Raw genomic sequence first — 112634 nt, 5'->3', positions numbered from 1 at the left:
CTCGCCGGTCAATCGCCGGCTGGTTACCGAGGCTGGGAGGAAGCTGAGCGCGTAGATTGGGAGCAAGGTCACGCCACGGGTTGAGGCCACGAGCGAAATCGCCATCGAAAGGTAGTCGACCTCGTGCGCCGGTGTCAGATTGATGCCACGACGGCGGAGGTAGGCCTCGATGATCCCTCGTACGACCGGGGACGTATCTGATATTCCAACAAACGTTTCCGCTGCCAAGTCGCAGGGCGATATCGTTTCTTGCTTCGCAAGACGGTGATCGCTTGGCAGCACCACCACCAGCGGTTCCTGTCGCAGAAGTCGATAGTCGAGATCAGGGGTTTCTGTTTCGCGCCTGAGGAAGGCGATATCTAGTTTGCGGCTGACGAGAGCATCGGCGAGGGCGGGAGAATGATTGCTTGAGATGGTGACTTCGATGTTCGGCAATTCGTCGCGGAGAATACGCATCGCCTCTCCGAGCCATTCGAGTTCGTGTCCGCTGAGGAAGCCGACGGCGAAGCTTTTCTTGTCGGTCTGAGCCGCCTGCAGCGCGGCGTGCCTGGCCGCGTCGACCTGCGCCAGGGCGAGGCGAGCATGGTCAAGGAACGCTCGGCCGGCCGCTGTCAGCTCGGTGCCGCGTGCGCTGCGAACCAGCAGTGTCGCACCGACCTCGAGCTCCAGATCACGAATCTGACGGCTCAGCGATGGCTGCGCGGTATGCAGCCGGCGTTCGGCGGCAAGGGTCAGGCTGCCCGCCTCGGCAACGGCAACGAAGTAACGCAGGTGGCGAAGCTCCATGGCGGCGATGCCTCGCAGGTATGGCGGCCAACCTACAAAGTCTTTTTCAACATCTCCAGCGGCGCCCAGATCCTGGCTGACGCCGGCGATCGGGGCACCTGAGGTCCGCACCGTCAGCGGCATGGCGCTGATTTGGGTGCTGCCGGCACCGTTCCAACATGGGGTAAGCAGATGGACAAAGCCAGTTATTCTGATCACCGGGGCGTTGACCGGGATCGGCCGCGCGGCGGCGATTGCCTTTGCCGAGGAGGGCAGCAGCGTGATGGTCGCGGGGCGCCATCAGGGAGCGGGCGAGGCTCTGGCGGCGGAGCTGCGCGGTTTTGGCACGGAAGCCGATTTCATTGCGGCCGACGTGCGGCGTGAGGACGATGTCCGCGATCTGGTGGATCGAACGGTGTCTCGCTTCGGCCGGCTGGACGCGGCCGTCAACAACGCGGGGACCGAAGGCCGGCCCGGGCCGCTGACGGAACAGAGCGCGGAGAGCTACGCCGCCACTTTCGATACCAACGTCCTTGGCACGTTGCTCAGTCTGAAGCACGAGCTGCGCGTCATGCAGGCACAAGGGAGCGGCAGCATCGTGAACATCTCTTCGACCTATGGTCATGAGGGCGCCGCCGGCGCTTCGATGTACGTCGGCAGCAAGCACGCGGTCGAGGGGATCACCAAGTCCGCCGCCCTGGAAGCCGCGCGCTTTGGGGTGCGGGTAAACGCCGTGGCGCCTGGTCCGACCGAGACGGGAATGCTGAACCGCTTCACCGGCACGGCGGACCGGAAGGCAGCGCTGCTAGGGGGTGTGCCGCTGGGTCGCATCGGCCGGCCCGAAGAGATCGCCCGAGTGATCCTGTTTCTGGCCTCCGGGCAGGCATCATTCATTACCGGCCAGGTGATGACCGCCGACGGCGGCAAGACCGCAGGCTGACACGAACACCGCCTGGGGCGGCGGCGCGACCATCCACCTTGCATGAGGTCGCCGGCAGGCGAGGCGCCGGCGGCATCATGTGTCGCCGCGATCCAGAGTGCGACGCCGCCGCAGCCTGTACCGATATCCCCCATTGCGATCCATGGCCCAAAACGCCAACCTGCGGGGCGACCAGGCAATGGCCGCTGGGACGGACCGATGCGTGGCATGGCCAGTCCAGGCGCGCCTCCGATACCGTCGCGGGGGCTGATCAGCGAGCCCGCGATGGCCGAGGCGACCCGGAGCAACGAGGCCGGCAACCAAGCGGCGGGCGCCCTGGTCCGCTACTTTGTCGCCCAGGGTGTTGGCCTGGTGGACCACATCCCCACCTGCCGTTGGGTGGTGCCGGGGTTCATGACCGGGTCCACCGAGGCGCTGGAGGAGATGGCGCGGTTATCCGAAACGGGAGAGTGAGATGGCGACACGGCTGAACGAGAGCGAGCGGGGCAAGCTGGGGACCACGGTTCCAGGATGGGCACCGGCGATCGACCGCGATGCGATCCGGCGGGATTTCAAATTCGCCGACTTCAGCGCGGCTTGGGGGTTCATGACCCGCGTGGCGATGGCGGCCGAGAAGTTGGACCACCACCCGGATTGGGGCAACACGTGGAACACGGTCCGGATCGAACTATCGACCCACGATGCCGGCGGATTGTCGGATAAGGATGTGCAACTGGCTCAGGCGATCAATCAAATCCTGGGTTGATGGACGGGCTCGGGTTTCCTGAACGGACTTCGCTGGTGCGCCGAGCGGCGGCCAGGTTGTGTCTGCGGCACGGCTGGGCGCCGCTGCACGAGGTGCGGTTGGGGAATGGGCGGCGGGCGGATATCCTGGCGCTGCAGCCGGGGGGCGGATTTGTCTGCATCGAGGTGAAGTCGGGTCTGCGGGACTATCTGAGCGATGCCAAGTGGCTGGAGTATCAGCCGTTTTGCGATCAGTTCTTCTTTGCGGTGGATGCCGATTTTCCGTCTGGCGTGCTGCCGGCCGAGACCGGCCTGATCGTCTGTGCCGGACGCGAGGCGGAGGTGTTGCGCGAGCCGATGTGCGTGCGGCTGGCTGCGGGCCGGCGCAAGGCGATGTTGGAGCGCTTTGCCTGGCTGGCGGCGGGGCGGCTGGCGGCGTTGGAGGACCCGATGGGGGTGGCGGACCTGGCGTTGGGGTTGAGCGAGGATTGATGGTTTGGGCGGCGATGGTCGCCGCTATCCCGGGCGGCGGTGTTTCCGTGGACGACGTTGCAGACCTGCATTGTGCATTTGATCCGCAACAGCCTTGATTACGCCAGGTCGAAGGACCGTAAACCGCTGGCGGCGTTGCGTCCGATCTATGCCGCCAGTGCGGCGATTGCCGTTGCGTCGCTGGACGCGTTCGAGGCGGGTGAATGGGGGCGGAAATTCCCGACCGTGGGGGCGGCCTGGTGGGGCGGACCTGGGACCAGGTGATCCGGTTCTTTGCCTTTCCGCCCGAGATCAGGCGCGTGATCCAGACCACCAATGCGGTTGAAAGCGTGAATGCCAGACGGCGGACAATCATCAAGACGCGGGGTCATTTTCCCCGTGACGATGCGGCCCGCAAGCTGATCTGGCTGGCGTTGCGCACTATCGCCGCCGGCTAGGGCAGCGCGGCGCATCATTGGAAGGAGGCGATGAACCCGCTCGCGATCCTCTACGCGGAGCGCTTCACGCGGGAGGGTTGATGAGGTGGCCCCAGGCAACACCGCGCCACGCCTGGCCGAAGCTTGGCGTCGTGCTCAACCCGATCAAATTGTGGGTCCTCGCCAGGCTCGCCCCGGCGAGGTTGCGCGTGGCTGCGGTGCCGCCGCAAGCGGCGAATTTGACCGGGCCTGCGCGCGACTGCCGATGCGATCGCCAGGTCGGGACGGAGGAATCGGCGCTTCGATCGAACCCAAAAACGTGGATCAAGAACGTCGTGGCAGCTTGCCGAGGAGGGTCATTCCGTCCGTTACCGTTAGCGATCCAACGATGGGTAAGGGTGAGACCGAAAACGCCTCATACACAGTGGTCCTGGACATTGACCGTTGCCCACTCCCTGGTGCGATGGATCGGATTCGATCTGAATCATTCACCAGCCAATTCCAGGACTTGGCGCACGCCCCGAGGATCGCCTCGTAGCTGTCCCAGACGCAGCCGGAGAGTTTGTTGGCATGAAGGTGGTCTCGGACATTCTCCATCGGGTTGAGTTCCGGGGCGTAGGGCGGCAGCGCCAACACCACGATCTTGTCGGGCAGCCTGATCTCGGCGAGGTGGAGGTTGAGGAGTGAAGCATCCGGCGGCCATGCGTCAGACCATGATCGCGCAACGCCGCCAGGTAGGCTGCACCCGGCCCCACCGGCGCGAACCGCAGCGTCGTCAGCCGCCCGGTTGCGTCGTCGATGAACACAATCAGCGTGCAGCGCGGACCATGCCCCTCGAACCAATCGTGCGGACCGCCGTCGATCTGGATCAGTTCGCCCAACCGCGGCTGGCATTGACGCAACTGGAACACGCGCCGCGCCCGGCGCGTCTTCGGCCGCCATAGCCCAAGGCCGATCTGGATCCGCCGCACCGTCTCGACCGAGACTTTGATGGCGTCCAACTCCCGCGGCTTTTCCGCCGCCAGGGAGGCACCGAAATCCACATACTTCGGTCGCAGAAGAGCCTCGATACGACCACGCGTCCGCTCGCTGATGCGACGATGTGACGGATACCCGCGGTGACGCAAAACCAACCCCATGTGGTCCTCGATCCGCCAACCACGCAGCCAGGCGTTTGAACTGACGCACGCCAATCCCCAACCGCTCCGCAGCCTCGCGCTGGCTCAGTTCACCCCGCACCGCCTGCCGCACCAGGCACGCCCGCTTCCGCTCCGAAGCACTCATCGCCAGAACCCAGCCGGACACGCCGCCCCCCATTCGAACCACGCTCGAATGGGGACATTCTAATGTTGCACGGAATGGACATTCCTATGTTGGGCTGACACATTGGGTTGCGGGCGCTTGCGTTGGGGGGTTAATCTGCTTAACAGGCGGTTTCGGATCAGAGTGCGGGCGTAGCTCAGGGGTAGAGCACAACCTTGCCAAGGTTGGGGTCGAGGGTTCGAATCCCTTCGCCCGCTCCAAAATCTCTTAGAGATTTGAAGTTGATAAGAACGGCCCTTCGGGGCCGTTTTTGCTTACCTAGTCTCCGGATAAATGCTGGGTAAGCGAGAGGTAAACGCGCGGAGGGCGATTTCTGGCGGGAGATCCCCGACGGCTGGCATCAGACCTGCGGGTCATCCGCCAGAGAAGCAAGATTCGCATCTGCTGGTGTGGGAGGAACGGCTCCGCTGCGCCCAATGCACACGTGCGAGAGGCGGCACAGCCAATGGATGGCGCTTACCCAAAGTCCCTCCGGGCGCGGGTAAGCGGTCCTGGTAAGCCGCCAGCCAGAGCGGTCAGGTAGTTGTGGCATCTTGGCCGTTGACCGTTGCCCTCCGAAGCCGAAGGTCACAGGTTCGAGTCCTGTGGGTGCGCCATTTCCTTTCACTGCGAATCCTTCGTGATTCGCTTAGACCTGCCAAGGCTGCGGCGAGCGACCTCGAGTCGACTTCAACTCTTTCAAGAATCACAGGTCGCATCGGTCCGCTACTCCTGCGACTTTCCGCAGAGTTGGAGCGGTCACGATTGGCAATCCGCCGCTTGATATTCGTGGAACAAGCTCGAGTCCCGAACCTGCAAACTGAAACCTTCCCGCTGTTGCCACCGCTGGAAAACTGACCCCCCCTGTGGAGTGCGCCCCTGCGGGTAGACAGTTTGAGTTCGTAGATTTGACCCCCCTGATCGGGCTTCTGGAGACTAGAAGCCATGACCAAGCATCGTTCCCATAGTGCGGCGTTCAAGCGGCAGGTAGCCGAGGAATTCATCGCCGGGGAGGCGCTGCATGCGCTGTCCAAGCGCCACGACATCTCGCGCCAGCTGATCCGGATCTGGGTTGGCAAGTTTGAAGCCGGGGCGTTGGATGATGATGTCCAGGCGGCTGACCTGCTTCAGGAATACGAAGCCAAGATCGCAGCTCTGGAGCGGATGGTCGGTCGCCAGGCGCTGGAGATCGAGATGCTAAAGGGGGCTCTCAAGCAGGCACCCCGGCCGAAAAGCGCGAATACCTCCGTCGTCACCGGCCCCGTGGCATCACCGCCCGCCGGGGGTGCGAACTGATGGGGCTGGCGCGCTCGACGTTCTACGACGCACCGCCCATCGCGGCGTCTCAGGACGATCTCGTCCAACGGATCAGCAAGATCTGTGACGAATTTGAGTGCTACGGGTACCGACGGGTGAGTGCGGCCCTCCGCCACCAGGGTATGGTGGTGAATAGCAAGAAGATCCGCCGCCTGATGCGCGAGCATGATCTGCAACCGAAGCGCCGCCGACGGCATGTCGTCACCACCGACAGCAACCATGCCAGCCCGATCTTCAAGAACCTGACCAAGGGCCTGGTGGTCGAGCGCTCCAATCAGCTCTGGATCGCGGACCTGACCTATGTGGCGATCCCGGGTGGCTTCGTCTATCTCGCCGCCATCCTGGACGCCTGGTCGCGCAAAGTGATCGGCTACGCCATCAGCCGATCGATGGATGCCCGGATTGCGATCGCCGCCTTCAAGGCCGCCATCCGCCTGCGTCAGCCGCCCAAGGATTGTATTCACCATTCCGATCGGGGGGCGCAATACGCGTCGGACGCCTATCGCACTTTGATTGCCGAGTACGGCCTAAAAGGTTCGATGAGCCGACGCGGCAATCCCTATGATAATGCCAAAGCCGAGAGCTTCATGAAAACCTTGAAGGTCGAGGCGGTTTACTTGGCAGCCTATGAAACCTTCGAGGATGTTACCGCCGGTCTTCCACGCTTCATCGACGAGGTCTACAACACCAAACGACTGCATTCAGCGCTTGGCTATCTCAGCCCGGCCCAGTTTGAGGATCAACACACCCGCCAGACGGTCAAAATGCTGGCTTGATTCTGTCCACCCGCAGGGGCGCACTCCACTCGCAGCAGCGCCCGATGCGGTGACCACCAGACCGAGCAAAAGGCAGCGTAGCGCGCCTATCCGTCCAATCAGCATCGCGCCCGGGATCGCCCCGACAGCGAAGGCGAACGGAGGTATCGCTGTGAGCACACCGATGTCGATGGCGTTCAGCCGAGAGCCGATGTGGCCTCTTCCAACACGGGAGGCAAAGCGAGAACCGTCAGTCGCAACGCGGCACCCGGAAGCCAGAGCAGCATCAGCCGGATTGCGAGACCGTGATTCTCTTTTCCACGGGCCGGATCAGGTTGCGGAGTTTGCCTATCTCCCGCCGTCACCCTACGCCGCTTCCGTAGGGCTTCGTGATGACTTCGAGATAATGACCGTCTGGATCGGGGAAGTAGACGCCCCTGCCGCCGTCATTGTGGTTGATTTCGCGGGGTCGATTCTGCCAGGGATCGGCCCAGAATTCGAGACCAAGGGCTTGGATGCGGCCCAGCACGTCGTCGAAAATCTCTTCGTCGATCAGAAACGCGTAATGCTGGGGGCGGATCGGCCCGCTGGAAGTAGAGAAATCCAGGGACACGCCATTGTCGAGTTGGACGACCTCAAACGGTCCTGCACGGACCGGGGCGGCTCGACCGAGAATGTCCGCCAGGAATCGTGCCGACCGGCCGCGGTCGGTCGAGTATATGATGGTGTGATTGAACTGGATCGGCATAGGATCACTCCTTTCGCTCGGCTGGTTTGCGCGGTGCTGTCTGTTCCGCAATGCCATCCAGCTCGGCCAGCACCTCGGGCACGAGTTCGATCTCTCCCACGGCGATGTTCTCCCGCAGATGGTCGATCGACGAGGTGCCGGAGATGAGAAGGATGTTGGGGGAGCGATGCAGCAGCCAGGCCTGCGCCACCTGCATCGGCGTGGCGCCCAGCCGCGCCGCCGCATCGTTGAGCGTCGACGATTGCACCGGATCGAAGCCGCCGAGCGGGAAGAACGGGACATAGGCGATGCCCTGGCTCGACAGATCGTGGATTATGGCATCGTCGCCGCGGTGGGCGACATTATAATGGTTCTGGACGCAGACGATCGGCACCATCGCGCGGCCCTGTTCGATCTGCGGTGATGTCACGCCGCTGAGGCCGATGTGCCGAATCAGGCCCTGCTGCTGGAAATTGGCGAGGACGGACAGCGGCGCTTCGATCGGGCCCATGTCGTCCCGGACCCGGAGGTTGACGATGTGGAGCTGGTCCAGCCCCAGGTTGCGCAGATTGTCGTGAACCTGCTGCGTCAGCTCCTCGCGGGAATAGGCCGGAGGCCACGACCCGTCCGCCCCGCGGATGCAGCCGACCTTGGTGACGATGACGAGATCGTCGGGGTAGGGGTGCAGCGCCTCGCGGATCAACTGGTTCACGACATGTGGGCCGTAGAAGTCGCTGGTGTCGATGTGATCGACGCCGCGGTCGACGGCTTCGCGGAGCACCGCCAGCGCCGTGGCCCGGTCCCTGGGCGGTCCGAAGACGCCCGGCCCCGCGAGTTGCATCGCGCCGTAGCCAACTCGGCGAACGGCCATGGATGTGCCGGGGAAGGTGAACTGTCCGCCGAGTTCTTCCCTGCTAATTTTCGTGTCATTGATTGCCATCGACATGCTCCTTGGTAGCGATCTCTTCCGCGTCCGGCGGCGTGCGGGAATGCCTGTTCGATTGCACGAATGGACATTCCCGGCTGCTTCGAAAGAGTGATCCGAACCGGCCCATCAGCCGCTTCGCGCCAAGCCGTTAGGCCTTCTTGAAGTCCACGATCAGCCGCCCCGTCCCACCGCCAGCGCGATTGATCTCCATGGCGTCGAGCAGTTCGCCACGGGTGAACACCCGCGCGACCTTCGTCTTGATCTCACCCGACGCACGCTTCTCACCAATGGATTGCAGCAGATCCGCGTCGGCCACGATGTGCGGGAAAAAAGCTCTACGGCCTTCCGGGACTTTCCCCAGGACGGAGGGGTCCGCGACGGTCACGATCGCTCCTCCCGGCTTGAGCACGCTCCAGGAACGATCGGTGGTGCTCATGTCGCCACCGACGAGGACATAGTCGAGGACAAGATCGACGTCCTTGACGCGATCCTCGAAACGTTCCGTCTGATAGTCGATGAATTCGTCAGCGCCCAGGCCCATGACGTAGTCGCGGTTCTTCGCCGAGGCGGTGCCGATGACGTAGGCGCCTTCGGCCTTGGCGAACTGGACGGCGAGAGATCCGGCGGTGCCCGAGGCGCCATGGATCAGCACCTTCGCCCCGGGCTTCAGCTCGCCCGCCTCGTGGACTGATCGCCAGGCGGTGATGCCGGGGATCGGAAGGGTGGCGGCGTCGTAGTCGCTGAGCGAGTCAGGCACGCGGGCCAGGGTAGCTTCGTTGACCACGATGTGCTCGGCGAAGGCGCCCAGGGTGTTCGACATCGTCATGACCCGGTCGCCGACCTTGAAGCGGGACGCGCCCTTACCGAGCGCCACGACGGTGCCCGAGAAGTCTACCCCCAGGACATACGGCAGCGGTAGGGGCATCTCGTCCTTGACCCAACCTTCCCGGATCTTCCAGTCGAACGGGTTGATCGCGACGGCGCTGACGGCGACAAGAACCTGCGAGGGGCCAGCGGTTGGAACCGGCACGTCGTCGAGCTGAATGGATTCAGGGCCGCCATAAGAGTGTAGGCGATAGGCTTTTTGCGTTGCCACAGGAAAATCTCCTTAAAATGCTTCGCCGGATAGGGCCAATTTATGCTACGAAACGTCCTCGTAGTTTTTATACGCTACCGTTGCGTAGCGTATATGTCAACGCCTTCTCTCGCGCTAATTTCGACAGATCACTCGGGCTTCCGTCGTGCAGAACGGCGGACGGTCGACGGCCGAGCGCTCTTTACGTTGGTGGCGGCCGATCCGTGCGTGCTTCCCCTGATCGCGACCTCGACTGCGGAATTGACGACCGCGTCGACGAAGCGATCGTCGATCGCCTCGTTGGAAAACCAGCGTCGATAGAAAAGCGGGCCTAGTGCCGCGGCGATGAAGTCAGCTGCGTGGCTGTCCGGGGGAATCTCGCCACGCCCCTTGGCGCGTTCCACGATGGCATAGAACGGGGCCATGTTGCCCTCGTGCATTGCGGAATGCATGGCGGCGATGTTCGGATCACGCTGAGCCGCATCTATGATTGAAGGAAGGACGGAAGGCCAGGCAGCCGTCCGGAGCTGCTCGGCCACGGTTGCCGTGAGCGCCTGCAGGTCACTACGGAGATTGCCCTTGTCAGGAACGGCTTGTGCCCCCCCCATGCGAGAGCAGGCATCGATCAGCAGCGCAGAGCGCGATGGCCAGTGGCGGTAGATGGTTGTCTTGGCTACACCTGAATTTCGGGCCACGTCGTCGATGCTCACCCCGCTCATGCCACTCTGCGTGAGCTGCCGATAAGTTTCGGCCAGTACCGCCGCCTTTGAGCGCTCCACGCGCTTGTCCTGAGGATTCCCGGCCACTTTCCAACCTTTCGCTTGATCCATAGGATACGCTACGGTAGCGGTTCTTAAGAACGATGCCGTGCAGTATCGTTGTGTAGCGGGAAAGCACAAGCCAGGAAGGGTAATTCTGATGCCGTGGCGAGCAAAGAAGCCTTTGCTGGCGCAGCGGACGGAACTGGCGATCGCCCGCTCCGGCCTGATCGAGCAGCGCTTCGAGATCGAGGCACTCAAGGCGCGACTGTCGAAGTTGCTGCGGCCTGACGGATCCGTGATTCCAGATCTACGTCCTGTCAGAGCAAATATCCCGTGGCTTGTAGCCAGCCAGAATTCAAGAACAATATAACTTAAACAGTAAGTTACCTGGTGTCCCCGGCGCGATTCGAACGCACGGCCCCAAGATTAGGAATCTTGTGCTCTATCCTGCTGAGCTACGGGGACATTGCGCCACGATAGCAGAACTCCGGCCAAAACGAAGCCCCAAACGCGTCAACCACGGGCCAAGCGCCCCTCGATCGGGTAAGCCGGATCGTTATATCCTGGCGTCGAAGGGTGCCCCGGGGAGACCAGCCGATCAACCAACGCCTCATCCGTCGCGTCCAGCCGGACCGATAGCGCACCGACGTAGTCCTCCCACTGCGGCTCGGTCCGAGGGCCGCCGATCGCCGCGGTGACGAAGCGGTTGTTCAGCACCCAGGCGAACGCGAACTGCCCAGGCGAGACTTGTTTGGCCTGCGCGTGTTCGGCGATCTCGCGGGCGATGTGCAGGCTCTCTGGCCGCCATTCCGATTCCAGCATCCGCCGGTCCTGCCGCCCTGCCCGAGTTCCCGCCGGCGGCGGCATGTCGGGGGCATATTTCCCGGTCAGCACGCCGCGGGCCAGCGGACTGTATGGCACCACGCCCAGCCCGAAATAGCTGCAGGCCGGCAGGTGTTCGGTCTCGATTTCGCGGTTCAGGGCATTGTACAGCGGCTGGCTGGCCACCGGCCGGTCGATGCCGGCCTCGTCACACAGACGGCAAATCTCCGCGACCCGCCAGCTTCGATAGTTGGAGAGGCCGAAATAGCGGATCCGCCCGGCCCGGATCAGGTCGGCCAGCGCGCGCACCGTCTCGGCCAATGGGGTGGCGTGATCCTCCTTGTGCAGATAGAGCAGGTCGATTTCCTCGACCCCCAGCCGGCGCAGGCTGGCCTCGACCGCATGTTGCACATGGCGGCGGGACAATCCGCGCGCATTCGGATCCCGGCTCCCCTGGGGTCCGGTTGGGTTGGCGCACTTCGTCGCCAGCACCCACCACGACCGATGTTCCCGGATCGCCTGACCCACCACCTGTTCCGACTTGCCGCCGTTGTAGCCGTCGGCCGAGTCGATGAAGTTGACCCCCTGGTCCTTGGCTCGCGCAACGATCCGGTGCGCGGTCGAATCGTCGGTCGCGCCGCCGAACATCATCGTGCCCAGACACAGCGGCGACACTTTCAGCCCGCTGCGACCCAATCCGCGATATTCCATCCGTCGTCTCCTGGTTTTTGTCTCTGTCCAGCCTACACCGGACGGGGTTGAATGCAGCGATGGGGAATCGGCCCGACTGCGAACCGTCTGACCAGCGCTCCGGCTCGCCGTCGTTGGCTTCGCTGTTCGGCAGCTTTGTCAGCATCGGCATGATGAGCATTGGCGGCGGCCTTGCCGCCTGGACCCGGCGGGAGGTGGTGCAGAAACGCGGCTGGCTGGACGACAAGCAGTTCCTGTCCGGCTACGCCTTGTCGCAGCTTGTGCCGGGGGCGACCAACGTCAACCTCGCGGTGTTCATCGGCACCCAGATGCGCGGCGCGGCCGGCGCCGTCGCCTGCTTCTGCGGTCTGACGGCACTGCCTGTGGTCATCGTCCTGGCGGCCGGCCTGCTGTATTTGCACAGCCAGGGCAGCACCGGGGGCGCCTGGGTCAGCGCCGCGCTGGGGGGCATGGGCGCCGTGGCGATCGGCCTCAACCTCGGCACCGGGGTCCGTCTGGCTCGGCATAATATCAGCGGCCTGGTCCCGATCGCCGTCACCGCCGTCGTCACGCTGTCGATCGGCGTGTTCGGCTTCTCGCTGCTGCACGTGCTGCTGCTGATGATGCCGGTCAGCCTGCTTCTGGCCTGGGCAACCCGGCCACGATGAGTCTGGTGCTGCTGCAGCTGATCGGGCTGTTCGCCGGGCTGTCGATGCTGGCGTTCGGCGGCGGCACTGGCGTCATCCCGGACATGCAGCGCGCCGCCGTCGATCAGCACCATTGGCTCACCGCGGCAGCGTTCCTCGACATGTTCGCGATCTCCCGCGCCGCCCCCGGACCCGGATCCCTGATCGTGCTGCTGATCGGCCTAAAGGCCGCGGGCATCGCTGGTGCCGCGGTGTCCTTCGCCGCGATGTTCGGGCCGTCCTCTCTGCTGGTGCATATCGTCGCCCGCTACTGGCAGCGGGCCGCGCGATCCGCCTGGCGCGCGGTGGTCGAGCGTGCCCTGGCCCCGGTCGCGGTCGGCCTCACCTTCGCCAGCGGCCTGGCGCTGATGCGCAACACCGAGCACGGCTGGCTGCCCTGGGGCATGACCTTGCTCAGCAGCGCGCTGTTCAGCTTGACGGAAATCAACCCGATCCTGCTGCTTGTGCTGGGGGGTGGCACTTTGTTGCTTGTTGGGCGATAGACAGCCGCCGTATACGACAACCCTGGATTGCCGAGAGTCCATAATGTCGTTTAAGGTTGGTGTTGGAATCGTCACCTTCAACCGCAGAGAGATTCTCAGCGGCACTATCGACCGGGTGCGCGCGCTGACCCGCCAGCCAGACGCCGCGCTGGTGATTGCCGATGACGGGTCCACGGACGGCACGCTGACAATGCTGCGCGACAAGCAGGTACCGGTGATCACCGGGGTCAATATGGGCATCGCCTGGAACAAGAACCGGGCGCTGTTTCTGCTGTCGCACCTGCTAGGCTGCGACACGGTCATCCTGCTGGAGGACGATACGAGACCAGACCGATCTGGCTGGGAATCGGAGTGGATGGAAGCCGCAAGCCGCTGGGGTCACGTCAATTTGGCGGGCCACTGGATGCAAGAGCATTTCCTCTCCGGTGCCGGGACCGTCGAGGATCCCGTCCGCAGCAAGATGGTGACCGCGCAATGCTCCGCCTATTCCCGAGGCGCACTCACGTTCGCCGGCTATTTTGACCCTCGCTTCAAAGGATTTGGACATGAACATGTGGAACACACCCGCCGCCTGATCCGCGTCGGCTATGGCGGCACAGATCGGCGAGTCAACGGCGAAGAGCAGGTGATCTACAACCTGATAAAAGGCGGAGTTACCGTTGTCAGCGCTCAGAGTTATTACAACCAGCAGGAAGAGGAGCGTAATCTGCAGCTCGCGCGCCGTATCATGGGTGACCAAGGCTACCGGTCGCCCTGGGGCCTAGACGACGAGTTGCGCCAATTCCGCTCCGAGACCGAAAGTGCAATGAGCGACGGGCCCGATCGCTTCCGCCTGACGCCGCGAACGCCGCACGCTTCGTCGCGCCAGCCTGCCGGTCGCGGCCTGTTCAGCCGGCTTTTCCGTCGGTCCTAGGCGATGGCGAAGCCGGCACCCAAGGCGGACGAGGCGGACCCTCGGGAATTCGCGCTGATGCGGACGATGCAGGGGTTTCTCGATCCGGAGTGGTATCAGAAGCGCTACCCTGACGTCGTGGCCGCGAATCTCGATCCGCTGTTGCATTTCATCCGCCACGGCCTGGTCGAACGGCGCGATCCAAACCGGTTTTTCGACGGCGCCTGGTATAGCGAACATTATCCTGATGTCGGTGCCAGCGGGCTGCATCCGTTGCTGCACTATCTGCAGGCCGGAGCGGCGGAATTGCGCAATCCGCATCCAGCTTTCGATGCGGTCTGGTATGCTGGAGAGCACCAAGATGCGGCGGCCAACCCATTACTTTACCATATCGGAATCGGATCGGCGCTAGGTTATTCGACCCAGAGGCAGATCGATATCGTGGACTACCTGCCCTCGCAACGTCAACTAGCCACGCTGCCGCGAAGAGTCGTTGTCGATGTGGTGATTCCGGTCTATCGCGGGCTGCAAGAAACCCAGCGTTGCCTGCTCTCGGTGCTGGCGGACACGGGTGCGCCGTTGGGCCGCGTCATCGTGGTCGATGACCGGTCACCGGAGCCGAAATTATCGGCATGGCTGCGGACACTTGCCGGGAGCCGGCGGATCCATCTGGTGCGCAACAGTCGCAACCTCGGTTTCGTTGCCTCGGTCGACCGCGGCATGGCAGAGGCAGGCGCCCACGACGTCGTGCTGCTGAACAGCGATACCGAAGTCCCGCCGGGTTGGCTTGTTCGGCTGACGGCGCAGGCCTACGCCGGCGAACGCATCGCGACAGTGTCACCGTTTTCCAACAACGCCACGATCTGCGGCTACCCGGACAATCACGGCGGTCCGCTCGCCTTAGGACACGCCTTGGCCGAGATCGACGAGGCCTGCCGGACGGTGAATGCCGGCCGCTTCGTGGACGTCCCGACCACTGTCGGCTTCTGCATGTATATCCGTCGCGAAGCGCTTGCGCAGGTCGGCGAATTTGACGCCGAACGCTTCACCCTCGGCTATGGCGAGGAAAACGATTTCTGCTTGCGGGCCAGCGTACGCGGCTGGCACCATCGTCTCGCATGCGACACGTTCGTGTATCACAAAGGTTCCGTCAGCTTCGGGGATCAGGCTGATCAATTGTCGCGCCGGGCGATGCAACTGATTTTGCAGCGCTACCCGAACTATCTGCGCGACATTGGCCACCATGTCAGCCTGGACGCCGTCGCTCCGTTCCGCTTCGCTGTTACCGCTGCGCTGTTCCGGCGATCGAAATTGCCGGTGATATTGATGGTCGCGCATGAACTTGGCGGAGGGGTGCGCCGGCATATCGACGGTATCGTGCAGCGCTTCGGTGACAGGGCGCGCTTTCTGCTGCTGCGGGCGACCGGTCGGGGCGCCGAATTGTCGGTGCCGTCGATGCCCAACCACCCGGTGCTGACACTGCCGGCGGAGCGGATTGGCGACATGGTCGCGATGCTGCGGTCGCTGGGGGTGTCGCGGGTGCATATTCATCACCTGATCGGGATGACGATGGACGTTCGCCGGCTAATCCGCGAACTGGACGTGCCGTTCGACACCACGGTGCACGACTACAGCGCGATCTGTCCGCAAATCAACCTGCTGCCGTGGCGGGACGGCCTCTACTGCAACGAGCCGGACATTGGCGGCTGCAACGCCTGTATCGCTAACCGTACGACGCAGGGAGCGCGCGACATCGTCACCTGGCGGGCCGACCAGGCATGGCAAATGAGGGACGCCGCTCGTGTTTTATGTCCCAGCGTCGATGTGCTGTCTCGGCTCGGGCGGTTCGGACTGGATGCCAACGCGATCCCGGCGCCGCACGAGGCGGTCGCCGCCGCACCGTGGCCTTTGCGGGTCAGGCCACTCGCAGGCGGCAAGTTCAAAATTGCCGTGCTTGGCACGTTGGTCGATCACAAGGGAGGCCGCACCGTTGCCTCAGTGGCCGAAACGATCGATCCCAAAACGACCGAATTACATCTGATCGGTGATACCGACGGGCCGTTTTCCAGATCCGCCCTGGACCGCATCAAGCGAACCGGGCGATATGACGAAGCCGAGCTTGCGGGCTTGATCGCGACCGTGGCGCCGCACCTTATCTGGTTCCCGGCGGTCTGGCCGGAGACCTTCAGCTACACACTCAGCGCCGCGATCGAGTCCGGGACAGCGATTGCGGCAACCCGGATCGGGGCGCACACCGAACGACTGGCCGGGCGGCCTTGCACCTGGCTGGCCGACATCGCCACTTCGCCCGCGGCCTGGATCGAGCTATTCGACGAGATCCGCGCCACGCTGCGCAAGTCGGCGAGCGCGACGCCGGCGCGCCCGGCGGTCGGCGATTTCTACGCCGCGGATTATCTGCGGCCGCGCCCGGTGCGAGGCCGGGGCCGCAAATCCAGACCCCGGATCGCGGTCGTGCCGGAGCGATTCGATGTCGGGTTCCCGACCCCGTGCGGCTATATCCGGCTACTCCAGCCGATGCACCATCTGGCCGCCGAGGGTGATGTCGAGGTCGTTGTGGCGACAGCGGAATCCATCTTCGACTACCAGGCCGAGATCGTGGTCACCCAGCGGTCCGCCATGCCTGACAGGGCGGCGGCCGACCGCTTGGCCGCACACGCCCGCGGCATCGGCGCAACGCTGGTATTCGATCTGGACGACGATCTTCTGGGCATCCCGCGTGGCCATCCCGAGGCCAGGATACTTCGTCCGCGGGCGGCGGTAGCGCGCCGGATGCTGGATGTCGCGGACGTCGTGTGGATGTCGACAACTGGCCTCGCTGAACGCCTGTCCTCGATCCGGCCCGACGCGATGGTAATCGAGAACGCGCTGGACGAGCGGATCTGGATCGCCCCGACGGCGCCGTCCACAGACCAGCCGCTCCGCATCCTGTGCATGGGCACGACTACGCACGACCGCGATTTCGCGATGATCCAGCCGGCGCTCACTCGGCTGAAGGCGGAGTATGGCGATCGTGTCATGATTGACATCGTCGGCATGACCGGGCGCGACGATCTGCCGCATGGGCTGAACCGGATTGGGACGCCGGCGAACGCCATGCGGTCCTACCCCGGCTTCGTGAACTGGCTGACGTCCATGGAACCGCAGTGGCATATCGGGCTCGCGCCGCTGCTCGACAGCCCGTTCAATCGGTGCAAGTCGCCGATCAAGGCGATGGACTATGCGGCGCTCGGGCTGTTCGTTCTGGCATCCGATACACCGGTGTATCGCGGTTGCATCGCGGACGGTCCGGCGGGACAATTGGTAGCGAATCGTTCAGAAGCCTGGTACGCCGCGCTGGACTGGCTGGTGCGCAACCCCGACGCGCGGCGCAACGTTGCCGACCGGTCACGCGAAGCGTTCCTCTCCCGAGCCAGTCTTGTCAGCCAGGCACCGAAGCGCCGCCGGGCGTGGACGCGTCTGCTCGGCGCTGGGAAAACCGATGCCGTCTGAGGGAGAGGCGCCGGCGTCAGTCCACCTGATGACGGAGGTGCTCGATCCCGCCTGGTACTTGAATCGGTACCCCGACATCGCCGCCAGTAATACGGATGCGTATCACCATTTCAGCCGCTACGGTGCGGCAGAGAAACGTGATCCCAACGCGTTTTTCGACAGCACTTGGTATATCGAGCACTATGCGGATGTCGCCGCGAGCGGGCTGATCCCGTTGCAGCATTATCTGCAGGCGGGCGCCCCCGAACTGCGCAACCCACATCCACGATTCGACGCTGTCTATTACGTTGAGCAGCATCCGGACGCCGCGGAAAATCCATTGCTGTATCATCTGCGTGTCGGCCTGGCGCGCGGCTACCCAACAGAAAAAATTATCGATATCGGTGATTATCTGCCGTCGCGCGGCCAGGCGTTGTCGCTGCCCCGCGCGATCTTCGCCGACGTGATCATCCTGCTGGGTCGCGACGCCGCGGCAGCCAAGCGTTGCGTTGGCTCGGTCTTGGCGTGCCGGGATTTCCCGCTTGCCCGGATCATCGTCGTCGATGACCAGGCGTCCGACCCGGAATTACACACCTGGCTGCGACAACTTTCGGCGGAACGCCAGATTCTCCTGATCCGCAACCGCCGGCGGATGGGCGTCGCCCGCTCGGCGGATCGCGGGATGGAAGCAACCGCGGACCACGACATCGTGTTGCTGAGCAGCGACAGCGAAGTCAATGCCGGTTGGCTGCAGCGGCTGACGGCGCATGCTTACTCCCAGCCAAAGATCGCCACCGTTTCGCCATTGGGCAATTTGGCCTCGCTGGGCCGGTATCAGGATGCTGATGGCGCCGGACCGGCAATCGACGAGCTTTGCCGGCTGGTCAATGTGGGTCGGTCCGCAACCACCGAAACGGCAACCGACCATTGTCTTTACATCCGCCGTGCAGCGATGCTCGCGGTTGGAGGCCTCGGCGGCAAACCTTCCAGCGGTGATGACTTGGCGATAGGCGATCTCGGCGCGCGCGCCACCGCAGCCGGCTGGCTTCACCGTATTGCTTTCGATACATTCAGTCCGAATGACGGAATGCGCTCCATCGCACAGGCCAAGGATCGGTACGCCACGTCCGAAGGCGCGGCTGCGTTCCAATTCGCTATTGCAGCGGCCCTGTTCCGGAGATCGGGGTTGCCGGTGATCCTGATGATCTCGCACGATTTCGGCGGCGGCGTGCGGCGGCACATCGACAGTCTGGTGGAACGCTTCGGCGATACCGCCCGGGTGCTTCTGCTGCAAGCGACGGACCGCGGGGCGGCGCTTTCACTGCCGGCAATGCCCGGCGATCCTCCCAACCGCGCCGTGCTGACGCTGCCTGCGGAACGGCTCGATGACCTGGTGGCTGTGCTGCGGTCGGCGAACCTGTCGCGGATCCATATCCATCACCTGCTGCGGATCGACCTCGATATCCGAGCGCTCATCCATCGGTTGCGGCTGCCGTTCGATGTAACCGTGCACGACTATTTCGCCATCTGCCCGCAGGTCAATCTGTTGCGCTGGCCCGAGGGCATCTACTGCGGCGAACCGGGGCCGGCTGACTGCAACGCCTGCATCGCTGAGAAAAGCTCTCACGGCGCCAGGGACATCGTGTCCTGGCGACGCGGCTGGGCCTGGCAATTCATCGAGGCGGATCGGGTGATCTGCCCAAGCGCGGATGTCAAGGCGCGTCTGGATCGTCACGGGATCGGCGCACGCGCCATCGTCGTTCCGCACGAACCACAAGCGGGAACGACCTGGGCCACTCGGCTTCCGAGGTTTACCAAACCGCCGTTGCGGATCGTGCTGCTTGGAGCGCTGGCCAATCACAAGGGCTCCCGTTGCGTGGCCGAGGTTGCGCAGGCTGCCGCTGCCGGATCCATCGAACTGCACCTGATCGGCTATCTGGAAGACAGCTTTCCGAAGCCCGCCGCCAAGCTGATCAAGGTCACCGGGCAATATCTGGACGGCGATCTGCCCGCATTGCTGAAACGGATCGACCCTCATGTGTTCTGGTTTCCGTCGACTGCGGCCGAAACCTACAGCTACACACTTAGTACTGCGATCGAAACAGGGCGTCCGATCGTGGCGACAGATCTTGGGTCCTTCACCGAACGACTGGCCGCGCGTCCGCTTTCCTGGCTGGTGGATCACAGGGCATCGGCAAAGACCTGGTTGGCGACCTTTGATGCCGTGCGCACGACCCTGTGCGGCCGCGACACGCTGCCGCCTGCGCCGCGTCGTACGGCAATCTCGGATTTCTACACCGATTGCTATCTGTCGCCGGCACGCAGCAAGCGGTCCGCGACGGCGGCTGGAAAGCCGCGAATTGTCATTGTTCCGGAACGATATGACACGGGGGGGCTCACGCCCTGCGGTTATATCCGGCTGTTGCAGCCATTGGACCATCCTTCGATCGGCGGTCGCTTCGAGACCATTCTGGCCGATGCCGAAACAGTCTTCGATCACCGGGCGGATATCATCGTCACCCAGCGCTCCGCCGTGGGTGATGTGGCGACGGCGAACCGGCTGGCGCGGCACGCCCGAGAGACCGGAGCCAGGCTGCTGCTCGACCTCGACGACGACCTGCTGAATATCCCGCGCACCCATCCGGATGCGGCAGCGCTGCGGCCGTTGGCGCCAGTGGTGCGCCGGATGCTGGCCATTGCCGACGTGGTCTGGGTCTCGACCCCGGGGCTTGCCGATTGCCTGAGTTCGTTGCGGCAGGATGCGATCGTGGTGGAGAATCGACTGGACGAACGTATCTGGACGCAGCCGCCGGCGCGCGATCGACCCTGGGACGACCCGATCCGCATCCTTTGCATGGGGACCCGCACGCACGAGCGCGACTTTGCAATGATCGAACCGGCGCTGCTGCGGTTGAAGGCCGAGCACGGCCATAGGATCGTCATCGACGTATTGGGAATGACCAGCCGAAGTGAGCTGCCGGCGGCATTGAACCGGATCGGGCCGCCGACCCACGCGTCGCGTTCCTATCCTGGCTTCGTCAACTGGATGACGGCGATGCGACCACGCTGGCACATCGGCCTGGCCCCGCTGCTCGACACGGCGTTCAATCGTGCCAAATCACCAATCAAGGCGATGGACTACGCCGCGCTCGGACTTGCCGTGCTGGCCTCCGACACGCCGGTTTACCGCGGGTCGATCGCTGACGGTCCCGCCGGACACCTGGTGACGAACGATCCCATCGCGTGGCACGCCGCGCTCGACTGGATGATCCGCAATCCCGATCTGCGCGTCCGTTCGGCGAAGGCGGCACGGGAGGCGTTCCTGTCCCAGGCCACGTTGGCGAGCGACGGTGGGACCCGGAAGGCGGCGCTGGCCGGACTGCTGCCCCCGCGGGCCTCGGGACGTGACAGCTTGCGGCGGCCTTCGGCCGCGCTAACTATACCGCATGGTTCAGTTGACCCCGTTGCCCGACAGAGGCGTCATAGCGATCGACGGCGATGACCGCGTCGCTTTCCTGCAGGGCCTGGTTTCCAATGACATCGAAACCGCTCGTCCTGGCCACGCTGTCTGGGCGGCGCTGCTGACCGCGCAAGGCAAGTGGCTGGCGGATTTCTTCGTGTTTTGCCAAGGCGAAGTGCTGTTGCTGGACTGCGAGGCGGAGCAGATCCCGATGCTGATGCAGCGCCTGTCACGCTACCGGCTGAGGATGAAAGCCAGCCTGCGCGCGGACCCCGCGCTGCACGTTCATGTCTCCTGGGATGGGCGGCCCGACGTACCGGGGGTCATCGCGCCCGACCCGAGGTTGCCGGATTTCGCCTGGCGCATTCTCGCCAGGGAACCGCTTTCGGCGAATGCGGCGCCCGAGGACTGGGATCGCCATCGTCTGGCCGCCGGGCTGCCGGATGGGTCGAAGGACATGGAACCAGATCGCAGCGTACTGCTGGAGGCTGGGTTCGACGAGCTGGCGGGCGTGTCGTGGTCGAAGGGCTGCTACATGGGCCAGGAACTGACGGCCCGAACCAAGTATCGCGGGCTAGTCAAGCGGCGTCTCGTTCCGGTCGGCGTTGATGGCCCTTTACCGGTGCCTGGAAGCCCGGTGCTGAACAGCGGCGTCGAGATCGGCACCATGCGCTCTGGCCGCGACGGGATCGGTTTGGCGTCGCTGCGGATGGATTCGCTCGCCGCCACGCTGCAATGCGCGGGCGCGACGCTGACCCCGCGCATTCCGGGATGGATGCGCCTGCCTGAAGCCGCGGCGACAACCGGCTGAGCCGGGTGACGCGGCCACCGGTCAATCCATCGCCGCGTGCGCCTCTGCCGGTGCATTCGCGCCCAGCCGCGGTCGGCGCAATAGCAGCAGCAACAGCAATGACGGCAACGTGGTGAAGATCATCAGCCAGTAATCGTCGATATAGGCAATTATCTGGGCCTGCTGGTTGACCAACTGGTCCAACGCGGCAGCGCCATGTGCATGCGCCGGATTCCACATCCGGCTGATGATACCTCCGTCCTGCAGCGCCCGGTTGAAGGGCGTGACCGAGGCGCCGATCGACTCATGCAGCACCTGGGTGTTGTGCGCCAGCATCGACGAGGTCACCGACACGCCGACGGCGGCGCCGATGTTGCGGAACAGGCTGAACAAGGACGCGCCGTCGGTGCGGTACTGCGGCGGCAAGGTTGCGAACGCCAACACCTGCAGCGGCAGGAACACGAACCCAAGCCCCGCACCCTGCACGATGATGGTGATGACGATGGTCCATTGGGCAACGTCGGGGGTCCAACTCGTCATCTCCCACATCGACCACGCCAGCGCCAGGATACCCCCAGCCATCAGCTTGCGTGGGTCGAGCCGGGTCGACAGCCGCCCACCGGTGAGCATCGCCGTCATCGTGCCGATGCCGCGCGGCGCCATGATCAGGCCCGCGGTTTCCACCGGATAGTTCGCCAGGTTCTGCAGCCACGGCGCCATCAGCGACGAGCTGGAGACCAGGATCGTCCCGGTGGCGAACATCAGCAGCAACCCGGCGGCGAAATTCCGGTCCTTGAACAGAATGGTCGGGATGAATGGCTTTTTTGCCGTGATCATGTGAACGATGAACAAATAGACGCCCAAACCCCCGATCACCGCCTCGGCAATGACCTCGGTCGAGCTGAACCAGTCCTGGTTCTGTCCGCGATCGAGCATCATCTGCAGCCCGCCGATGGCCAGCGACAGCACGGCGAAACCGATCCAGTCGAAGCGCAAACCGAAGTTGCCGAACGACCGCGGCATGCAGAATATCAGGCCGAGCGTCGCCAGGATGCCGAATGGCAGGTTGATGTAGAATACGTAGCGCCAGTTGTACATCTCGGTCAGGTAACCGCCGAGTGTCGGGCCCAGGATCGGGCCGACCATCACGCCGACGCCCCAGATCGCCATCGCCTTGCCACGCTGCTCGACCGGGTAGATGTCCATCATCGTCGACTGCGACAACGGCACCAGGGCGGCGCCGAATACGCCCTGCAGCACGCGGAAGGCGACCATCTGGGTCAACGACTGCGCTGCGCCGCACATCATCGACGTGATGGTGAAGCCGATCAAGCAGGTGATGAACAAGTATTTGCGGCCGAACCGCGAAGCCAGCCAGCCGACCGGCGCGGTCATGATGGCAGCCGCGGTGATGTAGGATGTCAGGACCCAGGTGATCTCGTCGTAGGTCGCGGACAGGCTGCCCTGCATGTAGGGCAGTGCCACGTTGGCGATCGTCTGGTCCAGCGCCTGCATCAGCGTCGCACCCACGGTGCACAACGTGATGATCGTGCGATATGGTACTCGGTCAGACGACCCGGTGACCATGGCGGCGGACGTCATTGCTAAAACAGGTCGCGCCAGCTCCGCGTATGGCCGGTGTCGATATCGGCCTCGACGCTCATGCCCGCGCGCAGCTCCGGATCGCCTGGCTTGTGTTCGACCTTGATGCGAACCGGGATACGCTGCACCACCTTGACCCAATTGCCGGACGTGTTCTGCGCCGGCAGCACCGAGAATTCCGACCCGCTGTTGGGCGCAATCGCCTCCACCTCGCCCTTCCAGGTAATTCCCGGATAGGTATCCACGGTCACATCGACTGGATCGCCGCGCTTTACATGGGTCAGTTCGGTTTCCTTCGGGTTGGCCTCGACCCAAACATCCTCGGTCGAAACCAGGCCGAACGCCGCCGTCGCCGCGGCCAGATACATCCCTGGCTGCACTGTCTCGACCTGGGTCGCGATCCCGCCGAACGGTGCGTTGATCACCGCGTGGTCAAGCTCCCGCCGCGCCTCGTCGACCCGGGCCTGCGCCTTGAGGTAGTCGTTCATGGTGGTGACGTCGGCATCGGCGCTGCCGCCCAAGCGCGCGAGTTGCACCGCGGCCGTGACCTTCAGTGCCTCGACCGCTTGCTTGTCGGCCATGAGCTGGAAGCGCGCATTGTCGTATTCCGCCCGGGTGACGCCGCCGCTTTTTACCAGGTTGGCGAAGCGGTCGTAGTTCGCCTGGTCGGACTGCAATTTCGCTTGCTTGACGTCGACGTCTCGCAGCATCCGCTTGTAGTCGAGCTTCATGGCGTTCAGCGTCGAAGCCATGGCGTCGCGGTTGGCGGTTGCACCCGCGAGGGCGATCTGGAATGGCCGCGGATCAAGGCGCAACAGCACGTCACCCTTGTTCACGCGCTGTCCTTCATGCACCGGCACCGAGGCGACGATGCCGGAAACGTCGGTAGAGATCACCTCTTTGGCGGCGCGCACATAGGCGTCGTCGATCGACACCACGCGCCCCCCGGTCAGCCAGTAGAAGCCGACCGCCGCGACCACGACGGCGATGCCTCCCAGCATCATGATCGGGCGCACCACGGCGCGGCCAAGCCTGCGGCGGGCGGGCGCTTCGGTGACCCGGTTGGTTATCCGAGGTGCCGGTCCCGACGTCGCGGCCTGAGACATCAGACCGCCACCCGCGTCTCGGTGTCGGCATGTTCGGCGCCGCGGCGTGATGCGTGAGCCTCCTGCGTCAGAGTCGCTTTCATGCGCATCAATGCTTCAGTCATGGATTCGATGGACTGTTCATCGATGCCCGCGGTCACGATACGCGTCATTTCGGCACGCTGCTGATCGATCTCGTGCAGCACGTCGCGAGCCGGCCGCAGCAAATGCAATCGCCAGATGCGACGGTCCCTTGGGTCCGGTCGGCGTTCGACCATGCCGCGGGTTTCCAGCCGATCGATCAGCCGGGCCACGGTGATCGGCTCGACTTCCAGAAGTTCGGACAATTCCTTCTGCGAAATCCCCGGCTGGCGTTCCAGCCAGATTAGAATGGCCCATTGTGCCCGTGTCATGCCGTGCAGCCGCGCGCGCTTATCGGCATCCACGCGCAGCAGGCGTGCGACATCGTGCAGCAAGAACAGCAAATCGCGGTGAAATTCGTCCAATGACGGTTCCTCAGGGTTGCGCTGATAATAAGCTGCGCTATGATATAGAAACCAGTAGTGTTGCTATGCGTGCGACGCAATGCCGCTACCCGCCGCTGGAGTACCGATCGAAAATTACTATCGGGGATGTCGATGGCGCCTGGGTCGCGGTCGCCATCGGCGGCGCAAATGCGTGCGAGGCGATACTGGCTGGCACTCGACGTTCCGCCTGCCGACGTTGAATTAGATGCATGGCGGCAAAGTGGTTCGGCATGCGGCTTTGCGGTCGGTTCGGTCGTGTGTGCGTAATCTCCACTAACTGCGGTTGGCTCCTGGGGTGCCTCTGATTTTAGTTCGCGCCTTGTTGGCACGCGTCATTGGGCCGCGGCCGGGGAAGACACGCGTCCTACCCCAGGGATGGTCCTGGCGTCGCGAAGGCGATAGACGATCCAGCCGCCACGACCGGACCGTTGCATGACCTTTGACGCCTTGCTCCGCCACCTGGGATTTGCCGCACTGCTGATGGTGCTGTCCGCCGGCACGGTCAGGCTGATGATCGAGGCACGCCTGATGGATGCGCCGGAAGCCCGCAAGGCACACAATCGGCCTACCCCGAAGGGCGGTGGCGTGGGAATCGTGGTCACGTTCCTGATCGGCATCACGGTTTTGTACCGCTTCGCTGAATTTTCCCGACTGGCCGATCCGTATTTCCTTGGCGTGATCGAAGCGTCGGTGGCGATGGCTGTTGTCGCCTTCCTGGATGACCTGTTCGATTGGCCGTTCATCGTCAAGCTCGGTGCGCAGGTGCTGGCGGCGCTGGTCGCGGTGTCAAGCGGCCTGTTCGTGACCGACTTCCGCATCCCTTACCTGGGACCGTTGCCGGTCGCCTGGATCGGCATCGCGGCGACCCTGGTCTGGCTGTTGTTCACCACCAACGCGATGAATTTTATCGACGGGCTGGATGGGCTGGCGAGCGGTGTGGCGCTGATCGCTTGCCTGTTCATCGTGTTCATCGCCGAGCAGCATGGCGGCTGGTTCGCGTACGCCTCGGCCGGGCTGCTGGCCGCCGGGCTGGCCGGCTTCCTGCCGTTCAACTTCCCCAAGGCGCGCATCTTCATGGGCGACGTCGGCAGCCAGTTCTGTGGCTTCATGCTGGCGGTGCTCGCGGTTGTCGCAAGCCGCTTCGATGGGGTGGAACTGTCCTTCCTGCTGATGCCGATGCTGTTGTCGGGCGTGCTATTCGACGTTGCGTTCACGCTGGTGCGCCGTGCCCTGCAGCGCGAGGCGCTCACCCAGCCACATCGCGGCCATCTGTACCAGGTGGCTCAGCGGTCCGGTGTCCCCGCCGTCACGGTGACCCTGGTGCATTGGAGTTTCGCGGTCTTCGGGGGCGCCTGCTGCCTAATTTTCATCGCTGCACCATCGCTCTACAAACCGCCGGTGCCGTTCCTGACGCTGCTTCCGCAAATGGCCTGGACCTGGTTCGTGATGCGCCGCGCCCGATCCGCCGGACTGCGGCGCTGGGGCTGACCGCGTCAGTTAAATGATTGTTGGATGTTCCGCGTTGGGAGGTGATGCTCTCGACCAGACCGTTTCAGCAGGACTGTGCATGCCGAAAATGGTCTAATTATTCGTTGGATCGCTTGATTCACACGCTCTAGACGCTCCGCTCAGCGCGATCACGCTCTAGGTACTTGGCAAAATTGTAGGCGGTGACGAAGGCTAGGACGTGGGCCTTCTGGCTTTCCAAGTCGTTGTAATGGAACAGCTTGACGGTGGCGTCCTTAACGGTTCGGTTCATCCGCTCTGCCTGGCCGTTGGTCCAGGGATGACCGAGGCTGGTGTTTGCGCAGATTCGTTTGTTTGCCTCACCACGACAGCCTCTCAGCCCAGCCAAGGGGACAATCTCCACAGCAGCGACACCTCAGGCCACCCTCTTAAAGCTTCGAGCCGCCGTCGACGCCGATTGTGTGACCGGTGATCCAACGAGCTTCACGGGACGCGAGGAAAGCGACCACTCCGGAAACAATCGACCTGATGGTTGGCTACCGGCCGGACAACGACTCGCCAATTCTTCAAGTGTTCCTGCAACGGCTAATGGAATCGCTTGTCCGGAGGGGACAGAGTTGACCAGCCGGCGACCACTGACGCGCGCGTCTTGGAGCTTTCACCAGAACAGACCGTCTCCTCTCGGCGAGTTTTCGGCCACTCGACTTGAGGCGAAGCGGCTTGCTGATCGCTTCCTAGATCCCGCAACAAGGGACCGTCGCGATACGGCGCCACATATGCGACACCGCAATGGTTAGGACTTTTACAATAGTCTATCGAACTATCGTCTTGGCAAACCCAGGCGTCCGATCTGCACCCATGCACGAACCCGTTCCGCGGGATTGGTGCTTCGGGTGAATTTTACCCGGCGGCCGACCCATTTACCGCTGAAGCAAAGGATTGTTGGGGCGCTGCCCAAACCCCGCCAGGGGTCTAGCCCCAAGGCCCATAATATCGACGGCACGCGCATACTGATCCGGGTCGAAAAGGGCAATTTACATGCTTTCACCCTCAACTGCTCGCGCTCTTGCGGCTGTGGTGAAAGGAATGCAGGCGGCGCTCTGTCATCCGGCCTCATGACTGGCTGTTCCCCCGGGCACAGTTGCACCGATCCGATCTCGACACGGCAGATCAACCGCCCGATCCATAAGGGGCGCCGACGCTGAGGATGCGTTCGGATTCAGCCTGGAAACGGTCGAACATGTCGGTGGTCCGGCGCATCGCGGCAACATCCTGGTGGCGAATGCAATGGACGCGGTGGTTATTTCCGAGGTCGGATGACGGCGGGATCGCGGCTTTGCAGGCATCGATAACGAACGGGCAGCGTGAGGCGAGGAAGCAGCCGGTGGGCAGATTGATCGGGCTGGGGATTTCGCCGGTCAGGCTGAGATCGAACCGCTGCCGAAGGTCTGGGTTGGGCAGCAGGACAGAGGACAGCAGGCCGACGCTGTAAGGGTGGCGCGGCTGGGCGAACAGGCTGGCGGCCTCGCCCTGCTCAACGATCATGCCGAGATACATCACCGCAATGCGGTGGCTGACGAAACGTACTGTGCTAAGGTCGTGGGAGATGAACAGGTAGGCGGTACCGAGCTTTTTCTGGATTCCGATGAGGAGCTCGATAATTTCCGCGCGAGCCGTAGGGTCGAGCGCCGAGGTAGGCTCGTCCAACACCACAAGCTTGGGCCGGGTGATCATGGCTCGGGCGATGCCAACGCGCTGCTGCTGGCCGCCGCTGAGTTCGGCCGGATAAAGCCGCAGGGTGCGTCGGGACAGACCGACCAGGTCCAGTGCCTCGGACACGCGTTCGGATTTTTCCTTTGATGACACGCCGAGTGCCGCCAGCGGTTCGGCGATGCAGGCGCCGACGCGCATTCTTGGGTCGAGCGCGTCGGCCGGTTCCTGAAACACGATCTGGATCTGGCCGCGCAGTGAAGCAGGGTTCCTGCGGCGGGTGGTCGGCAGGTCGGTGCCGTTGAAGAAAATGCGGCCACTGGACAGGTCGGTCAGGCCAAGCACACAGCGCCCGACCGTGGTCTTGCCAGAGCCGCTTTCGCCGACGATGCCAAGGGTTTCGCCGGGTTCCAAATCGAAAGAGATGCCATTCACCGCCTGGACGACGCTGCGTGATCCGGCGACGGGGAATCGCTTGACCAACTGGCTGACCTCAAGCAGCGGCATCAGCGGGCTACCGGGAAATGGCAGCGAACGGAATGGCCGGGGGCGAGTTCGCGCAGGGCGGGGCGGTCGGTGCGGCAGCGCGGCTGGGCCAGAGGACAGCGGGCAAAGTAGGGGCAGGCTGTGGCCCCGATTGTCGCTCCTGCATGCGGTTCGGGGCGTGCCCATAGCTGGCGCAGACGCTGATTGTAGGAGAAGGCGGCCATCAGCATGATTGTGTAGGGATGCGACGGGCGAAAGAAAAAGTCTTCGCGGGCGGCAATCTCCATGATCTCGCCGTTGTAGATGACGGCGACACGGTCGCAGAAATGCGCGGTGATGCCGATGTCGCGGGTGATGAACAGCATGGAGCTGGCGCGGTCCTGGGCGAGTTGGCGGAGGAGCCGCAGGATTTGCGCCTGCACGGTGACATCGAGGCCACTGGTGGCATCGTCGGAGACGATGAACTTGGGTGAGCAGATCAAGGCGATAGCGATGACGATGCGCTGCGCCATGCCGCCGCTCATTTCATGCGGGAAGGCTTGCATCCGCCGTTCGGGATCGGGGATCTGCACGGCGCGGAGAATGTCGAGCGCCAAACGCTGCGCCTCTCGCTTGGGCACTTTCAGGTGGACCCTCGCAACATTGGCGATCTGCTCGCCCACCGTCAGCAGCGGGTTAAGTTCGCTGCGCGGGTTGGGCACAATCATCGATATGTCGCGGCCGCGCATGCGCTGCAGTTCGGCTTCCGGCAAGGGCATCAGATTGTTGCCCTCGAAGACCAGCGCTCCGGCGGCGATGCGGCCGGGTTCGGGCGGCAGGCGGAGCAGAGTGCGGGCGAGGGTGGTCTTGCCGGCACCGGATTCGCCGACCAGGCCAAAGATCTCGCCGCGTTCGATGCGCAGGTCGAGGTTCCTGATGGCGATGGTCGGGGTGCCGGTGATGGTGGGAAACTCGACGGTCAGGCCAATGATGTCGAAGGTGGGCTGGGTGGTTTTGGGAGCGGCTTGCGTTTCGACCCGGTCGCCTAGGTTCAGCATGTCAGCGCCCGATCCTGGGGTCGATGGCGACGTAAATCAGGTCAACCAGCAGGTAAACGACCAGGGAGAAGATCGCCGAGAACAGCACAAAGCCCAGCACTGGGTAGATGTCGGCGTTCAGCACGCCTTGCACGGCGTATTGGCCGGCGCCACCCCAACTGAAGACGATTTCTACCAGGACGGCGCCGCCGAGCAGATAGCCATACAGGACGCTGATGATGGTGACGACCGACGGCAAGGCGTTGCGCAGGGCGTGGCGGACCACCATTCCGTGCGGCAGGCCGGACAGCACCTCGTAACGGCTGAACTCGGATTGCAGCATTCGGTCCATGGTGGACTGGGTCATCTTCAGGATGGGTCCGGCATTGATCAGGCTCAGGGTCAGGACAGGCAGGAACAGGTGACTGAGGGCGGACCAGAAAGCGGCCCAATTGCCGGCCAGAAGGCTGTCGATCAGCAGGAAACCGGTGACGGTCGGCGGCGGCAAGATCGCGAAGTCGATACGGCCCAGCGGGGCGGGTACGATGTGTAGAACGGTGTAAAAGAGAAAGATGAGCACCAGCGCCAGCCAGAAGTCCGGCAGCGACCCGGCAGTCAGCCCATACAGCCCGGCAACTCGGGCGAGGATGCCTTTTTCGTTGAATGATGCGGCGATGCCAAGCGGTAGCCCGATCACGATGGCGCCGAGCAGGCCGAGCGTGACCAGTTCGAGGGTGGCGGGAAACCGTTGCAACAGATCTTCCAGAACTGGCCTTGTGGTTTGCCAGGACGTGCCGAGGTCGCCATGGATCAGATTGTTGAGAAAGTGGACGAACTGAATCGGCAGGGAATGATCCAGGCCCAGCTTGGTGCGCAGGCCGGCAACGGCTGCGGCGGAGGCAATCGGGCCGAGCATCAACACGGCCGGGTCGCCGGGGACCGATTTGATCAGCAGGAAACTGACCAGCAGAATGCCGAACAGTTGCGGCACGATGAATAACAGACGACTACCGAGGAATGAGATGATCCGCATCACGCCCTTTTTGCTGCTTGGGCGTGGTCGCGCAGGGTGACGTCGCGGATCAGGCGGCGGACCTTTACCGGGTCGCCGAACACCTCAACGCTGTTGCCGACGAGGGAGAAGCCAAACACGGTGATGGCCAGAGCGAGACCGGGGAACACCGAAGGCCACCATTCACCAGTCACCACGTTCTGGAAGCCGGTTGCGATCATGCTGCCCCACTCGGGGCTGGGGGCACGAACGCCGGCGCCGACGAAGCTGAGGCCGGCGGTCAGCAGGATGGACCAGCCAATGTTAACCGAAAGCTGTGCCAGGGCGGGTCCCATGGCGTTGGGGATGACGTGGCGCAGGATGGTCTGGCGGTCGGTCAGGCCGGCGACCATGGCGGCTTCCACATAGCGCATGTCGCGGATGCCCATGACCTGAGATCGCATCAGGCGCAGGTAAATGGGGATGTTGACGAAGGCGATGGCCAGAACCACGGTCTGGATGCTCTGGCCGAGGCTGGCGACCAGGGCGATGGCGAAGACAAACACCGGAAACGCCTGCAGCACGTCGGCCAGGCGCATGATCAGGAATGCGATCTTCGAGCGGATCGTTCCGGTGCGGCTGTAATACCCAACCCAGGCGCCGATCAGACAGCCAAACGTGGCGGACACCAGAGTGCCCAGCACAGCAATTGTGATGTCTATACGTGGGCCATACAGAACGCGTGAGAAGATGTCCATGCCGACAGCGTCGGTACCGAGCCAGTGAAGATGATTGGGGGGTTGCAGGAACTGCGCGGGGTCGGCCTCTATCGGATTGTATGGCGCGATCAGCGGCGCAAGCGCTCCGGCCAGGATGGCGACGGTGACGATCAAATAACCGAGGGCAAAACTGGGGCGGGCGGCGGCAATGCGCAGCGCGGTATGAAGTCGTGACTGCCGAGACGGTCCAGACATCACCGCCGGTCGCATGTCTGACGGGACCACCGACGAGACGCGCAGTCGCTTGACCAATCTGCAGGCAAAAGCACAGATGACGAGCCGGTGGCCGGTTCCGGGACAGCCTATGCGGGTCATGGCTGCAGGGCAGCCTTATCGACCTGCTGGCGGCCACTGATCTGCGCGTGCTGGTGCCTCAGGTGCGCGGCGCCAGGGCGGCCGGAGTGCCTGTGGTGTCGTCGGGTTACAACGGCAAGGAACATTCGGCTATCGTGCGCAAGAACGCCGATGCCGAATCCCGATCGATTACTACGAAGTCGGTTCGTCAAAGCTGGACTGGGCGGTGGTGCAGACCAGGGGCAACATGAAAGCGCTGGTGCTGATCTCCTCCGGCCCGCTTTCGACCGACAGCATGGCTGCCGGGGTCGTTGTGGAAACTAAGCACAGCGAGCATTGCAAGGCAGGGTGATGAACTTCCGGTTGTTGGCTGGGGCACGGGGATCACGCCGAACGTTCCGTCGGCGCTGCTGAGTGACCGGACGATGAACACCTTCATTGTGATCTATGACAGCATGTCGCAGTTCGTGGTGCGTGCGGTGATTGCCGTCAATGCCACCGAACGAATGAAGATTGATGCCTTCAACCGCGCGCCGTTCGTGCTGCGGCTGATCCAGGAGGACAAGGTGCGGATGGGCACCGGCGAAACCTGCACTCAGCAGCATTTCCCACCGGCTGTTGGAGATCCCGCTTGAGTTCTACTATGCTCTTTTGCTGTACGTCCTGGTCTGGTATGTGTCTGAATTCACTGCGATCGGGCTGCAGAAGCTGTTCGTCGGCTGTATGCGGGGACGCAGGGGGCGTCGGACCCTTCCAGGGTTCGACCAGTATTGCGCCGGGGCGGTTCAACGCCTGGGGTTCGGCGATCGCCACTCATTCCTGGGGGTCGGCATCACCGGTCTGGAGTTCATGGGTGGAAGCAGTTTTGTGCGGGACATGTTTTTTGGGGTCGCCCTGGTGCTGGCGGTGACCTTGTCTCAGCTGGTACGCGGGCGGGAGGAGCAGCAGTTCCAATCAGAACTTTGAGACCCATCGCGGGCCGTCGACGGAAATCTGTTTGTTGCGGATCGGTGTAATCATGAGGGATCAATGACAAAGGAAATACTCTGCGGCTTTGGCGTCGATGTTGACGCCGTGGCCGGCTGGCTGGGTTCATATGGCGGCGAAGACTCGCCCGATGACATCTCACGCGGCCTGTTTTCCGGCGAGGTTGGCGCGCCACGTCTTGTCGAGCTGTTTCGTCGGTTTGGTATCAAAACAACATGGTTCATTCCCGGCCACTCGATCGAGACCTTTCCACAGCAGATGCAGGCCGTAGCCGAAGCGGGACACGAGATCGGCGTGCAGTGGTTCCACGCATCCGGCGGTAGTAGTCCTGGCCCTCCTCGTCGGCCATCTCTTCGGCGAAGTAGTGATAGAACTCCTCGGCTTCCCGCCGGGTCGGCCGGCACACCACATGCGACATCGTAAACACCGAGATGGCGCGGCCACGCGTGGCCATATGATCATTGATATCCGTCAGGATCGCCGGAACCTGCTCAAGCTGGGTCAGGTTGGTGAACAGCACGTCGGCCGCCTGCGCGGCGAAGTCGCGCCCCTTCGGCGAAAAGCCGGCCGACATCACCGCCGGCCACGGCCGCTGGATCGACAGCGGATCGGTCTGCAGCCGCCGCAGCTTGAAGAAACGGCCGTCCCAGTCGAACTCCGGCCCCCCGGCGAGCAGTCTCGACCAGACCTGGAACCACTCCAGCCCGTGGTCGTAGCGCGAGTCCTGGTCGATGGTGACGCCGTGCAGATCGAACTCCTCCTGGTTCCAGCCGCAGACGATGTTCAACCCGGCTCGGCCGTTGCTGACATGGTCGATGGTCGCCATCGCCTTGGCGGCAAACGCGGGCGTCACCAGCGGCACGTGAATCGTGCAGAAGATGGCGATGCGTTTGGTCAGCGCGGCCAGCGCCGCGCCATGGGTCAGGGTCTCGAACGACCGACCGTAGATCTTCGCCTTGCCCTGGTAGCCGCGCCATTTGGCGACCGGCAGGATGAACTCCAGCCCCGCCTCGTCGGCGATACCGGTCATCGCCGCGATATCGGCCCATTCGGCCTTCCAGCGGTCGGGCGCCAGGCTCATGGTCAGGCCGCCGTCGCAGTTGGCGCTGAAGATTCCCAGCTTGAACCGATTGGGACCAAACAGCGGGTTGCGACGCCGGTCTGTCTGCAAGTTACCCTCCGCTGGATTGCCCGGGCGCGGACCCGAGCCCATCTACCCGCAAGCGGTCGGATCGATTTGGTGCGGTCGAGAAGACTCGAACTTCCACGAGGTTGCCCCCACAAGCACCTCAAGCTTGCGCGTCTACCATTCCGCCACGACCGCACCGTGGTAGGCTGGCGGCGGCATATAACGGATGAATGATATCGGTTCAATGACCTCTTGCTCCCAGCAGCCCGGTGCCCAGCTGCACCGTTCCCATCGGCCTGGTTCCCAGCCACCTCGCTCCCAGCCAGCGCAATGGCGCCTCGCCGACGGCCTCACCGAATACCCCGCGGCGCTCGCCGACATGCAGGCCCGGGTCGCCGCCATCCGCGCCGGCACCGCGCGCGAATGCGTCTGGCTGGTCGAGCATCCACCGCTCTACACCGCCGGCACCTCCGCCAAGCCGGCGGAACTCACCGACCCGACCCGGTTTCCCACCTTCGCCGCCGGCCGCGGCGGGCAATGGACCTATCACGGACCCGGCCAGCGTACCGCCTACGTGATGCTCGACCTCGACCACCCCCACGGCAGCGTCCCGGCGCACGACATCCGCTGCTTCGTCAACGGCCTGGAGCAATGGCTGATCCGCACCCTCGACCGCTTCGACGTCAAGGGCGAACGCCGCGACGGCCGCGTCGGCATCTGGGTCGCCGACCCAATCACCGGGGCCGAGGCCAAGATCGGCGCCATCGGCGTGCGGGTCACCCGCTGGGTCAGTTGGCACGGCATCGCACTCAACGTCGACCCTGACCTGACCCACTTCGGCGGCATCGTCCCCTGCGGCCTGCCACAATACGGCGTCACCAGCCTCGCCGCGCTCGGCATCACAGCCACCATGCGCGATGCCGACACCGCCCTGCGCGCCGCCTGGCACGAGGTGTTCGGCGACTCACCCGAAGCCTGAACCCCCCGTCTTGAACGCACGCCCTGAAAGCACGCACCGTCGCTCGTCTTGGCCCACGACCTCGCTCGTCGCACGAATTCGTGTAGCCACGAGATGCGCTGACGTTCCGAACGGCGCATATTAAGCTTTACTTTGCCCCCGCCGTTTCTACTCAAGCACCATGCAGAGCGAAATCCCATTTATTCGGCTGTCCGCCGGCACCATGTGCCCGGCGCGCACGCGCGATACCAACACAACTCCACGGTAGGGTAGCCGAACCGCTTGCTGTTCCAGGCCCCGCCGAAACCGGACGGGGCCTTTTCCATAACTGGGACCTTTCCGGATCTGCTCACCGACCCGTTCGAAGCCCGGAACATGTCTCGCCCACCATCGGACACCGCCAACCAGGAACTACGCGCCGTCCTCGCCTGCCTCGATATCGGCGTGCTGACCGTCGATCGTTCCTTGCACGTCTATTTCACCAATCCCGCCGGCCAGGAACTGATCCGGCGCGGCGACGGCCTGCGAATCGCGCGCGGCCGCCTGTACGCAGCCACCGCGGACGCCACAAATCTGCTCATCGCCGCGGTCGGCAACGTCGCAAAGCGCTCATCCGATGCCGCCTCGCCCAACCCGGTAGTCGCGGTCGCCGGCGAATCCGATATGCCGATGTATCGTATCGTCATCGCCGCCTTGGCCCCGGCGCTCGACCCCGCCGCGGCCGCCGAAGTCGTGCTGTTCGTCGATACCCATCGCCAGGCCGACGCCGCGACCGAGGCGCAAATCTTCCAGCACGCCTTTCAACTGACCAGGGCCGAGGCCACACTCGCCGCCCATCTGCTCTCCGGCGAGTCGCTGACCACCGCCGCCGAAAAGCTCGGCGTTACACTCAACACGGTTCGTTCCCAGCTGCGGGCGATCTTCGAAAAGACCCAGGCCCGCCGTCAGGCGGATCTGGTCCGGCTGCTGGCCAGCCACCTCTTCCTGCGCCGCTTATTTGTTAACCAAAACAAAAATAATTCGTCCCGCATCATCCGTTCAGAGGATGCGCCAAGCTGGCGGGCCGAGGCATTCTGATCACCCTCGCCCGATCCTGGTGCAACAATCAAGATCGATCAAACCGCGAGGCCAGCTGAAAATGGTCCAGGGATTCGATACTATGACCACATGTACATCCGCGTGACGCGGACACACGCTCAGCACCCCGCCTCGGTTGCGGATCGCACCGCCATCCTCTGACGGTCGAACCGGATCCGGTAACAACCGGCCATGCACCGACCACGGGCTTGAGCGTCTGTCCAACAAGACAGAACACGGCTGCGCAAGTTCAGCCAGCCGCTCTTCAGCTCAAGCAGGAGTAACGGTCATGCTGCCGTTCATCATCGATCAGGATTGGTATCAACGTCATTGGCTCACCGAACGAAAACGCCCGAAGCCTCGGCCGCGTCTGCGGCCGGCGCTGCAGCGCGTCGCGTTCTTTCTCGACCATCTGGCGGACCAGGCCATCCGCTGGGTCAGGATCCGCCGCCAACACGCCCGCGATAGCGAAACTCTCAACCGCTTCAACGATCGCGACCTCCGCGATATCGGCCTCACCCGGCTCGACATCCCGGCGATCCTGAACGGCACCCATCGCCGCTACCAGGACGCGCCGCGATCGGACTGACCGGCTAATCGGCGGCTGTCTGCAACACGACAGCCGCCGCCAGCCCGGCGCGGCAGCCCCGCCCCGACCGGACCCGACCCAACGCCGCCGACCGGACCGCCGCGCCATCCCGAACCATGGTCCGCCCGCCGAACCACGCGGCTGTGCTGACGCCGCGCCAAAACCGCGCTACACACGCCCTGTGAGCCCTTCCATCGCGCTGCCCGACGCCCCTTCCGTGGTCGCCGGCCACGGCCGCGCCGCCGTCCTCACCCCGGACGGCGAACTCCTGCTGCTGCCCACACAAGATGCCGCCGCGCTGCTGAAAACCCTGCCGCCGCCGATCCTGGTGCACGCACCGGCCACCTTCCGCCGCCTCGGCATCCGCCCCGGCCCCGCGTTCGACCTGCTCGACCTGTTCGCCTTCGTCCGACCCGCCCGCACCGCCGCGCCGACCCCGCGCGGCCTGGCCATGGCGCTGGACGACGATCAGCCGCCGATCGGCCTCGAAGCCGAGGTCACCCGGCTGCCCGACCTCGCCGCCACGCTGCTGAACCAGCTTGCCCAAGGCCGCGACACCCTGCTCAACCGCGACGCCGCCACCCTGGCCGCGCGCATGCAGAAGGCCGGCTGGGGCTGGGGCGGCTACGTCACCCACGCGCTCGGCCGCCCCGACGCCGCGGCGACCAACGAACCGATGAAAGTGTGGAAGAAACTCCCCGAGTGGGAGGATGCCGCCCCGCAGCCGCCGCCGTCCGCCCACCCGGTCCCCGAATCCGAGGCCCGCCTGCGGCTCGCCGCCATGCTGGGCCCGCACGCCGAACAACGCCCCGGCCAGGGCGACTACGCCGCCGCCGCCGCCGCCGCCTTCGCCCCGCGCGAAATCCGCGGCGATCCCCATCTGGTGCTGGCCGAGGCCGGCACCGGCACCGGCAAGACGCTGGGATACCTCGCCCCCGCCAGCCTGTGGGCGGAAAAGAACCGCGGCGCGGTCTGGATCAGCACCTTCACCCGTCACCTGCAGCGCCAGATCGACGACGAACTGGAACGGCTGATCCCCGACCCGACCCAGCGGCGCCGGCGCATCGTGGTCCGCAAGGGACGCGAGAACTACCTCTGCCTGCTGAACCTCGAGGACGCCGTCGGCAGCGCTTCCGGCGGCTTCATGCACCAGCAGGTCATCCCGCTCGGCCTGATCGCCCGCTGGGCGATGGCCACCGACGACGGCGACGTGCAGGGCGGCGACCTGCCCGGCTGGCTGCCGGAACTGTTCGGCACCGCGCTGATCGCCTCGCTCGCCGACCGCCGCGGCGAGTGCATCCACGCCGCCTGCCCGCACTGGCGCCGCTGCTTCATCGAACACACCATCCGCCGCTCCCGCACCGCCGAACTGGTGGTCGCCAACCACGCCCTGGTGATGACCCAGGCGGCCTGGGGCGGCCTCGACGACAACGCGGTGCCGACCCGCTACGTGTTCGACGAAGGTCACCACGTGTTCGACGCCGCCGACAGCGCATTCTCCGCCGCGCTGTCCGGCATCGAGACCGCCGAACTCAGGCGCTGGCTGCGCGGCGCCGAGGGTGGCCGCTCGCGCGCCCGCGGCCTGCGCAAGCGGCTCGACGACCTGGTCGCCGACCGCCCCGCCTTGGTGGCGCCGCTGGATGCCGCGCTGGCCGCCGCCAACGCCCTGACGCCCGCCGATTGGGCTGCCCGCATGCAGGACCCCGACCCCGAACGCGACACCCCCGAACTCAGCCACATCGAACCGGGCCGCCCCAACCCCGCCGAATCCTTCCTGCGGCTGATCCGCCGCCAACTGCTGGCGCGTTCGCCCGGCGCCGATCCCCGAGGCCCCCAAGGCTCGATCGAATGCGACGTGTTCCCGCTCAACCAGGATGCCGCCGCGGCCGCCGAAAGCCTTGCCAAGGCGCTGGCCAGGATCACCGAACCGCTCGCCACCCTGCGCGAACGCCTGCTCGCCCGGCTGGACGATGAAGCCGAGGAACTCGACGAAGCCACCCGCAATCGGATCGAGGCGATCGGGCGGTCGCTCACTCGGCGCGCGCTCAATCCGCTGCAGGCCTGGCAGACCATGCTCTGGAGCCTGACCGAACCGCAGCCCGAACCCGGCAAGCGCCCGACCCATGTGCTGTTCCTCCGGCTCGACCGCCGCGACGGACCGCGCGACCTCGATGTCGGCCTGCACCGCCATTGGCTCGACCCGACCATCCCGTTCGCCACCACCCTGGCCGCGCCGGCGCAAGGCTTGCTGGTCACCTCGGCGACGCTGCGCGACTCCGGCGAGGCCGACCCGGAAACCGCGTGGACCTCGGCCGAGGCACGGGTCGGCGCGCCGCATCTGCCCTCGCCGGCGATCCGCGCGGCGGTGGCTTCGCCGTTCGATTACGCCCTGCAGACCCGAGCCTTCGTGGTCACCGACGTCACGCCAGGCAACCTGGACCAGCTCGCCGCCGCCTATCGGGCATTGTTCCTGGCCTCCGAGGGCAGCGGCCTCGGCCTGTTCACCGCGATCGCCCGGCTGCGCGCGGTGCACGCCCGCATCGCTCCGGAGTTGGAACAGGCCGGCATCCCGCTCTACGCCCAGCACGTCGATGCGATGGGCAACGCCACCCTGGTCGACATCTTCCGAGCCGAACAGGAAAGTTGCCTGCTCGGCACCGACGCGATGCGCGACGGGGTGGACGTGCCCGGCAACGCGCTGCGCCTGGTGGTGTTCGAGCGCACCCCCTGGCCGCGGCCTGACATCCTGCACCGCGAGCGACGCATCCACCTGTCCGACGGCGATCCCAAGGGATATGACGACCGGATCGTCCGCCTGCGGCTGCGCCAGGCGTTCGGGCGGCTGATCCGCCGCGCCTCCGATCGCGGCGTGTTCGTGCTGCTCGACCGTCAGGCCCCCAGCCGCCTGATGTCGTCGTTTCCCCCCGGTGTCACGGTGCAGCGCGTCGGCCTGGCCCAAGCCGTCGCCGAAACCGCCACCTTTCTACGGACTCGTGCCTTTGTGACACCACCACCGCCGGGGTAGAGCAGCATCGGGCTGCACCGACCGTGCGTGACGCGTCGCTGTGTGGCATGCGGTTTGCTACGCTAATTCCAAGATCGCCCCCCGTATACGCGATTATCGTCAGTGACATTGGCAAAGATGATGGCATCTTGGACAAAAGCGCCATTGTTCTGCGTCTATGCTCCATTCTTACGATCGGTGAAGAAGGTTAGCCGGCTCGATCAAAGGCGAAGCCCTCAATGGCAGCCTAGGAGTTCAGCATGCTACGTCATCCCATCTCGACGGCACGGTTCTTTACTCTCGCGGGCGTCATCACCGCCCTCGCACTGCCTCCCGACACCTCGGCGCTGGCGCAACAAACCCGCGGCGGGGTGACCGACCCGATTGGCGTGATACGGATCCCGAAAGGCGCCCCGGTCACCATCGGCGGTTACTGGGTCATCTCCGGCCCCGATACCGCCCTCGGCACCGATTCCATGCGCGGCACGAAAGTGGCGCTGGCGGATGCCGGCAACAAAATCGACGGGCACCCGATCAACTTCGTCGTCGAGGATGACGCTTGCTCCGCCGAGGGCGGCCAGACCGCGGCTACCAAGCTGGCCTCCATCCCAAACATGGTGATCGTGCTGGGCCCGGCCTGTTCGTCTGCCGCAACGCCGGCGGCGCCCATCCTGTGGCAGGCCGGCATCGCCGATGTTTCGAACGCCGCCAGTGCTCCCTCACTCACCGCGCCCGACCGCAAGCCCGAATATGATGGCTTCCTGCGCACCATCCCGAGCGACCTTGGGCAAGGCAAGGCCGACGCCACCTGGCTTTACACCAAGCTCGGCGCCCGCACCGTCGTCGCCATCCACGACGGCAGCCCCTACGCTCAGCAGCTCGCCGCCGTCATGGCCAAGAACTTCACCGAACTCGGCGGCAAGGTGCTGTCGACCGAGGCGGTGGCGCCCACCGACGTGGACATGCACCCGGTGCTGACCCGCATCGCGACCGAAAAGCCCGATGCGATCTACATGCCGATCTTCATCGCCGCGGCAGCGCAGTTGTTGCGGCAATCCAAGGATATTCCCGGGCTGCAAAAGACCGCCCTGATCGGCGGTGGATCGCTGATGGCCCCCGAATTCATCCAGGCCGCCGGCCCCTCGGTCGTCGGCTTCCGCATCTGCTACCCCGACGTCTCGCCCGAGGCGCGGGGCAAGGGCTACCCGGCGCTGGTCGCCGAATACACCAAGATGTTCGGCGAGGCGCCGATCTCGGGCTATCACGCCAACGCCTATGACGCCGCCGAGATCGCCATCAAGGCGATCGAGAAGGTCGCCAAGACCGGCCCCGACGGCGCTTTGTATATCGGCCGCAAGGCGCTGCGTGACGCCGCGTTCCAGTCCTCCTTCGACGGCGACAGCGGGCCGATCAGGTGCGGCGAGCACGGCGACTGCTCCACCTTCAAACCCGCGGTGTACGAGTTCGTCAGCGACGATCCGACCACTTTCAAGGTCGGCACCAATCCAAAGCGGATCTTCCCGTAGTGTCCTGCCTCCGAAGTCCGTCGCATTATGCGGCGGACGTAGGGGATCAGCAGGCCACTGCAAACAAACAGTTAGTGTCCTGCCCGCGAAGTCCGCCGCACGACGCGGCGGACGCAGAGGATCAGCAGGCCACTGAAAACCCAGAGGATGCGGCCAGCATGCCCGATTCGCTGCACCGGAGCGTCGCATGAGTGAAGCCGCACTGCCGGTCCAATCCGCCGACAGGCTGCGGCAGTTCCTGCACCGTGTTACCTTCGTCGATGTCGCGCTTTGGACCCTGCGGATCGTGGTGCTGGCCGTGATGATCGGTGGCACCGTCGGCACGCTGATCCGGTCGCGCTACGGCATCACGCAATGGGTCGATTTCGTCCTGTTCGGCATCACCATTGGCAGCATCTACGCGCAGATCGCGCTCGGTTACACGATGGTCTACGGCGTGCTCCGGCTGATCAACTTCGCCCACGGCGACATCATGATGACCGGGGCATTCGCCGGCTATTTCGTCGCCGACAGTTTCGACCGGTCGGGCTTCCTGGCCCGTCACGCCATCATCGCCGTGCTGGCCACCCTGCTGATCTCCGTTATCGTCTCCACCGCCAGCGCCCTGCTGGTTGAGCGCCTGGCCTACCGGCCGTTCCGCCATGTGCGCGGCTTCGCGCCCCTGATCAGCGCGATCGGCGCGTCGTTCTTCCTGGAGCAGACCGTCCGCGGCCTGTTCGGCTCCTCGGTGAAGTCCTATCCGGACCTGCACTGGACGCAGCCGGCGCTGAACGTATTCGGGTTCATGGTGCCGAAGATCGACCTGCTGGTGATCGGCGCGGCACTCCTGTCGATGGCGTCTCTCTACACCGTGGTCAGCCACACCAAGATGGGCGCGGCAATTCGCGCGGTGTCCGAGGACAAGGAAGCCGCCGCCCTGATGGGCATCGACGTGAACAAGGTGGTGATCTTCACCTTTGCGCTCGGCGGGATCATGGCTGGCATCGCCGGCGTGCTGTACGCGTTCGTTTTCAAGCAGGTTTATTTCTTTACCGGATTTACGCCCGGCGTGAAGGCGTTCGGCGCCGCGGTGCTGGGCGGCATCGGCAACGTGCCCGGCGCCATGGTGGGCGGACTGTTCCTAGGTTTGTTCGAATCCGTCGGCCCGTCGCTGTTCTTCGACGGCTTCGGCATTCCCGCGCCGTATCAGCTGCGCGACCTGATCGCATTCACCCTGCTGATCATGGTGTTGATTTTCCGCCCGCATGGCCTGTTCGGTGAGCGCCTTGCGAAAGAGCGGGCATGACCATCCCCGACCCGGCGATCGCCACCATCCTGCATGATTCCGAAGCCGCCGCGGATGCCGCCCCGGCGCTCCGCCAGACCATCCTGACCGGGCTGCTGTTCGGTATCATCGGCATCTACCTGGCGGCGGTGGGCCTGCTGCTGATGCTGGACGGGCGGGCGATCATCGTCGGCGTCATGACCCTGGGTGAGGCCACGCTGTTGGCCCTCGGGCTGGGTGTCGGCGTGACCGCCGCGCGCGGCACCCGGCGGGCGGGCGACCGTCTGATCCGCGGACTCGCATCGGGTGCCATCGCCGGTGGCACGCTGGCGCTGCTGCCGATCGTCATGGCGGCGGTGCCGCTGCGCTGGATCTTCATCGCGCTATCACCGGCGCTGTCGCAGATGCTGACCTTTGCCATGGGCGTGCCGGATGGGTCTCTGCTGATGCTGGCCGCCGGCGGCGTGGCGGGCGTGATGGGCGCTCTGGAAACCCTGCTGCCGGCGCTGGCCCGTCGCATACTGGTGGTCGGATGCAGCGCCGTGATCGTCGCCGGGGTGTTCCAGGAACTGATCCAGATCATGCTGCAGACGCGCGACTCGCTGACGCCTGTGAATGACTTGCTGTATACATGGCAGGGCCTGACGACCCAGGGCGCAATGATCGTCTTCGTCGTCGCGGTGGCGCTCACTCTTGCATCGTCCGGCATTGCCCGGCTGCTGCGCCGCGACGCCGCACCCCCGACGCCCGCCGCCCGAAAGCGCCGTCAGTTGGTCAAGGGCGGCCTGTTGCTGCTCGGCCTGGTCCTGCTGCCGCTGGCGGCGGGTGCTTACATCGGGCAGGTGATGATGCTGGTCGGGCTCTACATCCTGATGGGCATGGGGCTGAACCTGGAGGTCGGGCTGGCCGGCCTGCTGGACTTGGGCTTTGTCGCGTTCTTTGCCGTCGGTGCCTATGCCACGGCACTGCTGACCGGTGACAATTCGCACGCCCTGGCCGCAATGACGTTCTGGGAAGCGATGCCGATCGCGGTGCTCTGCTCGGTCGGCGTCGGCGTGCTGTTCGGGCTTCCTGTGCTTGGCGTCCGCGGCGACTATCTGGCGGTCGCGACCTTGGGCCTGGGGGAGATCGTCCGCGTCATCGTGGTATCCGACTTCGCCGCCCCGCTGCTGGGTGGGGCGCAGGGGCTGCTGCAGATACCGCGCCCGTCGCTGTTCGGCCATGTGCTGTCCGGGCCGGTTCAACTGTTCTACCTGACGCTGGTCGCGGCGCTGATCGCTGCGTGGTTCGCCTGGCGACTGGAGAACTCGCGGCTGGGCAGAGCCTGGATGGCGCTGCGCGATGATGAAGACGTTGCTCAGGCGCTGGGCATCAACCTGGTGCGGGCCAAGCTGCTGGCCTATGGGCTGGGGGCGGCGTTCGCCGGCCTGGCCGGTTCGATCTTCGCGACGATGCTCAGTTCGGTCTATCCTTCCAGTTTCCAGCTGCTGATTTCCATCAACGTGCTGGCGCTGATCATCGTCGGTGGCATGGGTAGCCTTCCCGGCGTGATGGTTGGCGCCGTGGCGCTGATCGGATTGCCCGAACTGCTGCGCGAATTCGGCGAATACCGCTACTTGTTCTATGGCGCGGCGCTGGTGCTGATGATGCGCCTGCGGCCGGAGGGGCTTTGGCCCTCGCCAACGCGCCAGCGCGAACTGCATGCCGATGACGACCTCGTCGCCGCCCCCGCGGAGTAGCGCCATGGCTGGCAATGTCATTCTCACAACCGCCAAGCTGTGCAAGCGGTTCGGCGGCCTGGCGGCCGTTGCGGACCTGGATCTGTCGGTCGAGGCCAACACGATCCACAGCATTATCGGCCCGAACGGCGCCGGCAAGACCACTGCCTTCAACATCATCACCCAGAACCAGGCACCGAGTTCGGGGGAGGTGCGGTTCCTCGGCGAGCGGCTGAACGGCTACACGCCGGATCGCGTCGCCGCCGCCGGGATCAGCCGCACCTATCAGAACATTCGGCTGTTCCGCAACATCACCGCGATCGAGAATCTGCTGGTCGGAATGCACTTGCATCTGAAATCACACTGGTGGGGCGCGGTGCTGAACACCCGCCATACCCGCGACGACGAGGCCCACGCGCAGCAGGAGGCGATCAGGCTGCTGCATTTCGTCGGCCTGCGCGGACGCGGCGACATCCTGGCGCGCAACCTGGCCTATGGCGAGCAGCGGCGGCTGGAGATCGGTCGAGCGCTCGCGACCAAGCCGAAGCTGCTGATGCTGGATGAACCGACGGCCGGGATGAACCCGCGCGAAACCTCCGACATGATCGACTTCATCCGCACCGTGCGGGCGACTTACGGCATCACCATCATCCTGATCGAGCATCAGATGCGCGTGGTCATGACGATGTCGGACCGCGTCACGGTGCTGGATCATGGCATGAAGATCGCCGAGGCCACGCCGGCCGAGGTGCAGAACGACCCCGCGGTGATCGAGGCTTACCTTGGTCGCCAAAAAGGTATTCCGCCCCTCGCGCGCCGCCGCGCCGCGCTGCGCATGGCGGGCGCGTGATCCGTGGCGCTGCTGGAAGTCGACGACATCCATGTGTTCTACGACAAGATCGAGGCGCTGAAGGGCGTCTCATTCGTCGTCGAGCAGGGTTGCATCGTGACGCTGGTCGGCGGCAACGGCGCCGGCAAGTCCACCACCCTGAAAACCATCAGCGGCCTGCTGCATCCGCGGCGCGGTGAGGTGCGGCTGGAGGGCCGCCGGATGAGCACCATGCAGGCGCACGAGATCGCCGCGATCGGCGTTGTGCAGATCCCCGAAGGCCGGCGTATTTTCTCCCGCCTGACAGTGCGGGAAAACCTCGAAATGGGCGCCTTCACGCGCAAGGACCGCGCCGGTATCGCCGGCGACAAGGAGAAAATGATGGCGCTGTTCCCGCGCCTGAGCGAACGGTGGAATCAGGTCGCCGGTACGCTGTCGGGCGGCGAGCAGCAGATGGTGGCGACCGCCCGCGCCCTGATGGCGCGCCCGCGGGCCTTGCTGATGGATGAGCCAAGCATGGGTCTGTCGCCAATGATGGTTGAGCAAGTGTTCGATACGATACGAACCATTAATGAAGAAGGCGTCACCGTACTGCTGGTTGAACAGAACGCGCTACTCGCACTGAGCATGGCGGATTACGGCTACGTCCTGGAAAGCGGACGCATCATCCTGAGTGGCAAAGGCAGCGACTTGTTGGACGATGAGCGAGTCCAGCGCGCTTACCTCGGGTGAGTTCGTGATAGGCGGACGATATCGAATGAGGATCAGACAATCCCGGGTGCCCAGGTCACCGAACGGGCGGCTCGTCCCCCTCAGCATCGCGAACCAGCGACGGCATCCGCCGATTGCCATTCCAACAAGTCCACGATCCGCGAGCGCCTCCGCTGCGGCCCGAACCGCATACGCCAGGCTCGATCGCAGCCCGCTAATCTAGCGCATGATCGCGGCTCGGGCGGAACGTTCGAGGTGCATGAATCACGCGTCAGAACAAAGAACTAGGCCATTTTCCGCATCCACAGTCATGCTGAAAATGCTCGAGCGCCGCATTAAATGACACAAGACCATTTTCCGCATGCATATTCGGGGCGGAAATGGTCTAAGCCTGCCCCGTGGCTTATGCCGATCATGCCTGGAGAATTCGATGCGTTCACGTGATAACATCAACGCGCCCGAGGCACTGGTGCTCACCATGGTATTGGTTTCCGCCGCCGACGGCGGCATGACAGACCGCGAAATCGGCATCATGTCCGGTCTGGTGCAAACCCTGCCGGCGTTTCAGGACTTCACCAGCAACGAACTCGCCGACGTAACCGAACGCGCCGCAAGCCTGCTGCACGAGGACGACGGGCTGGAGCATGCCGGCCGTCTGTTGCGCGCCGCGCTCACCGGCAAGCTGCGCGAAACCGCCTACGCCCTGGGCTGCGAGGTGGTCGCCGGCGGCGACGGCGCACGCCGCCAGTCGCTCGAGATGCTGGAATACGTGCGCGGTGAACTGGGTCTCGATACGCTGATCTCCGCCGCCATCGAACGTGGGGTTCGCGCCCGCTATCAGCGTGTCGAACCAACCGACTAGACCATGATCGCGCTGGGCGGAACGTTCAAGGCGCGTGAATCATGCGACAAAACAAAGAGCTAGACCATTTGCAGCATGCACAGTCATGCCGCAGATGGTCTAGCATCCGATCGCAGAGCAGCCTGGGTCGCAACGCGACCACGCTTCGCTGCTTGAATCGGCTACTTCAAAGCAAAACCGAGTACCGCGCTTCAACGATCCGCGATACTAGAACCCGACCGCGGAACAGCGCCAGACACGCAGCGTCCACGATCCGGCGCGTGAACCGGCTGCTCAAACAGAAACCGCCCCATCGCGCTGCCCTGATACGCGATGCCGACCCGACTGAAGCGCTCGGGTCGGACCCGCGGTCACAGCGGCGCCGATGAGGCTCCTGGTCGCGACATGCCTGGCCGCGGCGCCGGTCGCCACGCTGGCAATCCTGGCAGTGTTTCGATGGGCCGCCTTGTGGCCGGCGCTGGCAGCAATCGCAATCAGCATCCTGCTGGCCGGCGCCTTCGCCCTGGTCTGGGGACGCGACCTCGACCTGCTGATCGGCCAGGTGCGACGCATCGCCGCCGACGACGCCGGCCCCCTTGCGCGGCTCGAAAGCGCCGTGTTGATGGACCGCCTGGGGCACGAAATGGAACGCCTGTCCCGCCGCCTCGCGATCCGAACGGCGCTGCAGGAACAGCACCGCCGCGCCGACACCCTGATCCTCGAACGGCTGCCCGACCCGGTCATCGTGCTGTCGCACGATCGCAGCCTCCGCCGCGCCAACGCCGCCGCCCGTTCGGCGCTCGACGACGACCTCCCCGCCGTGCTGCGCCATCCCGGCGTGCGCGGCGCGATCGACCGGGCGCTCGCCACCAACCAGTCGCAGGCCGCCGAGGTCCTGCTGCGCGCCCCGGTGCCGCGCGACCTCTACGCCACCGTGGTGCCGATGGACCCGCCGCTGGCCGATGGTGGACAACTCCTGGTGGTGTTGTCGGACCGCACCCGCGAACGCGCGGTGGAGCAGATGCGGGCCGATTTCGTCGCCAATGTCAGCCATGAGTTGCGCACGCCCCTGGCCTCGCTGATCGGCTTCGTCGAAACCCTGCGCGGACCGGCCGCCGACGATCCGCCCGCCCAGCAGCGCTTCCTGGCGATCATGGCCGAGCAGGGCGCCAGGATGAACCGCCTGATCGACGACCTGCTCAGCCTGTCGCGCATCGAGTTGACCGAGCACCAGGCACCATCCGATCCGCTCGACCTCGCCGAACTGATCCACCGCATGGCCGCCGGTTTCGAGCCGCGACTGCGCCAGCGCAACGTCAAGCTGGCGGTGCGCGTCGACGACGACCTGCCGGTTGTCACCGGCGATGCCGACCAGATCGCCCAGGTGCTGCAGAACCTGCTCGACAACGGCCTGAAATACGGCCGCGACGATGGCGTGATGACCCTCGATGTCGGCGTGGCGCGGCCCGCCAACCGCTGGCCCAGCCGCCCCGGCATCGTCATCGCGGTGACCGATCAGGGCGCCGGCATCCCCAAGCAGGACCTGCCCCGGCTGACCGAACGATTCTACCGCGTCGACAAGGGACGCTCCCACGCCGTCGGCGGCACCGGCCTTGGCCTCGCGATCGTCAAGCACATCGTCAACCGCCACCGCGGCCAGTTGCTGATCGAGAGCGAGGAAGCCCAGGGCACCACCGTCAGCATCTGGCTGCCGGTGGCCAATGCCGCCACCCGGCTCGCCGAGGCCGACTGACCTGCCCCGCCCAACCCAGCGCCATCGACCGTTGCAACCGTTACGACGAGGTCCCATGCCAGCCGCCCATCGCTTCGCGTTGCTCCTCCTGCTGACCCTCGAAGCCGTGACGGCACAGGCTGAAACTACCGACGCGCCAACAGAGGCACTCAGCGCCCGCCTGCCGCAAGTTCTGTCACTCGCCTCGCTCGGCATGCTGACGGTGCAGCCGGCTTCGGTCAGCATCACCCGCGACGGATCAACCTACAGGGTGCGGCTGCCGCTGACCGGACTCTCGGCACCACCCGACGCCGCCGTCACCGCCGTCGCCCGCCCGCTGCGACAGGGCGGCTTCGAAGTCTCATCCATGGCCTTCCCGCCCAACGGCACGCTGCAAACCGTCCTGGGCAACGGCACGCCCAGCCGCATCGCCTTCAGCATCGGCAGCCAGGCCGCCGCCGCCAAATTGGGTCCGACACCGACCGCCGAGACCTCCTACACCGCCGCCTTCGGCGCCATACAGACCCATACCGAGCAGGCCGACCAGCGGATCGACCAGACCATCGACCATTTCGCCAGCGACGGCACCGTCGTTGCCGCACCCGACCGCCGGATCAGCTTCAGCACACAAAACCAGGCCACCGGTCTCCATCTGGCGGGCCACGGCACCGATGGCGGGTCCTCCGACACCGCCATCCGGGCCCTCGCCGGCCATGTCGCGATCGACGGGCTCGACCAGGCGCAAGGCGGCCGCCTGCTGGCGGCGGTCCGTGCCCTCATCGCCAGCCCCCCAGCGCGCCCACAGCCCCCTATGCATCCACAGCCCCTGGCACCCGCCACCTCCCCGGCGCAGCGCCAGCAATTGCGCGCCGTCGTCGATGCCGCCCCCGGCCTGTTGAACCGGATCGAGGCGGACGAAACCATTCAGGATATCCGCTTCCGCTTCGCCCCCGCGAGCGGCACCGCCGCAGGCACCATCGACACTCTCCGCCTCCACATCGCCGGTGACGTGGCCCGGAATCGCCTCGACGGCCGGCTCGCCATCGTCGCTGACGGCATCGCCAGCTCCACCGTGCCGCCGCAAACCCAGGACCTCGTGCCGCGTCACATCGACTTCAGGACGGTGCTGGCTGGCGTCCCGACCGCGGGGCTGATCGCGCTGCTGCGAACCGCGACCGAGGCCCCGTCCGACCCCGCTCTGCTGCAAGCCCAGGCCACCGCTCTGCTCGCCGAACCGGGCGCCCGCATCGCCATCCAGGCGCTGTCGATCGACGCCGGCCCGCTGGCGATCACCGGGTCAGTCAACCTGCGCCCGCCCGCCACCGCGGGGCTGGCCGGCAACGTCCACATCGCCGCGCGCGGCCTCGACGCGTGGCTCGCCCGCTTCCAGCGCCTGCCAGCAGTGCGACAGGCATTGCCGATCATCTTCCTCGCCAAGGCGCTTGCCCGAACACAGGGCGACAGCCTGGTCTGGGACATCAGCTTCGGAGACGGCCCGCTGACCGTGAACGGCACCCCGCTCGGTCAACCCGGAACACCGTAGGTGGCTGGCTGCTTAACCCAGCTTCGCGAATCGGCGCCGAACGATCTGCTTAAGAGCCTGACTCGAAATCACCCTGCCGTTTCCGGAATGGCCGTTATCGCGCTTAAAGGCCAAGCTCACTATGCGAGCCGAGCCGCACAAGCTCCAGGTCGTCACCGGGCTTGCGGTAGATAAGCACAAGATCGGGCCTGATGTGGCAATCGCGATGATCGACCCAGTCGCCGGTTAAAGCGTGATCGAAATTACGATGCGGCAAAGGGGTTTCGGCGGCCAGCAGGTCTACGACCTCCTGCAGCAACGCATCGAGCCTTTTACCAAGCTGGCCCGACTTTTCCCGGCGATAGTCGCGTTTGAAGCGGTTCGTGTATTTAACAGTCCGCATTCAAGCTCGCGATGAGGGCCGCGGGTTTGCCAACCGTTACCAGGTCGCCGCGTCGGGCCGCCTGCATGGCGGCCACGGTTTCGGCATTGGGCACAAGCGGTTCAAATGGCAGCGCCTTTTCCGCCGCCACGCGCTTCAACAACATGCGGAAGGCATCCGATAGGGACAGCCCCATAGCGGCTAGCACGGCGGCGGCCTCGCTTTTGGTCGTCTCGTCGATACGCGCGCGGACAACGGCCTTCTCGGTCATGGCTAAAGCCTCCTGTTGAGCTACAGCGTAGCCCACATAGGCATGTTTATCCAGGATCATCATCGGTCCAGTTTATTCAAATGGCACGCTGGGCGGCATGTCTTGCCGTTCCATAACAAAATCCCGTCCGCCTGCCCGGCCTCCCGCCGCCGTCGAAACCGGCGCCCCCCTACATGGCGCGCACCCCTCAACTAGCGTCAGTGATTCGATCTCTGAACGGAATGTCCGGCTTCGTGCGACGCGGCCGCAAAACAGACCCAACTACAACTGCCGGGTTTCCACCGGCGGATTCCCCCAATTGTCGTGCAGCCCATCCATATACGTCACCGGCGCGCCAACCAGATCCTCAACCGCCAGGTCGTCGAGTGCGGCGAGATGAACCGAGACATAGGGATTGCCGCCCATTTGCTCGATCCTCCCATGGCCATGCGTCGCGATGCCGCATTTCGAACAGAAGCGGTGGTGTCCTTCGCCCCATGCCCCAGACTTGGAATAATCGCTCAGCACATCCTCGCCGCTCAGCAGGCGAAAATCCGCCGGCCCCAACCGGCCGGCGTTCCACATCCGCTGCTTCCAGCACATGGTGCAGTTGCACTTGCCGGTTCCCTGATCGAGGTCGATGTCAGCCTCGAAGGTGACAGCGCGACAATGGCAACTGCCATGATAGGTTTTCTTCATATCGATCTCCGTCAGCCTGGCCTGAAATACGTTGGCGTCGCCGTCATCCCCCTCAACCGGAGCCCTCGTCCACGCCGCGACCCACCCGATAGATCACCACATCCCGATGCGTGCTGTCTTCCAGTTCCAGGCTGGTCTCGATCCGGTAGCCCGCCATCCTCCGCAACCCCGCGGCCGGCAGGTAGGCGCGGCCGGGATCGGCGATCCAGACCTCGGCGACACCGGCCATCGACCGCAGCCACGGCATGATCCGCCCGGTCATCGGCGCCTCGTAACAGATATCGCCGCACACGATCAGATCCCAGCGGCACGCCATCCCCACCACATCGCCTGATCGAGCCACAACGACCCCATTCGCCGCCGCGTTCATCCCCACCGCCGCCAGGGCCAGCGCGTCGATCTCCGCCACCTCCACCGCCGCCGCCCCGGCCAGCGCGCCGGCGATCGCCGCGATGCCGCAGCCGGCGGCGAAGTCCAGCACCCGCTTGCCGGCCACCAGCCCCGGATGGTCCAGCAGATGGCGCGCCAGTGCCTGGCCGCCCGGCCAGGCAAACGCCCAGAACGGTGGCGCCACGTTATGTTCGGCCAACCACGCCTCGGTCGCCTGCCAGATCGGCGTGATCTCGGTCGCCAGATGCAGCTTGATCTCCGGCACATGGGCGGCCGTCGTCAGCATCGTGTTGGCCCGGATCAGCGCCTCGGGATCGTTCAAGCCCAGCCCGCCAGGATCGCCAGGCCAACCGCCAGCCCGGCCTCCCGGTTGGCCCTGAACAGACGCAGGCATCCGGCCGGGTCGTCGATGTCCAGCGCCACCACCTGGCGCGCCAGCAACGCCGCCGGCAGCACCAGCGCCGGGTAGAACCACCCGCCCAGCCCAGCGACCCAGCCGGCCAGCGCCAGCACCGCGATGCACCCCGCGTAGCACGCCGCCAGGAACGGCCGGGTGCGTTCGCCGAACAGCCGCGCCGTCGAACCGATGCCAACCAGGGCGTCGTCCTCGCGGTCCTGATGCGCATAGATCGTGTCAAACCCCAGATCCCACAGGATCGCCGCGCCATAAAGTGCCGCCCAGGCGAAATCGAGCCGCCCGGCCGCCGCCGCATAGCCCAGCGGCGCGCCGAACCCGAAGGTGAACCCCATCACCAGTTGCGGCCACCAGGTCACCCGCTTGGCCAACGGATACAGCGCCACCAGCAGCAGCGACGCCACCCCAAGACCCTGGGCCAGCCGGTTCAGTTGTAACAGCACCGCCAGCCCCAGCCCCAGCAACACGCCCAGGAACACCAGCGCCGCGCGCGGCCGCAGCGCGCCGGAGGCCAGCGGACGCCCGGCGGTGCGTGCCACCTTGCGATCGATATCGCGATCCCATAGATCGTTGACCACGCAACCGGCGGCGCGCATCACCAGGCTGCCGACGGCGAACAGAGCAATCAGGCGGACGGTCTGGCCAACCGGGGCTCGCACCAGCAGGATTCCCCACAACCCCGGCAGGAACAGCAGCCAGGTGCCGATCGGCCGGTCCAGCCGGGCAACAAGCAGAAACGGCAGCCACGCGCGCGGCAACCGTGCGATCCAGCCGGTGGCGACGATGTCGGTGTGCATCATAACGGAGTTTGTCGGCGGTTCCATGCGTGCATCAACCGGTCATACAGCAAAGCCATGATCCGCCTGCATGTCGAGGCGGCACTCGCCGACGGTGCCACGATCCAGGCCAGCGAGGCCCAGGCGCACTACCTCGGCACCGTGATGCGCCAGGCGATCGGCAACCCGATCCGCCTGTTCAACGGCCGCGACGGAGAATGGACCGGCCGAATTGCGGAATTGACCCGAGGCAAGGCCGCCTTCGCGGTGGAAACCCGGCTCCGGGCGCAATCCGCCGACGCCGACCTTTGGCTGATGTTCGCCATCCTCAAACGCGACACCACCGACCTGCTGGTGCAGAAGGCCACCGAACTCGGCGTCGGGTCGCTGCTGCCGGTGTTCACCGAACACACCAACGCCGGGCGGATCAATCTCGACCGCCTGCGCGCGATCGCCATCGAGGCCGCCGAACAAAGCGAACGCCTCACCGTCCCCACCGTCCAACCGGCGCGCCAACTGCACCACGGCCTCGCCGGCTGGCCACCCGAACGCACCCTGTTCGCGGCGCTGGCACGCGCCGACGCCCAACCCCTGGCCGCGGCGACCGCTCCAGCCGGACTGCTGATCGGCCCCGAGGGCGGCTTCGGGCCGCGCGATCACACCGCACTCGACCGCTGCCGCTTCATCCGCCCGGTTACCCTCGGTCCGCGCATCCTGCGTGCCGAGACCGCGGCGATCGTCGGCCTGGCCTTGTTGCAAGCACCGCGTGGGGACTAGTACGGTGACCTTCGACACAGCCGTGCTCCGTTCCGGTTCTCGGCCAGCAGCTAAAGCATGATCGCGGCTTCGGCGGAACGTTCAAGCTGCGTGAATCATGCGACAAAACAAAGAGGTAGACCATTTTCGGCATGTCCGGTCATGATGAAAATGGTCCAGCCAGCGCATCCCACCGCCCGACCGGCGGTATAACCAAACTGCCGTGGGAACCCCATGTCCAATCCCGGTGACACCGACGACACGCCGCTCACCTCGATCCGCCAAATGGCGGAGTATTTTGAAGCCGGCGCCAAGCCGGCGGCGCAATTCCGCATCGGCACCGAACACGAAAAATTCGGCTTTCGCGCAGCCGATTTGGCCGCGCCACCGTACCTCCCCAGCGACGGCCAGCCCGGCAGCATTCGCGACCTGCTCGCCGGCCTGGGCCAATTCGGCGGTGCCCCGATCCTGGACGGCGACAACACCATCGGACTGAAGCAGGGCGCCGCCTCGGTCTCGCTGGAGCCGGCCGGACAGCTCGAATTGTCCGGCGAGCCGCTGGACGACCTGCACCAGACCCGCCATGAGCTGGAAACCCACTTCGACCAGGTCCGTGCCGCCTGCACCCCCCTCGACATGGGCTTCGCGCCGCTCGGTTTTCACCCGCTGGCCCGCCGCGCCGCGATGCCATGGATGCCGAAAGGTCGCTACGCCATCATGCAGCGCTACATGCCGCAGGTCGGCGCCATGGGCCTCGACATGATGACCCGCACCTGCACCGTGCAGGTCAATCTCGATTTCGCCTCGGAGCAGGATATGCGGCGCAAGCTGCGCGTCTCGCTGCTGCTGCAGCCGCTGGCCACCGCGCTGTTCGCCAATTCTCCGTTCACCGAGGGCAAGCCGAACGGCTTCCTGTCCTATCGCGCACAGGTCTGGACCGACACCGACAACCAGCGCGCCGGAATCCCTCCGGTCATGTTCGAGGACGGCTTCGGCTTCGAACGCTACGCGTCATGGTTGATCGAACACGTGCCGATGTATTTCGTCTACCGCGACGGCGGCTACATCGATGTCGCCGGGCAGTCGTTCGCCGCGTTCATCGCCGGACGGGTGCCGGCGCTGGCCGGCGTCACCGCCACACACGGCGATTTTGCCGATCACGTCACCACCGCGTTCACCGATGTGCGCCTGAAACGCTTCCTGGAAATGCGCGGCGCCGATGCCGGACGCCCCGACATGATGCTGGCACAGTCGGCGCTCTGGGTCGGCCTGCTCTACGACCCCGCCGCGCTGACCGCCGCCGAGGCATTGCTGCGCGGGGCGTCCTGGCAGGATGCGGTCACCGCCCGAGCCGCCGTGCCGCGCCAGGGCCTGGACGCGCTGTGGCGCGGCGGCACATTGCGCGACATCGCCGCCGACGTCGTGGCGATCGCCCAGGACGGCCTGCGCGGCCGCCACCGAGTCAATGCGGCCGGCGAAGACGAGCGGGCCTATCTGCAACCGCTGCAAGCGATCGCCGCCGGAGCGCCGACCCAGGCCGAACATTGGCTGCAGCGCTACAACCAGGCATGGGGCGGCGACGCCGGCCGAATCTTCCAAGAAGCCGTCATCTAGACGGGTGCCATGGACGCCATCCAGCAGGTTGCCGCTGCCGCAAAACCTAGCCGTCAGCCTTGCCCGGCGTCGCCCAACGCTGCATAAACCGCCGCCAGATGGCTATCACGGACGATATCCGCGGCGTTCTGGCGCCGCCCCATCCCGCCGGGCGACCGTTCATCATGGCGGGAATGATCGCCCTGCTGCTAGGCTTTGCCTTCGGCGCCTGGCTGATCTGGCTGGGCCTGATCTTCACCCTGTTCTGCCTGTATTTCTTTCGCGACCCGGAACGCCATCCGCCGCCACGGGCCAACCTGCTCCTCGCCCCCGCCGATGGCCGCGTGGTCGCCGTCAGGCCCGCCGCCCCGCCGCCGGAACTCGGCCTAACCACCGGACCGCGCTGGAAAGTGTCGATCTTCCTCTCGGTGCTGAACGTCCACGTCAACCGCGTGCCGGCCGACGGCGTCATCACCCGCATCGCCTACCGGCACGGCGCCTTCGTCAGTGCCGGCCAGGACAAGGCCAGCGAGGCAAACGAGCGCAACGCCCTGGCCATCCGTCTGCCCGACGGGCAGGAAATCGCGGTGGTGCAGATCGCCGGCCTGATCGCTCGGCGCATCCTTTGTTCGGTGCGCGAAGGCGACCCGGTGACCGCGGGCGACCGCTTCGGTATCATCCGCTTTGGCAGCCGCACCGATCTCTACCTGCCCGAAGGTGTGCGCCCGCTGGTGACCGAGGGCCAAACCATGATCGGCGGTGAAACCGTGATCGCCGAACTACGCCAAGACATCGCCGACCGGAACGCATAAGCCCATGAAGCGTGCGGCAAACCAAACAGCCAGTGTGACCCCATGACTGACCGGGCCTCCGTCTCACAGATCCGCCGGCTGCGACGCTATCGTCCGCGGCCGCGCAAGCGGCCACGCTACAAAGGCCCGTCGTTCAACCGCATGATCCCGAATCTGCTCACCATGCTAGGCCTGTGCGGCGGCCTGACATCGATGCGCTTCGGACTCGAGGGCCGGTTCGGCGCCGCCGCCGTGGCAATCGTCGTCGCCGGCCTGATCGATGGCCTGGACGGCCGGCTGGCCAGAATGCTGAAAACCACATCACGCTTCGGCGCCGAGTTCGACAGCCTGTCCGACTTTCTCTGCTTCGGCGTCGCGCCGCCGTTCGTCATCTACCTGTGGTCGTTGCAGCGCGGCCACGCGTACGGCTACGCCCCGTGCCTGATGTTCGCGGTCTGCATGGCGCTCCGTCTGGCCCGCTTCAACGCATCCCTCGACGGCGCGCCGAAGCCGGCCTACGCCTACAACTTCTTCACTGGCGTCCCGGCCCCGGCCGGCGCCGGGCTCGCGTTATTCCCGCTGTTCCTCGGCCTCGAGGCAAAGTCGCTCGGCTTCGATTGGCTGCTGCAGGCGTCTCAATTTCCCCTGTTCTGCGCCGCGGTGCTGATCGGCACCTCGTTGCTGCTGGTGTCGACCCTGCCGATCTGGAGCTTCAAGAACTTCAAGGTCCCCTCGGAGTTCGTCCTGCCGCTGCTGCTGGGAACCGGCGCTTACGCCGCGGTCGCCATCGCCGACCCGTGGGCTGCGCTGGCGGCGGCCGGGCTGATTTATGTCGGGATGCTGCCGTTCAGCGTGCGCAGCTTCCGCCGGCTGCGACGCGAAGCCGAGGCGCCACGCGACGACCCCGATGTCGAGCGCCGCGAGATCGCCTGACCCCCCCACCGTTAAGGAAGCGACCGAACAACCCTATTTGCGACGCAGCCGCCGAGCGTTGGCGCGGGACCGAACCAAGTAAGGCGCCACCATCGCGGCCTGCCCCCTTCCGGTCATCATCGCCAGGGTCGAGGCCTGCATCGCCGCCGCCTTTTCCATCACCATGCGCTGATATTCAGCCGCGCTGCACGTCCCCTGTGCCATCATCAGCCCGCGGTGAAACATGGTCTCCCACGACGCCAGTGTCATTTCGGTCATCATCGCGGGAAGGCTGCTGCTGCGGCGCTTGGTCATACCCATCACATGGGACCTGCCGCGCCGCAACGCCAGACACAGCTTCGACACAACCAGACGCGCGACCCATGCAACCCATTGCAGAGGAGCAATAACCCCCCGCCTGCCGGACCGCGCCTGCCGGACCGCCCCCGCCTGACTCCGGCGGCCAATTGTCCAATCCATCCAGGATTCGCTATCCATCGCTGCATGTCCGAAACGCCCCCGACCTCGCCCGATCCCACCTCGCCCAACCCGACCCCCTTCGACCTGTTCGCCGGCTTCTTCATCGTCGGCATCTGCGGTTTCGGCGGCGTCCTGCCCTGGGCCCGGCGGATGATCGTCGACCAGCGTCAATGGCTCACCGCCGCCGAATTCACCGAGATGCTCGGGCTGTGCCAATTCCTGCCCGGCGGCAACATCATGAACCTGACGATCGCGCTGGGATCGCGCTTCCACGGCGTGCGCGGCGCCATCGCCTGCCTGCTCGGACTGATGACCGCGCCGGTGGCGATCGTCATCGCCCTCGGCGCGGTCTACGACCAGTACGCCGCCTACCCGCCCGTGCGCCGAGCGTTCGTTGCGCTATCGGCAGCCGCCGCCGCGTACCTGCTCGCCACCGCCTGCAGGATCGCCGCCCCGCTGCGCGGCCGCCCAGTGGCGATCGGCGTCACCGCCTGCTGCTTCGTGGTGATCGCCGTGCTGCGGCTGCCGTTGCTGGCGGTCATGCCAGTGCTGGCGATCGGCTCCACCCTGCTGCTGTGGCGCTTCCCCGCATGACCAGGCTGACCGAACTCGCCGCGGTTTACGCGCAATTCTCCCTGCTCGCCTTCGGTGGTGCCAACGCCGTGCTGCCCGAGATGCAGCGCCAGGTCGTCGACGTCCACCATTGGATGACCGCACGCGATTTCGCCGCGCTGTTCGCCCTGGCCCAGGCCGCACCCGGGCCCAACATGATGGTGGTCAGCCTGATCGGCTTCCGGGTCGCCGGCATCGCGGGCGCATTGGTAACCACAGCCTCGGTGCTCACCCCGTCGTCGATATTGACCCTGATCGTCAGCCGAGTGTGGTACCGGTTCAAGGACGCCCCCTTGCGCAAAGCCCTCCAGGCTGGCCTGCAACCGGTCAGCATCGGACTGATCATGGCAAGCGCCGCATTGCTGATCAAAAGCACCTCGGTGGACGCGGCGGCCGCCACTGTTACCGTCCTGACCGCGGTACTGTTCCTCGCCACCAAGCTCCACCCGATGCTGATCCTCGGCGGCGCCGCGATCGCCGGAGCCATCGGTCTCGTCGGCTGAACGATCGTTACGTGACCGACAACCCTCGCCACATTGCGACTGGCGCCCGATCGTGCCGAACTATACTACACTCGGGGCAACGCGAGAGCTCGCTCGTTCGAACTCATCGACCGCAGGCGCTGTCGATTTCGCTGGCCAAATCCGCACCGCTCGCTAACGCGACCAGCGTCTCGTTCGTTTTTCTAAAGAACGGACCGCTGCCGCGACTGCTGTTGCAGGACTGGGCCAATGCCTTCGAAGATTTCGCCGACAACGCGGCGCTTGGCGAGGCACTGGAACTCGCCATCAGCGTGGATACCGCGGTCGCACACCTGACCTACTCGCTGGGAGAACCGCGGTCGCCGCTCAATTGTTTCGACACCTACTGGCGGTGGCTGGAAGTCTAGAACATGGGCGCGATAATCCTGGTATCCCAGCGCCCGACTGTTCAGGCAACCCCGTTTCAAGCCACTGGCATTTTGAAACTGAAACGCGTCTCACGCTCCGACGACGTCACCGTCAGCGTGCCACCATGCGCGCGAGCGACTTCCCACGCAATGAACAGACCCAGGCCCAGCCCAGGCTGGTCCGGGCGCACCGCTCCGCGAGCGAACGGGTGGAACATTCGCTCCAGCACCGAAGACGGTATCATTTCGCCACCGTTGCAGACCGCGAGATCGAACGTCGTATCATCGGTAACCGCCTCGACACGCACCGGCTCGGTGGCGGCGCCATACGCCAGCGCGTTGCCAAGCAAGTTGGAAAGCAGTTGCGAGATCCGACCCGCATCACACAGCACCGGACAGCCCAGTGAGATGGATGCCTCGATCCGCCGGTCCGGGACACTTGATTGCAACTCCGAGATCACATGCCGCAGCACAGGCTCCAGCGCCTCGGCGGAGGTGCGGTCCAAGGTCAGCCCACTGCCCAGCCGGCCGCGCGCGAAGTCCATCACATCGTCGATCAGGCTCGACATCCGGTTGGCGCTGGCGCGAATGATCGTCACCATTCGCGACCCCTTGTCGCTCAGCGGTGTCCGCGCCAACAACTCGGCCCCGGTACTGATCGCCGCCAGCGGATTACGCAAGTCATGGCCCAGAACCGCGATGAACTGCTCGCGCAACAGCGAGGTTTTCTGCTCGTCCAGCAAACGGTCCTGGTTGACCGCCGCCTGCTCCAGCGCGTTGAGGTGAAACGCGATCAGCTCGGCGAACATCTTAAACATGTTCAGCACCTCGGGCGTGCTGAGCCGCGCCGGTTGCGCATCGGCGCCGCAAAGCGTGCCGAAGAACCGACCGTCTGGCAGCACGATCGGCACCGATATGCAGCTTTGGAAGCCATACAAAGGAGGGGCCGGATGGTCGCGATAACGCGGATCCTCGGCGACGTTGTCGATGACGATGGCTTCCCCGCTGGCACGCACCGCGTGACAGATCGTGGTGTCGACCGGAAGCTCGCCGCCCGGTTGCAGACCGGAGGCGAATTCACCGCGCACGCCGCAGGCAACCCAGCGATCCTCGGTTACGTGGGCCACGGCGGCGAAGCCAAGACCGGTGGTCCGACAAACCACGTCGAGTATCGTCGGGACCGCCTCTATCTCGCTGACGACGGCAATATCGGCTTGCAAATTGGTCACGCTCCCCTTCGGCTGCGGACACCCATGCGCCAAACCACAGCTACGTCCTTGCCAGACATCAGTTGCCAAACATCATATCAGCCCGGCGACGCGCCAGCATGACGCACCATGCGCCCGACATGGCTTCACTTCTATTTCGATTCCGCCGAATTGACCATTGCTAATCCGCTCTTCACCTTTCAGCCGCGCCGCTCCCCCCCGACTGATCCAAGCCCGGCCGAGTTGACCGTCTGAACCGATCCGATAGCCTCCAAACTGCATTGCATCGGAACGCAACCATTGACCGACCGCTTCGAACCCCCCCAGCCGCTCACTGGATCCGGCTTCGGCGCCCGCCTGCAAGTGGCCGAAGCCGTCGGAGCCCGGCGCGCCGTCGAAGCCGCCGAACGCGACCCAGCGTTGCTGCCCGCCGCGCTGGCCGACGCCGGCGGCCTGCTGCTGCTGCCGGGCCTGCAGGCAATGGCCGACCAACCCGAACTGCTGGTCCGCCTGAGCCGCATCTTCGGTGCCGAGGTCGAGGATTACCGCCACAACCTGACGCCCTCGAACATGGTGCACCCGAGCGTGCCCGAGATCTTCATTGTGTCCAACGTCCCCCCGGTCAGCCGCATGCCGCCGCCCCGGCCGGATCCGCCGTTGACCCAGGACGGCACGCTGCCAACCCGCTTCCCGCACCGCCGAGGCTGGCACACCGACCAGAGCTATCGCCGCCCGCCGCCCGACATCTCGCTGTTCCTGGCGGTGACGCCGATCCGCCGCGACCAGGGTCAGACGCTATTCGCCGACGCCACCGCCGCCTACGCCGCGTTGCCGCCCGAAATGCAGGCCCGACTGAACGGCCTCGACGGCATCCATGTACAGAACAGCGCCGGGCGCAACCGCGATGCCGTGCTGTCCGGCGCGCCCCCGCGTGGGCTGTCGCCGCACGAACGCCCGCAGCGCCAGCCGATCGTGCGCCTCCATCCGGTCACCAACCGCCCCGCGCTCTATCTGTGCGAGGCCGGCCAGATGGACTGGCTCGATGGCCCCATCGCCGGCATGCAGCCCGGCCCCAACGGCGACGGCGGCAAGCTGCTGTTCGAGTTGATGTCCCACCTCACCCGCCCCGAATTCGTCTACGTCCACGAATGGACCCGCGGCGACCTGGTGGTCTGGGACAATCGCTGCCTGGTGCACGCCGCCACCTGGTTCGACGCCGAAAATGAGGCCCGCGTGATGTGGCGCACCACGGTCAGCGGCAGTCCCGGCCCGGCCTACGCCGGCGAGAGCAAAAGCTGGATCGCCGCCTGACCGTCCCCTGCCCGCGCTAAATCGCCCCAGGCCAAACCGCCCCCCGCTATACCGCGATCTGCTCCAGGATCGCCCGCCGCTGGTCGATCCCCCACACCGCGATCATCACCGCCGGGATCAATGCGCCGGGGATCATCACATAGGCGAACCAGCCGGCATGGCCGAACGCGGCCGTCGCCGAGAACAGCCATCCCGCCACGATTGGCCCGAACACCGCGCCAAGGTGACCGACACCATCGGTCAGGCCAGTACCCGTCGCCCGCAGCCGGGTTGGATAGCTCGCCGCCGTGTAGTTGTACATGCTGAACAACCAGACCTCGGTCGCCCCCCAAGACAACGTCACCAGCACATACGAAGCCAGCACCGTGTGCACGAAATACAGCACCGCCAGCATGCACACGGCAATGATCGCGCTGACCAGGATGATCATCCGTCGTTCCACCGACTCCCCCAGCATCGCGCAGATCGCCAGCCCGCCGCCGCCGCCCAGCGTCGAGGACACCAGGATCACCCCGAACGCCTGGTCGGCGCTCAGCCCAAAGCCGCGCAGCAACAGCGTCTCGTAACCGCCGAAACCATAGATCATGCCGCTGTAGCCCAGGATCCAGGCCACCAGCAGCAACATCGTGCGACGACCATACTCGCCACGGAACAGCTCCCGCACCGGGACATGCTTGCGCACATCAACACTGTATTTCGCATATTGCGGCTCCGGCAGACTGCTCAGCCCGCTGCGCCGCAGGCATTCCGCCTCCAGCGCAGCGGTCACCCGTTCGGCTTGCTCGTGGCGGCCGTGCGCCTCCAGCCAACGCGGCGATTCCGGGATCACCCAGGCCAGCGGCACCAACACCACCAGTGACACTACGCAGTAGAAGTTGATGAACAGCTCGTAGTGGTTGGGTATCCACAAGATCGCCGGTATGTTGCCCAGCAGCCCGTACACCGCCACCGCCAGGACCTGGGACCCCAGCATCACCCGCCCGCGCTCCTTGGGCGGAATGATTTCGCCCATATAGACGACGTTGACCGACAGCACGCCCCCCAGGCCGATGGCGGACAGGCCGAAGAATACCATAAGCAGGGCAAAGTTGTTGGTCAGCGCCGTCGGCCACATCAGCAGCGCGATCGCCAGGGTGGAAATCAGCAGCGCCACCCGTCGCCCCCAGCGGTCGGCCACCAGGCCGATCAGATACTCGCCGACCAGGATACCAACGCCGAACTGCATTGCCAGCAGAAACGAGAACGCGGTCAGCCCGAACGCGTGCTGCGGCAGCCAGACATAGGGATAGACCTTCGCCGGGATCCCGTCCGCGGCGATGATCACGCCCCAGAACAACTGGCTGATCAACGCCAATCGCCACTGCGCCCAAGTCAGCGGCAGACGATCGATACGCGCGGCAATCCGCCCGGCTCCAACTGGTTCGGCTGTGGCATCCATTGGCGGCGACCTCGTTCGGGTTGGTTTCCTCCCGCCCTGAACCAGGCGGCGAAGCAAACTCTGCCGCGTCCGCCCCGCACCCGCAAGTCGATCGAGCCGCGTTTACGACGCTCCCCGCAAGGACCGCCGCCGCTCCACCCGCGACCGTCCCTCACACTCAGCGGCACATCGCCCGGCTTCGCCGGCGCGGCCAGGGTCAAGACCGCATGTCCGTTCCACTGATTGGGCGCTGACCATTCTCGCGATGGGCCGAGATCGAGGGTCTGATCCCGCGCAAGCCGGGCGAGCGGCGCAAGATCGCCACGCGCGATGCGATTAGCCTCGCCGAAACGCGGCGCGATAGGCTCGACACCGCCCTGCGTGGGCAGATCCGCGCTGGTTGCCGGCCCCCGCTAATCACCCAGCTAACCGCGCTGCGGGGGATCGACGTGATCGTCGCCGCCGGCCTGGCTGGGCTTGACACTGGTCAGGTCGGCGCAAGCACACTCAACGACCGGATGAAACAACGAACGTCTAGCGCAACGACTCGTGCGCCGTCTCCCGCAACCCCGCGATCACCCAGAAGCTGACCGCTGCCGCCGCCATCACATAGGCCGTCGGCGCCATCCTCGATCCGGTCACATCGATCAGCCATTGCGAGACGAACGGCGCGAACCCACCAAAAATCGCCACCGCCAGCGCATACGAAGACGACATCCAGGTCGAGCGACCACGGGTCGGAAACATCTCCGCGATCGCCGCCGGCCCAGGCCCTGAGAACAACGAAATCGCCAGCGCAAACACGATCTGTATCCACACCACCGAGGCGAACCCATAGCCCTGGGTCAACACATAGAACGCCGGAATCGGCAGCACGAAGCAAAGCGCGCACGAAGTCAGCAATAGGATCTTCCGGCCGATCCGATCCGACAACGCCCCCATCAGCGGCACCAGCACCACCAGCGCCAACAGGCTGGCGGTCGAGGCCCACAACGCCTGCGCCGCGGTCAAGTGCAACTGCGTCCTTGTGTAGGTCGGCATATAGGTCAGGAACACATAGAAACTCACGGTCCACAGCACGGTAAACCCGAACGCCCGGGCCGCATGCCCGAACGTCGAGGCCTCCGCCCCCTCGCCCTCGGCCAGCACTTCGCGGAACGGCGGCGTCTCATCCACCCGGCGCCGCAGCCACAGCCCGATCGGTCCGAACAAACCACCGAGCAGGAACGGGATCCGCCAGCCCCAGTCGTTGATCGCCTGCACCCCGATCCATGATGTCAGCAGCGCCGCCAGCCCCACCCCCAGCAGGCTGCCGCCGGCCACCGACATCTGCTGCAGGCTGGTATAAAACCCGCGTTGCCCCTCGACCGACCATTCCGCCATGAAGGCTGTCGATCCGCCCCACTCGCCGCCGGTCGAAAACCCCTGAAGCAGCCGCGCGGCCAGCAACCCAACCGGCGCCAGCACACCGATGGCGGAATAGGTCGGCAGCAGACCGATCATCACCGTGCCCACCGCCATCATCAGGATGGTCAGCACCAAAGCCGGCTTGCGCCCGCGCCGATCCCCCATGCGCCCGATTACGATCCCGCCCAGCGGCCGGAATACCAACCCGACGCCGAAAATCAGGAAGGTGTTCAGCAAAGACGTCCGCGGATCGTCGCGCGGAAAGAAGTTCAGCGCCAGCGATCCGGCGAGGAAACCGAAAACGCCGAAATCATACCACTCCATGACATTGCCGATGGTCGCCGCCCCGATCGCCCTGCGGCTCTGTTCCCCGGTGGGCCGAACCGCCGCCAAACCCGACGCTGAAACCGCCATTCGCCAACCCTTCCGTTGCCGCCATAGAAGCAAGCCGCCGGCGCACCCGGAAGCACGCACCTGGAAACAAGTGCAAGATCACTGCCATCCAACCGGTGATCGTGCCGAGATCAAACGCCCATCTTGAAGCCGATCCAATCCGCTTTCATCCGCGGTTGATTTCTTTCAATACCCCGAACTACAACCAAGCCTCCGCGCGTTCAGGACGCCTGCACCAGTCGACCACACGCAAAGCCTAAGGGCCCGGCCGCGTCTAACCTAACAACCACGGAAGCACCCTGCGGCGACGGACACTGGTTGCAAAAAACCGAACTTGCCACCCGGGTATTGAAACGACGCAAAAACCGCACCGCCGCTTATACGGCATTGACGCGGACCGGCGTCGGTCGAGCCGCGCAGCATCTTTTTGAAGCCTCGCCGCCTTGCAGAATCGTTTTTTACAAATACAAAATGCGCGGTTTAGGATCGCTTAGCCGCCGCAGTCTTACGCTCCAGCATGTCGGTCTCCCATCCGCCGCCCAGCGCCTTGTACAGCGCAACCAGATTGGACGACACCATGGTCGTGCTGTCCGCCAGTTGCAGTTGCGCCGCCAGCAGGCTGCGTTCCGCGTCCAGCACCGTCAGGAAGTCCGCCACCCCCTGCTGATAGCGGCTTTGCGCCAAGGTCAGGGCATGCCGGTTATCGGTCACCGCACGCACCAGTTCATCCCGCCTGGTCTGCTCCGCCTGATACGCCGTCAGCGCATTGTCCACATCGTGCCAAGCCTGCAGCACAGTCCTCTGGAAGTTGATCGCCGCCTCCTGCTGCTGCGCCTCTCGCAACCGCAAGGTTGAGCGCAACTGGCCGCCCTGGAAGATCGGGATGGTCAGCCCCGGACCCACAGAATATTGCTTCGAATTTATATCGAAAACCTTGCGAAACTGCAACGCCTGAAGTCCGAAACTGCCGGTCAGGCTGACCGACGGATAGAAGTTCGCCTGCGCCACCCCGATATCGGCGGTCGCGGCATGCAACTGCGCCTCCGCCTGACGAATGTCAGGACGCCGCCGCGCCAGTTCCGACGGCAGCCCGACCGGCACTCGCGGGGGCACCGGAGGCACCGGCTTCACCACCCGCAGTTCGGTGCGCAGCGCATTCGGCGGCTGACCCTCAAGCAGGCTCAACGCGTTGATCAGTTGCGCCTCCTCCTGCTCCAGCGTCGGGATCTGCGACAGCGTGCTGCGCAACTGCGCCGAGGCATTGGCCACGTCGAGGTCGGTGGTCACCCCCCCGGCGGCACGCTGCTGGGTCAGATTGAGGCTCTGCTGCGCGGTTCGGACGTTGTCTCTGGCAATCTGCAACTGCGCCTGCACGCCGCGAAGCTGGATATAGTCGCGCGCCACCTCGGCCAGGCTGGACAGCAGGGTGGACCGCCTCGCCTCTTCGGCGGCCTGGCTGCTGGCGGCTGACGATTCGACCGACCGCCGCACTCCGCCCCACAGATCGACCTCATACGAGGCATCGAAGCCGCCCTGCCACAGGTCGAACGGCTTTAGACCACCCCCGCTGACGCCGCCGGTCGAAAAGCCCGACGCGCCACTTGCTGCGTTGGCACCCACGGCACTGGGAATCACCGCGAAGATGCCGTTGTTGCTGGCCTGCTGGCGCACATACGACCCGTTGCCCTGCAGTGTCGGAAACAACGAAGCGCGCGCCACCGCAAGCTGGTCTCGGGATTCGTTCAGGCGCAGCCCGGCAACCTTGACATCGAGGTTTTCCCCCGCCACCCGCCGTTCCAGCCCGGTCAATACCGGATCACCGAACAGCGTCCACCAGTCGGGATTGATCGGTTCCGCCACGGGAATGCTCGCGGGTCGCCGCACCGCTTCTTTCGGACCCGAGAACCAAGAGGCGGGCGAGGCCCAGCCAGGCCGCTGGAAGTCGGGCCCGACGGTGCAGCCGGTCAGTCCGCCAGCCGCCAGAAACGCAACCGCAATTCGCGATTTTCGTTTTGATTTGTTGATCATAATACCTAATCCAGCAGGCCTGAGCCACGTCCGCAACCTCAACCTTGGTCGCGGGCCGTCGACTGGGTGCAGATTAGCCGCCGATGGTGCCGGCGCGCCACGGCGAACCCGTGCCGACCGGCCACGCCGCCGGATTTTCCCAACCGAGCCGCCGACCAGCCGCTAATCTCCGGCCCGGTCGCCGAAACCCTCGTGCGCATCCATCCGTGCCGCGCTGATCGCACGCAGCCCGCCAGGACCGCCTCGGGTCGCCGGCGCGACAGCAGCCGCCCCTCGGCGCACCCGGATGGCTAGATACCGAGAGACTACTTGCCGCTCGCCTGGATCGCCTGCCACACCCGCAACGGCGTGGCCGGCATGTCGAGATGCATGATGCCGTACGGCGCGAGCGCATCGACCAGGGCGTTCATCACCGACGGCAGTGCCCCCGCGCAGCCGGCCTCGCCGCAGCCCTTGGACCCCAGCACGTTGGTCTTCGCCGGCACCGGATGAGAGGTGAAGTTGAACATCGGCGCGTCGTTCGCCCTGGGCAGCGCGTAGTCCATATAGGACCCGGTCATCGGCTGGCCGCTGTCGTCATACACGACATGCTCCAGGAACGCCTGGCCGATGCCCTGGACGATGCCGCCATGCGCCTGGCCCTCGACCAGCATCGGATTTACGATAACCCCAAAATCGTTCACCATGTGGTAGCGGACGACCTCGGTGACGCCGGTTTCAGGATCGACCTCGACCTCGGCGATGTGACAGCCGTTGGGGTAGGAGAACGGCGGGCCCTCGGCGACGTGGGATACCGACAGGGTCTGCGGCACATCCGCCGGAAGCGTCACCGCGCCGCTGCGGAGTTGCTCAGCCAGTTGCATGATGCCGATGGCGCGATCGGTGCCGGCGATGCGGAACTGGCCGCCGCCGGGATTGGCACCGCTGGGCACCACCTGAAACTCGATATCGGCCTCGGCGGCCTCCAACACGTGGGCGGCAATCTTCTGGCCGGCCTGGCGGACTTTCTCGGCGCCCTCGACGATCGCGGTGCCGCTGGCCATCAGCGATTTCGACCCGCCGGTGCCACCGCCGGCCAGCAACTCGTCGGAATCGCCCTGCAGCAGATTGATCTGCTCGAACGGGATGCCGAGCCGGGCGGACAGCACCTGGGCAAACGCCGAGGCGTGGCCCTGGCCGTAGTCCAGCGTGCCGGTGATAATAGTGACGGTGCCATCCGGCTCGAACCGGATGCCGCCCATCTCCTTCGACGGCGGCCCGGTCACCTCCAAGTACTGGCCGATGCCGCGGCCACGCAACCGGCCGCGTTCGGCGCTCTGCCGCTTGCGCGCCGCGAAGCCGTCCCAGTCGGCGGCCGCCAGCGCCTTGTTCAGCACGGCGGGGAAATCGCCGCTGTCATACGTGGTGCCGGCGGGAGTCGTGTACGGCAGCGCGGCGGGCTGGATGTGATTGCGGCGGCGGATCTCGGCCGGATCGATCCCCATCTCGCGCGCCGCGGTATCGAGCAGGCGTTCGATATAGTAATTGCCCTCGGGCCTGCCGGCGCCACGATACGGGCCCACCGGGCTGGTGTTGGTGAACATCGCCTTGGATGTCACCTCCTGCAGCGGAGTGGCATACACCCCAATCGTGTTGCGCACGATGTTGCCGGTCGGCTGCAGCACGGTGCCATTCGACAGATAGGCGCCAATGTTGCCGTAGCCAGTCACCCGCAAGGCAAGGATCTTGCCGTTGGCGTCGAGCGCCAGTTCCTGGGCCATGTCGTGGTCGCGGCCATGACTGTCGGACAGGAAGCTCTCGCCGCGCTCGTCGGTCCATTTCACCGGCCGTCCGAGCAAGCGGGCGGCATGCAGGATGGCGGGATATTCCGGATAGAGCGAGGCCTTCATGCCGAACGACCCGCCGACGTTGCCGGTCAGCACCCGGACGTTCTCGACCGTCGCCTTAAGCGGGCCGGTCAGCAGCTGGCGCATCGCGAACACGCCCTGCGAGCCGACCCGCAGGGTCCAGCGATCGGCCTGCTGGTCATATTCGCCGATCGCCGAGCGTGGCTCCATCGGACAGACCACGACCCGGCTGTTGCGGATCTGCAGGCGCGTGACATGGGCGGCGCCGGCAAACGCGGCCTCGACTGCTTCGCTGTCGCCATGGTGGAAATCCAGGATCACGTTGCCCGGCGTGCCGTCATGCACCACCGGCGCACCCTCAGCAGCGGCGGCTCGGGCTTCGGTCACCGCGGGCAGGATGTCGATATCGACGAACACCGCCTCGGCCGCGTCCTTGGCCTGCTTGGCTGTCTCCGCCACCACCACCGCGACCGGGTCGCCGACGAAGCGCACCTTGTCGGTGGTGAGAACCGGTTGGGTCGGCTTCGGCATCTCGCTGCCGTCGCGCATCTTGAACACCATGCCCGACGGCATGTTGCCAAGCCCGGCGGCGATCAGATCCTGGCCGGTGAGCACCGCGAGCACGCCGGGTGCGTCCTTGGCGGCGCTGGTGTCGATCGAGCGGATGGTGCCGTGCGCGGCATTCGAGCGCACCATCACCGCGTGCGCCTGGCCGGGACGGTTGAGATCGTCGGAGTAGCGACCCTCGCCGCGCAGCAGCACCGGGTCTTCCTTGCGCGGGACCGGCTGGCCGACGGCGTATTTCTGATCGGCGAATTGGGACAGATCGACTGGTGCGTTCATACGGCGGTCCTCGACGGCATGGTGCTTCGCAACATGGCGCCGGTCGTTCGGGTCGGCAACCCGGCCGCTGGCCGGCCGAGACCGGAAATGGCAGAATGCGGAAAAACGGAGGTTTTGGATGCCGACCTATGAGTACGAATGCGCTGATTGCGGGCCGTTCACCGAGGCTCACCCGATCGCGGAGTTCGACCGCCCGCAACCTTGCCCCGATTGCGCCGCGCCGGCGCCTCGGCTGCTGACCGCGCCGGCGCTGGGTGGCGGCGCACAGGAAGCGTCCGGCCCGGCGGCGCCGGCGCATGCCGGGGGCTGTGCGTGCTGTATGCCCCGCCGCCTGTCGGCCGAAGCGGTCTAGCCGGGGTCCATCAGCGACTTGGGCGACCAATCTTGTGCCCTCATTGCCCAAGCCTCACATCAGCGGCCACACATCAGCAGCCACACATCGTCGGGCCGCGTGTTAGCAGGCCTCGGAAAGGGATCGCCGCATGGATTTCGACCTTTTTGTCATCGGCGGCGGCTCCGCCGGGGTGCGCTGCGCGCGGATCTCCGCCGGCCACGGCGCGCGGGTGGCGATCGCCGAGGACCGCCATTGGGGCGGAACCTGCGTCAACATCGGCTGCGTGCCGAAGAAACTGCTGGTGCAGGCGGGCGAATATGGCGGCTGGGCCGAGGACGCCGCCGGGTTCGGCTGGACGATCCAAAAGGGACCGCATGACTGGGCCAAGCTGATCGCCGCCAAGGACCGCGAGATCACCCGATTGGAGGGTCTCTACCGCAAGTTGCTGTCCGGTGCCGGGGCAACCGTATTGGATGGGCACGCGACCCTGCTGGATGCGCACACGGTGCAGGTCGGCGCCAAGCAGGTAACGGCGAAGACCATCGTCATCGCTACCGGCGGACACCCCGAACGGCCCGACATCCCGGGCGCCGAACTGGGCATCATCTCCGACGATGCATTCTACCTGAAGACCATGCCACGCCACGTCGTCATCGTCGGATCCGGCTACATCGCGGTGGAATTCGCCGGCATCTTCCGCGCGCTTGGCGCCGAGGTTCACCTGGTCTACCGCCAGCCGCTGCCGTTGCGCGGCTTCGACCAGGACATCCGCGATGCCATGCAAGAGGCCCTGTCGGCGCAGGGCATCATACTGCATCCAACCCGCCGGCCGGCGAAGCTGGAGGCGGATGGCGAGCGACGCATGCTGACCCTGGACGACGGTCAGACGCTGGTCACCGACCTGGCGTTCTTCGCCACCGGGCGGCGCGCCAACGTGCGCGGGCTTGGACTGGATAAGATCGGTGTCGAACTGAACGCCAAGGGCGCGATCAAGGTCGATGACCAGTTGCGCACCACCCAGCCGCATATCTATGCCATGGGCGATGTGACCGACCGGGTGAACCTGACGCCGGTGGCGACCGCCGAGGGGCACGCTGTGGCCGACACGCTGTTCGGCGGCAAGACGCGGACCGTGTCGCTGCGGAACATCCCATCGGCGGTTTTCACCACGCCGCCGGTGGCAACCGTCGGGCTGACCGAGGAACAGGCCTCGGTCATGGGGCCAGTGGACGTCTATGTCACCCGGTTCACGCCGATGCGGCACGCGCTGTCCGGGCGCGGCCGCAAGACGACGATGAAACTGGTGGTGGACAAGGCCACCCAGAAGGTGGTCGGCGCGCACATGCTGGGCGAGGACGCAGCGGAGATCATCCAGGGCATCGCCATCGCCGTGGTGATGGGGGCGACGAAGGCGGATTTCGACCGCACCATCGGCATCCATCCAACGGCGGCCGAGGAGTTCGTGACCCTGCGCACCCTGACCAGGTCAACGGATCTGGCGAAGGCGGCCGAGTAATCGGCCGCCAGCCGGCAACGAGGCTTATTCCACCCCCGATCAGGCCGGCGCTTGCCCCGGCAGCACCGATGGTTCGGTAGCGTCCCGCGCAACCGGCACATTCATGTCGACGTCGCGGGTTTCCGGACCCATCAGCGCCCCGGTGATGACCAGCGCCCCGGCGATCACCAGCAGCACCAGCGGGCCAAACGCGTACGGCATTATCGTCGACAGTCCCAACAGGTAGATCCCAGTGAGCGCCGGGATCACCACCGCAGCGCTGTAACCGATGCCGTAACCAGAGGCCCGGATATGGGTCGGAAACCGCTCCGAGATGTAGGTCGAGACAATCCCCCACGGCGACACGGTGAGAAGGTAGAACGCCAACGTGACGATCACGGTCTGCGCGATCGGCGCGCCACCCAAAGCGCCGGCCACCAGCACGTAGTACAGCCCGGAGCCGCCGAACAGGATCGCCAGCCCGCTGCAAACGATCATCCTGCGACGGCCGATCATCTGGCTCAGCATGCCGCAGCCAACAAATCCGAAGAACAGGATGATGCTACCGGCCAAGAAGATGTTGGACGTGATGCGAGCCGGCACATGCAACTGGTTGATCAGGATCCCCGGCAGGATGCTGGACACCTGGGAGGAGAACCAGAACCCGGTCATCATCACGAACACCTGCAGCAGGCTGCGACGGTGATCGCCGGAGAACACCTCTTTCAAGGGCGCGACACTTTTCTCGCTTTCCATCCACACCGGCGATTCCGGCACGGTGCGATAGAACATCAGGAACGCGAACGCCATAAAGCCGCCAAATACGAAGGCCGCCCGCCAGCCCCAGTCGATGTATTGCTGATGTGTCGTGACACTCAGCAGGAAGCTTGTCACCGCTGACACCATGGCGAAGCCGATCGGGAACGCGCCTTGCAACACGCCGCCGACGAAGCCGCGTCGCGCCTTCGGCACCATTTCCAGCGCCAGCGTATTGTTGGACGTGTATTCACCGCCCATGAACACGCCATCGACGAAGCGCAAGCCGATCAGCAGCACCAGCGACCAGATACCAACGGTCGCGTAGCCCGGCAGGCAGGCGATCAGCAGGGTAAACACGCCAAATCCGGCGATACTGACCATCGTCGTCCGGCGCCGCCCGATCTTGTCGGCCCAGTGACCGAAAATCACCGCTCCGCATGGGCGGCCAAACAACGTGGCGGCAAAAGTGAAAAAGTAGATCGTGGTGCTGGCAACGGCACTGAGACCGGGCGGCTCGAAATAGCCAATCACTGGAGCGAGCGCGAGAACCGGCAAGTAAATGTCGAAGAAATCAACCGCGAAGCCGATACATCCGGCAAAAACTGTCCGCTTGACTGCGGGCGACAGGGGTTCGGTGTCGTACGTTGCCATTGCGAATCTCTCCCGGTGGGGCCTTACTTGGCTCTGCGGTCTTTTTGCACGCATGGCAGCCATGCGCGCAAGCCCCGGAGGCGGCACGATCGAGAGAGGAACGGCTCAAGACTTAAGTAGACCGGCGTTGCCCGGCGTTTGTCTGACACGAACACGCGCTGACACGGGTCTGACCGCGCGGCGGCCAATCTATCCGCCAGTTGCGGCTGCCCGCCTCCTGCTCAGCCCAGCGACGAAGCAATTCGCGAATGTAGCCTTGGACGCCGCCAGATTCAGCGGTCGCGACGCTATTCTGCCGCCATTGCCTGTGGCCGCACGAGTACGGGTTGGGCCAGCGCTGTCAGCAGCTCGGTCCGCCTTGTATCCGCCGCGGCGCGATTGGCGTGCTTGACCGGGCCGAAGCCGCGGATCTGGTCCGGCAGCTCGGCGAGCGCCAAGGCGGTGTCGAGGTTTTCGCGGCTCAGGCCGGCGATGATGGCGCGCAGGTCGCCGGAATACTGGCTGATCAAGGCTTTCTCCTGCCGCCGCTCGGTTTGATACCCGAACGGGTCCAGCACCGAACCGCGCACTGCCTTGCCATGGCGCAGCAGGCGGAACAGCGGCAATCCAAGCCAGCCGGGGATGGCGATCTTGCGCCGCCGTCCGGTCGCCTTGTCGATCCCGGTGATCAGCGGCGGCGACATGTGGAATTCAGGCTGCTGGCCGTAGCTGGCGGCGGCGTGCAGCCTGGCCACCTCGTACTCGTCCTTGTACGCCATGACCCGATACAGACCGTCGGCGGCTGCCCTGGACAGCCGACCGGGGGCACCGGCGACGGCGGTTTCGCGCTCGACGACCTGGCGCACCATAGTGTCGTAGCGGCGGGCATAGCGAGGCGACTGATACGCGGTCAGCGCCGCGATCCGATGCGCGATCAGCAGTCCCAGATCGGCCGGAGGGCCATCATCCAGCCCCTCCAGGATCTGCTTCATCAGTCCGGGCTGGTCGGCCAGGATGCGGCCCCACAGGAAGGCGCGCTTGTTCAGCTTGACCGCCGCGCCGTTCAGCTCGATGGCGCGCAGGATCGCCGCTTCGCCGACCGGTACCGAGCCGCGCTGCCACGCCATGCCAAGCAGCATGGTGTTCATCGCCTGGGCGTTGCCGAACAGCCGTTCGGCCAGGCGCACCCCGTGCAGCCAGATCGATCGGTCGGCGTCGGTGACCTTCTCGATCGTGCGGCGATGCAGGGCGGCATCGATCGACAGCACGGCGTTGCGCTTGAAGTCGGCGGTGGCGGCCAGGTCCATGTTGCCGATCACCACAGCCGACGCGGCATTGCGCTCCAGCACGCCCACTTGGCAGCCGACCGCCAGATCGGCCGCAAGCATCAGGTCGGCGCTGCCCAGCGGGATGCGCACGACGTCCAGCGCCGCCTCCTCGGCGGCGATCTGCACATGCGCGACCACCGCGCCGTTCTTCTGTGCCAGCCCGGTGAAGTCCAGCGTCTTCACGGCGCGGCCTTCCAGATGCGCGGCCATCGCCAGGATGGCGCCGGAGGTAACGATGCCACCGCCACCGATGCCGGCGAACAGGCCGCGCCACACCCCCAGCGACGGGACCACCGGCGCCGGCAGCGAGGCGCCGAGTTCAGCCTCCCTCGCCTGCCACCTGGTGTCCGCGTCAGGCGCCGCCGGCGGCCCGGCCTGGGTGACGAAGCTGGGGCAGAAGCCCTTCAGGCAGGACAAATCCACGTTGCAGCTCGTCGGGTTGATGCGCCGCTTGCGGCCCAGCTCAGTCTCGATCGGCTCGATCGCGATGCATCCGGACTGGGTCGAGCAGTCGCCGCAGTTCTCGCACACCTCTTGGTTGATGACGACGTGACGCTGCGGCTGGGCCATCGACCCACGCTTGCGGCGGCGGCGCTTTTCGGTGGCGCAGACCTGGTCGTAGATCAGCACCGACGGCCCCTCGAAGTCGCGCAGCGCGGTCTGCACCGCCTCCAGTTCGTCGCGGGTGTGGCGGGTGACGCCGGGCGGCAGGGCCGACGCCGGCGGCAGGCGATCGGCCTCGTCGGCCACGACGGCGATGCGCTTAACGCCCTCGGCGGCGAGCTGGGCGGCGATGTTGGGGACCGTGGGCGCACCCTCGGTGGGTTGGCCGCCGGTCATCGCCACGGCGTCGTTGAACAGCAGCTTGTAGGTGATGCGGGTCTTGGCCGCGACCGCCTGACGAATCGCCAGGCTGCCGGAGTGCTGATAGGTGCCATCGCCCAGATTGGCGAAGAAGTGCTTCACGTCTGTGAACGTCGACAGGCCGATGAACGGTGCGCCCTCGCCGCCCATCTGGGCGAAGGTGCGCGTGTATGGACCGTCGTCCATCGCCATGAAGTGACAGCCGATGCCGGCGCTGGAAAAGCTGCCGTCGGGCAGCTTGGTCGAGGTAGCGTGCGGACAGCCTGCGCAGAACGCCGGCGCGCGGCGCAGCAGCCCGTCGGGGCGTTCGGCCGGCACCGGCGCGGGCGCGGCCGGCAGGTTCAGCCCGGCGGCACCCAGGAAGCTGGTCAGGCCGCCGGCGACCGCTTCCGGCGACAATTCCATCAGCGGCGACAACAGCGCCTCGCCCCGCGGGGTGGTCTTGCCGCTGATCTCCGGCCGCTGATCGGCCGGCAGATGATATAACGCGTCGCGGATCTGGCTCTCGACGAAGCTGCGTTTTTCCTCGACCACAAGGATCTGGCGCTTGCCGCGGGCGAAATCGCGCAGACCCTCGGTCTCCAGCGGCCAGGTCATCGCCACCTTGTAAATCGCCAGTTGCGGATGCGCGTCCAGGCCAAGCCGGCGTAGCGCGTGCATGGTGTCCTCGTGCGCCTTGCCGACGGTAATGACGCCGATGCTGGCATCCGGCGAACCACCAACCATCCGGTCGATGCCATTGGCTCGGGCCCAGGCGAGCAGCGCCGGCATCCGCTCCTCGATCATCCGGCGTTCCAGTTCGGCGCGGTCCGCCGGGAAGTGCATCGTCGGGTCGAAGTTCAGTCCGTGCGCCGGCAACGCGATGTCGGGGCTGACGAAGCGGCGCGCCGCGGGCACGATGGCGGTCGAGGCCTGCTCCATCGTCTCGGCGGTGGTCTTCAGCGCCACCCAGACGCCGGCAAAGCGCGACATCGCAAGGCCAGCCAGCCCGAGGTCGATCACGTCCTGCACCGAGGCCGGGTTCAGCACCGGGATAAAGCAGTTCTGGAAGACGTATTCGGTCTGGTGCGGATAGGTAGAGGAGTGCGCACCGTGGTCGTCCCCGGCGATCGCCAGCACGCCGCCATGCTTGTGGGTGCCCGACATGTTGGCGCAATGCAGCGCGTCACCGGACCGATCGACTCCCGGTCCCTTGCCATACCACATGCCATACACGCCATCGACAAGCGGGTTCGGGAACGCGTCGAGCTCTTGCGTGCCATACAGCATGGTGGCGGCGAGGTCTTCGTTGATCCCCGGCTCGAAACGGATGCCGTGCGCGGTCATCAGCTGCTTGCGCAGCCAAAGCTCGCGGTCGAGGCCGCCCAGCGGCGAGCCGCGATAGCCAGACACCAGCGCGGCGGTATTAAGGCCGGCGGCCTGATCAAGGCGACGCTGTTCCAGCAGCACCCGCAGCAGCGCCTGGATGCCGGTCAGCAGTACCGGGTGATCGAGGTCGGCGAAGCGGGATTCCAAGGTGATGTCGGCGGGTGCAAGACCGATATCCATGGGCGTTCGTCCCTTCACGCTGGCTCGATACTAGATAGTAGGTATGGCAGTAGGTAAAAGCTTGCCATAGTGCCCGGCGCCGGGCGTTCATTTTAGCAGGAACCGCTAAGATTGACCGGTTGGGCAGGATTTGGGACGGGCGAATGGAGCTGGACCGGCTGGACCTTCTGATACTGGATCATCTGCAGGCCAACGGCCGGGCGACGGCGCAGGAATTGAGCGAGGCGGCGCATCTGTCGCCGTCACCGTCGCACCGGCGGCAGCGGCTGCTGGAGGAAGCCGGCGTGATCACGCGATATGTCGCCCTGCTGGACCAGGACAAGGTCGGGCTGCCGGTGAACGTGTTCGTCACGGTGAAGCTGGCCAACCACAAGGACGAGACGTTGCGCGGCTTCGAGCGTGCGATCGAGGCCTGCCCCGAAGTCATGGAAATGTATGAAATGACCGGGGCGAGCGACTATCTGCTGCGGGTAGTGGCGTCCGACGTCGCGGCCTATGAGGCGTTCCTGCGCGGCCGGCTGACCCACATTCAGGGCGTGCAGTCGTTCGAGTCGGCGCTGGCCCTGAAGCGACTGGTCTATCGGACCAATCTGCCGCTGCGCCAGGGCGGGCGTTGAACGGGGGAGCCGGCGGGTCACGCGGTTTCTGTGACCTCGACGACGAGGCGGCGGCCGAGGGTGTGGAGCGCGGTTTCGACCGTGGCGATATGACTGCGATAGAGCGGGTCACGCAGCCGGCGGACGGCTTTTTCATCGATGCCTAGGCGATGCGATAACTCGACGTTGGTCATGTTGGCGGTGATCATGGCGTCGTGCAAGGCGAGCTTGGCGGCTTCCAGAGTTGGCACCGCGATCACCGGCCGGCCGCGCGCATCGGAGGGAACCGGGATTGGCCTGGCGTCATCGACGTAGAACGACAGCGCGCTGACCAGAGCGTCTTGGGCCCGTTCCAACGCCTCGGCGCGGGTGGCGCCCTCGGACACGAGTTCGGGGATGTCGGGGCTGGTGATGGTGATGCCGTCGGAAGCTTCCTGGAGTTCGATGGGATAGGCGTAGCGCATCCTCTCAGTCCTCGAGGTCTGTGGTGGCTAGATGGAGCTGCTTGAGTATGGCTCGATAGGTCCCCGAGGCGAGGTCGCCGCGATGCATCGGGATGATTGTCGAGCGGTTGCCGTGATGCACTTTGAGGTGGCTTCCCTTGCCGTCGAGTTCTGTGTGCATGATTCCGAATCGCGTGGCGCGCCGTCGGAGCCTTCGCAGAAGATCGTTGGATTTCACGAGACATAAGTATCGGACGTTTATGTCCGATATGCAAGACCATTTCATTTGGGTTGACGTTCGGGACGAGCAGGCCGCTGAAACCAAGAGAGGAACTGTCGCGAGACCGGGATTACGCTACCCTGGTCACCGAGGCGATCGGTTCAAGCCAGCAAAGCAATCACCGCCGGCAGCAACGCCGGATCGCCGACCGCGATCACCCGTCCGTCGCCATCCGAGCGTGGCGGATTTCCCTGCCAATCTGTCAGCGCCCCACCCGCCCCAACCACCACCGGCACCAGCGCTGCCCAGTCCCACGGCTTCAGGTCGCACTCCACAATCACGTCAATCTGGCCGAGCGCCAGCAAGCCATAGGCGTAGCAGTCGCCGCCCCAATAGTTGCGCCGCACCCGCGCGGCCAAGCGGTGGAAGCGGGGCAGCTCGGCGGCGAACATCTCGGGGCTGGTGGCGGACAGTTCAGCCTGCGCGAGGTGCGGGCACAAGCGGGTCCCGATCCGTCCGCCAAGTGGTCCCTCGAACGACGTCTGGCGACCGGCGACCCCGATCCAGCGTTCGTTGGTCACCGGCTGGTCGATGATACCCAGCAGTGGCGCGTCGCCATCGAGCAGCGCAACCAAGGTGCCGAACGTCGGACGGCCGGTGATGAAGGCCCTGGTGCCGTCGATCGGGTCCAGCACCCAGCGCAACCGCGCCTCCGGCCGCTGCAGGCCAAATTCCTCGCCCAGGATGCCGCATTCCGAGCACAGCCGGGTCAGCACCGCCCGCATCGCCCTTTCGGCGTCGCGGTCGGCGGCAGTTACAGGGGACTGATCGGGCTTCAAGTCAGCCGCGGGGGAGCCGCGAAACCACCGCCGGATCAGCGGTCCGGCGACATCCGCGGCGGCCACCGCGGCAGCCAGGTAACGGTCGAGGTCGGCGGTCAAGGCGCGGCCATGCGGTGAGGCTTCCTAATCCCATAACGGCCGACTCGGCCGCCCGCTCGGCGTTGCACACGGGCGAGCGGACCCGTAAGGTAGCAGCAGAATAAGAGTGCCAAACCATGTCTTCAACCCGCCTGCGAAACGCCCGGCCGGTTCGGCGTGCCGCAGTGGGCGCCTCAACGGGCTCGGTTGTCACCGCCGTCGGCGTTGCGGCCGGCCAATCGCGCAAAGCCGGCCTGCCGTGAACCCGATCGTGGTGATTCCGGCTCGCCTTGCCTCGACCCGCCTGCCCGACAAGCCGTTGGCCGATATCGCCGGCAAGCCAATGATCGTGCATATGCTGGATCGCGGGCGAGAGGCCGGCATCGGGCCCGTGGCGGTCGCCTGCGGCGACCCTGAGATCGCCGCGGCGGTGCGCGACGCCGGCGGCCGGGCGGTGTTGACCGATCCGGCGCTGCCGTCCGGTTCGGACCGGGTACACGCCGCGCTGGCGGAACTCGACCCCGACCGCCGGCACGACGTCGTGGTCAACCTGCAGGGTGATTTTCCGACCCTGGATCCGGCCGGCCTGCGTCTCGTGATCACGCCGCTGGACGACCCCAGGGTCGATATCGGCACCCTGGTGGTGCCGATCCGCGACGAGATCGAGGCGACCACCGTATCGTTCGTAAAGGCTGCCTGCAGCTTCGCCGATGGGCAGACCATCGCCCCGGCGCTGTATTTCTCCCGCCAGGCGATTCCGTGGGGCCTGGGCCCGCGCTGGCACCATGTCGGAATCTACGCGTTTCGACGCGCGGCGCTGGACCGCTACGTGTCGCTGCCGCCCAGCCCGCTGGAGCGGCGCGAGAACCTGGAACAGTTGCGGGCGCTGGAGGACGGCATGCGGATTGGCTGCGCGCGGATGCAGCATGGCCCGTTCGGGGTGGACACCGCCGAGGATCTGGAACGCGCCCGCGCGCTACTGGCGCAACGCAGCGCATCGGGCCGGCAATGACCGCGATGATCTCGTTCCAGGGGGTGCCGGGTGCCTATTCCGACCTCGCCTGCCGCAACGCCTATCCGGCGATGACCACGCTGCCCTGCGCATCGTTCGAGGCGGCGATCGACGCAGTCCGCGACGGCCGCGCCGCGCTGGGCATGCTGCCGTGCGAAAACAGCCTGGCAGGCCGGGTTTCCGACATCCACCAGTTGTTGCCCGACTCCGGGCTTTATATCATCGGCGAGCAGTTCCAGCGGGTCGAACACTGCCTGCTGGGGGTCAAGGGCGCGCGCATCGACGAAATCCGCCGGGCGCACTCACATAGCGTCGCGCTGGGCCAGGTGCGACGCATCCTGGCGGAACTCGATCTGACGGCGGTGGTGGAGGCCGACACCGCCGGTGCCGCCGAACTGGTGGCCGGCTGGGGCCGCAAGCAGGACGCGGCGATCGCCTCGGCCCTTGCGGCGGACATCTACGGCCTGCAGATCCTGCGCGCGAACGTCGAGGACGCGGCGCACAACACCACTCGGTTCTACGTTGTGGCACCCCGAGCGGCGGCGGTGGATCCGGCGACGCGGAACCTGATGACCACATTCGTCTTCCGGGTACGCAACGTGCCCGCGGCCCTCTACAAAGCGCTTGGAGGGTTCGCGACCAACGGCGTTAACATGACCCGGCTGGAAAGTTACATGATCAACGGCGCGTTCACCGCGACCCAGTTCCTATGCGATGTCGAAGGCCACCCCGAACATACCTCTGTACGCCGCGCGCTGGAGGAATTGTCATTTTTTTCGACCGAAATGCGGGTGCTGGGGGTGTATCCGATGGCCGGTTTCCGGGTGCGCCAGAGCGCCGCGGAATGATCCAGGCAATCCGTAACGGGCAACCCACGGATCGATTGGCCCGATCTCAGTTATACGGCGGATAGGCCGGGGCATAGCCGCGATGATGGGTGTAATCCGGTTCGGCGTTGGAATACTGGTTCGGCGCGCCCTGGGGCTCCCCGAGTGAGCCGAAGAACTGATCCATTTGCCGGATCGGGAAGGCCTGATTGACCGGCGCCGCCGGGTCCGAGGTGCAGCCGGCGATACAGAGTCCGAAGACAATCGGAAAGATGGTTCGGGACACGCCCACGGCAGCCTCCTGTGGTTGGCCGGCCTGTGCCGCCATCACACGGCAGGCACCCGTCACGGCGTAGGTAACTTTCCGCCAGCCAGTGCGTTGCATGCCAATCAGCGACAGGAGCTGCCCATGGCAAGCCTCGAAGACACCGCCAACCCGTCCGGTCACCTGATCGCGGCCAAGCAGGTGCAGGGAACAACCGTCTTTAACCCGGCGCTGGAAAAGCTCGGAAATATCGAAGACGTGATGATCGACAAATCCAGCGGGCGGATCGCATACGCAATCCTCAGTTTCGGCGGCTTCCTGGGAATCGGCGAACGCTACTACCCGCTGCCGTGGGAGAAGCTTGACTACAACGTCGAGGTTGGTGGTTACGTCGTCGACATCGATCGGGACGTGCTGGAAGGGGCGCCGTCATACACCGACGCAGCGACCGCTGAATGGAACGACGATAAGTGGGTCCGCGGTATCTATGCCTACTACGGCGTGCATCCGTTTTGGGACATCGCGCCATAACACGGGCCGCCTGAACTTGCCCCGATCCGTCCGGCGTGCTTGGAATCGCCGGGCGCCGTGATAGCGCGATCATCACGCCGCGTTGGAAGCTTTCCTCGGGGAAGCTAATCCAGCAAGGCTGTCCGGGGGGAAGCCATGAAAATCACGCGGGTGGACACGTTTCAGGCCGACGCCGGCTGGCGGATGTTCTCATTCCTGAAAGTCACCACCAGCGACGGCATCATCGGCTGGTCGGAGTTCAACGAGAGCTTCGGCAGCACCGGCCTCTCCGACGTGATCCGAGGCCTGGCGCCGGTGCTGATCGGGCGCGATCCGCGCCGGTTCGAGCAGGTAACCCAGCACCTGCACGTGCTGACGCGTCAGTCCAGGGGCGGGTTGAACCAGCAGGCGATCGCGGCGATCGAGAACGCATTGCTGGATATTGCCGGCAAGGCCTATGGGGTGCCGGTGGCGGCGCTGTTCGGCGGCCCGATCCGCGAGCGAATTCCGGTTTACTGGTCGCATTTCGGCACCTACCGGGTGCGCAGCGCGGCGTTGATGGGGGTGCCGGAGCTACGATCCTACGACGACCTCGGCAGGCACGCGCGCGAAGTGCGGGACCGCGGATTCCGGGCATTGAAGACCAACATCCTGCCACTGACGGATACCGGCCTGGGATCCTATGTGCCCGGGTTCGGCCGCGGCCTGGGCTGGCCGGAACTAAATTGGGACAACAAGCTGACCCGCGGCGTGCGCGAGCAGCTTGCGGCGATCCGCGACGCGGTGGGCCCCGAGATGGGCATCCACCTCGACATCAACTTCAACTTCAAGACCGAGGGGTTCAAGCGCATTGCTGATGCGGTGGCCGAGGCCAACCTGACCTGGCTGGAAATCGACACCCATGACGCGCCGGCGCTGGCCGAGATCAAGCGGATGGCGCCGTGCCCAATCGCCTCGTGCGAGACGCTGCACGGGCGGCGCGAGTTCAAGCCATTCCTGGAGCGCTACGCCACCGACGTGGCGATCGTTGACGTGGTGTGGAACGGGCTGGTGGAATCGGCGAAGATCGCGGCGATGGCCGACGTGCACGAAATCAACGTGGCGCCGCACAATTTCTACGGTCACCTGTGCAGCGCGATCAGCGCGACGTTCAGCGCCATCGTGCCGAATTTCCGGGTGATGGAGATCGACATCGACAGCGCGCCGTGGCGCGACGAGTTCTATACCGTTGTCCCGACGATCGAGAACGGCGAGTTCATCCTGCCCAGCGGTCCTGGCTGGGGGATCGACGTCGACGAGAAAGCGGTGCGGGCGCGTCCGCCGCGGCACTGAGACGTCCCGATCGAAACCCCGACGTCCAAGAGGAGTAAAGATATTGGCAAAGTTCAAGATCGCCACCCCAGCCGGGGCCAGCTTCAGCACCCATGGCGGCAGCTACGACTATGAGATGGAACCGCTGGACGGCATCGATGCCGCAATCGTCGAGGGGCCGACCGACGAAGACGGATTCATCAAGTTCGCCCAGGACGCCGACGCGATCTATGCCAAGGGAATGCGCTTCGGCAAAAAGATCATCGATGGCTTGCCGGAACGCTGCCGCGCCATCGTGCTGGGCAGCGTCGGGGTCGACAGCGTCGATGTCGTCGCCGCCACCGCGCGCGGCATCCCGGTGACCAACTGCCCACACACCTTCATCGAGGAAGTCGCCGATCACGCAATGATGCTGCTGTTGGCATCGCATCGGCGCACAATCGAGCAGGACCGCATGGTGCGCGAGGGAAGGTGGCGCGAGGGCCGGCCGGCGCTGCTGGAAATCCCTCGGATCATGGGCATGACCCTGGGGCTGATCGCCTTCGGCCACGTGGCCCGGGCAGTAGCGAAACGGGCGAAGCCGTTCGGCTTGCGGGTGATCGCCTACGATCCGTTCATCGAGGAACTGGTGATGGTGGAGCATGGCGTGCTGCCTTGCACGCTGGAGGAAGTTCTGGCGCAGTCCGATTTCGTTTCGATGCATGCGCCCGCCACGCCGGAGGCCGAGGGCATGCTGAAGGACAAGCACTTCCGCCAGATGAAGAAGACAGCGGTGTTCATCAACACCGGCCGCGGTCCAACGGTTCAGGAATCGGCGCTGATCAAGGCGCTGTCCGAGGGCTGGATCGCCCATGCTGGGCTCGACGTGCTGGAGATCGAGCCGCCGGGCAACAACAATCCGATTCTCGGCATGACGAACGTTACTTTGTCGGCACATACCGCATCCGCATCGGCGCGGTTCGATCCGGCCAGGAAGCTGCATGTCGGGCGTGAGCTGGCGTTGATTCTGAACAACCGCTGGCCGATGAGCTGCGTCAACCCCGCGGTGCTGATGAACACCAAGCTGCGCCGCTGGCAGCCGATTTCAATGGAGCGCGGCCCCAACAGTTAGGTTGCCAGAGCTCGGCACACGATCCGGATTGATATCGTGTGCCGAGGAACGTCGCCGCAGCATCAAACATCGGATAGCAGGAAATTTCTTAAGCAACCGGACGGCTGACCATACGCTTCGCCATGACATATTCGTGGAATGTCAATCTATGGACTGGATCCTGATTCTGGCGATCGCCACCTTCGCTCTGCTGCTTGCCTTTCTCCTGTGGAATCGTTCGTCTCTGAAACGACATCAGACCACCGGGAGCGACACGTCTGGGATTGGCGGTCTAAGCGACCCGATGTCCGGAACCACCGAGGGCATGCGCCCGCCTGACGAGATGCGGGCGGATATGGACGCGGCGGCGTCGCCGAAGGCCCAAGCCGAGCGCACCAATCGATAGGAGTGGGCAAAAACGCGGCCGCGAATTCGCTTCACCCCTCACAGGCCTAGTACCTCCTGTCATTGATTTCGCGGCCATTCTTCGAATCGATAGTTCCGCAACGACGGAGATGCTTCGTGATCGCGGAACGACTTGCTGGAAAAAGGTATGTGGTGAAGCTCAGCGAAGAGGAGCGGGATCGCCTCAACACGCTGATCCACGCGGGCAACCACCCGGCCCGGCAACTGACCCGGGCCCGCATTCTGTTGAAGGCCGACAGCGCGCAAGCGGGCGACGGCTGGAGCGACAGACAAATCGCAACAGCCCTCGATACCAGCGTCGACACGGTCGCACGGACCCGCCAGCAAATGGTGGAAGAGGGGTTCGAGGCCGTTCTGGTCCGCAAGCATTCCCCAGCCTCGGCCAGACCGCGCATTTTCGACGGAGCCGCCGAGGCTAAACTGATCGCGCTGGCTTGTTCCGACCCGCCGAAGGGTCGCAAGCGGTGGACGCTACAACTCCTTGAAGAGCACGTTGTCGAACTGAAGATCGTCGACCGCGCCAGCGACAACACGATCGGGCGGACGCTAAAAAAAACCTCCTTAAGCCGCATCTACAAAAGCAATGGGTGATCCCGCCGGACGCCAACGCCGCCTTTGTAGCCGGAATGGAGGACGTTCTTGAGGTTTATCAGAGGCCGCACGATCCAGAGTATCCTGTGGTCTGCGTGGACGAGACCTCGAAACAATTGGTCGCCGAAACGCGTGTAGCCATCGCTGGCAGGCCTGGGCAACCGGCACGCTACGATTACGAGTATAAGCGTAATGGAACCGCTAATCTGTTCATGATCTTCGCCCCCCTGGAAGGCTGGCGCCATGTCGAGGTGACAGATCGCCACACGGCCGTGGATTATGCTCAGATCCTCAAAGCCATAGCCGACATGAATTTTCCGAAGGCGAAGAAAATCGTGCTGATGCAAGACAATCTCAATACCCACAAGCCGGCGTCGCTCTACGAGGCTTTTCCCGCCGCAGAGGCCCGCCGGCTGGTGGAGCGGTTCGAATGGCACTACACGCCAAAGCACGGCAGTTGGCTGGATATGGCTGAATCCGAGCTCAGCGCCTTGTCGGGTCAGTGCCTCGATCGGCGGATCGCGGACAAGCAAACTCTGACCGAGGAAGTCGCCGCATGGGAGGGCAGCCGTAACAAGAAACATGTCAAAGCCGACTGGCAGTTCACCACCGCCGATGCCCGCGTCAAGCTGAAGCGGTTGTACCCCGCACTATGAACGACTCGAAGTACTAGCTCTGTCCCGGCGCGATAAAGCGGTCGATGGTGCGGTGCTGGAACAGCCAACATCCGTCAAGTTTGATTAGCTGATCGGAATAGGCGCCGCCCGACCCGATCGCCGGGCCATCCGGCGTGTTCTGCACCAGCGCCCAGTTCGACCGCGCGGTTGCGGTGCTGCCGGTCACCTCGATCACGATGTTAGTAGTCAAGTGGACACGCTTCGGCCGCGGCCCATCCGCTATGCTGCGCGCCTGCGCGACAATCCCGGCTCGGCCGCTGCCGGTGCCAAACGCCGTTTCCCACACACCGTCAGGGGCGAACAACGCCGCCATTTCCTCGAACCGGTCGGCATCCAGGGCAAAGCAATAGCGCGCCAGCAGCTCGCGAATCTCGTCCTTGTCCGACATCGTGCCTCCTCATCGGTTTTGCTAGTTCAACGCCAGCATAGGCGCCGCGGCGACGGCGCGACAGCAGCACGCGGCCGATGGATGCGATCAGCGGTGGCCACCTGATCCACGCCGAAACGGCATGCTTTGTGCATCAAAAACAATTGCACATGGGGGAGAGTTGCTTAATGCGAATTCCTAGCTTGGCTCTGACTTCGCTTGCGATCGGCGTAGCCGTGTGTGCGGGTGGCACCACCGCGCGCGCGGCAACACCCGATCTCGCCGCCGCCAAGGCGGTGGTGGATCAGCACACCACTCTGCCCGCATTCAATCCTCCCGGTCCGCCGTTCGACGCCCGTAAATGCATGGCCGGGAAGAAGATCCTGACAATCCCGGTTTCCAGCGCCAACCCGTTCACCAAAAACATCGCGATCGCGATGACGCAGGTTGCGAAGCAGATCGGCTTCCAGGTCGTCGAGTGGGAGAACCAGGCGCGCCCCACGCAATGGGTGCAGGGCATCGAATTCGCCATCAACAATAAGTTCAATGCGATCGACCTGCTCGGCGGCACCAACCCCGCCGTGCTGGGTCCGCAGATTGCCGACGCCCACAAAGCGGGGCTGCAGGTTTTCACCTCCCACCTTTATGACACGATCCAGAAGCCGGACCCGAACGTGGACTACTCACTGGCCATTCCATACCACTCGGTCGGCGAGCTGCTGGCCGACTGGGTGACCCTGAAGACCGACGGCAAGGTCGACGCACTGATCATCGGATCCGACGAGATCATCCCTACCGCGCCGTTCGTTAAGGGGATCACCACCACGCTTAAAGAGGTCTGTGGCCCGCAGTGTAAATACAAATATATTAACGCGCCGGTGCCGGAGTGGTCGACGAAAATCAAGACCAGCGTGCAGTCGGCATTGATCGCGGATCCCAACATCAACACCATCATCCCGATCTACGACAGCATGTCCCAGTTCGTGATTCCGGCCATTACGATCACCGGCCGAACCGGGAAGGTGAAGATCGCTACCTTCAACGGCACCCCGTTCGTGATTGACGATCTGCAGCGGGGACAGGTGGAGATGGACGTCGGCGAGAGCATCGGCTGGATCGCACGATCGATTCTCGACGGCTATATGCGGAAGCTGTGCGGGCTCAAGACCTACACGGAACTCTATGTGCCGTTCTACATCTTCGACAGCCACAACGCCAAGGACGCGGGGACGCCGGCGGATTACGTGCATGGTTACGGCGATCAGTTCATCGCCGGCTACAACAAACTGTGGATGCTGAAGTGACCTACGTCCCGCCGAAGCCGCGCCGGCCGGGAGAACCCCCGGCACTCTCGGTGCGCCATTTCTCCAAGCGCTTCGGTGGGGCGCACGCGCTGAATGATGTCTCACTCGATGTCCTGCCGGGCGAGGTGCTCGGGCTGCTCGGCCAGAACGGCTCCGGCAAATCCACGCTGATCAAAATCCTGTCCGGTTATCATGACCCGGAGCCAGGCGCCGAACTGTTGATCCACGGTGAGCCTGTACCGCTGCCGGTGCCTTCCGGGACGACCGAGCGGCTGGGCCTCGCCTTCGTTCACCAGCATCTCGGGCTGGTTCCGTCGCTGACCGTGCTGGAGAACCTGCGCATCGGCGCGATCGCGACCAGGACGAAATGGCGGATGAACTGGCGCCAGGAGCGCCGCCTTGCGCGGGAGAGTTTCGCCCGGTTCGGGCTCGACATCGACCCGGCGATGCAGATCAAGGATCTGCCGCAGGTCGAGCGCGCACTGGTCGCGATCGTCCGCGCCTTCGAGTCGGTGCAGTCGACCGAGCATGAGCGCCCCGGCATCCTGGTGCTGGACGAGCCGACGCCGTTCCTGCCCGCAAGCGGCGTCGAGCAATTGTTCGCGCTCATGCGCGCCATCGTGCGCGACGGCGCCGCGGTGATCTTCGTTTCGCATGACGTGGACGAGATCATGCAGATCACCGATCGCGCGACGGTGCTTCGGGACGGGGTCGTTGCCGGCACGCTCGCCACACAAGCGGCGACGCATGATGACTTCATCGGGCTGATCGTCGGCCGCCACGTTGACCTGTTCCGCGCCGAACATCGCGACCTGTCCACCGCTCCGGTCGTCGCGGCGGCGCGCGGGGTGAGCGGCGGTTCGCTGGCAAGCGTCTCGCTCGATATCCGGCGCGGCGAGGTCCTGGGTTTTGCCGGCTTGATCGGCTCAGGCTTCGACGATCTACCCTATCTGATTTACGGCGCGCGGACGGCGCACGGCGGCACGCTGGCACTCGCGGGACAGCCTGATCGTGCCGTGCGCGGCATCACGCCGGACGCGGCAATCAAACAGGGTCTCGTGCTACTGCCCTCGGACCGGCTCGGCGCAGCCGGCATCGGCGCGCTGTCCGTCGCCGACAACGTATCGCTTCCCGTGCTGAACGAGTTCCGCTCACTGCTGCTCGACTGGGGCGGCATTTTTCGGCGTGCCGTCACACTCGGCCAGGACTATGAGGTCCGGCCGAACGAGCCGGCCATGACCTTGGCCTCGCTCTCGGGCGGCAACCAGCAGAAGGCGCTGATGGCGAAGTGGCTGCAGCTCGACCCCAAGCTGCTCATGCTCGACGAGCCGACTCAAGGCGTGGACGTCGGTGCGCGCCAGCACCTGTTCGCCGCGCTTGCCGAGGCTGCCCGACGCGGCGTCGCCATCATGATCGCCAGCACGGATTTCGGGCAACTGGCCCAGATGTGTGACCGCGTACTGATCTTCGCCCGCGGCGCGATCGTGGGCGAGTTGACCGGGTCGGCGATCACCAAGGAACGGATCGCCGAGCTTTGCCTGCGCGGTGGCGCGGCGGGCCTGGCCGCCGCATCGACCGCAACGCATGGACTCGCCGCGACATGACCAACGCCCAACCGGCCGCAACCATTTCGGCCCCCGACCGCGCGCAGCGTCGCTTCAACTGGGTGCGCATCCTGGAGGCCTATGCCTTGGTGGCTGCACTTCTGGTGCTTGCAGCGGTGTTCGGCATTCTGCGCCCAGAGGCCTTCCTGTCCTGGGGCAACATCTCGACCATGCTCGGCTCGCAGGCGGTGCTGGTGGTGCTGACGATGTCGCTCCTGATCCCCCTGACCGCCGGGGATTTCGACCTTTCGGTGGCCAGCATGCTGACGCTGTCGGCGATGATTCTGGCGGTCCTGAATGCGCAGCTCGGGGTCAGCCTGCCGATCGCGATCCTGGCAGCGATGGCGGCGGGCGTCATCGGTGGCGCGATCAATGCTTTCTTCATTCTCTATTTCAGGATTCCGTCGCTGATCGTGACGCTTGGCACCAGCACGTTCATGAATGGCCTTGTGCTCTGGATGAGCGGCTCGATGACCGTGAGCGGGCTGGCCGACGCGCTTACCGAGTGGACGGTGGTGCGCCGCATCTTCGGCATTCCGCTCGCCTTCTACTACGCGCTGGTTCTCTGCGCGCTGCTTTGGTACTTTTTCGACTACACCACGCCGGGACGCCGCCTGCTGTTCGTCGGCCGCGGACGGGAAGTGGCGCGGCTATCGGGGATCCGTGTCGACCGGATACGGCTCTACAGCCTGATCGCCTCCGGAGTGCTCAGCGCGGGTGCGGGGGTCATGTATGCGGGCACGATCGGGGCGGCCGATCCGCTTTCCGGCCTGACCTTCCTGCTCCCGGGCTTCGCCGCAGCGTTTCTCGGCGCGACCTCGATCTCGCCTGGACGGTTCAATGCCTGGGGCTCGTTCGTTGCAGTCTATTTTCTGGTCATCGGGATTACCGGGCTGACAATTTTGGGGATCCAGACCTTCGTGCAGAACCTGTTTTATGGCGGCGGCCTGGTGCTCGCGGTCGCTTTGTCCCAATTGGTGCGGCACCGCGAGCCACAGGATTTCACCTGAGGGTCCTCACCTCCTTGTCGGTTGGCCTGGTTCCGCGCGATTATGGCCAACGCGGTAACGGCATGACAGCAGAGGGCGAACGATGGATGCGATCAGCGACAACCTGATCCGGGACGAAGCCGCGCTCGCGGCGATCTACGGCGAGTCCTCGGCCGGCGCGATCGGCAAGGAAATCGACTACATCCACCCGCACTACAAGGCGATGATCGAGGCCTCACCGTTCCTGGTGCTGGCGACCAGCGGGCCCGAGGGTCTGGACTGCTCGCCCAGGGGCGATCCGGCCGGCTTCGTCGATGTGCTGGACGACAAGACGCTGCTGATCCCCGATCGGCGCGGCAACAACCGGATCGACAGCCTGCGCAACATCATCCGCGACGACCGGGTGGCGCTGTTGTTCCTGATCCCCGGCGTCGGCGAGACGCTGCGGGTCAACGGACGAGCCCAGGTGTCGGTGGCACCGGAACTGATCGGACGGTTTCCCTATCGCGGCACCCTGCCCCGCTCGGTCATCGTGGTGCGGGCTGAAAGCGTCTATTTCCAATGCCCCAAGGCGCTGGTTCGTTCGGAGCTTTGGAACCCGGAACGCCACATCGACCGCAAGCAACTGCCCAGCACCGGCCAGATCCTGGCCGAGGTCACCGCCGGCATGATCAATGGCGACCAATACGACCGCGACTATCCGGAACGCTTGCGCACAACGATATATTGACGCCGGATACCCGGCCGGTTCCCCGTGGTCCGCGCCCCGGGGCCTGGCTGGCAAGCCGCAGGCCGATCCAACAAGGAGCACCGAATGAAGCCTCGGCTGGTGCTGAGCTGCCTGACAACCAGCGCGGTGATCGCCCGCGCCAGGGCCAAGTTCGACGCCATGGTGCATCCGGGGCCAGACGACATGACAGTCGCCGAGCTCACCCAGGCCGCCGCGTCGATGCAGGCACAGGCCATCCTGTTCACCAACACCCTGGATCTGAACGCAGCCGCGATCGCGGCGCTGCCGGCCAGCGTGCGGGTCGGCGCCACTATCAGTGTCGGGTTCGATCACATCGATGTCGAAGCAGCCCGCGCCCGTGGTATCGCGATGACCAACACGCCGGGCGTGCTGGACGAATGCACCGCCGACCATGCCATGATGCTGCTATTGGCGGCGGCACGGCGCGGTGCCGAGTATGATCGGGTGATGCGCCAGGGCTGGCGCTATCGCATCGGCCAAGGCGATTTGCTTGGCGTCCGTGTCACCGGCAAGCGGATCGGCATTCTGGGGATGGGCCGGATCGGCCGAGCCATGGCACGACGCGCTCGGGGGTTCGACATGCAGGTACTCTACCACGGACGCCACCGCCTGCCGGCGGAACAGGAACAAGGCGCGGCGTACTACGCGGATTTCGATCAGATGCTGCCGCACTGCGATTTCCTGTCGATCCACGCGCCAGGCGGTGCCGGCACCGACAAGATGATCGACGCACGTGCGCTGTCCCTGCTGCCTGACGGCGCGGTGCTGGTAAATGTCGCCCGCGGGTCGCTGATCGACGAGGACGCGTTGTTCACGGCGCTGACGTCGGGCAAACTGTTCGCCGCCGGACTCGACGTGTTTCGTCGCGAACCGGACTACGACCTGCGATTCGCCGGCCTGGACAACGTCGTGCTGTCACCGCACATCGCCAGCGCGTCCAGGGAAACCCGAGACGCGATGGGTTTTCGCGCGCTCGACAACATCGCCGCGGTGCTGGCTGGCCGGCCCGCCATCGATCCGCTGTGGAAGGACTGATATGGCCAAACCCGTGTTGTTGGTGACCCGCCGCCTGCCCGCCTCGATCGAGGCGCTGGCTGAGCAGGCGTATGACGCGCGATTGACGGCGTCCGACGTGGCGATCCCGGACCTGCTGGCGCGGGCGCAGGGCGCTGACGCCATCCTGTGCTGCCCGGGCGACGTGCTGGATGCAAAGACCATTGCCGCGCTGCCGGCATCGGTGAAGGTGATCGGCACTTTCAGTGTCGGACACGATCATATCGACGTCGCGGCGGCAACGGCGCGCGGCATCAAGCTGTGCAATACGCCCGACGTGCTGAGTGTTGCCACCGCCGAGTGCGCGATGCTGCTGCTGATGGCGGCGGCCAGAAGGGTCGGTGAAGGTGAGCGTCTGGTGCGCAGCGGCAGCTGGGCAGGCTGGGCGCCCACTCAATTGCTGGGTATCGGCATTTCCGGCCGGCGTCTAGGCATATTCGGCATGGGCCGCATCGGGCGCGAAACCGCCCGGATGGCGCGCGGCTTCGGCATGGAGTTGCACTATCGCGACGTAACCAGGTTGCCGGCCGAGCTTGAGCAGGGGGCGATCTTCCACGACAACGACGACAGTTTCCTGCCGCTCTGCCAGTTGCTGTCGCTGAACGCCCCCGGCGGCGAGGGCACGGCCCACTGGCTGAACCGGGACCGGATCGCCAAGCTGCCGTTCGGCGCGATCGTGGCGAACGCCGCGCGCGGCACACTGGTGGACGACGAGGCGCTGATCGCTGCGCTGCGTTCCGGCCACGTCGCCGCCGCCGGGCTCGACGTTTACAGTAACGAGCCCCGCCTGAATCCCGAATACCTCACACTGGAAAACGTCGTCCTCTTGCCGCACCTGGGCAGCGCCACCACCGAAACGCGCGACGCCATGGGCCGGGTGGTGCTTTCGGGCATCGACGCGGTTTTGGCGGGTGAGACGCCATCGAATGTGGTGGCGTAAATATTGCCGACGTCGATTGCATTCGTCCAGAGTAGTAGCCGGGGCAGAGCCACAGCTTTCCAAACGGTCGCTAGCTACCCGCGGTGACTTTATCTCAGCCGCCGCCGCCGCCCAACCCGCCCACTGCGCGCGGAATATTAAGCGTTTTGCCGTCGCATTTCGTGCCGGAGCCCTCGATCGTCGCGTAGATATTATTACCTGCGGCCTTCCCGGACACCACTGCCGTTCTAGAGCCGCCGACCTCATGCGCATCCATCTTGAAGGTCCCGCTCTTGCTCAGCATCCCTTCCAGCCGAGCCATATGCTTCATCTGATCCCAGGCGACGAAACCCATTAGTGAGCCATTCGGCTCGGTCACGATGTGCCAGTCCAGGCCAGGGCAGCCAGCGTCCGGGTTGGTGTGATATACATAGAGGCTCTCTTTTCCCGGCTGTGCGAGGGCCGGACTTAACAAGGCTGTGGCCCCGACACAGAGCACAGCAGCGCCTCTGAGCAATTTCGACGATTTCATTAGATTTCTCCCCTGGCTTGAGCGGCAAGTCCGGCAGCCGTGGATTCGTCCGCCAGACCTTGATAGGCGATAAACGTTTGGATCGGAAGTCTTCGCTCGAAAACACCGGTGGACTTCAATAACCGAGGACTTCGGCGCCAGCATCGCGGCTTGTCGATTTCGATCGCCGTTCTATCATCGTCGCCTGTCCGTCCGCGGCCATCAGGGAGAACGTCAATGAAAATCCTTCGCTCCTCTGCCCGGAAGACCAACCGGGCACCCGCAGCCAATTTCACCGGCACTGTGTTTTCCGATGAGGTCGTGGTCGGCACAGCGCCGTCGCGAATGCGCGGGTCAGTGGTGTCGTTCACGCCCGGCGCACGGACCGCGTGGCATAGCCACCCGGTCGGTCAGACGCTGTTCTGCCTGTCCGGTGCAGGCCGGGTGCAACGCGAGGGCGAACAGGTGCAGGAAATCCGTGCCGGGGACACGGTGATCATCCCGCCGGATGTGCGCCACTGGCACGGCGCCGCGCCGGACAAGCTGTTCTCGCATTTGGCGATGTCGGAACTGAACGACAAAGGCGAGGGCACCGCCTGGTTCGAGCATGTCTCGGATGAGCATTACACCGCTACGCCCGCCGCGGTAACGTAACGACAACAAACCATTCAGGCCGACCGAATCCGGCATGTGATGGACACGATCGTCAGACTGGCGGACGCCGAGGCGCTCGACGCCAGCCCGTGTCCAGCCGCGCTATCCCGCTGCCGGACGCACCGGCCGCGTGAGAGATTACGATCGTAACCATCAAAGTATTGACCCATCCAGTACAGCGGTCCATTTGCGGACAACTATTCACGCCGACAAATCACAGAGTTACTTCATGAAAATCGTTCCCGCGGCTATGCCAATAGCCCGCCAACCTGGTTCCGCGTCTTGTGTTGGCCGTCTCGCCGAGGCTGGTCATCCGGTGCCCGCGGGTTCTACCGCACGGTGACCCTGGACCTTACAGCATATTTCGCCCGCATCGGATACCAGGGTCCGAGCGAGCCGACGCTCGACGTGCTGGTCGATCTCCATGCCCTGCAACTGGCTCAGATCACCTTCGAAGGCCTCGACCCGTTGCTGGGTCGGGCCGTGGCGATCGACAGCGATTCGATCCAGGCGAAGCTGGTGAACCACCGACGCGGCGGCTACTGCCACGAGCAGAACCGATTGTTCCAGGATGTTTTGGCCAACATCGGCTTTGCGGTGACGGCTCTGGGCGCTCGGACGATGTGGATGAGACCCAGCCTGAATGCCCCGCAAACCCATCGCCGGACGCTGGTAACCGTGGCGGGACAGCAATATATCGCGGATGTCGGGTTTGGGCCGCAGAGCCCGCCAGCGCCCTTGCTGCTCGCGCATGGGATGGAACAGGCCACTTCGCACGGCACCTACCGGATAAGGCAGGACCGCCAGCATCACGAAGTACAGCTCCGGTCGCCGGAAGGCTGGAGGCCCATGTATGCCTTCACGCTGAATGTCCCGACCGATGCCGACTTCGAGATGGCCAATTGGTTCATGTCGACCCATCCCCGCACTCTGTTCGTCCGCAATCTGATCGTGAGCCGGATTGTGGGCGAAAGGCGGATCAGTTTGATGAACAAGTCGCTCACGGTGCGCTACCCTGATGGCCGCCAGGATGAGCACAGGTTGGCCGACGCCAACGCCCTGGGCGATGTGCTGGAGAACACCATGGAGCTAGCCTTGCCCGTGTCCCCGTCGACGATCTGGGCCAGGCTGCCGCGGGAGGTCGTTCCGGCATGGCCATGACACGCCGCTGGTTGCGCCCGATTGCTCGCACCGTCGCGCCACCCCAGTCAGGCGCTGGCCGGGCTGCTGGACCGAAGCGCTCAGGGCGGAATCACCCTGGCCTGCCGCGGCCGTCAAGTCATTCGCAGTGGCTGCTGCGGCCTCGACTGTTGGGTCGGAGCCGACAGCCAATTTGCCTAATGGAGAGATACCATGTCTGAACATGACCTGGCAGTGCTCTGGGAACAGCACTGCCGTTACGAGTTCGAGACGCGAGACCTCGACGCCACGATGGCGACGATGGTGGAAGAGCCTTACGTCAACAGCATCCCGACAATGACCGGAGGCGTCGGCTACCAACAGCTAAGGCGCTTCTACCGCGACCACTTCATCGGCGTGAACCCGGACGATACCTGCCTGACGCCGATCAGCCGCACCGTTGGCGCGGAAACCCTGGTGGACGAGATGCTGTGCAGCTTCACCCACACGCGCGAGATCGACTGGATGTTGCCTGGCATCCGCCCTACGGGCCGCCGCGTCGAGATTCCGATGGTCGCCATCGTCCAGTTTCGCGACGGCAAGATTGTGCACGAGCACATCTATTGGGATCAGGCTTCGGTGCTGGTGCAAATCGGCAAGCTCGACCCGGCGGGCCTTCCGGTCGCCGGGGTCGAGACAGCGCGCAAGGTGATGGACAAGGCGCTGCCCAGCAACGCGCTGATTTCCGATTGGGCTGGCTGAGGAACCCGCGCCCACACTTGGCTTGCTGCCGGGCAGATTGACCAAACACTGGAAGCCCGCCGCTTACCCGATGCCAGCTCGGCACGGCTTTGAAAAGACTATGTAATTGCCCGAAACTGGTTACAAAACATCCATGCGAAGTGACCTTCCTCGCTTCGCGCCGAGGGCGGATCAGCCTGAACCCTGTCCACACCCGGCCGGCTTCAACACTCGTTTTGCCGAGGCCGGGTGGCTGGCCAGCCGTGCCGGCGGGCGCACCGGACGAGGCACCAGTTCGCCGCCGCAGTTCGGGCAGATGCCCTGCAACCGAGCAGTGGCGCAATCGGCGCAGAATGTGCACTCATAGCTGCATATTCTCGCGTTCAGGCTGGCGGCCGGCAGGTCTCGATCGCAGCACTCGCAGTTTGGACGAAGCTCCAGCATCTATTCCGCCGCGACCGCGACCTTAGCCGGGCCGGTCAACTCGAAACCATGGTATCCGTTGGCGGCGATCTCCTCGCATGTCTGCCGATACGCTCCGACGCCGCCGATATACGGCATGAACACGCGCGGCTTACCGGCGATGTTGGCGCCCATGTACCAGGATGCGGCGCGCGGATAAAGCGTGGTATCGGCCACGTCGTTGACGTGCCGCACCCAGTCGTTTTCGGCCGCCAGGCTAGGCTCCATGCAGTCGACCCGACGCTTCGCAAGATGGGCCAGGCAGTCGCTGATCCAGTCGACATGCTGCTCGATCGAAACCATCATGTTGCTCAACACCGATGGACTGCCAGGCCCGGTGATCATGAACAGGTTTGGGAAACCGGAAGTCATCAGGCCCAGATAGCTACGAGGCCCTGCCTGCCACTTCTCCGCCAGGGTTTCCCCGCCGCGGCCGACGATGCCCATCCGGGTCAACGCACCGGTCATTGCGTCAAAGCCAGTGGCGAACACGATGGCATCAAACGCATGGTCCTTGCCGCCGACACGCAGCCCATCCGGAGTCACCGCCTCGATCGGCGCGTCGCGCACATCGACCAGATCAACGTTCGCGCGGTTGTAGGTCAGGTAGTAATCGGTATCGACGCAGATCCGCTTGGTGCCGATCGGATGGCTGGTCGGCGCCAGCAGTTCGGCGCGCGCCGGATCTTTGACCATCTGCCGGATCTTGCCGCGCACGAACTCGGCGGCGGTGTCGTTCGATGCCTGATTGAAGATCAGGTCGTTGAACGCGGCCATGAAGGTGGTGCCCCCGCTGGCCCAGCGCTGCTCGTAGATCGCGCTGCGTTCCGGCTCCGCGGTATCAATGGCCGGCTGATCGTTCGGATAGGCCAGGATGCCGTTGCGGCTGGCCCGAGCCTCGGCCCGCCTGGCGATGTAGTCATCCTTCCAGGACTGCGCATAGGCGTCGGGCATCGGCCCGTTGCGCGACGGGATGCTGAAATTCGGGGTGCGCTGGAATACCGTGACATGGGCCGCCTGGGCGGCGATCACCGGGATCGACTGGATCGCCGAGGACCCGGTGCCGATCACGCCGACGCGCAGTCCGCTGAAATCCACTCCCTCGTGCGGCCAGTGACCAGTGTGATAGGTGCTGCCCTTGAAACTGGCCAGGCCAGCGAAGTCCGGCATCCGCGCCGCCGACAGGCAACCGGTCGCCATCACACAATAGGTCGCCCGGATGGCGTCGCCACGATCGGTGCGCACGCTCCAACGCCGGGTCGCCTCGTCAAAAACCGCCTCGGTCACCCGGGTTTCGAACCGCATGTCGCGGCGCAGGTCGAGCCGGTCGGCGACATGGTTGGCATAGCGCAGGATTTCCGGCTGGCCGGCGAACACTTCGCTCCATTGCCATTCCTGCTGCAGTTGCTCCGAGAACGAGTAGGAGTACTGCATACTTTCGACATCGCAGCGGGCACCCGGATAGCGGTTCCAGTACCAGGTGCCCCCGACACCGCCGGCGGTGTCGAACACGATCGCGGACAGGCCGAGGCCGCGCAGCCGGTGCAGCATGTACATGCCGCCAAAGCCGGCACCGACGATCACGACGTCGATTTCTTGCGGCACCGCCGTGCGCGGTGTCTCGGTCGCCTGTGGCATGGATGCTCCTTCGGTCATGCGATCGGATTTATCCGATACCGCGGCGCCTTGTGATGTCAACTGGTCGGTAGGTTTTCCCACCGAGAAGTTGCGAGCGTTGTGGTATTGGGTTACCACAGCCGAAAACCGCTTGACCGTCCTAGGTCCGACGCCCATAACCCGCGCCTTCTGAACCACGGACTCTGATAGACACATGTTCAAGAGCACGCTCTCGATCAAACCGTCGGACGTGACCAAGGGCTGGGTGCTGATCGATGCCGAAGGCGTCGTGCTCGGCCGCCTTGCCGTGATCATCGCCAATCGGCTACGCGGCAAGCACAAGCCGCAATTCACTCCGCACGTCGATTGCGGCGACAACGTGGTGGTGGTCAACGCGGCCAAGGTGCGGGTCACCGGCAACAAGCCCGAGCAGTCGATATTTTACTATCACACCGGATATGCCGGCGGCATCAAGGGACGCTCGATCCGCCAGCGGCTGGAATCCAGGCACCCCGAGCGGGTGCTTGAAAAAGCGGTCGAGCGGATGATCACCCGCGGCCCGCTGCAGCGCCGACAGATGAAGCACCTGCATATTTATGGTGGTCCCGAGCACAAGCATGATGGTCAGCAGCCGCAAAAACTCGATGTGGCGGCGATGAACCCGAAGAATCATAGGGGCTGAGAGCGATGTCAGGCAATCAAACCGGCACCCTGGCCGATCTGAAGGACGCGCTGGCGGCGCGTCAGTCCGCCGCCGAGGCGGAAGCCGAAGCCACCGGCGCACCACCCCCGGTGTCGGTGTCGACGCAACCGGCGCGGGAACCGAAACGCGACGAACTGGGGCGGTCCTACGCCACCGGACGGCGCAAGCAGTCCACTGCAAGGGTATGGATCAAGCCGGGCAAGGGCGACATTCTGGTCAACGACAAGAAGGTGGTGCAGTATTTCGCCCGACCGGTGCTGCGGATGCTGCTGACCCAGCCGTTTCTGGTGGCCGACCGCTACAACCAGTTCGACGTGTTCTGCACCGTAAGCGGCGGCGGCCTGTCCGGCCAGGCCGGCGCGGTGCGCCACGGCATCAGCCGAGCGCTGACGCATTACGAGCCGGATCTGCGCAGTATCCTGAAGGTTGCCGGGTTCCTGACACGGGACTCGCGCGCGGTGGAGCGGAAAAAATACGGCAAGGCGAAGGCGCGGCGAAGCTTCCAGTTCAGCAAGCGCTGATCGGACAACGGATTCGGTCTGGACGATGGCGGCCCGAGGGCGGAGGTCGACGCCGTCGGGCCCGACGAATGGCTGCGGCAGGCCGGCATGGGTCACAGTCTAACGCCCCGGACCATCCCACACATACTGCACGTCCGGCTCATTTTCCTCGTTGCGCCCGCCGGTATCGCCCACCGCGCGAAAACCATTCACTTCGTAAAACGCCCGTGCCTCGACATTGCGCTGGAACGTGGAGACCCTGACTCGCTTCGGGCTCAAGGTTTTGGCCTTTCCAAGCAAAGCCAGTCCAATGGCAGCGCTGCCACCCCGGCACGACATAAAGATGGTCGAGATTCTCCCGCTTGATCAACATATACCCGACCGGGCACGCTTCGCGGCGAGCCACCCACCATCCCAACCCGCGACCACCGATCGCAGTCCGGAACCAGGTCCGCGTTTCATCATCCGAAAAAGCGCGATGCAAATAATACCAGGCGGCGCTTGCGCTGACTGGTATGCGCGCCGGGTTGGCGGGCGGCGGCGCGCGAAACCAAGACTCATACCGGACGGCGCATGCGCCGTCCGGTAAAAAACATCGTCGCGGCGCGCGCGGCCAGATGGATCTCCGCCAGCATCAAGGCATCCGAGGAACGTGCTTGCGCAATCTCGATCGCACTACTCATCTGACGACGCCGCGATGCACAATTTGTGCATGGGAGGCGGGCCTCCTCATGGTTATGAACCTCCAGCAATTGCGGTAACGGCGGAGCGGCCGATGGATGCCAAAACTATCCTGAAACGAACGATGTGGCGAGCCGCGCAGATGCCCCCGCTGGGCCGCGCACTATTCGGCTATTACGAACTCAAGGCGTCCGCGTCGGGCTGGACCCGAGAACACCCCTATGACCGGGCCAACGGCGTGCAGACCAGCGGCATGATCCCTGGCCGGGTGCTCCGATCCGATGGTTCCAACGCTTACCTGGCCGCTCAACCCAGTATCATCCGCCGCGCCCTCAACGCGATCCCGGACCCCGCCGATTGCCACTTTTTGGACCTTGGATGCGGCAAAGGCCGCCCCCTGCTCGTTGCCACAGAATTCGGCTTTGCGGCGATCACCGGTGTCGAGCTTTCCCCAACCCTGTCCGCGATCGCTCGCCGCAACGCCGCTGTTTTCGTCCGCGCCCATCCGGACCGCACACCTATCAGCGTCGTCACCGAAGACGTGCTAACGCACCGTCTGCCCCAGACAAACCTCGTTATCTTCCTGTACAATCCCTTCCACCGGCCGCTGATCGCTCAGCTTCTTCTTGACATCGAAGCCTCGATACGAGCGACGGGTCGGGATATCTATATCGTCTACTGCAATCCTGCCTGGGCCGATGTGCTGGATGCATCGAATGCGCTCGAACGGTGCTATGCAGCCCAACTAGCCTATGAACCCGCCGAGATCGGCTACGGTCCGGATCGGTCCGACGCCGTGGTGATTTGGCAGAACCGCGGCAACCTGCATCCACCCCCGCCCGGCAACCCTGCGGCTCCGCTTACCATCGTGTCGCCCGGCACGCGGGTCGAAATAAACAATTAGCTCAGCCCGAACAACCGCCTCCGCCAGTCGGATCAAGCCATGGTCGCCACGACTGTTGCTTTCGACTTGCCGCTGGATAGACTGCGCTCGATGGGGATGGAGTTCCCCGAAACCGCCCGCCAGGGCTGATGACTCCTGCCGCAACGTGGCGGTAGGGGTGCGCCCAACGCAGCCCGCCGCTGGCGGGCTTTTCATGCCCGCCCATTCAAGGGAACGCGCGCATGTCTTTCACCACTTGCCTCGTCGTCATGATCGGAGGCGCATTGGGTACTCTGACCCGCTACGCCCTCTCTGTGCTGACCTTGCCGATCAGCCGTGAGTTGCCCTGGGGCACCATCGCAATCAACGTGACCGGGTCGTTCCTGATTGGGCTGTTCGGAACGCTGACCCTCGCGCACGGGCGCTATCCAGTCCCCGAAAACCTGCGCCTGTTTGTCATGATCGGGCTGTGCGGTGGCTACACCACGTTTTCTTCGTTCAGCTTGCAGACCCTCGACCTGCTGCGAAGCGGCGAGGTCATTCGCGCCGGCATCAACGTTGTCGCATCGGTGGTGCTGTGCGTCGCCGCGGTCTCGGTCGGCCATCTGGCGGCCGCGCGGCTAAACCTCGGGGCAACACAGATCGCCCAGATGTCCATCGAAGAGGACGGATAATCCAGCCTCGCTTCGCCTTCCGAAGCCCGTGGTTTCATGGCGCACCCCGCCCAGACCAGCCTGGGGCGCAAGATCAGTGCAAAGCCCCCAAAAGGCGGCAAGCCGAAAGCCACTCGTTGCAATTTTAGGTTGAATGTCCGACGTCCGTTCTATACTGGCCCGTTGCCATGACGCATCGCAAACCCCCGACCCGCCTGGTCGCGGCGACCCTCGGCCTCGGCTTGCCGGCGCTGCTGTGGATCGCCGAACCAGCCACCGCCCGAACCCTGCAGGTCGGGCCCGACCAGGCCTACAAGGCGCCCAGCGCGGCAATCGCGGCCGCCCACGACGGCGACGTGGTCGACGTGGCGCCAGGCCAGTATTACGACTGCGCCGTGATCACGCAGAACAACCTGACGGTGCAAGGCACCGAACCGGGGGCGGTGCTGACCGACAAGACCTGTCAGGGCAAGGCATTGCTGGTGATCGACGGCGCCGATGTCACGATCCGCAACCTGACGCTGCAGCGCGCTCGGGTGCCCGACCAGAACGGCGCCGGCATCCGCGCCGAGGGCGGCAACCTGACGATCGAAAACAGCCGCTTCATCAACGACCAGAACGGCATCCTGGGCGCCGACAACCCGCAGGCGGTGATCCGCGTCAGCGGCAGCACATTCGAGGATAACGGGGTCTGCGGCGGCAGTTGCGCCCACGCCATCTATGTCGGCCACTTCAAACTGCTGCGGGTCGAGCACTCGCATTTCCTGCGCACCCACGATGGCCACTCGATCAAGTCCAGGGCATTCCGCACCGAGGTGATCGACAACGACATCGCCGACGGCCCGGACGGCACCTCCAGCTACCTGATCGACGTCCCGAACGGCGGCTCGGTGCTGATCGAGGGCAACCGGCTGGAGAAGGGTCCGCGCACCGGCAATCCGGCCAACGCCATCATGATCGGCGAGGAAGGTGTCGACCGGCCGACCGATTCAATCATCGTGCGCGATAACCATTTCACCAACGACCAGAACCGCTCGACGACCTTTGTCAACAACATCACCGCAACGCCGGTGCAACTGTCTGGAAACGTGTTCCAGGGGCAGGTGCGCCCTTTGGCGGGGGACGGCTCGCCGCGCTGATGCTGGAAACGCGGCGCCGCCTGCATGACGGGCTGCACGAACTGGCACATTGGGGCAAGCTGGCACTGCAGCGGCTGACATCGGGCTAACGCATGATCGCGCTGGGCGACACGTTCGTCGTCCGAAGGACGCGCTGTTCGCGCGATGCGGGTGAATCACGCGCTGTTCGCGCGATGCGCGTGAATCATACGACAAAACAAAGTCCCCGAACCCCGTCATTCAATGGTCCCCCTGAAGCTGCAGGAAGCGCCGCGCCAGCGCCCCATAAAGCGGCCTGCGGCAGACCAGGCGTGAGACCGCGAACGACAGGAACGACGTCGCCATCAGCGGGATCATCAGGCTCTGATTGGCGGTCATTTCCATCACGATCACCGCTGAGGTGATCGGCGCCTGCACCACGCCACAGAAATACGCCGTCATGCCCAACAGTATCATCGCCCCGACCGGGGCACCGGGAACCAGCGGAGCCAACACCGAACCGAGCGCGGCGCCGATTGACAGCGATGGGGCGAAGATGCCGCCGGGGATGCCGCTGACATACGACACCACGGTCGCCGCCAGCTTCAGGGCCGCATAGACCGCCGGCAGCGTCGAATGCGCCTCGACCATGCCGCGCGCCTGTTGATAGCCGGTGCCATAGGTCTGGCCACCCGACAGCGTGCCGATGATCGCCAGCAGCAGGCCGCACAGCACGGCGAAGCCGGTCGGATGGCGTATGATCATCCGCCCGGCCCAGCCCGGCAGGCCCCGAGCCGCGACGATCAGCGCCTGGCTGAATACGCCGCCTGCGAATCCCCCGGCCAGGCTGCACAGGATCACCGCCGGCCATGCGTCGGCGTTGGACAGCACCGCGGCGGTCTGGCCGAAATAGGTGTAGTTGCCGACCAGGCCCAGCGTGGTCGCGCCGGCCACCACGACGGCGGTGAACACCGTGCCGGAGGTACGCGACTCGAACGAGTGACTGAGTTCCTCGATGGCGAATACGATGCCGGCCAGCGGCGTGTTGAACGCCGCCGCGATCCCCGCCGCCCCACCCGCCAGGATCAGCGCTCGGCGCAGTTCCAGGCGCGGCAGCCGCAACAGCTTGCCCAGCGCGTGCATGATCGAGGCGCCGACCTGCACGGTCGGGCCCTCGCGGCCGATCGAGGCGCCCGAGGCCAGGCCCAGCAGGGTCAGCAGTACCTTGCCGATGGCGATGCGCGGCGACAGCACCCGGTCGACCAGTTCGGGGTCGTGCAAGTGCAGCGCGGCGATGGTCTGCGGAATGCCGCTGCCCTGGGCGCCGGGGAAAACGCGCTGGGTCAGCACGAAGGCGATCGCCAGGCCGGCCGGCGCAATTATGAAGGGCAGCCAGGGATACAAGGCGGCGAAATGCAGGAACAGCCCGCCGGCCCAGTCCGAGGCCCTGGCGAAGCCGACCGCGACGGCCGCCACCAGCACGGCACCTACCCAGAACACCACACGCCGCCACCACAGCCGTGGAGACACCAGCGGCATCCTGCCCATCCGACGCAGCCGCATGATGGCGCGTCCGCTTCGTCCAAATCGCATGCGGCCCCTGATAGTCGATGTTTCGGTTATATGCCACATCCGGCGCGCATGCGATGCGTGCCTTAGGCCCATCCGACAGAGGTCAGACTCACGCCGGTTGCAGCGACGACTCGCGGCTGCGCATCAGCGGCTGGATTCGGCTGCCGAACTGCTCCATCCCGATCAGGAAGTCGTCGAACGTCAGCATGACGCCCTGCACGCCCGGAACCTTGGACAGATCATCCAGCATGCCGGCGATGGTGGCGTATGATCCGACCAATACGCCGCCCTGCGTCGGCAGTTGCTGCATGCCGTAGGTCTTGCGCTTGTTCGGCCCGGCCAGCGGATCGCGGGTCGGATCGTCCTCGGCCTGTGCGTCGCGCCAGGCGATCGCCTGGTGATCGGTGCCGGCGACGTAGTGGTTCCACTTGGCCATCGCCGCGGCGTCGGTTTCATCGGCAATGATCATGGTTGATACCAGCGCGCCGCAGCTTCGTCCGGCCTCAGTGGTTGCTCGGACCAGCCGGGCGACGCTCTCGGTGACCGCGGTCGGAGTATTGACGCCGAAGCTGGAGCAGAAATTGTAGTCGGCATGGCGCGCCGCATAGCGCGTGCCGGCGTCGCTTTGCGCGGCGCAGATGATCGGAATGTCGGCGGCGGGCATCGGCAGGCAGCGGCAATCGTCCATCTGGAAGAAGTCGCCCCGGAACTCGGACCGGCCGGTTCGCCAGAGTTCCCGCATGACGGTGACGTACTCGGCGCAGTAGTCGTAGCGGCGGTCGTAGTGATCCTTGCCCGGCCAGATGCCCATCTGGGCGTATTCCCGCCGCTGCCAGCCGGAGATGATGTTGACGCCGAACCGTCCGTGCGAGATGGAATCGATCGTCACCGCCATCCGAGCGGCGATCGGCGGCGGCATGGTCAGCACGGCGCAGGTGGCGAACAGTTGGATCCTGCTGGTGACCGCCGCCAGTCCGGCCATCAGGGTGAACGATTCCAGATTGTAGTCCCAGAACTCCGACGGGCCACCGAAACCATGCAGCTTGATCATCGACAGAGCGAAATCGAAGCCGTAAGTCTCGGCCTTGCGCACGACATCGGCATTCAGGTCGAAACTGGGGCGGTATTTCGGTGACGTGGTGGAGATCAGCCAGCCGTTGTTGCCGATCGGAATGAAAACCCCAAGGCGCATGCGCTATCTCCGGTTCAGGATGTGATGAATTCGTTCCACTTCCGGGTCAGGTAGCGATCCTGGTCCATCACTGAATTCCACACCGCGATGTGGCCCATGCGCTGATCGAAACTGCCGCCGTCACGCGAGCGGCCGGCTTTCTCGACCAGCTTGCCGAACGGATCGACGATATCGGTTTGCGCTGGCTTGCCGCCGTACCAGTAATCCCATTCCGCCGGGGTAAGAAATTTGCGGGCGTTTTCCGGCTGGGTGGAATAATAGCCCTCGCGCGCGACGACGGCGCCGGGAAAGCCGGCGCAATACCAATTCAGGTATTCGTAAAAGCAGTCCAGCTTCAGACCGGAAACATGTTTCATCGCACCCATGGTATAGCCCCAGCCGCGATAGCCCTCCTTCAGCGGCTGGAACACGCAGGGAATGCCGCGGGTGCGTACCGCGGTCACCGCCGGGGACCACATCGACTGGATGACGACCTCGCCTGATGCCATCAGGTTCACCGACTGGTCGAAGGTCGACCAGAATGAGCGAAACTGGCCCGACTGCTTGATGTCCATCATGGTGGCGATGGTCTTGTCGATCTCCGGGCGCGTCATGTTGCCCTTGTTGGCGTATTTGATATGGCCGCCGGCCTCCATCGCCATGGCCACGTCGATCACCCCGGTGGTCGGACTGTCCTGCAGCGCCGCCCTGCCCTTGAAGTCGGGAGAGATCAGATCGGCCCAACTGGTGACCGGGCGGCCCACCAGGTCGGGCCGGATGCCCAGCGTGTCGGCGTTGGTGATGGTTGGGATAATGTTCGCCCAATCGGTCGGCTCCTCGGCGAACTTGTTGCCGCTCTGATCGGCGGCGTAAAGAATGGTGTACGGTGCGACGCCCTGCTTCGAAGCCTCCTGCCCGTCGGGATAGGTGCCTTTGCTGAACAGCGGATAGGTCTGGTCCCACCATTTGAACTTACCGACCGGGATGGTCTGCAGAACGCTCCGCCCGACAAGGTATTTAAGGTAGACGATGGTGATATCGCAGCAGTCCATCGCGCTGGACTGCGACAGCAGGCGATTGAGCAGATCGGCATTCTCCGCCGCCTGCATCTGCACGGTAAAGCCAAGCTCCTTGCTGGCCTGTGCGGCGATGCTGGGGATAGTGGTGACCGGCGGGCCGGCGTGGCGCAGCACCACGTCCTTGATGTTTTGCGCCCAGATCATCGGAAACCCGCCGATCGCCCCGCTGCCGATCGCCCCGCCGATCGCAGTGCCGGCAAGTTTCAGCATCGAACGGCGGGTTTTCAGGCTTTTTTGGCGGGTCATCGTGCCAGGCCTCCCAGCAATCGGGTCACGCGCATCGCGGCGATTTCTGACCTGACCCAGCAAGACCGGTGCCATGATTCGATACGCCAGGCCCGAGGCGTCCATCCCGCAGACCGGATGGCATGCAACCGTATGGATATTTGTCAGCCACCCGCGCCATGCCCAAAACGCAAGCTGTGACCGACCGGTGTTTGGTCAGATGCCCTGCGCGCACCCGACGCCCCGCCATTTTTGTTTTGTTTGGTTGCATTTTGGCATCAAGGGACCCAACATCGGTCAGTTTCGCGCCCTGACACCGAGTCCGTTCCGCCAGCCCTGACGACCACGGACCTGCTTAGCCAGCCTTTGAATTACCAACGATGCTGACCCGGCCAGCCGCGCGAGAGGCACGTCGCCATCAGCATCACAGCAAAAAGGCCGGGCTGCCCCGGCCTTCCTGGTTACACGTTGACGTCTGTTTCAGACGTCAGGCGCCGGCGAACATTACCTTATGGCGCCCTGACGCTGCATCTGGGTAGCCTCCGAGTTGCCGGAAACCGTGCTGTTGTTGTGGAAGATCGCAGCATTGGCGGCCGGGACCACGGCAGCGCTAAGGGTCAACACGGCGAATGCGGCGAGAATCATGGTCTTCATCAAATTGTCTCCATCATCGGACCGGGCGTGGTGTCCGGCTTCGATGCATCGGGAAATGGAGCCGGCGTTGCCATTTGATAATACCGCATTGCAGCATCAGATTTATGCCTGAAATTGGGAAATGCCGCGGCCGGGCGCCCCAAGGCATCGCTGCGCGAATCAAGAAGGCCGGGATGACCCGGCCTTCTGCTTGACGAAGGGCTCGCTTCAAGCGCCCCCGTCGACTATTCGTTATAGGCGCCCTGCTGCTGCATCTGGGTAGCAGCCGAATCACCGCTGACGGTGCTGTTGTTATGGAACAGCGCGGCATTCGCGGCGGGCGCCACGGCGGCGGTCAGGCTCAAGGCGGCGACCGCGGCAAGGATCATATTTCTCATCGGAGTATCTCCATCTTCAGTCGGGCGAGATGTCCGGCTTTGATGCAGCGGTAATTGGGACCGCAGTTGCCAAATGATAATGCTGCATCGCAGCATCAGATTTATGCCCCAGATGCGGGAATGCGGTCGTTGTCGCCATCGTAAACCAGCATCCCCGGAACGGGCATCTCGTGCGACCGGAAGTAAGGCTTCTCCGATCCGTGGCAATGACGGCGCATCACTCAGCGACCATTCACGCCGCCGGCGGTGGTGGGTCTTGGGGCCAGCCTGCTCTGGCGCCAGCCTGCTCTGGGGCCGGCCATCCACCCGCCGGCTCGACTTGGCGGCCATACACGCAACGTCCGAGCCTCTCGCCCGCCACCGGATCGGTCAATCTGGCCTCCGCCCGGTGCCGATCCGCCGCGGCCACCGATTGACTGGCGCCAGCCACGAGGGGCTTAATTGTTTGACCAATAAAATAGAGTCCGGAGGAAAAATGGACCTGGACCTCACCCAGGTTGCGCCGCGTTCAGCGGTGCGCTTCAACCAACTGAACGGAGCCCTGGGCGCGGAGGTCGAAAACCTCGACTTGTCCCAACCACTGTCGGATGCAGACTTCAAGTCGGTCCGCAACGCGCTGGTGCGGTATCAAGTGCTGGTGTTTCGCGACCAGGACATCCTGCTGGATCAGCAGATCGCATTCGGACGAGACGTTTCGGGCCGCGCCGCCGATGGCAACCATACTGCGCTGTCCGGTGGCGCCGGAGCACGGCGGCGACACGATGTTCGCCAGCATGATTGCCGCCTATCGTGGTCTGTCGCGCGGCATGCAGAAGTATGTGCACGAGCTTGCGGCCTTGCACGATTTCAAACCGTTTCGCACTCTTTTCGGCTCGGAGCCGGAGCATGCGCGAAACTGCGCGCCTTGGAGGACCGATTCCCGAACCCGTGGCATCCCGTCGTCCGCGTCCATCCCGACACCGGCTGCCGATCGCTGTTCGTCAATCCGCAATTCACCGTCCGGCTGCGCGGCGTCAAGGAAGACGAGAGCGTCACCATGCTGAACTATCTGTACCGGCAGGCCGCGGTGCCGGAGAATCAGCTTCGGGTGAAATGGCGTCCCAACACCGTTGTTATTTGGGACAATCGATCGGTTCAGCACTATGCGGTGCATGACTATTATCCGCAGTCGCGGACGATGGACCGAATCACCATTGCCGGCGATGCCCCGGTCGGCGTAGCTGGCCCCTACATGCCGGAGGCCCCCTTCGACCATCACCCGGCGTTGACCACGGGCGTCAGGGCCTCGGCGCGCCCGGCGCGCCAGTTCGAGCGGGGCTGACAGCATGGCCGATACGGCTGCCAACGACGCCGCAATCAAAAGCGCCACTCGGGCACTGCGCCCGATCGTCGTGTTCTTGATGGCGCTTTACCTGTTCGCCGTTCTCGATCGCCTAAATGTCGGCTTCGCCGCGCTGACCATGAACAAGGATGTCGGCCTCAGCCCGGCTCAATTCGGCTTCGGTGCGGGACTGTTCTTCCTGGCCTACGTGATCTTCGAGGTGCCCAGCAATCTGTTCATGCAGCGCTACGGCCCAAGGCGCTGGATCGCTCGGGTGGTGATCACTTGGGGTATCTGTTCCACCGCGACCGCTCTGGTCCACAGCCGGGACAGCTTCTACCTGGTAAGGATTCTGCTCGGTTTGGCAGAGGCAGGCTTCTTTCCAGCCGTCATCACCTACATCTCGCGCGGCTTCCCCGCCGGCGAACGGGCGCGCATGAACACACTGTTTCTGCTCGGCATTCCACTCAGCGGCGTGGTCGCCTCGTTCCTGGCCGCGGGCTGCCTTGCATTGAACGGATGGCTTGGGCTGCACGGCTGGCAATGGCTGTTCATCTGCGAAGGCGCGCCCCCGATCGTACTGGGCCTTGTCGTCTTGCGTTACCTGCCCGACGACCCAGCGAAAGCCCGCTTCCTGACCGCCACGCAAAGCGAAGCCCTCGGAGGCCTGCTGCGACATGAGCAGGCGACGCTGCAACGGCTTTTCCCGCTGGGGACGAAAGCCGCGCTGCTGTCACCGACAACTCTGTTGTTGGGGCTGATCTACTTCGGCATCACCGTGGGATTGAGCACGCTCGGATTCTGGCTGCCTCAGGCCGTAAGCAGCCTGGCCGCGAACAGTCCGTCCATGGTCGGCCTGCTGACCGCCATTCCGCTGGCATTCGGCGCCGCCGTCATGATCGCGGTCTCCTACAACTCGGATCGAACCGGAGAGCGGGTCTGGCATTTCCTCGCCCTGTCGGTGGTGGCCAGCCTCGGCTGGCTGCTGTTCGGAGTCCTGAAGCTGCCACCATCGGCCCGAATCCTGCTGATCTGCATCGCATCCGGCGGCACCTACGGCATGCAGGGCTTGTTCTGGACGCTGCCCGGCACCTATCTGTCGGGCAAGGCGGCGGCGCCCGGGATCGCCTTGATCAGCGCCATCGGCACGACGGGCGCCTTCATCGGTCCGTGGGTCATCGGACATCTGCGGCAATCGAGCGGGGATTTCGCCGCGGCATTCAGCTTCGTTGCGGCTTGCAGCATCGTCAGCGGGGTCATCGGCCTGGTCGTCGGCCGCCGGCTCGTGCGCCGCGCGAGCGAGGCGGCCCGCCAACTGTCCCCGGTCATTGCATTCGATTGATTGCTTGAACGATTAGTTTGCTTGCACGATTAAATTGCTCGCATGGGCCGGCAACGATCGGCGTTCAGGCCCAAAAGCCGGCCAGCGGCCCATCGGCACCGGCCACCGGATCGGCCGCCGGGCGTGGCACCGCGGCGATGGCCACGGAAGCCGCGGCGTGTTCGCCCGGCTTCCCGCGGCGCAGGTCGGGACCCGGCCCGTTGTCCGGATAGGCCCCGACGATCAGCAGATCGTCCGACTGCCGCTGGTTGCAGTGCGCCACACCCGCCGGCACCACCACGACATCGCCGGCCCGCAGGGTCAGCGCCGTGCCGTTCGGGCCGCCAAACAGCACCGTTGCGTCGCCGCGCGCAACGCCCAGCACCTCGTGCGCGGTGCTATGGAAATGGTGAAACGGATGCACCCCGTCGCGCCACGCCGGCGGCCAACGGTTGGCGGCGAATAAACGCTCGATCGCGGCCGGGTCGGCGGGCACCGCATCGCGGTACACCAACAGCGGCAGCGGCGAGTTCGGAATCGTGCCGTCGTCGTCGAAACAAAACCTCAGCGGTTCGGTCATCTCAGACCTCCTGTTTTATGTCCGTCGCTTCCGCTTCGTCCTCGTCGCCATAGCCCAGCAGGCGCAGCGCGCGCCCGCGGATGCCGCGCGCGGCGGCGGCATGGATCAAGGCCTCCTCGCGTCCATGGGTGACCCAGACCTCGGGTGCGCCGACGTCGTCGAGGGTGGTGTTGAGTTCGTTCCAATCAGCATGGTCGGAAATCACCAACGGCAGTTCGACACCGCGCGATTTGGCACGTTGGCGCACCCGCATCCAGCCGGAGGCGAGCGCCACCACCGGATCCTCCAGCCGGCGCGCCCAGCGATCGGCGATCGCGCCCGGGGGCGCCAGCACGATGGCGCCGACCAGGTCGGCCTTGGCCGCGACGGTAGCCGGGCGCAGGTCGCCAAGCTCGATACCGCGCTGGCGATAGACCTCGCACATCGAGACCAGCGCGCCGTGCAGCCAGATCGGGCGGTCCCAGCCGGCCTGGCGCAGCAAGGCGATCAGCCGCTGGCATTTGCCAAGGGCGTAGCAGCCGACGACATGGGTGCGGTGGGGGAACAGCGCGACGCTGTCCAGCAGCCGGCCAATCTCGTGGCTGGGCGGCGGATGGACGAACACCGGCAGCGCGAACGTGGCCTCGGTAACAAAGACGTCGCACGATACCGGTTCGAAGCCGGCGCAGGTCGGGTCGGCGACCCGCTTGTAGTCGCCGCTGACCACGGCGCGGGAGCCCCGGTATTCCATCGCCACCTGGGCGCTACCAAACACGTGGCCGGCCGGGCTGAGCCAGACCCGGACATCGCCGAGGGTGACGGGATCGTGCCAGGCAAGCGCCTGGCTTGTTTGCCCCCAGTCGCCAAGACGGGCGTTGATCACCGCCAGAGTGTCGGCCGTTGCCAGCACGGCTCGGTGGCCGGGTCGGGCGTGGTCCGAGTGGCCGTGGGTGATCACCGCGCGCTCGACCGGGCGTAGCGGATCGACGAAGAACCCGCCCGGCTCACAGAACAGGCCGGCCGGCAACACTTTCAGCCAGGTTTCGGGGTGCGGCATCACTTGCTATGTTGGGCACCTGATGGCGCTTGACCAGCCTGGGGAGGCGATCGCCATGGAAGGCGATCGATCGGCGGTCGCGAGGAGCTTGGGGTGATCGATCAGGATATCTCGACTCTGCACATCCGCTGCGGCTCCGATATTCGCGATAGCCTGCGCCAAGCGGGCTTCGCTGGCGATTTCCTGGAGTATGCCGACCCCGTCTGCCAGGGTCCGGTCCCGGATCAGCCCAACCTCACCGATATCCGCGCCAAGTTCCTGGCCGACGCCTATGGCTCGTTCAGCGGCAAGACCGAAGGCCAGATCGCCGCGGACCTGCGCGATGGTGAAATCCGTCTGGCCGCGGCGCACCGCTACCAACGCGTCGTGCTGTGGTTCGAGCATGACAGCTTCGACCAGATGATCCTCGCGCGCTGCCTGTCCTGCCTCGCCCTGCATCCGCTGCCCGGCTGCCTGGAGTTGATCTGCATCGACCGGCACCCGTCGGTTGCGCGGTTCATCGGACTGGGCCAACTGACGCCGGAGGCGCTGGCATCGTTGTGGCTGGCGCGCGCGCCCGTCACCTCGACCCAGTTACACCTCGGAACAGCGATCTGGCAGGCGTTGCGCCGGCCCGACCCCTGCGACCTGTCTGCGATCGCGGCCAACGGAACGCCGGCGTTGCCGTTCGCGGCCGCCGCCATATGGCGGCACCTTCAGGAATTGCCCGGCGCGGAAGACGGGCTTTCATTGACCCAACGGCTGGTACTGCAGATCATTGCCGAACGCCCGGCCACGATCGGGCAGATTTTCGCCGAGTTGACGCAGTGCCGCGAGACGCTGCCGTTCCTGGGCGACGCAATGTTGTTGCATCTGGTGCGGCAGATGGCGCGAACGCGCCCGGCTGTCCTCGGCACCGAGACAGGGGGAACGCCATTCCAGGACCTGGTGACGATCAGCGAAACTGGGCAGAATCTGCTAGCCGGGCGCGGCGACTACTTGACATTCGCGCCCCCCGAACGGTGGGTCGGTGGGATTGCTGCCGACGGACGCTGGCGTTGGCATGACAATGTTGGCGGACCTGTTTGCGTGCCGCCACCGGACTGATGGAAATCCAACCTTCAGGCGGCAGCGGCAACTGCAACGTCACCACGGGATGGTTTCGTTCTTCCAGCGCGTGAACGTGCCGGTCGGACCCTCTGGGCCAAGCAGTGCAACACGCACCGCCTCGCGGGCGCCCGCTTCGACCGTCTCCGTGCCGGCATATCCGTTGAGGTTTGTTCTGGTGAAGCCCGGGGAGACGGCGTTGACCTTGATCCCCTCCGGCTCCAGCTCGATCGCCATGGCGAGTGTCAAGGCGTTGAGAGCCGTCTTCGATGCCGGATAGACGGGGCCGAAGATCGGGCGATAGGGGAACGCCGGGTCCGCGTTCCTGGCCAGCGAGCCGGCACCGCTCGATACATTCACGATGCGGGCGGCCGGCGCCTGGCGCAGCAGCGGCAGCATGGCCTGATAGACCGCCAGAACGCCGAACACGTTGGTCTCCCACACCGCGCGCATCTCATCGAGGCGCACGTTACTGGGGCGTGTCGTCGCTGCGTATTCCTCGACCGACTGGCCAGGCTGCTTGCCGGTATTCGAGATCGCCGCGTTTTGGATCAGGATGTCGAGGCGTGCAAACTCGTTGCGAACCCGCTCAGCCGCGGCGCTGACCGAGGCCCGATCGGTAACGTCGAGTTCCACCGCATGGGCGTCCTGCCCCACCTGCTTGGCCGCGGCGACCCCGCGATCGGAGTTGCGCGAACCGACGAGGACGGTGACGTTTTTCGCGGCTAACTCCTTTGCGATCTGGAGGCCAATTCCCTGATTGGCCCCGGTCACCAAGGCAATGCGCTTTGCTGTCATGAGAACCTCTGTTCGAGAAAGTTGTGTCAGGCCCGCCGTCGTCGTCGCGGCAGGTTTTGATCCGGGTTCAGCGCGGCTCGGCCAAACTTACGGCATCAGCACCGGCGGGGATTCGAATCGGGCTCGATGGATCGTTGACCGCGCGCCACACCACTTCGGCCACGTCCCGCGCGTGCGTAATTGG

110 protein-coding genes, 3 tRNA genes, 4 pseudogenes and 1 riboswitch (2 of these 118 cut by a window edge) are annotated in these 112634 nt (G+C 65.0%); of the genes and pseudogenes, 67 read left to right on the top strand and 50 right to left on the bottom strand.

Annotated elements, in window-relative coordinates; all coding sequences use genetic code 11:
- Positions 1–984 carry the 5' portion of a LysR family transcriptional regulator gene (locus ACQY4Y_RS12460; RefSeq protein ID WP_428490934.1) on the bottom strand. Its footprint begins 168 nt before the window's first position, so 984 of the gene's 1152 nt are visible here — the first part of the coding sequence; it begins with the start codon at positions 982–984; its stop codon lies beyond the left edge, outside the window.
- Between the two features lie 7 nt (positions 985–991).
- On the opposite strand from ACQY4Y_RS12460, the gene ACQY4Y_RS12455 reads away from it, so the two are divergent.
- From ACQY4Y_RS12455 to ACQY4Y_RS12435, 5 genes and pseudogenes are all read left to right on the top strand, one after another.
- Positions 992–1705: an SDR family NAD(P)-dependent oxidoreductase gene (locus tag ACQY4Y_RS12455; RefSeq protein WP_428490933.1), complete on the top strand. Its 714-nt coding sequence runs from the start codon at positions 992–994 to the stop codon at positions 1703–1705.
- 198 nt (positions 1706–1903) lie between these two features.
- Complete coding sequence (locus tag ACQY4Y_RS12450) at positions 1904–2158, top strand: hypothetical protein (RefSeq protein ID WP_428490932.1); 255 nt, start codon at positions 1904–1906, stop codon at positions 2156–2158.
- Between the two features lies 1 nt (position 2159).
- Positions 2160–2450, top strand: coding sequence for a 4a-hydroxytetrahydrobiopterin dehydratase (locus ACQY4Y_RS12445; RefSeq protein WP_428490931.1), 291 nt, complete (start codon positions 2160–2162; stop codon positions 2448–2450).
- Positions 2450–2920 (top strand): MmcB family DNA repair protein, encoded by a 471-nt coding sequence (locus ACQY4Y_RS12440; protein ID WP_428490930.1) that lies wholly within the window; start codon positions 2450–2452, stop codon positions 2918–2920. Before ACQY4Y_RS12445 ends, ACQY4Y_RS12440 begins: the two co-directional genes overlap by 1 nt.
- 30 nt (positions 2921–2950) lie before the next feature.
- Positions 2951–3438 (top strand): annotated as a pseudogene (locus ACQY4Y_RS12435) (transposase); the annotation flags it as partial.
- A gap of 386 nt (positions 3439–3824) precedes the next feature.
- Here the strand turns inward: ACQY4Y_RS12435 and ACQY4Y_RS12430 are convergent.
- The gene (locus tag ACQY4Y_RS12430) at positions 3825–4475 is read right to left on the bottom strand and encodes a hypothetical protein (protein WP_428490929.1); all 651 of its coding nucleotides are present in this window, start codon (positions 4473–4475) and stop codon (positions 3825–3827) included.
- Positions 4476–4784: 309 nt separating this feature from the next.
- Here ACQY4Y_RS12430 and ACQY4Y_RS12425 point away from each other — a divergent pair.
- The 3 genes from ACQY4Y_RS12425 to ACQY4Y_RS12415 all read left to right on the top strand — a co-directional run bounded on the left by ACQY4Y_RS12425 (position 4785) and on the right by ACQY4Y_RS12415 (position 6731).
- Positions 4785–4859: transfer RNA gene (locus ACQY4Y_RS12425), tRNA-Gly, on the top strand.
- 724 nt (positions 4860–5583) lie between these two features.
- Entirely contained in the window at positions 5584–5934 is a 351-nt protein-coding gene (locus ACQY4Y_RS12420; RefSeq protein WP_428489847.1) for a transposase, read from the top strand.
- Complete coding sequence (locus tag ACQY4Y_RS12415) at positions 5907–6731, top strand: IS3 family transposase (RefSeq protein WP_428493629.1); 825 nt, start codon at positions 5907–5909, stop codon at positions 6729–6731. The genes ACQY4Y_RS12420 and ACQY4Y_RS12415 overlap by 28 nt, the downstream gene beginning before the upstream one ends.
- Positions 6732–7071: 340 nt before the next feature.
- On the opposite strand, the gene ACQY4Y_RS12410 is transcribed toward ACQY4Y_RS12415, so the two are convergent.
- The 4 genes from ACQY4Y_RS12410 to ACQY4Y_RS12395 form a co-directional block, all read right to left on the bottom strand.
- The gene (locus ACQY4Y_RS12410) at positions 7072–7458 is read right to left on the bottom strand and encodes a VOC family protein (protein WP_428490928.1); all 387 of its coding nucleotides are present in this window, start codon (positions 7456–7458) and stop codon (positions 7072–7074) included.
- A gap of 4 nt (positions 7459–7462) precedes the next feature.
- Entirely contained in the window at positions 7463–8377 is a 915-nt protein-coding gene (locus tag ACQY4Y_RS12405; RefSeq protein WP_428490927.1) for an aldo/keto reductase family oxidoreductase, read from the bottom strand.
- Positions 8378–8513: 136 nt separating this feature from the next.
- A complete protein-coding gene (locus ACQY4Y_RS12400) occupies positions 8514–9461 on the bottom strand; it encodes an NADP-dependent oxidoreductase (RefSeq protein WP_428490926.1) in 948 nt (315 codons plus the stop codon).
- Positions 9462–9589: 128 nt separating this feature from the next.
- Positions 9590–10219, bottom strand: a complete 630-nt coding sequence (locus ACQY4Y_RS12395; protein ID WP_428490925.1) for a TetR/AcrR family transcriptional regulator — start codon at positions 10217–10219, stop codon at positions 9590–9592.
- A 139-nt stretch (positions 10220–10358) separates the two neighbouring features.
- On the opposite strand from ACQY4Y_RS12395, the gene ACQY4Y_RS12390 reads away from it, so the two are divergent.
- The gene (locus ACQY4Y_RS12390; RefSeq protein WP_428490924.1) at positions 10359–10571 is read left to right on the top strand and encodes a hypothetical protein; all 213 of its coding nucleotides are present in this window, start codon (positions 10359–10361) and stop codon (positions 10569–10571) included.
- A gap of 18 nt (positions 10572–10589) precedes the next feature.
- Here the strand turns inward: ACQY4Y_RS12390 and ACQY4Y_RS12385 are convergent.
- Positions 10590–10666, bottom strand: a tRNA-Arg gene (locus ACQY4Y_RS12385).
- 48 nt (positions 10667–10714) lie between these two features.
- Entirely contained in the window at positions 10715–11734 is a 1020-nt protein-coding gene (locus ACQY4Y_RS12380; RefSeq protein WP_428490923.1) for an aldo/keto reductase, read from the bottom strand.
- Positions 11735–11793: 59 nt separating this feature from the next.
- On the opposite strand from ACQY4Y_RS12380, the gene ACQY4Y_RS12375 reads away from it, so the two are divergent.
- The 6 genes from ACQY4Y_RS12375 to ACQY4Y_RS12350 are packed head-to-tail and all read left to right on the top strand — an operon-like array spanning position 11794 to position 21554.
- Positions 11794–12381 carry a chromate transporter gene (locus tag ACQY4Y_RS12375; protein WP_428490922.1) on the top strand — a complete coding sequence of 196 codons (588 nt, stop codon included), beginning with the start codon at positions 11794–11796 and terminating at the stop codon, positions 12379–12381.
- A 5-nt stretch (positions 12382–12386) separates the two neighbouring features.
- The gene (locus ACQY4Y_RS12370) at positions 12387–12902 is read left to right on the top strand and encodes a chromate transporter (protein ID WP_428490921.1); all 516 of its coding nucleotides are present in this window, start codon (positions 12387–12389) and stop codon (positions 12900–12902) included.
- A gap of 43 nt (positions 12903–12945) precedes the next feature.
- Positions 12946–13815 (top strand): glycosyltransferase family 2 protein, encoded by an 870-nt coding sequence (locus ACQY4Y_RS12365; RefSeq protein ID WP_428490920.1) that lies wholly within the window; start codon positions 12946–12948, stop codon positions 13813–13815.
- 3 nt (positions 13816–13818) lie between these two features.
- A complete protein-coding gene (locus ACQY4Y_RS12360) occupies positions 13819–17304 on the top strand; it encodes a glycosyltransferase (protein WP_428490919.1) in 3486 nt (1161 codons plus the stop codon).
- A complete protein-coding gene (locus tag ACQY4Y_RS12355; RefSeq protein ID WP_428490918.1) occupies positions 17294–20785 on the top strand; it encodes a glycosyltransferase in 3492 nt (1163 codons plus the stop codon). The genes ACQY4Y_RS12360 and ACQY4Y_RS12355 overlap by 11 nt, the downstream gene beginning before the upstream one ends.
- Entirely contained in the window at positions 20730–21554 is an 825-nt protein-coding gene (locus tag ACQY4Y_RS12350; RefSeq protein WP_428490917.1) for a YgfZ/GcvT domain-containing protein, read from the top strand. Before ACQY4Y_RS12355 ends, ACQY4Y_RS12350 begins: the two co-directional genes overlap by 56 nt.
- 21 nt (positions 21555–21575) lie before the next feature.
- On the opposite strand, the gene ACQY4Y_RS12345 is transcribed toward ACQY4Y_RS12350, so the two are convergent.
- Genes ACQY4Y_RS12345 through ACQY4Y_RS12335 form a run of 3 tightly spaced genes read right to left on the bottom strand, consistent with a single transcriptional unit; the run spans position 21576 to position 24726 of the window.
- Positions 21576–23135, bottom strand: coding sequence for a DHA2 family efflux MFS transporter permease subunit (locus ACQY4Y_RS12345; RefSeq protein WP_428490916.1), 1560 nt, complete (start codon positions 23133–23135; stop codon positions 21576–21578).
- Positions 23136–23137: 2 nt separating this feature from the next.
- Complete coding sequence (locus tag ACQY4Y_RS12340) at positions 23138–24241, bottom strand: HlyD family secretion protein (RefSeq protein ID WP_428490915.1); 1104 nt, start codon at positions 24239–24241, stop codon at positions 23138–23140.
- Positions 24241–24726, bottom strand: a complete 486-nt coding sequence (locus ACQY4Y_RS12335; RefSeq protein ID WP_428490914.1) for a MarR family winged helix-turn-helix transcriptional regulator — start codon at positions 24724–24726, stop codon at positions 24241–24243. The genes ACQY4Y_RS12340 and ACQY4Y_RS12335 overlap by 1 nt, the downstream gene beginning before the upstream one ends.
- Positions 24727–25179: 453 nt before the next feature.
- On the opposite strand from ACQY4Y_RS12335, the gene ACQY4Y_RS12330 reads away from it, so the two are divergent.
- Complete coding sequence (locus ACQY4Y_RS12330) at positions 25180–26235, top strand: glycosyltransferase family 4 protein (RefSeq protein ID WP_428490913.1); 1056 nt, start codon at positions 25180–25182, stop codon at positions 26233–26235.
- Between the two features lie 154 nt (positions 26236–26389).
- Here the strand turns inward: ACQY4Y_RS12330 and ACQY4Y_RS12325 are convergent.
- The 5 genes and pseudogenes from ACQY4Y_RS12325 to ACQY4Y_RS12305 form a co-directional block, all read right to left on the bottom strand.
- Positions 26390–26617 (bottom strand): annotated as a pseudogene (locus tag ACQY4Y_RS12325) (integrase core domain-containing protein); the annotation flags it as partial.
- Between the two features lie 767 nt (positions 26618–27384).
- Positions 27385–28431: an oligopeptide/dipeptide ABC transporter ATP-binding protein gene (locus ACQY4Y_RS12320; RefSeq protein ID WP_428490912.1), complete on the bottom strand. Its 1047-nt coding sequence runs from the start codon at positions 28429–28431 to the stop codon at positions 27385–27387.
- On the bottom strand, positions 28431–29447 hold the full coding sequence (locus ACQY4Y_RS12315) for an ABC transporter ATP-binding protein (protein WP_428490911.1): 1017 nt from the start codon (positions 29445–29447) through the stop codon (positions 28431–28433). Before ACQY4Y_RS12315 ends, ACQY4Y_RS12320 begins: the two co-directional genes overlap by 1 nt.
- A 1-nt stretch (position 29448) precedes the next feature.
- Complete coding sequence (locus tag ACQY4Y_RS12310; protein ID WP_428490910.1) at positions 29449–30459, bottom strand: ABC transporter permease; 1011 nt, start codon at positions 30457–30459, stop codon at positions 29449–29451.
- Positions 30459–31391: an ABC transporter permease gene (locus ACQY4Y_RS12305; RefSeq protein WP_428490909.1), complete on the bottom strand. Its 933-nt coding sequence runs from the start codon at positions 31389–31391 to the stop codon at positions 30459–30461. Before ACQY4Y_RS12305 ends, ACQY4Y_RS12310 begins: the two co-directional genes overlap by 1 nt.
- 410 nt (positions 31392–31801) lie before the next feature.
- On the opposite strand from ACQY4Y_RS12305, the gene ACQY4Y_RS12300 reads away from it, so the two are divergent.
- The 3 genes and pseudogenes from ACQY4Y_RS12300 to ACQY4Y_RS12290 form a co-directional block, all read left to right on the top strand.
- Positions 31802–32125: a hypothetical protein gene (locus tag ACQY4Y_RS12300; RefSeq protein ID WP_428490908.1), complete on the top strand. Its 324-nt coding sequence runs from the start codon at positions 31802–31804 to the stop codon at positions 32123–32125.
- Entirely contained in the window at positions 32109–32456 is a 348-nt protein-coding gene (locus tag ACQY4Y_RS12295) for a hypothetical protein (protein WP_428490907.1), read from the top strand. Before ACQY4Y_RS12300 ends, ACQY4Y_RS12295 begins: the two co-directional genes overlap by 17 nt.
- 63 nt (positions 32457–32519) lie before the next feature.
- Positions 32520–32714 (top strand): annotated as a pseudogene (locus ACQY4Y_RS12290) (polysaccharide deacetylase family protein); the annotation flags it as partial.
- Here the strand turns inward: ACQY4Y_RS12290 and ACQY4Y_RS12285 are convergent.
- Both ACQY4Y_RS12285 and ACQY4Y_RS12280 read right to left on the bottom strand, forming a co-directional pair.
- On the bottom strand, positions 32698–33690 hold the full coding sequence (locus tag ACQY4Y_RS12285; protein WP_428490906.1) for an LLM class flavin-dependent oxidoreductase: 993 nt from the start codon (positions 33688–33690) through the stop codon (positions 32698–32700). The pseudogene ACQY4Y_RS12290 and the gene ACQY4Y_RS12285 overlap by 17 nt on opposite strands.
- Before the next feature lie 25 nt (positions 33691–33715).
- A tRNA-Leu gene (locus tag ACQY4Y_RS12280) sits at positions 33716–33801 on the bottom strand.
- Between the two features lie 49 nt (positions 33802–33850).
- Here ACQY4Y_RS12280 and lipB point away from each other — a divergent pair.
- The 12 genes from lipB to ACQY4Y_RS12220 all read left to right on the top strand — a co-directional run bounded on the left by lipB (position 33851) and on the right by ACQY4Y_RS12220 (position 49398).
- Positions 33851–34585 (top strand): lipoyl(octanoyl) transferase LipB, encoded by a 735-nt coding sequence (lipB, locus tag ACQY4Y_RS12275; RefSeq protein WP_428490905.1) that lies wholly within the window; start codon positions 33851–33853, stop codon positions 34583–34585.
- A gap of 354 nt (positions 34586–34939) precedes the next feature.
- Positions 34940–35641 carry a helix-turn-helix transcriptional regulator gene (locus ACQY4Y_RS12270; RefSeq protein WP_428490904.1) on the top strand — a complete coding sequence of 234 codons (702 nt, stop codon included), beginning with the start codon at positions 34940–34942 and terminating at the stop codon, positions 35639–35641.
- A 289-nt stretch (positions 35642–35930) separates the two neighbouring features.
- Positions 35931–36230: a hypothetical protein gene (locus tag ACQY4Y_RS12265; protein WP_428490903.1), complete on the top strand. Its 300-nt coding sequence runs from the start codon at positions 35931–35933 to the stop codon at positions 36228–36230.
- Between the two features lie 181 nt (positions 36231–36411).
- On the top strand, positions 36412–39255 hold the full coding sequence (locus tag ACQY4Y_RS12260) for an ATP-dependent DNA helicase (RefSeq protein ID WP_428490902.1): 2844 nt from the start codon (positions 36412–36414) through the stop codon (positions 39253–39255).
- 239 nt (positions 39256–39494) lie between these two features.
- Complete coding sequence (locus ACQY4Y_RS12255; protein WP_428490901.1) at positions 39495–40760, top strand: branched-chain amino acid ABC transporter substrate-binding protein; 1266 nt, start codon at positions 39495–39497, stop codon at positions 40758–40760.
- A 187-nt stretch (positions 40761–40947) separates the two neighbouring features.
- On the top strand, positions 40948–42045 hold the full coding sequence (locus ACQY4Y_RS12250; protein ID WP_428490900.1) for a branched-chain amino acid ABC transporter permease: 1098 nt from the start codon (positions 40948–40950) through the stop codon (positions 42043–42045).
- The gene (locus tag ACQY4Y_RS12245) at positions 42042–43763 is read left to right on the top strand and encodes a branched-chain amino acid ABC transporter permease (RefSeq protein WP_428490899.1); all 1722 of its coding nucleotides are present in this window, start codon (positions 42042–42044) and stop codon (positions 43761–43763) included. Before ACQY4Y_RS12250 ends, ACQY4Y_RS12245 begins: the two co-directional genes overlap by 4 nt.
- 4 nt (positions 43764–43767) lie before the next feature.
- Positions 43768–44592 (top strand): ABC transporter ATP-binding protein, encoded by an 825-nt coding sequence (locus ACQY4Y_RS12240; protein WP_428490898.1) that lies wholly within the window; start codon positions 43768–43770, stop codon positions 44590–44592.
- Positions 44593–44595: 3 nt separating this feature from the next.
- Positions 44596–45303: an ABC transporter ATP-binding protein gene (locus ACQY4Y_RS12235; protein ID WP_428490897.1), complete on the top strand. Its 708-nt coding sequence runs from the start codon at positions 44596–44598 to the stop codon at positions 45301–45303.
- A 409-nt stretch (positions 45304–45712) separates the two neighbouring features.
- Positions 45713–46144 (top strand): tellurite resistance TerB family protein, encoded by a 432-nt coding sequence (locus ACQY4Y_RS12230; RefSeq protein ID WP_428490896.1) that lies wholly within the window; start codon positions 45713–45715, stop codon positions 46142–46144.
- A gap of 364 nt (positions 46145–46508) precedes the next feature.
- Entirely contained in the window at positions 46509–47876 is a 1368-nt protein-coding gene (locus ACQY4Y_RS12225; protein WP_428490895.1) for a sensor histidine kinase, read from the top strand.
- A 55-nt stretch (positions 47877–47931) separates the two neighbouring features.
- Positions 47932–49398, top strand: coding sequence for a DUF2125 domain-containing protein (locus ACQY4Y_RS12220; protein ID WP_428490894.1), 1467 nt, complete (start codon positions 47932–47934; stop codon positions 49396–49398).
- 103 nt (positions 49399–49501) lie between these two features.
- Here ACQY4Y_RS12220 and ACQY4Y_RS12215 read toward each other — a convergent pair whose 3' ends face one another.
- From ACQY4Y_RS12215 to ubiA, 5 genes are all read right to left on the bottom strand, one after another.
- On the bottom strand, positions 49502–49780 hold the full coding sequence (locus tag ACQY4Y_RS12215; protein WP_428490893.1) for a type II toxin-antitoxin system YafQ family toxin: 279 nt from the start codon (positions 49778–49780) through the stop codon (positions 49502–49504).
- The gene (locus tag ACQY4Y_RS12210; protein ID WP_428490892.1) at positions 49767–50093 is read right to left on the bottom strand and encodes a type II toxin-antitoxin system RelB/DinJ family antitoxin; all 327 of its coding nucleotides are present in this window, start codon (positions 50091–50093) and stop codon (positions 49767–49769) included. The genes ACQY4Y_RS12215 and ACQY4Y_RS12210 overlap by 14 nt, the downstream gene beginning before the upstream one ends.
- 198 nt (positions 50094–50291) lie before the next feature.
- On the bottom strand, positions 50292–50708 hold the full coding sequence (locus tag ACQY4Y_RS12205; protein WP_428490891.1) for a GFA family protein: 417 nt from the start codon (positions 50706–50708) through the stop codon (positions 50292–50294).
- Positions 50709–50760: 52 nt separating this feature from the next.
- Entirely contained in the window at positions 50761–51420 is a 660-nt protein-coding gene (locus tag ACQY4Y_RS12200; protein WP_428490890.1) for a class I SAM-dependent methyltransferase, read from the bottom strand.
- Entirely contained in the window at positions 51417–52337 is a 921-nt protein-coding gene (ubiA, locus tag ACQY4Y_RS12195; protein WP_428490889.1) for a 4-hydroxybenzoate octaprenyltransferase, read from the bottom strand. The genes ACQY4Y_RS12200 and ubiA overlap by 4 nt, the downstream gene beginning before the upstream one ends.
- Positions 52338–52367: 30 nt before the next feature.
- Between ubiA and ACQY4Y_RS12190 the strand changes: the two genes are divergently transcribed.
- The 4 genes from ACQY4Y_RS12190 to ACQY4Y_RS12175 all read left to right on the top strand — a co-directional run bounded on the left by ACQY4Y_RS12190 (position 52368) and on the right by ACQY4Y_RS12175 (position 56362).
- A complete protein-coding gene (locus ACQY4Y_RS12190; protein WP_428490888.1) occupies positions 52368–53066 on the top strand; it encodes a 16S rRNA (uracil(1498)-N(3))-methyltransferase in 699 nt (232 codons plus the stop codon).
- 213 nt (positions 53067–53279) lie between these two features.
- The gene (locus ACQY4Y_RS12185) at positions 53280–54659 is read left to right on the top strand and encodes a glutamate--cysteine ligase (protein WP_428490887.1); all 1380 of its coding nucleotides are present in this window, start codon (positions 53280–53282) and stop codon (positions 54657–54659) included.
- A 98-nt stretch (positions 54660–54757) separates the two neighbouring features.
- Positions 54758–55450 (top strand): phosphatidylserine decarboxylase, encoded by a 693-nt coding sequence (locus tag ACQY4Y_RS12180; protein WP_428490886.1) that lies wholly within the window; start codon positions 54758–54760, stop codon positions 55448–55450.
- 42 nt (positions 55451–55492) lie between these two features.
- Complete coding sequence (locus ACQY4Y_RS12175) at positions 55493–56362, top strand: CDP-alcohol phosphatidyltransferase family protein (RefSeq protein WP_428490885.1); 870 nt, start codon at positions 55493–55495, stop codon at positions 56360–56362.
- A gap of 33 nt (positions 56363–56395) precedes the next feature.
- On the opposite strand, the gene ACQY4Y_RS12170 is transcribed toward ACQY4Y_RS12175, so the two are convergent.
- Positions 56396–56662 (bottom strand): hypothetical protein, encoded by a 267-nt coding sequence (locus ACQY4Y_RS12170; RefSeq protein WP_428490884.1) that lies wholly within the window; start codon positions 56660–56662, stop codon positions 56396–56398.
- 183 nt (positions 56663–56845) lie between these two features.
- Between ACQY4Y_RS12170 and ACQY4Y_RS12165 the strand changes: the two genes are divergently transcribed.
- The 3 genes from ACQY4Y_RS12165 (at position 56846) to ACQY4Y_RS12155 (ending at position 58322) form a co-directional block, all read left to right on the top strand.
- Positions 56846–57415: a chromate transporter gene (locus ACQY4Y_RS12165; protein ID WP_428490883.1), complete on the top strand. Its 570-nt coding sequence runs from the start codon at positions 56846–56848 to the stop codon at positions 57413–57415.
- A complete protein-coding gene (locus ACQY4Y_RS12160) occupies positions 57412–57936 on the top strand; it encodes a chromate transporter (protein WP_428490882.1) in 525 nt (174 codons plus the stop codon). The genes ACQY4Y_RS12165 and ACQY4Y_RS12160 overlap by 4 nt, the downstream gene beginning before the upstream one ends.
- A 212-nt stretch (positions 57937–58148) precedes the next feature.
- A complete protein-coding gene (locus ACQY4Y_RS12155) occupies positions 58149–58322 on the top strand; it encodes a hypothetical protein (RefSeq protein WP_428490881.1) in 174 nt (57 codons plus the stop codon).
- A 56-nt stretch (positions 58323–58378) separates the two neighbouring features.
- On the opposite strand, the gene ACQY4Y_RS12150 is transcribed toward ACQY4Y_RS12155, so the two are convergent.
- The gene (locus tag ACQY4Y_RS12150) at positions 58379–59551 is read right to left on the bottom strand and encodes a GAF domain-containing sensor histidine kinase (RefSeq protein WP_428490880.1); all 1173 of its coding nucleotides are present in this window, start codon (positions 59549–59551) and stop codon (positions 58379–58381) included.
- A 279-nt stretch (positions 59552–59830) separates the two neighbouring features.
- Here ACQY4Y_RS12150 and ACQY4Y_RS12145 point away from each other — a divergent pair, with 279 nt between their 5' ends.
- On the top strand, positions 59831–60841 hold the full coding sequence (locus tag ACQY4Y_RS12145; RefSeq protein WP_428490879.1) for a TauD/TfdA dioxygenase family protein: 1011 nt from the start codon (positions 59831–59833) through the stop codon (positions 60839–60841).
- A 46-nt stretch (positions 60842–60887) separates the two neighbouring features.
- Here ACQY4Y_RS12145 and ACQY4Y_RS12140 read toward each other — a convergent pair whose 3' ends face one another.
- From ACQY4Y_RS12140 to ACQY4Y_RS12125, 4 genes are all read right to left on the bottom strand, one after another.
- Positions 60888–62279, bottom strand: coding sequence for an MFS transporter (locus ACQY4Y_RS12140; protein ID WP_428490878.1), 1392 nt, complete (start codon positions 62277–62279; stop codon positions 60888–60890).
- Between the two features lie 513 nt (positions 62280–62792).
- On the bottom strand, positions 62793–64079 hold the full coding sequence (locus tag ACQY4Y_RS12135; RefSeq protein ID WP_428490877.1) for an MFS transporter: 1287 nt from the start codon (positions 64077–64079) through the stop codon (positions 62793–62795).
- Between the two features lie 459 nt (positions 64080–64538).
- Complete coding sequence (locus tag ACQY4Y_RS12130; protein ID WP_428490876.1) at positions 64539–66086, bottom strand: efflux transporter outer membrane subunit; 1548 nt, start codon at positions 66084–66086, stop codon at positions 64539–64541.
- 305 nt (positions 66087–66391) lie between these two features.
- Positions 66392–68776 (bottom strand): xanthine dehydrogenase family protein molybdopterin-binding subunit, encoded by a 2385-nt coding sequence (locus ACQY4Y_RS12125; protein WP_428490875.1) that lies wholly within the window; start codon positions 68774–68776, stop codon positions 66392–66394.
- 118 nt (positions 68777–68894) lie between these two features.
- On the opposite strand from ACQY4Y_RS12125, the gene ACQY4Y_RS12120 reads away from it, so the two are divergent.
- Together ACQY4Y_RS12120 and gorA are read left to right on the top strand one after the other, a co-directional pair.
- Positions 68895–69128 (top strand): FmdB family zinc ribbon protein, encoded by a 234-nt coding sequence (locus tag ACQY4Y_RS12120; protein ID WP_428490874.1) that lies wholly within the window; start codon positions 68895–68897, stop codon positions 69126–69128.
- A gap of 130 nt (positions 69129–69258) precedes the next feature.
- A complete protein-coding gene (gorA, locus tag ACQY4Y_RS12115; protein WP_428490873.1) occupies positions 69259–70626 on the top strand; it encodes a glutathione-disulfide reductase in 1368 nt (455 codons plus the stop codon).
- A 39-nt stretch (positions 70627–70665) separates the two neighbouring features.
- Here gorA and ACQY4Y_RS12110 read toward each other — a convergent pair whose 3' ends face one another.
- On the bottom strand, positions 70666–72015 hold the full coding sequence (locus tag ACQY4Y_RS12110) for an MFS transporter (RefSeq protein WP_428490872.1): 1350 nt from the start codon (positions 72013–72015) through the stop codon (positions 70666–70668).
- A 287-nt stretch (positions 72016–72302) separates the two neighbouring features.
- The gene (locus ACQY4Y_RS12105) at positions 72303–75734 is read right to left on the bottom strand and encodes an indolepyruvate ferredoxin oxidoreductase family protein (protein ID WP_428490871.1); all 3432 of its coding nucleotides are present in this window, start codon (positions 75732–75734) and stop codon (positions 72303–72305) included.
- A 143-nt stretch (positions 75735–75877) separates the two neighbouring features.
- On the opposite strand from ACQY4Y_RS12105, the gene ACQY4Y_RS12100 reads away from it, so the two are divergent.
- The gene (locus tag ACQY4Y_RS12100) at positions 75878–76351 is read left to right on the top strand and encodes an Lrp/AsnC family transcriptional regulator (RefSeq protein WP_428490870.1); all 474 of its coding nucleotides are present in this window, start codon (positions 75878–75880) and stop codon (positions 76349–76351) included.
- Between the two features lie 17 nt (positions 76352–76368).
- On the opposite strand, the gene ACQY4Y_RS12095 is transcribed toward ACQY4Y_RS12100, so the two are convergent.
- From ACQY4Y_RS12095 to ACQY4Y_RS12085, 3 genes are all read right to left on the bottom strand, one after another.
- Positions 76369–76794, bottom strand: a complete 426-nt coding sequence (locus ACQY4Y_RS12095; RefSeq protein ID WP_428490869.1) for a type II toxin-antitoxin system HicB family antitoxin — start codon at positions 76792–76794, stop codon at positions 76369–76371.
- Positions 76795–76798: 4 nt separating this feature from the next.
- Positions 76799–76954, bottom strand: coding sequence for a type II toxin-antitoxin system HicA family toxin (locus ACQY4Y_RS12090; protein ID WP_428490868.1), 156 nt, complete (start codon positions 76952–76954; stop codon positions 76799–76801).
- A 200-nt stretch (positions 76955–77154) separates the two neighbouring features.
- Positions 77155–77934, bottom strand: a complete 780-nt coding sequence (locus tag ACQY4Y_RS12085) for an inositol monophosphatase family protein (RefSeq protein WP_428490867.1) — start codon at positions 77932–77934, stop codon at positions 77155–77157.
- A gap of 238 nt (positions 77935–78172) precedes the next feature.
- Between ACQY4Y_RS12085 and ACQY4Y_RS12080 the strand changes: the two genes are divergently transcribed.
- Positions 78173–78925 (top strand): 3-deoxy-manno-octulosonate cytidylyltransferase, encoded by a 753-nt coding sequence (locus ACQY4Y_RS12080; protein ID WP_428490866.1) that lies wholly within the window; start codon positions 78173–78175, stop codon positions 78923–78925.
- The gene (locus tag ACQY4Y_RS12075) at positions 78922–79773 is read left to right on the top strand and encodes a prephenate dehydratase (RefSeq protein ID WP_428490865.1); all 852 of its coding nucleotides are present in this window, start codon (positions 78922–78924) and stop codon (positions 79771–79773) included. Before ACQY4Y_RS12080 ends, ACQY4Y_RS12075 begins: the two co-directional genes overlap by 4 nt.
- A gap of 46 nt (positions 79774–79819) precedes the next feature.
- Here the strand turns inward: ACQY4Y_RS12075 and ACQY4Y_RS12070 are convergent, their stop codons facing one another.
- The gene (locus ACQY4Y_RS12070; RefSeq protein ID WP_428490864.1) at positions 79820–80038 is read right to left on the bottom strand and encodes a hypothetical protein; all 219 of its coding nucleotides are present in this window, start codon (positions 80036–80038) and stop codon (positions 79820–79822) included.
- Between the two features lie 123 nt (positions 80039–80161).
- Between ACQY4Y_RS12070 and ACQY4Y_RS12065 the strand changes: the two genes are divergently transcribed.
- The 5 genes from ACQY4Y_RS12065 to ACQY4Y_RS12045 all read left to right on the top strand — a co-directional run bounded on the left by ACQY4Y_RS12065 (position 80162) and on the right by ACQY4Y_RS12045 (position 84601).
- Positions 80162–80548 carry a PRC-barrel domain-containing protein gene (locus ACQY4Y_RS12065; RefSeq protein WP_428490863.1) on the top strand — a complete coding sequence of 129 codons (387 nt, stop codon included), beginning with the start codon at positions 80162–80164 and terminating at the stop codon, positions 80546–80548.
- Between the two features lie 135 nt (positions 80549–80683).
- Complete coding sequence (locus ACQY4Y_RS12060; protein WP_428490862.1) at positions 80684–81859, top strand: mandelate racemase/muconate lactonizing enzyme family protein; 1176 nt, start codon at positions 80684–80686, stop codon at positions 81857–81859.
- A gap of 43 nt (positions 81860–81902) precedes the next feature.
- Positions 81903–82949 (top strand): C-terminal binding protein, encoded by a 1047-nt coding sequence (locus ACQY4Y_RS12055; protein WP_428490861.1) that lies wholly within the window; start codon positions 81903–81905, stop codon positions 82947–82949.
- A 148-nt stretch (positions 82950–83097) separates the two neighbouring features.
- Positions 83098–83334 (top strand): hypothetical protein, encoded by a 237-nt coding sequence (locus ACQY4Y_RS12050; RefSeq protein WP_428490860.1) that lies wholly within the window; start codon positions 83098–83100, stop codon positions 83332–83334.
- Positions 83335–83453: 119 nt separating this feature from the next.
- Positions 83454–84601 (top strand): IS630 family transposase gene (locus ACQY4Y_RS12045; protein WP_428490713.1). Its coding sequence is split into 2 segments (ribosomal slippage): positions 83454–83913 and positions 83913–84601, totalling 1149 coding nucleotides; the frame shifts between segments, so codons are not numbered across the junction.
- Positions 84602–84614: 13 nt separating this feature from the next.
- Here the strand turns inward: ACQY4Y_RS12045 and ACQY4Y_RS12040 are convergent.
- Entirely contained in the window at positions 84615–85010 is a 396-nt protein-coding gene (locus tag ACQY4Y_RS12040; protein WP_428490859.1) for a nuclear transport factor 2 family protein, read from the bottom strand.
- A 77-nt stretch (positions 85011–85087) separates the two neighbouring features.
- Here ACQY4Y_RS12040 and ACQY4Y_RS12035 point away from each other — a divergent pair, with 77 nt between their 5' ends.
- The 6 genes from ACQY4Y_RS12035 (at position 85088) to ACQY4Y_RS12010 (ending at position 91630) form a co-directional block, all read left to right on the top strand.
- Positions 85088–86293, top strand: coding sequence for a sugar ABC transporter substrate-binding protein (locus ACQY4Y_RS12035; RefSeq protein WP_428490858.1), 1206 nt, complete (start codon positions 85088–85090; stop codon positions 86291–86293).
- A gap of 50 nt (positions 86294–86343) precedes the next feature.
- Entirely contained in the window at positions 86344–87897 is a 1554-nt protein-coding gene (locus tag ACQY4Y_RS12030) for a sugar ABC transporter ATP-binding protein (RefSeq protein WP_428490857.1), read from the top strand.
- Entirely contained in the window at positions 87894–88907 is a 1014-nt protein-coding gene (locus ACQY4Y_RS12025; protein WP_428490856.1) for an ABC transporter permease, read from the top strand. The genes ACQY4Y_RS12030 and ACQY4Y_RS12025 overlap by 4 nt, the downstream gene beginning before the upstream one ends.
- An 82-nt stretch (positions 88908–88989) precedes the next feature.
- A complete protein-coding gene (locus tag ACQY4Y_RS12020; RefSeq protein WP_428490855.1) occupies positions 88990–89616 on the top strand; it encodes a pyridoxamine 5'-phosphate oxidase family protein in 627 nt (208 codons plus the stop codon).
- Between the two features lie 84 nt (positions 89617–89700).
- Positions 89701–90672: a 2-hydroxyacid dehydrogenase gene (locus ACQY4Y_RS12015; protein WP_428490854.1), complete on the top strand. Its 972-nt coding sequence runs from the start codon at positions 89701–89703 to the stop codon at positions 90670–90672.
- 1 nt (position 90673) lies between these two features.
- The gene (locus ACQY4Y_RS12010; RefSeq protein ID WP_428490853.1) at positions 90674–91630 is read left to right on the top strand and encodes a 2-hydroxyacid dehydrogenase; all 957 of its coding nucleotides are present in this window, start codon (positions 90674–90676) and stop codon (positions 91628–91630) included.
- A 94-nt stretch (positions 91631–91724) separates the two neighbouring features.
- Here the strand turns inward: ACQY4Y_RS12010 and ACQY4Y_RS12005 are convergent, their stop codons facing one another.
- Entirely contained in the window at positions 91725–92141 is a 417-nt protein-coding gene (locus ACQY4Y_RS12005) for a hypothetical protein (RefSeq protein ID WP_428490852.1), read from the bottom strand.
- A 216-nt stretch (positions 92142–92357) separates the two neighbouring features.
- Here ACQY4Y_RS12005 and ACQY4Y_RS12000 point away from each other — a divergent pair, with 216 nt between their 5' ends.
- From ACQY4Y_RS12000 to ACQY4Y_RS11990, 3 genes are all read left to right on the top strand, one after another.
- Complete coding sequence (locus ACQY4Y_RS12000; protein WP_428490851.1) at positions 92358–92774, top strand: (R)-mandelonitrile lyase; 417 nt, start codon at positions 92358–92360, stop codon at positions 92772–92774.
- A 339-nt stretch (positions 92775–93113) separates the two neighbouring features.
- A complete protein-coding gene (locus ACQY4Y_RS11995) occupies positions 93114–93935 on the top strand; it encodes an arylamine N-acetyltransferase family protein (protein WP_428490850.1) in 822 nt (273 codons plus the stop codon).
- A 192-nt stretch (positions 93936–94127) separates the two neighbouring features.
- A complete protein-coding gene (locus ACQY4Y_RS11990) occupies positions 94128–94655 on the top strand; it encodes an ester cyclase (RefSeq protein WP_428490849.1) in 528 nt (175 codons plus the stop codon).
- 171 nt (positions 94656–94826) lie between these two features.
- On the opposite strand, the gene ACQY4Y_RS11985 is transcribed toward ACQY4Y_RS11990, so the two are convergent.
- Complete coding sequence (locus tag ACQY4Y_RS11985) at positions 94827–95078, bottom strand: DUF1272 domain-containing protein (RefSeq protein ID WP_428490848.1); 252 nt, start codon at positions 95076–95078, stop codon at positions 94827–94829.
- On the bottom strand, positions 95079–96734 hold the full coding sequence (locus ACQY4Y_RS11980; RefSeq protein ID WP_428490847.1) for a flavin-containing monooxygenase: 1656 nt from the start codon (positions 96732–96734) through the stop codon (positions 95079–95081).
- A 193-nt stretch (positions 96735–96927) separates the two neighbouring features.
- On the opposite strand from ACQY4Y_RS11980, the gene rplM reads away from it, so the two are divergent.
- Together rplM and rpsI are read left to right on the top strand one after the other, a co-directional pair.
- A complete protein-coding gene (gene rplM / locus ACQY4Y_RS11975; protein WP_428490846.1) occupies positions 96928–97395 on the top strand; it encodes a 50S ribosomal protein L13 in 468 nt (155 codons plus the stop codon).
- Positions 97396–97400: 5 nt separating this feature from the next.
- Complete coding sequence (gene rpsI, locus ACQY4Y_RS11970; protein WP_428490845.1) at positions 97401–97937, top strand: 30S ribosomal protein S9; 537 nt, start codon at positions 97401–97403, stop codon at positions 97935–97937.
- Positions 97938–98036: 99 nt separating this feature from the next.
- Here rpsI and ACQY4Y_RS11965 read toward each other — a convergent pair whose 3' ends face one another.
- Both ACQY4Y_RS11965 and ACQY4Y_RS11960 read right to left on the bottom strand, forming a co-directional pair.
- Complete coding sequence (locus tag ACQY4Y_RS11965) at positions 98037–98195, bottom strand: hypothetical protein (protein ID WP_428490844.1); 159 nt, start codon at positions 98193–98195, stop codon at positions 98037–98039.
- 278 nt (positions 98196–98473) lie between these two features.
- Complete coding sequence (locus ACQY4Y_RS11960; protein WP_428490843.1) at positions 98474–98599, bottom strand: hypothetical protein; 126 nt, start codon at positions 98597–98599, stop codon at positions 98474–98476.
- Between the two features lie 236 nt (positions 98600–98835).
- On the opposite strand from ACQY4Y_RS11960, the gene ACQY4Y_RS11955 reads away from it, so the two are divergent.
- The 3 genes from ACQY4Y_RS11955 to ACQY4Y_RS11945 all read left to right on the top strand — a co-directional run bounded on the left by ACQY4Y_RS11955 (position 98836) and on the right by ACQY4Y_RS11945 (position 101272).
- Complete coding sequence (locus ACQY4Y_RS11955; RefSeq protein ID WP_428490842.1) at positions 98836–99501, top strand: SAM-dependent methyltransferase; 666 nt, start codon at positions 98836–98838, stop codon at positions 99499–99501.
- An 83-nt stretch (positions 99502–99584) separates the two neighbouring features.
- A riboswitch (Fluoride riboswitch) is annotated at positions 99585–99646 on the top strand.
- Between the two features lie 76 nt (positions 99647–99722).
- Positions 99723–100154, top strand: coding sequence for a fluoride efflux transporter CrcB (gene crcB / locus ACQY4Y_RS11950; RefSeq protein ID WP_428490841.1), 432 nt, complete (start codon positions 99723–99725; stop codon positions 100152–100154).
- Positions 100155–100321: 167 nt separating this feature from the next.
- Positions 100322–101272 carry a hypothetical protein gene (locus ACQY4Y_RS11945; RefSeq protein ID WP_428490840.1) on the top strand — a complete coding sequence of 317 codons (951 nt, stop codon included), beginning with the start codon at positions 100322–100324 and terminating at the stop codon, positions 101270–101272.
- A 219-nt stretch (positions 101273–101491) separates the two neighbouring features.
- Here the strand turns inward: ACQY4Y_RS11945 and ACQY4Y_RS11940 are convergent, their stop codons facing one another.
- From ACQY4Y_RS11940 to ACQY4Y_RS11920, 5 genes are all read right to left on the bottom strand, one after another.
- Positions 101492–102793, bottom strand: coding sequence for a chloride channel protein (locus tag ACQY4Y_RS11940; RefSeq protein WP_428490839.1), 1302 nt, complete (start codon positions 102791–102793; stop codon positions 101492–101494).
- Positions 102794–102911: 118 nt separating this feature from the next.
- On the bottom strand, positions 102912–103994 hold the full coding sequence (rutA, locus tag ACQY4Y_RS11935; protein WP_428490838.1) for a pyrimidine utilization protein A: 1083 nt from the start codon (positions 103992–103994) through the stop codon (positions 102912–102914).
- A gap of 14 nt (positions 103995–104008) precedes the next feature.
- On the bottom strand, positions 104009–105298 hold the full coding sequence (locus tag ACQY4Y_RS11930; RefSeq protein WP_428490837.1) for an ABC transporter substrate-binding protein: 1290 nt from the start codon (positions 105296–105298) through the stop codon (positions 104009–104011).
- A 483-nt stretch (positions 105299–105781) separates the two neighbouring features.
- Positions 105782–105931, bottom strand: a complete 150-nt coding sequence (locus ACQY4Y_RS11925) for a hypothetical protein (protein WP_428490836.1) — start codon at positions 105929–105931, stop codon at positions 105782–105784.
- 224 nt (positions 105932–106155) lie between these two features.
- Complete coding sequence (locus ACQY4Y_RS11920) at positions 106156–106308, bottom strand: hypothetical protein (protein ID WP_428490835.1); 153 nt, start codon at positions 106306–106308, stop codon at positions 106156–106158.
- 73 nt (positions 106309–106381) lie between these two features.
- Here ACQY4Y_RS11920 and ACQY4Y_RS11915 point away from each other — a divergent pair.
- The 3 genes and pseudogenes from ACQY4Y_RS11915 to ACQY4Y_RS11905 all read left to right on the top strand — a co-directional run.
- A pseudogene (locus ACQY4Y_RS11915) lies at positions 106382–107135 on the top strand (TauD/TfdA dioxygenase family protein); the annotation flags it as partial.
- Positions 107036–107629: a TauD/TfdA dioxygenase family protein gene (locus ACQY4Y_RS11910; RefSeq protein WP_428493628.1), complete on the top strand. Its 594-nt coding sequence runs from the start codon at positions 107036–107038 to the stop codon at positions 107627–107629. The pseudogene ACQY4Y_RS11915 and the gene ACQY4Y_RS11910, both read left to right, overlap by 100 nt.
- Positions 107630–107633: 4 nt before the next feature.
- Positions 107634–108971 carry an MFS transporter gene (locus ACQY4Y_RS11905; protein WP_428490834.1) on the top strand — a complete coding sequence of 446 codons (1338 nt, stop codon included), beginning with the start codon at positions 107634–107636 and terminating at the stop codon, positions 108969–108971.
- 64 nt (positions 108972–109035) lie between these two features.
- Here ACQY4Y_RS11905 and ACQY4Y_RS11900 read toward each other — a convergent pair whose 3' ends face one another.
- Entirely contained in the window at positions 109036–109530 is a 495-nt protein-coding gene (locus tag ACQY4Y_RS11900; protein WP_428490833.1) for a cupin domain-containing protein, read from the bottom strand.
- Between the two features lies 1 nt (position 109531).
- Positions 109532–110566 carry a ligase-associated DNA damage response exonuclease gene (locus ACQY4Y_RS11895; RefSeq protein ID WP_428490832.1) on the bottom strand — a complete coding sequence of 345 codons (1035 nt, stop codon included), beginning with the start codon at positions 110564–110566 and terminating at the stop codon, positions 109532–109534.
- Positions 110567–110659: 93 nt separating this feature from the next.
- Here ACQY4Y_RS11895 and ACQY4Y_RS11890 point away from each other — a divergent pair, with 93 nt between their 5' ends.
- Complete coding sequence (locus ACQY4Y_RS11890; protein ID WP_428490831.1) at positions 110660–111652, top strand: DUF1835 domain-containing protein; 993 nt, start codon at positions 110660–110662, stop codon at positions 111650–111652.
- A 39-nt stretch (positions 111653–111691) separates the two neighbouring features.
- Here the strand turns inward: ACQY4Y_RS11890 and ACQY4Y_RS11885 are convergent, their stop codons facing one another.
- Positions 111692–112426 carry an SDR family NAD(P)-dependent oxidoreductase gene (locus ACQY4Y_RS11885; RefSeq protein ID WP_428493627.1) on the bottom strand — a complete coding sequence of 245 codons (735 nt, stop codon included), beginning with the start codon at positions 112424–112426 and terminating at the stop codon, positions 111692–111694.
- 91 nt (positions 112427–112517) lie between these two features.
- A protein-coding gene (locus tag ACQY4Y_RS11880; RefSeq protein ID WP_428490830.1) for an SDR family oxidoreductase crosses the window boundary here: on the bottom strand, positions 112518–112634 show its end. It continues 627 nt past the right edge of the window; the window shows 117 of its 744 coding nt (coding positions 628–744); its start codon lies off the right edge, out of view; it ends in the stop codon at positions 112518–112520.

The sequence above is a fragment of the Rhodopila sp. genome (genome assembly GCF_965277165.1).
Taxonomy (GTDB): domain Bacteria; phylum Pseudomonadota; class Alphaproteobacteria; order Acetobacterales; family Acetobacteraceae; genus Rhodopila.
This window is presented reverse-complemented; position numbering and strand designations above follow the sequence as displayed.

What these genes read in the sequence shown, in the direction of transcription:
- ACQY4Y_RS12000 (WP_428490851.1), top strand. Translation starts at nt 92,358, where the DNA reads ATGAAAATCCTTCGCTCCTCTGCCCGGAAGACCAACCGGGCACCCGCA.
- ACQY4Y_RS11945 (WP_428490840.1), top strand. Translation starts at nt 100,322, where the DNA reads ATGACGCATCGCAAACCCCCGACCCGCCTGGTCGCGGCGACCCTCGGC.
- ACQY4Y_RS11895 (WP_428490832.1), bottom strand. Translation starts at nt 110,566, where the DNA reads ATGCCGCACCCCGAAACCTGGCTGAAAGTGTTGCCGGCCGGCCTGTTC.
- ubiA (WP_428490889.1), bottom strand. Translation starts at nt 52,337, where the DNA reads ATGGAACCGCCGACAAACTCCGTTATGATGCACACCGACATCGTCGCC.
- ACQY4Y_RS12130 (WP_428490876.1), bottom strand. Translation starts at nt 66,086, where the DNA reads ATGATCAACAAATCAAAACGAAAATCGCGAATTGCGGTTGCGTTTCTG.
- ACQY4Y_RS12180 (WP_428490886.1), top strand. Translation starts at nt 54,758, where the DNA reads ATGGCTATCACGGACGATATCCGCGGCGTTCTGGCGCCGCCCCATCCC.
- ACQY4Y_RS12100 (WP_428490870.1), top strand. Translation starts at nt 75,878, where the DNA reads ATGGAGCTGGACCGGCTGGACCTTCTGATACTGGATCATCTGCAGGCC.
- ACQY4Y_RS12410 (WP_428490928.1), bottom strand. Translation starts at nt 7,458, where the DNA reads ATGCCGATCCAGTTCAATCACACCATCATATACTCGACCGACCGCGGC.
- ACQY4Y_RS12230 (WP_428490896.1), top strand. Translation starts at nt 45,713, where the DNA reads ATGCGTTCACGTGATAACATCAACGCGCCCGAGGCACTGGTGCTCACC.
- ACQY4Y_RS12035 (WP_428490858.1), top strand. Translation starts at nt 85,088, where the DNA reads ATGGATGCGATCAGCGGTGGCCACCTGATCCACGCCGAAACGGCATGC.
- ACQY4Y_RS12140 (WP_428490878.1), bottom strand. Translation starts at nt 62,279, where the DNA reads ATGGATGCCACAGCCGAACCAGTTGGAGCCGGGCGGATTGCCGCGCGT.
- ACQY4Y_RS12245 (WP_428490899.1), top strand. Translation starts at nt 42,042, where the DNA reads ATGACCATCCCCGACCCGGCGATCGCCACCATCCTGCATGATTCCGAA.
- rplM (WP_428490846.1), top strand. Translation starts at nt 96,928, where the DNA reads ATGTTCAAGAGCACGCTCTCGATCAAACCGTCGGACGTGACCAAGGGC.
- ACQY4Y_RS12225 (WP_428490895.1), top strand. Translation starts at nt 46,509, where the DNA reads ATGAGGCTCCTGGTCGCGACATGCCTGGCCGCGGCGCCGGTCGCCACG.
- lipB (WP_428490905.1), top strand. Translation starts at nt 33,851, where the DNA reads ATGACCTCTTGCTCCCAGCAGCCCGGTGCCCAGCTGCACCGTTCCCAT.
- ACQY4Y_RS12060 (WP_428490862.1), top strand. Translation starts at nt 80,684, where the DNA reads ATGAAAATCACGCGGGTGGACACGTTTCAGGCCGACGCCGGCTGGCGG.
- ACQY4Y_RS12170 (WP_428490884.1), bottom strand. Translation starts at nt 56,662, where the DNA reads ATGGGTATGACCAAGCGCCGCAGCAGCAGCCTTCCCGCGATGATGACC.
- ACQY4Y_RS12390 (WP_428490924.1), top strand. Translation starts at nt 10,359, where the DNA reads ATGCCGTGGCGAGCAAAGAAGCCTTTGCTGGCGCAGCGGACGGAACTG.
- ACQY4Y_RS12250 (WP_428490900.1), top strand. Translation starts at nt 40,948, where the DNA reads ATGAGTGAAGCCGCACTGCCGGTCCAATCCGCCGACAGGCTGCGGCAG.
- ACQY4Y_RS12285 (WP_428490906.1), bottom strand. Translation starts at nt 33,690, where the DNA reads ATGGGCTCGGGTCCGCGCCCGGGCAATCCAGCGGAGGGTAACTTGCAG.
- ACQY4Y_RS12380 (WP_428490923.1), bottom strand. Translation starts at nt 11,734, where the DNA reads ATGGAATATCGCGGATTGGGTCGCAGCGGGCTGAAAGTGTCGCCGCTG.
- ACQY4Y_RS11985 (WP_428490848.1), bottom strand. Translation starts at nt 95,078, where the DNA reads ATGCTGGAGCTTCGTCCAAACTGCGAGTGCTGCGATCGAGACCTGCCG.
- ACQY4Y_RS12020 (WP_428490855.1), top strand. Translation starts at nt 88,990, where the DNA reads ATGGATGCGATCAGCGACAACCTGATCCGGGACGAAGCCGCGCTCGCG.
- ACQY4Y_RS12105 (WP_428490871.1), bottom strand. Translation starts at nt 75,734, where the DNA reads ATGGATATCGGTCTTGCACCCGCCGACATCACCTTGGAATCCCGCTTC.
- rpsI (WP_428490845.1), top strand. Translation starts at nt 97,401, where the DNA reads ATGTCAGGCAATCAAACCGGCACCCTGGCCGATCTGAAGGACGCGCTG.
- ACQY4Y_RS12110 (WP_428490872.1), bottom strand. Translation starts at nt 72,015, where the DNA reads ATGGCAACGTACGACACCGAACCCCTGTCGCCCGCAGTCAAGCGGACA.
- ACQY4Y_RS12305 (WP_428490909.1), bottom strand. Translation starts at nt 31,391, where the DNA reads ATGTCTGGACCGTCTCGGCAGTCACGACTTCATACCGCGCTGCGCATT.
- ACQY4Y_RS12175 (WP_428490885.1), top strand. Translation starts at nt 55,493, where the DNA reads ATGACTGACCGGGCCTCCGTCTCACAGATCCGCCGGCTGCGACGCTAT.
- ACQY4Y_RS12350 (WP_428490917.1), top strand. Translation starts at nt 20,730, where the DNA reads ATGGTTCAGTTGACCCCGTTGCCCGACAGAGGCGTCATAGCGATCGAC.
- ACQY4Y_RS11960 (WP_428490843.1), bottom strand. Translation starts at nt 98,599, where the DNA reads ATGAGTAGTGCGATCGAGATTGCGCAAGCACGTTCCTCGGATGCCTTG.
- ACQY4Y_RS12265 (WP_428490903.1), top strand. Translation starts at nt 35,931, where the DNA reads ATGCTGCCGTTCATCATCGATCAGGATTGGTATCAACGTCATTGGCTC.
- ACQY4Y_RS12315 (WP_428490911.1), bottom strand. Translation starts at nt 29,447, where the DNA reads ATGCTGAACCTAGGCGACCGGGTCGAAACGCAAGCCGCTCCCAAAACC.
- ACQY4Y_RS12125 (WP_428490875.1), bottom strand. Translation starts at nt 68,776, where the DNA reads ATGAACGCACCAGTCGATCTGTCCCAATTCGCCGATCAGAAATACGCC.
- ACQY4Y_RS11900 (WP_428490833.1), bottom strand. Translation starts at nt 109,530, where the DNA reads ATGACCGAACCGCTGAGGTTTTGTTTCGACGACGACGGCACGATTCCG.
- ACQY4Y_RS12065 (WP_428490863.1), top strand. Translation starts at nt 80,162, where the DNA reads ATGGCAAGCCTCGAAGACACCGCCAACCCGTCCGGTCACCTGATCGCG.
- ACQY4Y_RS12405 (WP_428490927.1), bottom strand. Translation starts at nt 8,377, where the DNA reads ATGGCAATCAATGACACGAAAATTAGCAGGGAAGAACTCGGCGGACAG.
- ACQY4Y_RS12365 (WP_428490920.1), top strand. Translation starts at nt 12,946, where the DNA reads ATGTCGTTTAAGGTTGGTGTTGGAATCGTCACCTTCAACCGCAGAGAG.
- gorA (WP_428490873.1), top strand. Translation starts at nt 69,259, where the DNA reads ATGGATTTCGACCTTTTTGTCATCGGCGGCGGCTCCGCCGGGGTGCGC.
- ACQY4Y_RS12095 (WP_428490869.1), bottom strand. Translation starts at nt 76,794, where the DNA reads ATGCGCTACGCCTATCCCATCGAACTCCAGGAAGCTTCCGACGGCATC.
- ACQY4Y_RS11920 (WP_428490835.1), bottom strand. Translation starts at nt 106,308, where the DNA reads ATGAGAAATATGATCCTTGCCGCGGTCGCCGCCTTGAGCCTGACCGCC.
- ACQY4Y_RS12450 (WP_428490932.1), top strand. Translation starts at nt 1,904, where the DNA reads ATGCGTGGCATGGCCAGTCCAGGCGCGCCTCCGATACCGTCGCGGGGG.
- ACQY4Y_RS12270 (WP_428490904.1), top strand. Translation starts at nt 34,940, where the DNA reads ATGTCTCGCCCACCATCGGACACCGCCAACCAGGAACTACGCGCCGTC.
- ACQY4Y_RS12345 (WP_428490916.1), bottom strand. Translation starts at nt 23,135, where the DNA reads ATGACGTCCGCCGCCATGGTCACCGGGTCGTCTGACCGAGTACCATAT.
- ACQY4Y_RS12005 (WP_428490852.1), bottom strand. Translation starts at nt 92,141, where the DNA reads ATGAAATCGTCGAAATTGCTCAGAGGCGCTGCTGTGCTCTGTGTCGGG.
- ACQY4Y_RS11980 (WP_428490847.1), bottom strand. Translation starts at nt 96,734, where the DNA reads ATGCCACAGGCGACCGAGACACCGCGCACGGCGGTGCCGCAAGAAATC.
- ACQY4Y_RS12040 (WP_428490859.1), bottom strand. Translation starts at nt 85,010, where the DNA reads ATGTCGGACAAGGACGAGATTCGCGAGCTGCTGGCGCGCTATTGCTTT.
- ACQY4Y_RS12375 (WP_428490922.1), top strand. Translation starts at nt 11,794, where the DNA reads ATGGGGAATCGGCCCGACTGCGAACCGTCTGACCAGCGCTCCGGCTCG.
- ACQY4Y_RS12015 (WP_428490854.1), top strand. Translation starts at nt 89,701, where the DNA reads ATGAAGCCTCGGCTGGTGCTGAGCTGCCTGACAACCAGCGCGGTGATC.
- ACQY4Y_RS12185 (WP_428490887.1), top strand. Translation starts at nt 53,280, where the DNA reads ATGTCCAATCCCGGTGACACCGACGACACGCCGCTCACCTCGATCCGC.
- ACQY4Y_RS11925 (WP_428490836.1), bottom strand. Translation starts at nt 105,931, where the DNA reads ATGAAGACCATGATTCTCGCCGCATTCGCCGTGTTGACCCTTAGCGCT.
- ACQY4Y_RS12120 (WP_428490874.1), top strand. Translation starts at nt 68,895, where the DNA reads ATGCCGACCTATGAGTACGAATGCGCTGATTGCGGGCCGTTCACCGAG.
- ACQY4Y_RS12355 (WP_428490918.1), top strand. Translation starts at nt 17,294, where the DNA reads ATGCCGTCTGAGGGAGAGGCGCCGGCGTCAGTCCACCTGATGACGGAG.
- ACQY4Y_RS11990 (WP_428490849.1), top strand. Translation starts at nt 94,128, where the DNA reads ATGTCTGAACATGACCTGGCAGTGCTCTGGGAACAGCACTGCCGTTAC.
- ACQY4Y_RS12240 (WP_428490898.1), top strand. Translation starts at nt 43,768, where the DNA reads ATGGCTGGCAATGTCATTCTCACAACCGCCAAGCTGTGCAAGCGGTTC.
- ACQY4Y_RS12050 (WP_428490860.1), top strand. Translation starts at nt 83,098, where the DNA reads ATGGACTGGATCCTGATTCTGGCGATCGCCACCTTCGCTCTGCTGCTT.
- ACQY4Y_RS11930 (WP_428490837.1), bottom strand. Translation starts at nt 105,298, where the DNA reads ATGACCCGCCAAAAAAGCCTGAAAACCCGCCGTTCGATGCTGAAACTT.
- ACQY4Y_RS12210 (WP_428490892.1), bottom strand. Translation starts at nt 50,093, where the DNA reads ATGATGATCCTGGATAAACATGCCTATGTGGGCTACGCTGTAGCTCAA.
- ACQY4Y_RS12430 (WP_428490929.1), bottom strand. Translation starts at nt 4,475, where the DNA reads ATGGGGTTGGTTTTGCGTCACCGCGGGTATCCGTCACATCGTCGCATC.
- ACQY4Y_RS12010 (WP_428490853.1), top strand. Translation starts at nt 90,674, where the DNA reads ATGGCCAAACCCGTGTTGTTGGTGACCCGCCGCCTGCCCGCCTCGATC.
- ACQY4Y_RS12440 (WP_428490930.1), top strand. Translation starts at nt 2,450, where the DNA reads ATGGACGGGCTCGGGTTTCCTGAACGGACTTCGCTGGTGCGCCGAGCG.
- rutA (WP_428490838.1), bottom strand. Translation starts at nt 103,994, where the DNA reads ATGCGCCTTGGGGTTTTCATTCCGATCGGCAACAACGGCTGGCTGATC.
- ACQY4Y_RS12360 (WP_428490919.1), top strand. Translation starts at nt 13,819, where the DNA reads ATGGCGAAGCCGGCACCCAAGGCGGACGAGGCGGACCCTCGGGAATTC.
- ACQY4Y_RS12420 (WP_428489847.1), top strand. Translation starts at nt 5,584, where the DNA reads ATGACCAAGCATCGTTCCCATAGTGCGGCGTTCAAGCGGCAGGTAGCC.
- ACQY4Y_RS11940 (WP_428490839.1), bottom strand. Translation starts at nt 102,793, where the DNA reads ATGCGGCTGCGTCGGATGGGCAGGATGCCGCTGGTGTCTCCACGGCTG.
- ACQY4Y_RS12135 (WP_428490877.1), bottom strand. Translation starts at nt 64,079, where the DNA reads ATGGCGGTTTCAGCGTCGGGTTTGGCGGCGGTTCGGCCCACCGGGGAA.
- ACQY4Y_RS12320 (WP_428490912.1), bottom strand. Translation starts at nt 28,431, where the DNA reads ATGCCGCTGCTTGAGGTCAGCCAGTTGGTCAAGCGATTCCCCGTCGCC.
- ACQY4Y_RS12310 (WP_428490910.1), bottom strand. Translation starts at nt 30,459, where the DNA reads ATGCGGATCATCTCATTCCTCGGTAGTCGTCTGTTATTCATCGTGCCG.
- ACQY4Y_RS12025 (WP_428490856.1), top strand. Translation starts at nt 87,894, where the DNA reads ATGACCAACGCCCAACCGGCCGCAACCATTTCGGCCCCCGACCGCGCG.
- crcB (WP_428490841.1), top strand. Translation starts at nt 99,723, where the DNA reads ATGTCTTTCACCACTTGCCTCGTCGTCATGATCGGAGGCGCATTGGGT.
- ACQY4Y_RS12330 (WP_428490913.1), top strand. Translation starts at nt 25,180, where the DNA reads ATGACCTTTGACGCCTTGCTCCGCCACCTGGGATTTGCCGCACTGCTG.
- ACQY4Y_RS12340 (WP_428490915.1), bottom strand. Translation starts at nt 24,241, where the DNA reads ATGTCTCAGGCCGCGACGTCGGGACCGGCACCTCGGATAACCAACCGG.
- ACQY4Y_RS12160 (WP_428490882.1), top strand. Translation starts at nt 57,412, where the DNA reads ATGACCAGGCTGACCGAACTCGCCGCGGTTTACGCGCAATTCTCCCTG.
- ACQY4Y_RS11905 (WP_428490834.1), top strand. Translation starts at nt 107,634, where the DNA reads ATGGCCGATACGGCTGCCAACGACGCCGCAATCAAAAGCGCCACTCGG.
- ACQY4Y_RS12090 (WP_428490868.1), bottom strand. Translation starts at nt 76,954, where the DNA reads ATGCACACAGAACTCGACGGCAAGGGAAGCCACCTCAAAGTGCATCAC.
- ACQY4Y_RS12205 (WP_428490891.1), bottom strand. Translation starts at nt 50,708, where the DNA reads ATGAAGAAAACCTATCATGGCAGTTGCCATTGTCGCGCTGTCACCTTC.
- ACQY4Y_RS12190 (WP_428490888.1), top strand. Translation starts at nt 52,368, where the DNA reads ATGATCCGCCTGCATGTCGAGGCGGCACTCGCCGACGGTGCCACGATC.
- ACQY4Y_RS12075 (WP_428490865.1), top strand. Translation starts at nt 78,922, where the DNA reads ATGACCGCGATGATCTCGTTCCAGGGGGTGCCGGGTGCCTATTCCGAC.
- ACQY4Y_RS12165 (WP_428490883.1), top strand. Translation starts at nt 56,846, where the DNA reads ATGTCCGAAACGCCCCCGACCTCGCCCGATCCCACCTCGCCCAACCCG.
- ACQY4Y_RS12445 (WP_428490931.1), top strand. Translation starts at nt 2,160, where the DNA reads ATGGCGACACGGCTGAACGAGAGCGAGCGGGGCAAGCTGGGGACCACG.
- ACQY4Y_RS12220 (WP_428490894.1), top strand. Translation starts at nt 47,932, where the DNA reads ATGCCAGCCGCCCATCGCTTCGCGTTGCTCCTCCTGCTGACCCTCGAA.
- ACQY4Y_RS12215 (WP_428490893.1), bottom strand. Translation starts at nt 49,780, where the DNA reads ATGCGGACTGTTAAATACACGAACCGCTTCAAACGCGACTATCGCCGG.
- ACQY4Y_RS12255 (WP_428490901.1), top strand. Translation starts at nt 39,495, where the DNA reads ATGCTACGTCATCCCATCTCGACGGCACGGTTCTTTACTCTCGCGGGC.